83 protein-coding genes and 2 tRNA genes (2 of these 85 only partly in view) are annotated in these 115,343 nt (G+C 68.8%); 44 read left to right on the plus strand and 41 right to left on the minus strand.

All coding sequences use genetic code 11. The annotated features are described in order from the left end of the window. A protein-coding gene (locus CMC5_RS22320; protein ID WP_050432314.1) for a HEAT repeat domain-containing protein crosses the window boundary here: on the minus strand, window positions 1-1,932 show its 5' end (the start). The gene continues 4,242 nt to the left of window position 1, outside the view; only the first 1,932 of its 6,174 coding nucleotides appear in the window; the start codon lies at window positions 1,930-1,932; its stop codon lies off the left edge, out of view. Window positions 1,933-2,526: 594 nt separating this feature from the next. Then, window positions 2,527-3,213 (minus strand): SIR2 family NAD-dependent protein deacylase, encoded by a 687-nt coding sequence (locus CMC5_RS22325; protein ID WP_169796616.1) that lies wholly within the window; start codon window positions 3,211-3,213, stop codon window positions 2,527-2,529. 349 nt (window positions 3,214-3,562) lie between these two features. On the opposite strand from CMC5_RS22325, the gene CMC5_RS22330 reads away from it, so the two are divergent. Then, the gene (locus CMC5_RS22330) at window positions 3,563-4,279 is read left to right on the plus strand and encodes a hypothetical protein (protein ID WP_050432316.1); all 717 of its coding nucleotides are present in this window, start codon (window positions 3,563-3,565) and stop codon (window positions 4,277-4,279) included. 454 nt (window positions 4,280-4,733) lie between these two features. Here the strand turns inward: CMC5_RS22330 and CMC5_RS22335 are convergent, their stop codons facing one another. Next, a complete protein-coding gene (locus CMC5_RS22335) occupies window positions 4,734-8,075 on the minus strand; it encodes a HEAT repeat domain-containing protein (protein WP_156338797.1) in 3,342 nt (1,113 codons plus the stop codon). Between the two features lie 246 nt (window positions 8,076-8,321). Between CMC5_RS22335 and CMC5_RS22340 the strand changes: the two genes are divergently transcribed. The 5 genes from CMC5_RS22340 (at window position 8,322) to CMC5_RS22360 (ending at window position 14,168) form a co-directional block, all read left to right on the plus strand. Further along, entirely contained in the window at window positions 8,322-9,602 is a 1,281-nt protein-coding gene (locus CMC5_RS22340; RefSeq protein WP_156338798.1) for a hypothetical protein, read from the plus strand. Next, window positions 9,599-10,063 (plus strand): hypothetical protein, encoded by a 465-nt coding sequence (locus CMC5_RS22345; RefSeq protein WP_050432319.1) that lies wholly within the window; start codon window positions 9,599-9,601, stop codon window positions 10,061-10,063. Before CMC5_RS22340 ends, CMC5_RS22345 begins: the two co-directional genes overlap by 4 nt. Before the next feature lie 198 nt (window positions 10,064-10,261). Beyond that, complete coding sequence (locus tag CMC5_RS22350; RefSeq protein ID WP_169796617.1) at window positions 10,262-11,149, plus strand: PD-(D/E)XK nuclease family protein; 888 nt, start codon at window positions 10,262-10,264, stop codon at window positions 11,147-11,149. Continuing rightward, window positions 11,146-11,691, plus strand: coding sequence for a hypothetical protein (locus tag CMC5_RS44830; protein ID WP_156338800.1), 546 nt, complete (start codon window positions 11,146-11,148; stop codon window positions 11,689-11,691). The genes CMC5_RS22350 and CMC5_RS44830 overlap by 4 nt, the downstream gene beginning before the upstream one ends. Before the next feature lie 638 nt (window positions 11,692-12,329). After that, on the plus strand, window positions 12,330-14,168 hold the full coding sequence (locus CMC5_RS22360) for an RCC1 domain-containing protein (RefSeq protein ID WP_050432322.1): 1,839 nt from the start codon (window positions 12,330-12,332) through the stop codon (window positions 14,166-14,168). A 99-nt stretch (window positions 14,169-14,267) separates the two neighbouring features. On the opposite strand, the gene CMC5_RS22365 is transcribed toward CMC5_RS22360, so the two are convergent. The 6 genes from CMC5_RS22365 to CMC5_RS22390 all read right to left on the minus strand — a co-directional run bounded on the left by CMC5_RS22365 (window position 14,268) and on the right by CMC5_RS22390 (window position 19,426). Continuing rightward, a complete protein-coding gene (locus CMC5_RS22365) occupies window positions 14,268-15,077 on the minus strand; it encodes an Imm49 family immunity protein (protein WP_050432323.1) in 810 nt (269 codons plus the stop codon). 1 nt (window position 15,078) lies between these two features. Continuing rightward, window positions 15,079-15,660, minus strand: coding sequence for an imm11 family protein (locus CMC5_RS22370; RefSeq protein ID WP_156338802.1), 582 nt, complete (start codon window positions 15,658-15,660; stop codon window positions 15,079-15,081). A gap of 51 nt (window positions 15,661-15,711) precedes the next feature. Further along, window positions 15,712-16,488, minus strand: coding sequence for a hypothetical protein (locus CMC5_RS22375; protein WP_156338803.1), 777 nt, complete (start codon window positions 16,486-16,488; stop codon window positions 15,712-15,714). Window positions 16,489-16,514: 26 nt separating this feature from the next. Next, the gene (locus tag CMC5_RS22380; RefSeq protein WP_050432326.1) at window positions 16,515-17,663 is read right to left on the minus strand and encodes a hypothetical protein; all 1,149 of its coding nucleotides are present in this window, start codon (window positions 17,661-17,663) and stop codon (window positions 16,515-16,517) included. Between the two features lie 70 nt (window positions 17,664-17,733). Continuing rightward, the gene (locus CMC5_RS22385) at window positions 17,734-18,201 is read right to left on the minus strand and encodes a DUF4150 domain-containing protein (protein ID WP_050432327.1); all 468 of its coding nucleotides are present in this window, start codon (window positions 18,199-18,201) and stop codon (window positions 17,734-17,736) included. Window positions 18,202-18,358: 157 nt separating this feature from the next. Beyond that, the gene (locus tag CMC5_RS22390) at window positions 18,359-19,426 is read right to left on the minus strand and encodes a DUF2169 family type VI secretion system accessory protein (RefSeq protein WP_050432328.1); all 1,068 of its coding nucleotides are present in this window, start codon (window positions 19,424-19,426) and stop codon (window positions 18,359-18,361) included. A gap of 325 nt (window positions 19,427-19,751) precedes the next feature. Here CMC5_RS22390 and CMC5_RS22395 point away from each other — a divergent pair, with 325 nt between their 5' ends. The 4 genes from CMC5_RS22395 to CMC5_RS22410 all read left to right on the plus strand — a co-directional run bounded on the left by CMC5_RS22395 (window position 19,752) and on the right by CMC5_RS22410 (window position 23,403). Beyond that, window positions 19,752-21,458, plus strand: a complete 1,707-nt coding sequence (locus CMC5_RS22395; protein WP_063796331.1) for a serine/threonine protein kinase — start codon at window positions 19,752-19,754, stop codon at window positions 21,456-21,458. Window positions 21,459-21,508: 50 nt separating this feature from the next. Further along, window positions 21,509-22,525: an outer membrane protein assembly factor BamD gene (locus CMC5_RS22400; RefSeq protein ID WP_050432330.1), complete on the plus strand. Its 1,017-nt coding sequence runs from the start codon at window positions 21,509-21,511 to the stop codon at window positions 22,523-22,525. Between the two features lie 300 nt (window positions 22,526-22,825). After that, window positions 22,826-23,056, plus strand: coding sequence for a hypothetical protein (locus CMC5_RS22405; protein WP_050432331.1), 231 nt, complete (start codon window positions 22,826-22,828; stop codon window positions 23,054-23,056). Further along, window positions 23,038-23,403: an RCC1 domain-containing protein gene (locus tag CMC5_RS22410; protein ID WP_082362703.1), complete on the plus strand. Its 366-nt coding sequence runs from the start codon at window positions 23,038-23,040 to the stop codon at window positions 23,401-23,403. The genes CMC5_RS22405 and CMC5_RS22410 overlap by 19 nt, the downstream gene beginning before the upstream one ends. A gap of 53 nt (window positions 23,404-23,456) precedes the next feature. Here CMC5_RS22410 and CMC5_RS22415 read toward each other — a convergent pair whose 3' ends face one another. From CMC5_RS22415 to pdxR, 7 genes are all read right to left on the minus strand, one after another. Further along, window positions 23,457-25,154: an ATP-binding protein gene (locus CMC5_RS22415; RefSeq protein WP_156338804.1), complete on the minus strand. Its 1,698-nt coding sequence runs from the start codon at window positions 25,152-25,154 to the stop codon at window positions 23,457-23,459. 76 nt (window positions 25,155-25,230) lie between these two features. Then, on the minus strand, window positions 25,231-26,136 hold the full coding sequence (locus tag CMC5_RS22420) for a hypothetical protein (RefSeq protein WP_050432334.1): 906 nt from the start codon (window positions 26,134-26,136) through the stop codon (window positions 25,231-25,233). Between the two features lie 95 nt (window positions 26,137-26,231). Then, window positions 26,232-28,019, minus strand: a complete 1,788-nt coding sequence (locus tag CMC5_RS22425) for a metallophosphoesterase family protein (RefSeq protein WP_050432335.1) — start codon at window positions 28,017-28,019, stop codon at window positions 26,232-26,234. Between the two features lie 183 nt (window positions 28,020-28,202). Further along, window positions 28,203-29,168: a phosphatase PAP2 family protein gene (locus tag CMC5_RS22430; protein WP_050432336.1), complete on the minus strand. Its 966-nt coding sequence runs from the start codon at window positions 29,166-29,168 to the stop codon at window positions 28,203-28,205. Window positions 29,169-29,181: 13 nt separating this feature from the next. Continuing rightward, window positions 29,182-30,339, minus strand: coding sequence for a CDP-alcohol phosphatidyltransferase family protein (locus CMC5_RS48615; RefSeq protein ID WP_050432337.1), 1,158 nt, complete (start codon window positions 30,337-30,339; stop codon window positions 29,182-29,184). 49 nt (window positions 30,340-30,388) lie between these two features. Then, the gene (locus tag CMC5_RS22440; protein ID WP_050432338.1) at window positions 30,389-31,591 is read right to left on the minus strand and encodes a hypothetical protein; all 1,203 of its coding nucleotides are present in this window, start codon (window positions 31,589-31,591) and stop codon (window positions 30,389-30,391) included. 352 nt (window positions 31,592-31,943) lie between these two features. Next, on the minus strand, window positions 31,944-33,380 hold the full coding sequence (pdxR, locus tag CMC5_RS22445; protein ID WP_082362704.1) for a MocR-like pyridoxine biosynthesis transcription factor PdxR: 1,437 nt from the start codon (window positions 33,378-33,380) through the stop codon (window positions 31,944-31,946). A 127-nt stretch (window positions 33,381-33,507) separates the two neighbouring features. On the opposite strand from pdxR, the gene CMC5_RS22450 reads away from it, so the two are divergent. Both CMC5_RS22450 and CMC5_RS22455 read left to right on the plus strand, forming a co-directional pair. Continuing rightward, window positions 33,508-34,131, plus strand: coding sequence for a cupin domain-containing protein (locus CMC5_RS22450; protein WP_082362705.1), 624 nt, complete (start codon window positions 33,508-33,510; stop codon window positions 34,129-34,131). Next, window positions 34,128-35,030, plus strand: coding sequence for a dihydrodipicolinate synthase family protein (locus CMC5_RS22455; protein WP_050432339.1), 903 nt, complete (start codon window positions 34,128-34,130; stop codon window positions 35,028-35,030). The genes CMC5_RS22450 and CMC5_RS22455 overlap by 4 nt, the downstream gene beginning before the upstream one ends. A gap of 72 nt (window positions 35,031-35,102) precedes the next feature. On the opposite strand, the gene CMC5_RS22460 is transcribed toward CMC5_RS22455, so the two are convergent. Next, window positions 35,103-35,975, minus strand: a complete 873-nt coding sequence (locus CMC5_RS22460) for a WGR domain-containing protein (protein WP_050432340.1) — start codon at window positions 35,973-35,975, stop codon at window positions 35,103-35,105. A 48-nt stretch (window positions 35,976-36,023) separates the two neighbouring features. Here CMC5_RS22460 and CMC5_RS22465 point away from each other — a divergent pair, with 48 nt between their 5' ends. The 4 genes from CMC5_RS22465 (at window position 36,024) to CMC5_RS22480 (ending at window position 39,653) form a co-directional block, all read left to right on the plus strand. Beyond that, on the plus strand, window positions 36,024-37,046 hold the full coding sequence (locus tag CMC5_RS22465) for an SMP-30/gluconolactonase/LRE family protein (protein WP_082362706.1): 1,023 nt from the start codon (window positions 36,024-36,026) through the stop codon (window positions 37,044-37,046). Window positions 37,047-37,138: 92 nt separating this feature from the next. Continuing rightward, on the plus strand, window positions 37,139-37,948 hold the full coding sequence (locus CMC5_RS22470; RefSeq protein ID WP_050432341.1) for a DUF3592 domain-containing protein: 810 nt from the start codon (window positions 37,139-37,141) through the stop codon (window positions 37,946-37,948). Window positions 37,949-38,036: 88 nt separating this feature from the next. Next, window positions 38,037-38,609: a DUF3592 domain-containing protein gene (locus CMC5_RS22475; protein ID WP_050432342.1), complete on the plus strand. Its 573-nt coding sequence runs from the start codon at window positions 38,037-38,039 to the stop codon at window positions 38,607-38,609. 219 nt (window positions 38,610-38,828) lie between these two features. Continuing rightward, a complete protein-coding gene (locus CMC5_RS22480; RefSeq protein WP_082362707.1) occupies window positions 38,829-39,653 on the plus strand; it encodes a hypothetical protein in 825 nt (274 codons plus the stop codon). Window positions 39,654-39,698: 45 nt separating this feature from the next. Here the strand turns inward: CMC5_RS22480 and CMC5_RS22485 are convergent, their stop codons facing one another. Beyond that, window positions 39,699-41,678 (minus strand): IgGFc-binding protein, encoded by a 1,980-nt coding sequence (locus CMC5_RS22485; RefSeq protein ID WP_050432343.1) that lies wholly within the window; start codon window positions 41,676-41,678, stop codon window positions 39,699-39,701. Continuing rightward, complete coding sequence (locus CMC5_RS22490; protein ID WP_245677695.1) at window positions 41,678-43,810, minus strand: IPT/TIG domain-containing protein; 2,133 nt, start codon at window positions 43,808-43,810, stop codon at window positions 41,678-41,680. Before CMC5_RS22490 ends, CMC5_RS22485 begins: the two co-directional genes overlap by 1 nt. A 311-nt stretch (window positions 43,811-44,121) precedes the next feature. Here CMC5_RS22490 and rpsB point away from each other — a divergent pair, with 311 nt between their 5' ends. The 3 genes from rpsB (at window position 44,122) to CMC5_RS22505 (ending at window position 46,990) form a co-directional block, all read left to right on the plus strand. After that, a complete protein-coding gene (rpsB, locus tag CMC5_RS22495) occupies window positions 44,122-45,024 on the plus strand; it encodes a 30S ribosomal protein S2 (RefSeq protein ID WP_281180712.1) in 903 nt (300 codons plus the stop codon). A gap of 73 nt (window positions 45,025-45,097) precedes the next feature. After that, a complete protein-coding gene (tsf, locus tag CMC5_RS22500; RefSeq protein WP_050432344.1) occupies window positions 45,098-46,051 on the plus strand; it encodes a translation elongation factor Ts in 954 nt (317 codons plus the stop codon). A gap of 30 nt (window positions 46,052-46,081) precedes the next feature. Beyond that, window positions 46,082-46,990: a polysaccharide deacetylase family protein gene (locus CMC5_RS22505; RefSeq protein ID WP_245677696.1), complete on the plus strand. Its 909-nt coding sequence runs from the start codon at window positions 46,082-46,084 to the stop codon at window positions 46,988-46,990. Between the two features lie 33 nt (window positions 46,991-47,023). On the opposite strand, the gene CMC5_RS44835 is transcribed toward CMC5_RS22505, so the two are convergent. From CMC5_RS44835 to CMC5_RS22525, 3 genes are all read right to left on the minus strand, one after another. After that, window positions 47,024-48,316 (minus strand): hypothetical protein, encoded by a 1,293-nt coding sequence (locus CMC5_RS44835; RefSeq protein ID WP_156338805.1) that lies wholly within the window; start codon window positions 48,314-48,316, stop codon window positions 47,024-47,026. Between the two features lie 180 nt (window positions 48,317-48,496). Then, complete coding sequence (locus CMC5_RS22520; protein WP_050432348.1) at window positions 48,497-49,975, minus strand: TolC family protein; 1,479 nt, start codon at window positions 49,973-49,975, stop codon at window positions 48,497-48,499. Window positions 49,976-50,112: 137 nt separating this feature from the next. Continuing rightward, on the minus strand, window positions 50,113-51,588 hold the full coding sequence (locus CMC5_RS22525; RefSeq protein WP_050432349.1) for a hypothetical protein: 1,476 nt from the start codon (window positions 51,586-51,588) through the stop codon (window positions 50,113-50,115). Between the two features lie 314 nt (window positions 51,589-51,902). Here CMC5_RS22525 and CMC5_RS22530 point away from each other — a divergent pair, with 314 nt between their 5' ends. From CMC5_RS22530 to CMC5_RS22560, 7 genes are all read left to right on the plus strand, one after another. Further along, window positions 51,903-52,373: a hypothetical protein gene (locus CMC5_RS22530; RefSeq protein ID WP_245677697.1), complete on the plus strand. Its 471-nt coding sequence runs from the start codon at window positions 51,903-51,905 to the stop codon at window positions 52,371-52,373. Window positions 52,374-52,546: 173 nt separating this feature from the next. After that, the gene (locus tag CMC5_RS22535) at window positions 52,547-55,132 is read left to right on the plus strand and encodes a DEAD/DEAH box helicase (RefSeq protein ID WP_245677698.1); all 2,586 of its coding nucleotides are present in this window, start codon (window positions 52,547-52,549) and stop codon (window positions 55,130-55,132) included. A gap of 81 nt (window positions 55,133-55,213) precedes the next feature. After that, window positions 55,214-55,948 carry a tetratricopeptide repeat protein gene (locus CMC5_RS22540; protein WP_050432351.1) on the plus strand — a complete coding sequence of 245 codons (735 nt, stop codon included), beginning with the start codon at window positions 55,214-55,216 and terminating at the stop codon, window positions 55,946-55,948. Between the two features lie 174 nt (window positions 55,949-56,122). After that, window positions 56,123-57,388, plus strand: coding sequence for an STAS domain-containing protein (locus CMC5_RS22545; protein WP_050432352.1), 1,266 nt, complete (start codon window positions 56,123-56,125; stop codon window positions 57,386-57,388). Next, the gene (locus CMC5_RS22550) at window positions 57,385-57,801 is read left to right on the plus strand and encodes an STAS domain-containing protein (protein ID WP_245677699.1); all 417 of its coding nucleotides are present in this window, start codon (window positions 57,385-57,387) and stop codon (window positions 57,799-57,801) included. The genes CMC5_RS22545 and CMC5_RS22550 overlap by 4 nt, the downstream gene beginning before the upstream one ends. A 211-nt stretch (window positions 57,802-58,012) precedes the next feature. Beyond that, a complete protein-coding gene (locus CMC5_RS22555) occupies window positions 58,013-58,651 on the plus strand; it encodes an anti-sigma regulatory factor (RefSeq protein ID WP_245677700.1) in 639 nt (212 codons plus the stop codon). Then, entirely contained in the window at window positions 58,648-59,121 is a 474-nt protein-coding gene (locus CMC5_RS22560) for an ATP-binding protein (protein WP_050432354.1), read from the plus strand. The genes CMC5_RS22555 and CMC5_RS22560 overlap by 4 nt, the downstream gene beginning before the upstream one ends. Before the next feature lie 163 nt (window positions 59,122-59,284). On the opposite strand, the gene CMC5_RS22565 is transcribed toward CMC5_RS22560, so the two are convergent. Beyond that, a complete protein-coding gene (locus tag CMC5_RS22565) occupies window positions 59,285-60,310 on the minus strand; it encodes a tetratricopeptide repeat protein (RefSeq protein ID WP_050432355.1) in 1,026 nt (341 codons plus the stop codon). 177 nt (window positions 60,311-60,487) lie between these two features. Then, window positions 60,488-62,503 (minus strand): L,D-transpeptidase, encoded by a 2,016-nt coding sequence (locus CMC5_RS22570; protein WP_245677701.1) that lies wholly within the window; start codon window positions 62,501-62,503, stop codon window positions 60,488-60,490. Window positions 62,504-62,906: 403 nt separating this feature from the next. Here CMC5_RS22570 and CMC5_RS22575 point away from each other — a divergent pair, with 403 nt between their 5' ends. Continuing rightward, a complete protein-coding gene (locus tag CMC5_RS22575) occupies window positions 62,907-64,517 on the plus strand; it encodes a hypothetical protein (RefSeq protein WP_050432357.1) in 1,611 nt (536 codons plus the stop codon). A gap of 53 nt (window positions 64,518-64,570) precedes the next feature. Here the strand turns inward: CMC5_RS22575 and CMC5_RS48620 are convergent, their stop codons facing one another. Then, window positions 64,571-65,815, minus strand: a complete 1,245-nt coding sequence (locus tag CMC5_RS48620) for a hypothetical protein (RefSeq protein ID WP_050432358.1) — start codon at window positions 65,813-65,815, stop codon at window positions 64,571-64,573. A 250-nt stretch (window positions 65,816-66,065) separates the two neighbouring features. On the opposite strand from CMC5_RS48620, the gene CMC5_RS22585 reads away from it, so the two are divergent. Further along, complete coding sequence (locus CMC5_RS22585) at window positions 66,066-66,350, plus strand: hypothetical protein (RefSeq protein WP_050432359.1); 285 nt, start codon at window positions 66,066-66,068, stop codon at window positions 66,348-66,350. 292 nt (window positions 66,351-66,642) lie between these two features. Here CMC5_RS22585 and CMC5_RS22590 read toward each other — a convergent pair whose 3' ends face one another. Beyond that, window positions 66,643-70,836 carry an MYXO-CTERM sorting domain-containing protein gene (locus CMC5_RS22590; RefSeq protein WP_050432360.1) on the minus strand — a complete coding sequence of 1,398 codons (4,194 nt, stop codon included), beginning with the start codon at window positions 70,834-70,836 and terminating at the stop codon, window positions 66,643-66,645. An 85-nt stretch (window positions 70,837-70,921) separates the two neighbouring features. Next, the gene (locus tag CMC5_RS22595; RefSeq protein WP_063796624.1) at window positions 70,922-71,875 is read right to left on the minus strand and encodes a hypothetical protein; all 954 of its coding nucleotides are present in this window, start codon (window positions 71,873-71,875) and stop codon (window positions 70,922-70,924) included. A gap of 377 nt (window positions 71,876-72,252) precedes the next feature. Between CMC5_RS22595 and CMC5_RS22600 the strand changes: the two genes are divergently transcribed. Beyond that, complete coding sequence (locus CMC5_RS22600; protein ID WP_050432362.1) at window positions 72,253-73,206, plus strand: DUF7638 domain-containing protein; 954 nt, start codon at window positions 72,253-72,255, stop codon at window positions 73,204-73,206. Window positions 73,207-73,288: 82 nt separating this feature from the next. Here the strand turns inward: CMC5_RS22600 and CMC5_RS42840 are convergent, their stop codons facing one another. From CMC5_RS42840 to CMC5_RS22615, 3 genes are all read right to left on the minus strand, one after another. Further along, window positions 73,289-74,854 carry a methyltransferase domain-containing protein gene (locus CMC5_RS42840; RefSeq protein WP_082362709.1) on the minus strand — a complete coding sequence of 522 codons (1,566 nt, stop codon included), beginning with the start codon at window positions 74,852-74,854 and terminating at the stop codon, window positions 73,289-73,291. 9 nt (window positions 74,855-74,863) lie between these two features. Beyond that, the gene (locus CMC5_RS22610) at window positions 74,864-75,514 is read right to left on the minus strand and encodes a transaldolase family protein (RefSeq protein ID WP_050432363.1); all 651 of its coding nucleotides are present in this window, start codon (window positions 75,512-75,514) and stop codon (window positions 74,864-74,866) included. A gap of 114 nt (window positions 75,515-75,628) precedes the next feature. Next, on the minus strand, window positions 75,629-77,137 hold the full coding sequence (locus CMC5_RS22615; protein WP_050436069.1) for a sigma-54-dependent transcriptional regulator: 1,509 nt from the start codon (window positions 77,135-77,137) through the stop codon (window positions 75,629-75,631). 1,246 nt (window positions 77,138-78,383) lie between these two features. Between CMC5_RS22615 and CMC5_RS22620 the strand changes: the two genes are divergently transcribed. From CMC5_RS22620 to CMC5_RS22645, 6 genes are all read left to right on the plus strand, one after another. Then, complete coding sequence (locus CMC5_RS22620) at window positions 78,384-79,268, plus strand: outer membrane protein assembly factor BamD (RefSeq protein ID WP_050432364.1); 885 nt, start codon at window positions 78,384-78,386, stop codon at window positions 79,266-79,268. Beyond that, a complete protein-coding gene (locus CMC5_RS22625) occupies window positions 79,265-79,573 on the plus strand; it encodes a hypothetical protein (protein ID WP_156338806.1) in 309 nt (102 codons plus the stop codon). The genes CMC5_RS22620 and CMC5_RS22625 overlap by 4 nt, the downstream gene beginning before the upstream one ends. Before the next feature lie 58 nt (window positions 79,574-79,631). After that, window positions 79,632-80,108, plus strand: a complete 477-nt coding sequence (greA, locus tag CMC5_RS22630) for a transcription elongation factor GreA (RefSeq protein WP_050432366.1) — start codon at window positions 79,632-79,634, stop codon at window positions 80,106-80,108. Then, complete coding sequence (locus tag CMC5_RS22635) at window positions 80,105-83,638, plus strand: sulfatase-like hydrolase/transferase (RefSeq protein WP_050432367.1); 3,534 nt, start codon at window positions 80,105-80,107, stop codon at window positions 83,636-83,638. Before greA ends, CMC5_RS22635 begins: the two co-directional genes overlap by 4 nt. Window positions 83,639-83,720: 82 nt before the next feature. Beyond that, on the plus strand, window positions 83,721-84,983 hold the full coding sequence (locus CMC5_RS22640; protein ID WP_050432368.1) for a YfgM family protein: 1,263 nt from the start codon (window positions 83,721-83,723) through the stop codon (window positions 84,981-84,983). Continuing rightward, entirely contained in the window at window positions 84,980-86,281 is a 1,302-nt protein-coding gene (locus CMC5_RS22645) for an outer membrane protein assembly factor BamB family protein (protein WP_050432369.1), read from the plus strand. Before CMC5_RS22640 ends, CMC5_RS22645 begins: the two co-directional genes overlap by 4 nt. 1,074 nt (window positions 86,282-87,355) lie before the next feature. Here the strand turns inward: CMC5_RS22645 and CMC5_RS22650 are convergent. Next, complete coding sequence (locus CMC5_RS22650; RefSeq protein ID WP_050432370.1) at window positions 87,356-87,964, minus strand: GNAT family N-acetyltransferase; 609 nt, start codon at window positions 87,962-87,964, stop codon at window positions 87,356-87,358. Window positions 87,965-88,028: 64 nt separating this feature from the next. Beyond that, on the minus strand, window positions 88,029-89,855 hold the full coding sequence (locus CMC5_RS44840) for a hypothetical protein (RefSeq protein WP_156338807.1): 1,827 nt from the start codon (window positions 89,853-89,855) through the stop codon (window positions 88,029-88,031). A 243-nt stretch (window positions 89,856-90,098) separates the two neighbouring features. On the opposite strand from CMC5_RS44840, the gene CMC5_RS22675 reads away from it, so the two are divergent. After that, a complete protein-coding gene (locus CMC5_RS22675) occupies window positions 90,099-91,481 on the plus strand; it encodes a serine/threonine protein kinase (protein ID WP_050432375.1) in 1,383 nt (460 codons plus the stop codon). A 166-nt stretch (window positions 91,482-91,647) separates the two neighbouring features. Here CMC5_RS22675 and CMC5_RS22680 read toward each other — a convergent pair whose 3' ends face one another. The 4 genes from CMC5_RS22680 to CMC5_RS22695 all read right to left on the minus strand — a co-directional run bounded on the left by CMC5_RS22680 (window position 91,648) and on the right by CMC5_RS22695 (window position 95,061). Then, on the minus strand, window positions 91,648-92,385 hold the full coding sequence (locus CMC5_RS22680; RefSeq protein ID WP_245677702.1) for a hypothetical protein: 738 nt from the start codon (window positions 92,383-92,385) through the stop codon (window positions 91,648-91,650). A 242-nt stretch (window positions 92,386-92,627) separates the two neighbouring features. Then, window positions 92,628-93,755 (minus strand): carboxylate-amine ligase, encoded by a 1,128-nt coding sequence (locus CMC5_RS22685; protein WP_050432376.1) that lies wholly within the window; start codon window positions 93,753-93,755, stop codon window positions 92,628-92,630. 17 nt (window positions 93,756-93,772) lie between these two features. Further along, window positions 93,773-94,081 carry a hypothetical protein gene (locus CMC5_RS22690; protein ID WP_050432377.1) on the minus strand — a complete coding sequence of 103 codons (309 nt, stop codon included), beginning with the start codon at window positions 94,079-94,081 and terminating at the stop codon, window positions 93,773-93,775. After that, entirely contained in the window at window positions 94,078-95,061 is a 984-nt protein-coding gene (locus CMC5_RS22695) for an ATP-grasp domain-containing protein (RefSeq protein ID WP_050432378.1), read from the minus strand. The genes CMC5_RS22690 and CMC5_RS22695 overlap by 4 nt, the downstream gene beginning before the upstream one ends. A 721-nt stretch (window positions 95,062-95,782) precedes the next feature. Between CMC5_RS22695 and CMC5_RS22700 the strand changes: the two genes are divergently transcribed. From CMC5_RS22700 to CMC5_RS22710, 3 genes are all read left to right on the plus strand, one after another. Next, window positions 95,783-95,857, plus strand: a tRNA-Val gene (locus tag CMC5_RS22700). 49 nt (window positions 95,858-95,906) lie between these two features. Beyond that, window positions 95,907-95,983 (plus strand) — tRNA-Asp (locus CMC5_RS22705). A 529-nt stretch (window positions 95,984-96,512) separates the two neighbouring features. Further along, window positions 96,513-100,943, plus strand: a complete 4,431-nt coding sequence (locus CMC5_RS22710; RefSeq protein WP_050432379.1) for a protein kinase domain-containing protein — start codon at window positions 96,513-96,515, stop codon at window positions 100,941-100,943. 204 nt (window positions 100,944-101,147) lie between these two features. On the opposite strand, the gene CMC5_RS22715 is transcribed toward CMC5_RS22710, so the two are convergent. Further along, window positions 101,148-102,374 carry a hypothetical protein gene (locus CMC5_RS22715; RefSeq protein ID WP_050432380.1) on the minus strand — a complete coding sequence of 409 codons (1,227 nt, stop codon included), beginning with the start codon at window positions 102,372-102,374 and terminating at the stop codon, window positions 101,148-101,150. 59 nt (window positions 102,375-102,433) lie between these two features. After that, a complete protein-coding gene (locus tag CMC5_RS22720; RefSeq protein ID WP_050432381.1) occupies window positions 102,434-105,253 on the minus strand; it encodes a transglycosylase SLT domain-containing protein in 2,820 nt (939 codons plus the stop codon). 142 nt (window positions 105,254-105,395) lie between these two features. Between CMC5_RS22720 and CMC5_RS22725 the strand changes: the two genes are divergently transcribed. From CMC5_RS22725 to CMC5_RS22735, 3 genes are all read left to right on the plus strand, one after another. Continuing rightward, window positions 105,396-106,295 carry a class I SAM-dependent methyltransferase gene (locus tag CMC5_RS22725; protein WP_050432382.1) on the plus strand — a complete coding sequence of 300 codons (900 nt, stop codon included), beginning with the start codon at window positions 105,396-105,398 and terminating at the stop codon, window positions 106,293-106,295. A 216-nt stretch (window positions 106,296-106,511) separates the two neighbouring features. Continuing rightward, a complete protein-coding gene (locus CMC5_RS22730; RefSeq protein ID WP_050432383.1) occupies window positions 106,512-106,991 on the plus strand; it encodes a MarR family winged helix-turn-helix transcriptional regulator in 480 nt (159 codons plus the stop codon). Continuing rightward, the gene (locus tag CMC5_RS22735; protein ID WP_050432384.1) at window positions 106,988-107,419 is read left to right on the plus strand and encodes a hypothetical protein; all 432 of its coding nucleotides are present in this window, start codon (window positions 106,988-106,990) and stop codon (window positions 107,417-107,419) included. Before CMC5_RS22730 ends, CMC5_RS22735 begins: the two co-directional genes overlap by 4 nt. A gap of 134 nt (window positions 107,420-107,553) precedes the next feature. Here the strand turns inward: CMC5_RS22735 and CMC5_RS22740 are convergent, their stop codons facing one another. Together CMC5_RS22740 and CMC5_RS22745 are read right to left on the minus strand one after the other, a co-directional pair. Beyond that, window positions 107,554-108,372: an SMI1/KNR4 family protein gene (locus tag CMC5_RS22740; protein WP_082362710.1), complete on the minus strand. Its 819-nt coding sequence runs from the start codon at window positions 108,370-108,372 to the stop codon at window positions 107,554-107,556. A gap of 187 nt (window positions 108,373-108,559) precedes the next feature. Next, window positions 108,560-109,288 carry a hypothetical protein gene (locus tag CMC5_RS22745; RefSeq protein ID WP_050432386.1) on the minus strand — a complete coding sequence of 243 codons (729 nt, stop codon included), beginning with the start codon at window positions 109,286-109,288 and terminating at the stop codon, window positions 108,560-108,562. 90 nt (window positions 109,289-109,378) lie between these two features. Here CMC5_RS22745 and CMC5_RS22750 point away from each other — a divergent pair, with 90 nt between their 5' ends. Further along, window positions 109,379-112,216, plus strand: coding sequence for a pentapeptide repeat-containing protein (locus CMC5_RS22750; protein ID WP_050432387.1), 2,838 nt, complete (start codon window positions 109,379-109,381; stop codon window positions 112,214-112,216). Between the two features lie 76 nt (window positions 112,217-112,292). Next, entirely contained in the window at window positions 112,293-115,037 is a 2,745-nt protein-coding gene (locus CMC5_RS22755; protein WP_050432388.1) for a pentapeptide repeat-containing protein, read from the plus strand. 36 nt (window positions 115,038-115,073) lie between these two features. Here CMC5_RS22755 and CMC5_RS48625 read toward each other — a convergent pair whose 3' ends face one another. Beyond that, on the minus strand, window positions 115,074-115,343 hold the final stretch of the coding sequence (locus tag CMC5_RS48625; protein ID WP_156338810.1) for a DUF434 domain-containing protein. Its footprint extends 555 nt past the window's final position; only the last 270 of its 825 coding nucleotides appear in the window; its start codon lies off the right edge, out of view — the gene reads right to left on this strand; it ends in the stop codon at window positions 115,074-115,076.

The following is a 115,343-nucleotide window of genomic DNA, read 5'->3' on the forward strand; positions in this document are numbered from 1 at the left end:
GCACGCTACCCACTTGAGCAGCGTCGACTTGCCCGTGCCCGCCTTGCCCCAGAGCAGCACCCGGGGCGCCACCTCGGCTAGCCGATCGGCCTCCATCGACCGCACGCCCTCCCGCCGCGAGGCATGGACTTCCCTTCGGTGTGCCTCTCGCGCCCCCAGCTCCACGTCGATTTCCCCCTGATCGGGCCTTGCCGCCTCGTCTGCTGACCCCTTCTCCTCCGCGCCCAGCTTCGCGGCATCCTCGTCCGGCGTGCTCCTCACCGGGGTGACCTGCTGCTGTACCTCCATCCCCACGAACACCCGCTCGATCGGCCTCTCGCCCTCCTCGCCCGCGAGCCGCACCTGCCCGGCCACCACCCGCAGCGCCCGCAGATAGTCCGAAAGCCCCGCTTCATGCAGCGGCCCATCCAGCGCCTGCTCGGCCCGGAACAGCCGGCCTCTGGGCACCCCCGCGAGGTCCTGATCGCTCAGCACCTTCGCCCCCTCCACCTGCGGCACCAGTGCTGACCACGCCCCTCCGAGCGCATCGTCGAACCCGCACACCTGCACCCCCGCCGTGGTGACGTGTTCCCGGAGCTTCGCCTCCAGTCCCGGCACCTTCCCGTCGAGCTGCTGCCACCGACCAGACAGCACGGGCTCCCACGCCCCTTCCGGATCGAGCCAGGATCCCTCCGGAAACGCGCACCACCCCAGCGGATCCCCTTGCGCCAGAAGCTGCGCGGCCCGCGCTGGTTCCTCCACCTCGACGTTCCGGAAGCCCAGGCTCCACCACCGCGCGAACGCTCGCCAAGGGCTCGCATCCACAACCACGTCGTGCCGCACGATGGCCGCGATCTGCGCCTCTTCCACATCGGTCCGCCGCAGCTTCTGCACGATGCGTGCAGCCGTGTTGGGACCGCGCTCTGCCTTCCAGAGCGCTTTCACCTCCTCCCGCAGCCCTGCCGGCAACCCGAAGTACGGCCCCGCGATCAGCACCCGAGGTCTCGGTCGCTCCTCGACAGTCAGCTCGCGCATCGAGACGAGTTCCGCACCCACTGCGCCTGCCGACGCCGCCGGCCTCGCGTCCACGAGCCCCTCAAGGAACGGCCCCAGCTCCTCGTGCTCCTCCCCATAGGACAGCACGAAAACCCGCTCATCCTGCGGATGCTGCCGCTGCATCTGTTCCCTCTCGCTGTCAAGCGCGAGCCGGTAGCACCGATGCTCCGATCCTGCGAACATCTTCCGACTCCAGCGCATCAGAGCCCCGAAGTTCGGATCATCGAGCCCCTTGCCAAACCCGACGAACAGCAGCGTCTGTCTGAGTCGCAACGTGTGCAGCACTAGCTGCGCGTACTCGTCCCGCAGGACGTCTTCATACGAGCGTATCCCCAGAATCACGCTCTCCGGCCGGTCCCAGTACCCGTGCAGGTGAACGATCGCTTGGTCCTCTCCCCGCAGCACGCGCTCTACCTGCGCCGTGTCTTGCCAGGTCAGCGTCGGCAGTCCCGTCGCCTCTTCGAGGATGCGGTCGTAGTTCGTCGTCAGCAGCGGCACCCCCAGCGCCTTCAGCGCCGCCGGCACGCGTCCGTCCCGGATTTGCAGCGACCCCACAGTCTCCCGCAACCACCGCTTGAACTCTCCGCCGCCAGGCCCTCCGAGCTGCCGCGTGATCTTCTCCGCCGCCGACAGCAGATCATCCAGGTGCCCTGACGCAATCTCCCCCCGGATGATCTCCGCCCGCTTGGCGAAGCCCTTATCGAGCTTTGCACACCAACCCACGCCCGACTCCAGCAGCCCCACCCACGACGCGACGTTCGGCTTCCGATCAGGGTCATACGCGGCCCCCATCGACTCAGGGTCACACGCGGCCCCCATCGACACCCCCGCCCCCACGATGCACGTCACCCGCCCCTCGCGGATCTCCCGCTGCAAGTCCTCTCGGAGTCCAGCCATCCCCTCAAGACCTACCCGACCCCGCCCACCCCCTCAACGTTCCCTCATCCCCCCAACCCCCCGCCTCTACAGTTCGCCTCCCCCGCCTCTTATTCCACCTTCCTCACAACCCCCACACCCTCACCGTACCCATATTCCACCATTTTCGTAACATTCTCCTGTTGAATGTCCAGTTCGCCCGGAGCAGCCCTCCGCCCCGCAGATCCCCGAGCCGCGACGACCCCGCAGAGGTCATCGACGAAGACCACGACGAAGAAGAGCCCGCCGAGCCACGGACCTGACCGCGGGCGTCACCTGGGTCTGCCGTGGAGGGCTCGCGCACGAACGACCACCTGGGCGACCGACGTGATGACCAAACTCCGAGACGGCTCGTCTTGTGCTCGTCTCGATGAGTTGATGCCGGATGCCTCGGCCAGAACTCAGGTCGTGGCGGACCGACGCTCGACTCGCTTCACCCAAAGGCAGCCCTTTGCACCTCAAGCTGCTGGGTGTGACGCGCGCCAGTTTGCACTCTGCCGAGCCCCGCCCGGGCCTCAGCTCACCCGATGGCTGCGACGCCGCAATCCTCCCAGGATCATGCCGTTGGCTGGACGGTCACGTTACAAGCCCCTCCAGGAACGGACCCAGGTCCGCGTGCTTCTCGCCGTATGACAGGACGAACACCCGCTCCTCCGGCGGATGCTGCCGCTGCACCTGCTCCTGCTCCCCTTCAAGCGCGAGCCGATAGTGCCGGTACTCCGAGCCTGCGAATACTTCCCGACTCCAACGCATCAGCGCCCCGAAGTTCGGATCATCGAGCCCCTTACCAAACCCGACGAACAACAGCGTCCGTGTGAGTCGCAACGCGCGCAGCACTACCTGCGCATGCTCGTCCCGCAGGACGTCTTCATACGAGCGCACCCCTAGGATCACGCTCTCCGGCCGGTCCCAGCTTCCGTGCAGGTGAACGATCGCCTGGTCCTCTCCCCGCAGCACGCGCTCTACCTGCGCCGCGTCTTGCCAGGTCAGCGTCGGCAGTCTCGTCGCCTCTTCGAGGATGCGGTCGTAGTTCGTCGTCAGCAGCGGCACCCCCAGCGCCTTCAGCGCTGCCGGCACGCGTCCGTCCCGGATTTGCAGCGACCCCACAGTCTCTCGCAACCACCTGCGGAACTCCCCTCTGCTGGGTCCCCCGAGCTGCCGCGTGATCTTCTCTGCCGCCGACAGCAGGTCATCCCCGTGGCCTGACGCAATCTCCTCCCGGATGATCTCCGCCCGCTTCGCGAACCCCTTATCGAGCGTCACACACCGATCCACGCCCGACTCCAGCAGCCCCACCCACGATGCGAAATTCGGCTTCCGATCAGGGTCAAACGTCGCCCCGAATGACACCCCCGTCCCCACGACGCACGTCACTCGCCCCTCTCGGAGCTCCCGTCGCAAGTCCTGTTCGAGCTGGCTCATCCCCTTCAGAACTACCCGAACCCGTCCCCCCTCTCAATATCCTGTTATCCCGACAACATCCCGCCCCTCTCAGCCCCCTCATTCCACCCCCCCCACAACACCCACACCCTCACCACCCACCTTTTCCACCCCCTCCACAACATTCCCTCCTTGACTGTCCAGTCCGCCCGGAGCGACCCTCGTTCGCGCCATGCGAACCATCCAGTTAACCAGCTCCCTCATCACCTTCTGGTCGGACGTCGTCTTCCTCGAAGCCGCCCTCCGCGCCACCCCGGAGACGGAGGCCCTCGCGGCGCCCGTCACCGAGGTCCTCGACGACTTCCCCAAGATCCTCCAGCGCGACCTCAACACCCGCCGCGGCGTCCTCCAGGAGAGCGCGCGGGGCAGCGTTGCTGACGCCTCGCTCGACACCGGCATCCGCCAGCTCTTCAACGGCGTCCTTCACCTCGTCGGCCAGAACCGCAAGCGCGCCGAGTTCACCACCCTCTTCAACGAGCACATCGGCGCCGTCGTCCGCCACGCCCTCCGCAAGCAGATCGACGTCGCCGATGGCCTCGTCGGCAAGCTCGCCGTCAAGATCTACCCCGACGACTTCCGCACCCGCTTCGTCGAGCTTCTCCGCCCTCTCGTCGCGCACGGCCGCAGCGTCATCGAAGCTCAGCGCCAGGCCGAAGTCGGCCGCGTCGATGGCCGCATCGACGTCAAAGCCTGGAAGGAAGAGGTCAACGCCATCCGCCTCTCCGTCTACGCCCAGCTCCTCACGATCGCCTCGCAGACTGGCCGCAAGAGGTCCTGGGCCGAGGTCTTCTTCCTCCGCAGCCCCACCCGCAAGCCTGCGGGCTCCGACGAGCCCGACGACATCATCGACGAGGACGACGACGAAGACCCCCCCGAGCCGCAGACCTGACCCGCGCGGCCTGTCCTCCTGGGCCCTCGCAGCGCTGACGCGAGCCGCCCACGGCCCTGACCCTCCGCGCTCCGGCGCGACGCCTTCCCGTTGCACCCCGCGCGGAGGTTTTGTGTGGGTTGACCCACATGTTGTGAGCGTGACCTCCTCCTGGGTGTGACCTGGATCGCCATCGAACCCTCATCTTGCGTGCATGCGGCCGATCCGCAGGCCTGAGGACCCGTCATCTTGCGCGCATGCGGCCGATCCGCAGGCCTGAGGACCCGTCATCTTGCGCGCATGCGGGCCGCACGCGCGCCTGATGAGACCTCATTGTGCCGACCGATCGCCGATCCCCACCCTTGATGAGACCTCATTGTGCCGACCGATCACCGAACCGCACCTCTGATGACGCTTCGTCATGCCGGGAGATCGCCCGCATGTTCGTACTTCACGGTGCGATGAGGGCTGGGCTTCACCGAACCCACCGCCAGGCGCGATCCGCCTGGGGTGACGTGAGCACGTCGAGCGACGGATCGAGCGTCGACCTGGTGAACCTGGGCAACCGGAAGCCGAAGAACGGCGGTCGCAGGGTGAGGGTCCCCGGGGTGTCGAGGGCCGGCGGCACGATGTCCTCGAAGTCCAGGTCGGCACAGACGAGCCAGAAGGTGACGCTGCGCTCGGTCTGGAGGTGGCGCGCGATGCGCCACGCCTCGAGGAGGTTGTGCGTCGGAAAGACAGCGCGGTCGCGCGCCAGGCCGTCGGCATCCATGGCGATGCGGACGATGTGGACGACCCGAGCATCGGGCAGGCCCACGAGCGTGCTGGGAGGCGCTGCGAGCTCGCCGAACAGGCGGAACGTCGAGCCGGTGGTCTGGGTCAGGCGGACGCAGAGCGCACCGAGGAGCGCTTCGGCGAAGGGGAGATCGGCTTCGAGATGGATGGGGTGTGGCGACGCGAGGAAGCGCGCGAGTCGATCCTGGGGGTCGAAGGGGCCGGCGGGCAGCGCCAGGCTGGGCGCAGGCGCGTGACCCGCGAGCTGGAGCGCTGGCTGGACGACCGGGAGCCGGGAGAGCACGGCTCCGGGGGTTGGAGAGCGTGACCGGAGCGCCGTGACTGCGGTCTCACGGACGTGAACGTTCTCGTCGTGGAGGGCGGCTGTGAGGAGAAGGCGCGCCTCCGGGTTGGTGGCGAGGGCAGTCACCGCGGCCCTGCGCACGTAGCTGCTTTCGTCGCGGAGAGCGTCTGTGAGGAGAAGGTGCGCCTCCGGGTCGGTGGCGAGGGCCGTGACCGCAGCCGCGCGCACGAGCCAGCCCTCGTCGCGGAGAGCGTCTACGAGGAGGGGGCGGGCTTCCGGGTCGGTGGCGAGGGCCGTGGCGGCGGCGGCGCGGACGAGCCCGCCCGGGTCGTGGAGAGCTTCTCTGAGAAGGGGCCGGGCCTCCGGGTTGGTGGCGAGGGCCGTGACCGCGGCCGCGCGCACGTCGTGGTCCTCGTCGTGGAGAGCGTCTGCGAGGAGGGGGCGCGCCTCCGGGTCGTTGGCGAGGGCGGTGACCACGGTTGCACGCACGAGCCAGTCCTCATCGCGGCGAGCGTCTGTCAGGAGAAGGCACGCATCCGGGTGGGTGGCGAGAGCCGCGGCCGCGGACGCGCGCACATGGCTGTCTTCGTCGCGGAGAGCGTCTGTGAGGAGGAGGCGTGCCTCCGGGTCGTTGGCGAGGGCCGTGACCGCAGCCGCGCGCACGTAGCTGACGTCGTCGCGGAGAGCCTCTCGGAGGAGGGGGCGTGCCTCCGGGTCGTTGGCGAGGGCCGTGGCGGCGGCGGCGCGCACGTCGTCGTTTTCGTCGCGGAGAGCGTCTCGGAGGAGGGGGCGTGCCTCCAGGTCGTTGGCGAGGGCCGCGGCGGCGGCGGCGCGCACGTCGTGGACCTCGTCGCGGAGAGCGTTTCGGAGGAGGAGACGGGCCTCCGGGTCGTTGGCGAGGGCCGTGGCGGCAGCGGCGCGGACGTCGCTGTCTTCGTCGCGGAGAGCGTTTCGGAGGAGGGGGCGCGCCTCCTGGTCGTTGGCGAGGGCCGTGACCACGGCCGCGCGCACGTGCGGAAAGTCGACGCGGAGAGCGTCTCGGAGAGAGGGGCGGGCCTCCGGGTCGTTGGCAAGAGCGGTGGCGGCGGCGGTGCGGACGTCGCTGTCTTCGTCGCGAAGAGCGTTTCGGAGGAGGAGGCGCGCCTCCGGGTCGTTGGCGAGGGCGGTAGCGGCGGCGGTGCGGACGTCGCTGACTTCGTCACGCCGAGCATCTGTGAGGAGAAGGCGCGCCTCCGGATCGTTGACGAGGGCCATCGCGGCGGCGGCGCGTACGGCGCTGTCCTCGTCGCGGAGGGCGTCTCGGAGGAGGGGGCGTGCCTCCGGGTCATTGGCGAGGGCCCTGATGGCGGCCGCGCGCACGTCGCAGTCTTCGTCGCGGAGAGCGTCTCGGAGGAGGGGGTGTGCTTTGGGGTCCGTGGCGAGTGCCGCGGCGGCGGCGGCGCGGACGTCACTGTCCTCGTCGCGGAGGGCATCTCGGAGGAGGGGGCGCGCCTCCGGGTCGTTGACGAGGGCCGCGGCGGCGGACGCGCGCACGTCGCAGTCTTCGTCGCGGAGGGCGTCTCGGAGGAGGGGGTGTGCTTTGGGGTCCGTGGCGAGTGCCGCGGCGGCGGCGGCGCGCACGCTCCAGGACTCGTCCTGGAGAGCGTCTCGGAGGAGGAGGCGTGCCTCCGGGTCGTTGGCGAGGGCTGTGGCGGCGGCTGCGCGCACGTTCCAGTGCTTGTCGCAGAGAGCGTCTCGGAGGAGGGGACGCGCCTCCGGATCGGTGGCGAGGGCCGTGGCAGCAGCGGCGCGCACGTCGCCGTCTTCGTCGCGGAGAGCGTCTCGGAGGCGGAGGCGCGCATCCAGGTCGTTGGCGAGGGCGGTGGCGGCGGCGGCGCGCACGTGGCTGCCTTCGTCGCGGAGAGCGTCTCGGAGGAGGAGACGCCCCTCCGGGTCGTTGGCGAGGGCCCTGGCCGCGGCCACGCGCACGTCGCTGTCCTCGTCGCGGAGAGCGTCTCGGAGGAGAAGGCGCGCCTCCGGATCGGCGGCGAGGGCCCGGATGGCGGCCGCGCGTACGGTCCAGTGCTCGTCGCGGAGCGCATCTCTGAGGAGGGGGCGCGCCTCCGGGTCATTGGCGAGGGCCCGGATGGCGGCTGCGCGCACAGTCCAGTGCTCGTCGCGGAGCGCGTCTCCGAGGAGGGGGCGCGCCTCCGGGTCGCTGGCGAGGGCATCGACGGCCGCTGCGCGCACATTCCAGGGTTCACCTCTCGTCCACGCGGACAGCTCCTCAGGCGTTGGAACCCTGGCGGCCAGCGCCGAGCCCACGCGTCCAGCCTGCTCTCGGTCGGAGAGGGGCCGCCGGAGCGCCTCCAGATGGGCCGCCCAGACCAGGAGAAGCGCCTCCGTTCCCAGCGCGGCTTTCCCTTCCAGCAGCGGCGTGAACAGCGCCCGATCCTCTGGCGCGAGCGCGGCCCCGAGCACCCGGAGGCCTCGCTCTGCATGGACGGCGAGCTGTCGTTCCGCCTCCCCGAAGCGCCCTGAAGGAGACATCAGGCGCCCTACGACCGCCTTCACCACCCGCTGTGCAAGCGCCCGATCGTGGGTTGCCTCCTGCTCACCCCACAGCGCGATCGCACGCAGAACGAGGCCGAGCCTCTGGTGGTCCCAGGTGTCGTCTTCCTCCGCCGCGCGCAGCGCCAGCTCCAGAGCTGCTCGCCCTTGCAGCGCCACGTCGATGTCTTCGTGATCAGGCCTCTCCACCCGGTCTGCTGACCTCTTCACTTCCGCACCCGGGTTCGCGGCATCCTCGTCCGGCCTGCTCCTCACCGTGCTCTGATACTACAGCTGTCCCTGCGCAGACCGCGCTCCTCGGCGTCGATCCTGGCAGCGGCGGGTCATCGCTCGGTGGTGGCGGCGCCACCATGATCATCGAAGCACCCAGTCGTCCCATCGTGGTCTCTCGGAGCCATCGCCAGCGCTGAGGCGGCGCCGTTCCTTGGCGGGAACGTGGTCGACCAGCCCGTTGAGCTCGAACTGTCGAGAGTCCCTCCAGACGCGATGCTGGCTGGAAACCGCAAGCACGTACGGTTGCCGGCGCTTTTCTGGCCGCCTGCGTACCTTGCTGTCCTGCCCGTAGACCTCGTCACCGACGATCCAGGCAGCGGCCACCTCAGCGTCCAGTGCGACAGATCGGTGATCCGCACAGTATTTACAGGGACGCTGGTAATCTGTATTTCACAAATTGGATGTTATCGGTCTCACGCCAATCTCTCTGCACACCCATGGGAGAACCCGAACATGCCGCTCTTCATCCCCGTTCTGATCGGGTCTGCAATCGTCGCCACGACCGCCTATGGCACCAGGAAAGCGGGCCAGGGCGTACGTTCGATGAGCCGTGCCAGGTCCATCGGCGAGGAGGCCGAGGATCGGCACAAGCATCACCTCGAGAAGCTGGATGTGGCGCGTGGTTCTCTTTCGGCCAGGCTCGATGAGACGCACGCGCTGCGGACCAGCATCGCTCGAGAGACGCTCGGAAGCATGGTTCGGCTCCTGCAGATCCTCGATAAGGAGGGACGCCTTCGCGCCCCCGGTACCTTCTCGAAGCTCGGCGTTCATTCCGAGCAGGTGCGCGCGTTCGTCGCCAGCTCCCTCGACGCTGCCGAGGTGTTCAAAGGTGCGGTCAAGGCCGTGGAATTCGGCGCTGGCGCCCAGGCGATGGCGACGGGTTTGATCTCGTCTCTGGCGACGGCGAGTACCGGCACGGCGATCTCGGCGCTCTCCGGCGCTGCTGCGCAGAGCGCGACCCTCGCCTGGCTGGGTGGTGGCTCGCTTGCGGCAGGCGGGTGGGGAATGGCTGCCGGGTCCTTGGTCGCCGGTGGCATCGCGGTGGCGCCAGCCGTCGCACTCGGAGGGCTCGTGCTTTCCGTGCAGGGTGAGAAGGCCAAGACCAAGGCCGCGGCCTTCAGCGCCGAGGTCGACATGCAATGCGCAGCAATCGAGACGATGATCGCTCTCCTGGCGTGTGCAGAGCGCCGCGTCGACGAGCTGCAGGACGTCCTGAGGCGCATCGATCATCGTGCCTTGCAGCAGATCGACGACCTCTTCGCCATGGCCGAGGACTTCGATCACGATGACGATGCGCACGTCGCCCAGCTGTCGTCGGCGATGTTGCTCTGCAAAGCCCTGAGCGATCTGATCCACACGCGGGTGCTCGATGACGCTGGGCTGCTCGATCAGGCGAGTGAAGAGCTCATGGCGCGCTACCGAGAACTCGGGGGTGAAGCATGAGCAAGAAGCGTGGCCAGGTGCGCTCGGCGGGAGCTGTGAACCAGGAGCCGCGCTCGCGCAGCACCGACTGGGCCGGGCTGTCGGACATTTCGGCTGTGGAGTCCTTGGCGCACATCCTCGGAGGCATCACCGCCCTTGCTGAAGCGCTGAGAGGGATCGCCGAACAGAAGACGGAGCAGGCAAGGATCGCCGCGAAGGCACAGACGGAGATCGAGCGCGTCCACGCCATGCGGGAGGTGCTTCTCCAGCACCTCGATCGCTCGTTCGAGGAGCGCCGCGTGAACTTCGATGCCCTCTTCTCGAGGCTCGATTCAGCGATTGAAAAGGGCAACCTCGACATGGCCGCGAGCACGCTCGACGCCGTGGTGAAGCTCGCGCAATCGTCACCTTTCAAGGACCTGGCCGACGTGGCGAACGCCAGGAAGGCGCTTCAGGACCAGGGTCGAACGTGGGAGTTCTGAGACCGTGATACGTGCGACGAGGGGAATGGCGGAGGTGTCGTTCATCGAGCCGTTGCCTGGTGCGCTGGCACTGATGCGCCTCGGCCCTTGCTGTCACCCCATGGCCGATGCGGTTTCGAGACCCTCTCCCTGAACGAGGAACCAGAACAGCTCCTGGAGGCAATGATGAGCGAGGTTGCGTCGACTCCGGTCCAGTCGATGTCGGACTATGTGAAGAGGCTCGCTGCTCTCTGGACGGCCAGGACACCGCCGCTCCAGCAGGGGTTCTCGCTGCACGACTATGTAAAGGAGCTCGCACGGCTCGGAGCCCGGGTCCGCATCGACGAGACGGAAGGGCTGAACCTGTTCCGCACGCATGTCATGGCCAAGGCAGACGAGCTTCGAGCGCGGATGAAGCAGGCCAATGAAACGCGTCGAGCAGCGCTGAGCCCACCGCAACGCGAAGCCCTGCGCGCTCTCGAAGTCACGCCTGATCTACTCGGGCCGATGGGTGAAACCCGCTATGAGCCCATCCACACCAAGTTGCTCACGTACCATCTCGATCCCACCGAAGGGTCGGAGCTGGCTCCAAAGCTCCTCACCGCATTCATCGATCTCATCGCAGAAGCCTGCCGAGAGCGTGATCTCGGCGAGCCGATGTATTCGCCTGGCTCGAAGGTGACGGTGGAGAGTGAAAGAAGGATCTCGACGGGGCGTGTCGACGTGAGCATCAGCCTGGAAGACACGCTCATTTTCCTGGAGACCAAGATCGACTCGGGAGAAGGGAACGAGCAGCTTGCTCGCTATCGTCAAGCGATGGACGAGATCAAGAGCACGCAGCACGGGGTGCTCGTCTACCTGACACTGCCGGGGGCCAGGTTGCCGAAAAGCGATGTCGAGTTCGTTCCCCTGAACTTCCGCGATGTGCTGCGCGTCTGGTTGCCTTTCGCTACTGGTGACGGCGGGACTGTCGACTATCTCGCACGTTATCTGAAGACAATAGCCATGGGTTTGCTTCGATTGTGTGGAGATGGTGGATTTGAGCGATGGTCATTTTATGAGCAACGTGCGGCTCTGGACCTGGTGGAGGCGGTGAGGGAATCATGAACGGCGCGATTACAGATGTGTTTGCTTTTGCAGCAAGCCATGGTGACTACTGGGAGCAGATCCTCCATGAGGACGCGAGCTATGACGATGTTCTGAGCCCCGAGGAGCAGAAGGCGTTTGGTGCAGCACGTCTTCACATCGAGGAGAGTATCAGCGGTCTACTTCGAGCTTGCAAAGACAGGTTTGTTCAGATCAATCAAGTGAGAGATAAGCCGTTTGATGTGGCCGCCAGGAGTTCGGTCAATGCAAAGGAAATACGGCCTGTGAAAAAGATCCACAAGAAGCTGTTTTATGGGAGCTTCTTGTTTCGGAAAGATGGTCGTGATGGCCACATCAAGCTTGTTTCGAGCATCGCGGTTCATAATAAGATCATCCAGGATGTGGGGAAGTCGCTGCAGGATGCGAATCTGAAATTCGAAGTGCGTGGCAGTTACTTTCTCGATGCGCCTGGAATCGCGCTCGAACGTGGCGAGCTGTTCACCACAGTTGCTGACAGGGCCGCCGAAGTGCTGATGAAACTCCTCGATGCGTCGATGTCGTGAGTGTGAACAATGACACGGCTGAGAGTGAGATGATGTTGGCGACGGCAGGGGCGTCCAGGTGGCATGGGGAGTCGCGGAGAAGCGTTCGCGCAGCATGTCGTGGGACCAGTCGTGGAGAGTGTCGTAGAAGGGGGCGTCGAGATTGACCTGAGCGCCGCACAGGAGCTCGAGGTGGGGGAGGTAGAGCGGAGGGGGCATCCAGCGCAGCGTCGAGGTGGTGCGCTCCGTGGTCGTGGGGGCAGGTGTGGAGGCAGGAGTCGAGCGTAGAGTCACCCGGGAAGGGATGTGGGGACCGGGTAAGACGTCGCTCGTCAGCCCGTTCTGACGCATCGTGCAGGCTGTGTGGGGACCTCGAGTTCAGGGGCTGGGTGCCGTCGATCGTCGATCGTGGAAGGTTCCACCCCTCGCCGATGAGCGTGAACCATCGAGGGCCGACGAGGTCGTGTCGTCGATGGACAGCGGTTGTCGTCGTCGACGCGCCGTGCTTCATGGACGCCGTCATCAGGCGCTGGTGGTGGCTGCGGCGGTGGTCGTGGTCGCGGCGAGGGCCTTGGACCGAAGCTGGATATCGGGGGCAGGGCGATCCATGGAGGGGGGCATGGACGGGTCGTGTCGCCGAGGCCGAGGAGGGTGAGCGGATGCGTCGTAGCGTGGGCCTGTTCGTGGTGGGGATCATCGGGGTGACCGTGGGCGTCGAGGGGTGTGGCTCCGATGTGGAACGGCCCGGAGGAGAGGCGTTCTGCGTGGATGCCGCCGCAGGGACGGAGCTTCCGGACCAGACGCCCGGCGACTGCGCAGCGCGGGTCTGCGATGGCTCGGGCGGGGTGACCCTGGTGGCGCTGGAGACCGACGCGCCCGACGACGGGAACCCGTGCACGCTGGACTCGTGCGTGGGGATGACGCCGCAGCACACGCCGCTGGGCGACGTGGCGACGTGTTACACGGGGCCTGCCGGGACGCAGGATCAAGGGCGCTGTCGGTCCGGGACGATGCGCTGTGATCCCGACGGGACGCCGGGGGTCTGCGAGGGCGAGGTGCTGCCGGCCGTCGAGGTGTGCGACGCAGGCGGCGAGGACGAGGACTGCGATGGCCTCGTGAACGAAGAGGGCGAAGGCTGCGCGTGCGGCGACGGGTTCGTGTCCGAGGGCGAGGGCTGCGACGACGGGAACACGGTGAGCCTCGACGGCTGCACGTCGGACTGCGTGAAGGAAGCGGTGCTCTCGCTGGCGATGGGTTACGACCATGCGTGCGCGCTCCTGCACGATGGCCGGGTGAAGTGCTGGGGCCGGAACGTGCAAGGGCAGCTCGGGCTCGGCGACACGGAGCCCCGCGGGGATGCGGCGGACGAGATGGGTGATGCGCTGCCCGCCGTGGACCTGGGCACGGGGGTGACCGTCGTGGGGCTCGCCGCGGGCGACAACCACACGTGCGCGCTGCTGGGCGGTGGGTCGGTGAAGTGCTGGGGAGCGAACACCTCCGGGCAGCTCGGGCTGGGGGACACCGCGCCGCGCGGGGATGGGCCCGGGGAGATGGGTGACGCGCTGCCGACGGTGAATCTGGGCACCGGGAGAACGGCGCTCGCGATCGGGGGAGGTGACCGGCACACGTGCGCGCTGCTGGATGATGGATCGGTGAAGTGCTGGGGCTTCAACACGGGGGGAAAGCTGGGCCTCGGCGACACCGCGCCGCGCGGGGATGGGCCCGGGGAGATGGGCGATGCGCTGCTGGCCGTGGACCTGGGCGCCGGGAGGACAGCGGCCGCGCTTTCGGTGGGCGGTAGTCACGCCTGCGCGCTGCTGGACGACGGGTCGGTGAAGTGCTGGGGCGGGAACGGTCAGGGGCAGCTCGGGCTGGGAGACGCAGAGCATCGCGGGGACGGGGCGGGCGAGATGGGGGATGCGCTGCCGGCGGTGGACCTGGGGACGGGCAAGACGGCGGTGGCGGTCCACGCGGGGCATTTCCACACGTGCGCGCTGCTGAACGACGGGTCGCTGAAGTGCTGGGGTGGGAACGATTCGGGAGAGCTCGGGCTCGGCGACACGGCGCACCGGGGAGATGCCGCGGGCGAGATGGGGGATGCGCTGCCGGCGGTGGACCTGGGAACGGGCAAGAAGGCGGTGGCCCTGTCGGTGGGGGTGTTCCGGTCCTGCGCGTTGCTGGAGGACGCTTCGTTCAAGTGCTGGGGCAACAACACGGCCGGGGCGCTGGGGCTCGGCGACACGTCACGTCGCGGGGACGGGCCCGGGGAGATGGGCGACGCGCTGCCCGCCATCGACCTGGGCGCCGGGGCGAGCACGACGCTGGTGGTGACGCGGTACACGCACACGTGCGCGCGGCTCGAGGCGGGGAACCTGAAGTGCTGGGGCGGGAACACGTCCGGGCAGCTCGGGCTGGGCGACACGAGCGCGCGAGGCGGGATGCCCGGGCAGATGGGGGATGCGCTGCCAGCGGTGCGGCTGTACGCGGCGGGGTGGTAGGCGCGGAGGGCGCGACCGGGGGGGTAGGCGCGGAGGGCGCGGCCGGGGGGTAGGCCGTCGCTGGGGGGCCGCGTCGGGCGTCTCGCGCGGGCGTCGCGATCAGGCTTCTCGCGCGATGGCTTCGAAGAGGTCGTCGGCGGTGACGGTGGTCCAGGGGAGGCGCGCGAGGTCGGGGCAGAGCGGGAGGGGGAGGTCCGGCGGGACGGTCAGGCCCCGGAGGCGAGCCAGGTTCAACAGGGCGAGCCCCTCCAGGGAGATGAAGCTGTTGGGCCAGAAGCTGACGTCCCCTTCGCGGACCGCCGCGGAGTCGCGGAGCTGATCGTTCCTGGTGATTTCCTCCTGCATTCGCTCGGCGAGCGCGGTGGCGAAGGCCGCCGCATCCCCCGCGACGAGCGCCTGACAGACGGCGTGGCGCGCTGACGTCGCGCCTTCGAGGGCGCGCTCGAAGCGGTCCAGGATCGGCTGGACGTCGGCTTGCGGAAACGCATGGCCTTGCTGCGCGAGGCGGTGGAGAAGGAGGAAGAAGCAGTGATCGTCTTCGTACTCCCAGTCGCCGTTCCAGGCCTCCGGAGACGCCTCGGCGATCTGCCGCGCCAGCGCCGCGTCGCCGGCCGCAGCGGCGGCGAGGAAGCTGTTCGTGCGGCTGAGGGCGAGGTGCCTGTCGTCCACGTTGCCCTCGTCGCGGGAGCGCCGCAGGAAGTACCGGCGCGCGTGGCCGCTGCGCACCAGGTTGATGCGGAGTTCGTCCTCGTCGCCGAACTCGAGCAGGTGGCAGAGCCCGAGGGCCTCGAACTGCTTCGCGAAAGCGTCGAACTCGTCTCCCAGCGCGGCGATCGGGGCGGTGCCGACGTACGGCAGGCCGTGATGCAGCTCCGACACCAGCTCTTCGTGGACGGCGGCGAGGTCCATCTCAGCCGATGCCCATGTAGTCTTCGGGTTCGAGGAAGCTGAGGCCGGTCAGGCCCTGGGCGCGCAGCTTCTCGGCCAGCTCGCGGCGAATCACGATCTGGTTCTTCCAGTGCTTCAAGCGGAAGACGGCGAGCGTCTCGGGGACGGCTGCGGCATCGAGGATCAAGGCGTCACATCCGCAGATGGAGTCGGGGTCGAGGTCGTTCCATTCGACATTGGAGGCGTCCTTGTCGATGCAATCGCAGATCTCGGTCGGGTTGAGAATGAAGTAGTCCTCCGAGGCGACCCGTCCCTTGTGGTTGATGATCTCGATGGGGAGCAGCTCCACGTTCGTGAGCTGCGCCTCGTCGAGGGCCTTCTTCACGCGGCCGGAGATCACGACGAGGCTCGCGCCCAGCAAGCTGTCCGCCAGGGCGATGTCCTTGGGCCAGTCCGGATCCATGCGGCAATGCGCATCCGCTGGCCAGCCTGCGGCGCGCGGGGCGCCGTCGTCGAGTTCGAAGGACTTCTCGACGCCTTCGACCTCCAGGATCTTGCAGATGCCATCGGTCGCGGATCCGGGTCTCCAAAGCAAGAAGCTCATGGTGATGTGCACTCCTCGAACGAGATTCGATGGTTGTCGGGATTCAGTGGCTCACTTGATGGCGTTCAAGAGTCCGGCGCGTTCGAGCTTCGTGGCCTTGTTTTCGCCGGTCCCGTAAGGCTTCTGGCGTTTGCGGATGGAACTCTCCGGTATCGCCATGGAGAAGGGGATGTGCCACGTCGCTTCCTTGATCGGATCGGATTGACTCGAAGCGCAGTAGGCAAGGGACGAGCGCGTGCCGCCGAACGCGGAGCCTCGCTTCTTCAGCAGCGCCCTCCACCTGTCGCTGCCCTTTTTGAACATGTTCTGGACCGATTCCGGGTCCATGTTCTCGCAGTTCTCTGCCGACTTGTTCGCCCGGATCTTGTTCCAGATGTTGACGGTCACCCACTCCTTGACCTTGGTGAGATAGATGTCGTGGTCGACCTGGTGGCAAGGCAAGCCATTCCAGTCGCTCAGACCGCCGGAATTCGCTCGCTTCGTTTCATCGCCATCGAGCACGTAGGCCCATTTCCGTGGCAACCCGATGTTGTTGTGCCCGGCATTGATGTCCCAATCGGTGATCGCCAGCGTGTTCCTGATGAATTTGCGCTCTTCTTCGGTGATGCCTCTGGGGAGCGTCGCGTCCGAGCAGGCATGCACGCAGAGGATGTGGTGCACTTCGCAGATGAATCTCTGCTTTCCGCCAGACTTGAAGCGCTCGGAACCGCGATCCGTCGGCTTGTAGCCATCGCTGCAGTTCTCGATGTGCGTGTCCCCTTTGCGATGACGCTTGAACTTCCAGTTCAATTCGTCGGGCGGTGGCATGTGCTTTTTCTTGCCGGACATGGTCGCCTCCTTGCGGATTGCCTCGGTCAGTCGGAGAGGCGGCGCAGCGCCAGCGCCCCTCGGTTCGCGCCCTCGGAGCACATCCACACGGTGCACGCGCGGGCAGGTGCGTAGCCTCGTTCGAAAGCGCGGACGGCCAGGCAGGTGCCCATGGCCGCGCTGGCAGCGCCGGTGTCGCCGAAGGACGCGGCCGGGAGCCACAAGGGCACGTCGTCGAGCGTGACCGACGCATGGACGCGGGCCATCGCACGGCCCCATTCCGCAGCTCTGCGTTCCGTGCCGTTCAGATCGCCGACGAACCAGAAGGCTCCGCGTGGGGGCTCCTTCCGCAGGACCCCCAGGATCGCCTGCGCCAGCGAGGCGCCCGTCGGGGGGATGTCGGCGAAGGAGCTGGCCGGTTCGAGCGCGGAAGCCACGGCGTCGACCTGGGCACGGGCGCCGAGTCGGCCCGCCTTCGAGAGCGGCTCGAGCAACAGGAACGCGGCGCCTTCGCCAGGGGTCAGGCCGACGGGGTTGTCCGTGGTGCGCAGCCGGTTCAGCACCGCAGCGGCCTTCAGGAACGAGGGTTCCACGCGGGAGTCGATGCCTCCCACGATGCAGCGCTCGACCTTCCCGGCATGGAGGAGGGTCATCGCTTCCCGTACGGCGAGCGCCATGCCGGCGCTGCCGCCGTGCAAGGTCACCTGGCAGGTGGGGGCGAGGTCGAGTTCGGACTTCGTGGCGAGGCGCTGGGCGAAGGTGGCGGTCTGCTTTCGCCATGCCGCGGAGGGCAAGGGATCGGTCGAGAGATGAGGCGGGTGGACGGCGAGGGCATCCTGCATCGCCCAGTCCGAGAGGTTCACCACGAGACCGGTGTGGCGCTGCTCCTGGAGAGAGAGGCGACGGCGGTTCATCAGATCCCGCAGCGCGAGCGTGCCGAGGACCAGCGCTTTGCCTGGGCCCGCGAAGCCTTCGGCCTGACCGCGCACGATGTGTCCGAGCAGGGAAGGCGGCCCGTCGTACTTCTCCTCGCCGACGAGGGCCTGGGTCTTGACGTCCACGACCTTCAGCTCGGAAGGGATGCTGAGGCCCGCCCTGCTCGCTGCACACGAGGAGAGGGCGTCCCGTCCCAGCGAGCTGACCATGCCGATGGCCGTGACGCCGCAGGGAGGAAGGTGGGGGGGCGTGGAGCTCATGCCAGCGAAGCCTCGGCTCAGCGTGCGCGCCGTGGTGCGGCGAAGGCTGCGGTGTCCTGCGCTCGACCGCTCACAAGGCCTCCTCGCAGCAGGGGCACTCCGACTTGATGTCGTCGACCTTGTGCAGGGCGATCATGGGCTTCTGGATGACCGGGGTGGGAGGCGTGTTCTTGTCGTTGTGGAGCATCATGTCGAACGCCCGCGCCACGCCCTTGCCCTCGAATTTGACGTCGAAGGAGTAGTTGACGAACTCGGCCTTGCCCTTGGTCTTGTTCGAGACGACGCCGCCGCCGGCAGTGCCCGCTTCGTCCCCCATGCTCGTGCTGAAGTTGGAGCTGGCGATGCAGGTGGGGTTGCCGTCGCACTTGACCTTCTTGGTCCCCTTCGCCGTGTCGCTGGACCGAGCGACGTTGGGATACGGGAGGGGAATGGGGCCAGCCGGGGAAGGGGTCTTGCAGACGTCGGGGAAGCAAGGCGAGACGCCGCTGCTGTCCTTGTGAACCACCGACATCCCATTCACGCCGACCGTCACACCCATGGCTGGCTCTCCCGGTGCAATGCATGCTCGTTGCTCACGGTGAAGGCTCGTGACTCACCGCCGGCAGGGGTTCCGCGTCGTTTGCGCGGGAAGTTCTCCGTCGCGCGGGAAGGCCTCCGTCGCGCGGCGAGCGTGAGGGACGTCTGCTCCCTGCTCATCAAGCCCATTCCTCCACGGGTCGCGGGACGACCGCTCGGCCAGGCGCCGTCTGCACGGCGGTGAGCACAACGGCGTCGACGTCGTGCGGTCCGTCGCGGAGTGTCGTGGCTCCGCGGTACTGCATCAGCACGCGGTCGTGGTCGGTGTCGATGATGAGGGTGTCGAGGTGGAGGGGGATCTCTTCGTCTCCGCGGTGGGTCAGGGCAGCACGGCACCTCGGGGGCTTGCCGCCCGGGAGGCGGAACGAGAGGCGTCCCGCAGGAGAGGCGCCCTCGACCAGCACGGGTTCGTCGCCGCGGAGGTAGCCCGGCGCGACGAGGCCAGGGGAGGCGGCGTTGAAGTAGCGGCGATCGAAGTCGCGGGCGAGGAGGGGCATGCGCTCCTTCTGCCAGGCTTCGTCGTAGGTGCCCGCGAGCGCGGCGCGGGGTTGCCAGTGGGGCGAAAGGAAGCCGACGCCCGCCGGAGCGACGACCTGGCCCCAGTGCTTCACGGGGTCGTTCGGGTCTTCGAGGTTGGGTAAGGCGATGCCTTCCTCGAAGCGGGTCTCGGCGCTGCGGAAGCCGGTGCCGACGGGGTTGCGGGGGTCGAAGGTGTGCTTGCTCGGATCGGGATGGCTGCGGTCCCAGCCGCCGAAGGCGCGTTCGTAGGCGAGGGGGATGCGCTCGAACGGGAGGGGGCGGGTGGGGGCGATGGTGCCCGCGCTGCGGACCCAGAAGCGGTCGCCGTGGACGCGGAGGGTCTTGCCCACGGGGCCGACCTTGAAGACGACCTGGGATTCGGCGGTGCGACGGGCGTGGGCGTGGCCGACGAGGACGACGTCGGTGGCAGGCTTGGTGAAGGCGAAGGCCGGTTCGATGCGGTAGCTGGAGACGGCCGGGTCCTCGCCCCAGGTCTCGCCGGTGAGGCTCGGAGGGAGCTGTTCGTCGGCGAGGACGAGGCCGCGTCCAGGGACGATGGCGTAGGTGGCCTGGACGAGGGGGACGAGGAGGGAGCGGCCTTCTTCGTCGAGGAGGAAGAGGAGATCTAAGGCGAAGGGGGTGCCGTTCTCGATGCGAGGGTGCCCCATGGGTGCTTGGTAGAAAGAGTTTCAGAGTTCGGTTGGGGTCGCAAGGTATCTGCGAGGCGTGCGGGGGCCTTCTGGCGGGTTGATGAAGGTGACGCTGGTCTCGAGCGTCTTGCTGGGTGTGGGCGTCGAGGTGAGGTCCCGTCCATGGGCGTGGTCGAGCATTCTCGCGCTGCAGGCGAATGCTATGGGCTGTTGGTGTTGCGTGGCCTCGTTCGGGCTTTAGTTGGCCTGGCGTCGTCTTGGCACTTACGGTCGACCGAAGGGCCCTGGATGGCCGCCGGTTAACTCCGCGGCTGCCCGCTACAGCACCCTTGCCCCTCATTCCATGGCAGCGCCCGTTCAACCTGGTGATGTTCTCCTCGGTAAATATAAGGTCGAGCGTGTGCTCGGTCAGGGCGGCATGGGCGTGGTGGTCGCCGTGCGGCACCAGGATCTCGGGGAGCTGTTCGCGGTGAAGTTCCTGCTGCCCGAGGCATTGCGCGACGAGGAGGCGGTGGGGCGGTTCCTGCGCGAGGCGCGGGCGTCGGCGCGGCTCAAGGGCGAGCACGTGGCGCGGGTGCACGATGTGGGGCGGCTCGAGACGGGCGCGCCGTACATGCTGATGGAGCACCTGGAGGGGAGCGATCTGAAGCAGGTGGTGCGCTCGCGGGGGCCGCTGCCGGCCGAGGAGGCGATCGCGTATGTGGTGCAGGCCTGCGATGCGATCGGGGAGGCGCACGCGCTGGGGATCATCCACCGGGATCTGAAGCCGGCGAATCTGTTTCTGATCCGGCGTCCGAACGGGACGCCGTGCGTGAAGGTGCTGGACTTCGGGATCTCGAAGCAGGTCACACCGGACAAGGTGGAGCTGACGAAGACGGGGGCGATGATGGGGTCGCCGCTGTACATGTCGCCAGAGCAGATGTTCCGGGCGCGGCACGCGGATGTGCGGAGCGATGTCTGGGCGCTGGGGGTGGTGCTGTACGAGCTTCTGACGGGGGAGGTGCCGTTCTTCTCGGAGACGTTGACCGAGGTGGTGGCTCGGGTGCTCCAGGAGGAGCCGGTGCTGCCGAGTCAGCGTCGGCCCGGGCTGCCGGTGGCGCTGGACGCGGTGGTGCAGCGGTGCCTGCAGAAGAAGCCGGAGCAGCGGTTCCAGTCGGTGGGGGAGCTGGTGGAGGCGCTGCGGGCGGTGCTGGGGGGCGTGGTGCCGTGGGAGCGGAGCTCGGGGGCGAGTCACCCGTCACTGCCAGGGATTGCGGTCGGGGCGGGGCAAGCGTCGGCGGGGCTGGGGCAGACGCCAGCGGGGCTGGGGAGGACGCCGACGGCCTTCGGGCAGACGCCGGCAGGGCTGGGGCAGACGCCGGGACTGGGGCAGACGCCGGCAGGGCTGGGGCAGACGCCGGGACTGGGGCAGACGCCTTCCGGCACGTTCCAGATGCCGTCTGGAAGGCCTGCGGTCGGCTCGCTGCCGGGTACGAGCGGGGAGAGCTGGGGACCTTCGGCGCCATCGCATGGAGCGGGGAGCGGGGCCGTCAAGCTCGCGGTGGGCCTCGGCGTGGTGACGGGCCTGATCGCGCTGGGCGTGGGTGGGGTGTGGCTTTCGCTGCGCGGTTCGGAAGTCGACCTTGTGTCTTCCGCCGCGGAGCCGTCTCCGCTGCCGTCCAGTTCGCCGCCCACCAGCAGAGGCGCAGAGGGCGACCTCGCCGTGCCCGTGGGAGACATCGCAGCGTCCGCGGATGCGCTGGCGCTGGTCGAAAGGGAGCCGTCGGAGCCCCAGGTCACCCCGGTCGTTACCGCGGCCAGCAGCGCGTCGCCGCTGGCGTCCAGCGCGTCCAGCGTGCAGCCGAAGGCGGAATCAGGCCAGCAGGCAGGCGCCGTGAAGGCGCAGGAGGGCTCGGTGTCGGGTGGGACGTCGGGGAGCGCGCCGAGTGCGCCGAGCGCGTCGACGAAGACTGCAGCGTCGGCATCTCCTTCGACGCCGCGGCGTGCGCCCGCACCGACGCCAGCGCCGACACCGACACCGACGGCTGCCCCGAGGCGAGGGATCTTCTGAGGGAACAGCGCTGGGCGTGCGTTCTCTGCTCGGAGAAAGAAGGCCGGATCATGTCACTGAAGCGCTGCCGTACCTGTGGTGTCCTGACCCTCGCGCTGTCCTTCGGTCTGCTCGTGAGCCCACCAGCGCGCGCGCAAACCGTGGATGCGCAGACCGTGGCGAGCGCGCAGTCGCTCTACGATCAAGCGGTGTCCGAGATGGACGCGGGGCAGTTCGCGCCGGCGTGCCCGAAGCTGGAAGAGGTGACGCGCCTGATCCCCGAGGGGCTGGGGGCGAAGCTGACGCTCGCGGAGTGCTACGAGAAGACAGGGCGGCTTGCGAGCGCGTGGGCCCAGTACAGCCTGGTGGAGACGCTGGCGGGGCGTACGGGGCAAGCGGAGCGGTTGCGGGAGGCGGTGGCGGCGGCGGCGGTGTTGAAGCCGCGTCTGGCGATGCTGACGGTCGCGGTGCCGGCAGAGGTGCGGGCAATCGCGGGGCTGGTGATCGCGTGGGACGGGGTGACGCTTGGAGAGGAGCAGTGGGAGTCAGCGTTGCCAGTGGATGCCGGAGCGCATCGGCTGGTGGCCACGGCGCCCGGTCGGCGAGCGTGGGAAGAGGCGGTGGAGGTGCGCGGGGAGGGGGCGCCGGTGATTGTGGAGGTGAAGCCGCTCGTGGTGGAGACGGTGGCGCCGGCTGCGGTCGAGGGGCGACGAGGGCCGGAGGAGGCGCCTTCGGAGAGGGCCTGGCAGCGGCCTGCGGCGCTGGTGGCGCTGGGGGTGGGGGTGATCGGTGTGGGGGTGGGGGCGACGCTCGGGGGGCTGGCGATTGCGCGCAACGGGCAGAGCAATGAGGGGCATTGCAATGCGGAGAATCTATGCAATCAGGAGGGCTTCGCGCTGCGGGAGCAGGCGCTGGCGCTGGGGAACGGGTCGACGGTCGCGATGATCGCGGGAGGCGCACTGCTGGCCGGCGGGGCGGTGCTGTGGTTCACGGCGCCAGCGAGGGGGAAGGACAAGGGGGCCGGGGAGCTGGGGCGCGCGCGGGTGGCGGTGGTGCCGGGAGGGGTGCTGCTGCAGGGGAGGTGGTGATGCAAGCGTTCTGCTCGGGCGGTGGGCCGTGCACTGGGTGTCCATATGGCGGTATCGGCCATGGATCCTGGGCGAATCATCGCTTCTGGGAAGCAGGCGTAGCCTCCGGTCGTAGGTCCTACGGGTTGGAAGCGTCCTCTGCGGTGCGTGCTGGAACGTGCGTCGTGTCGAACGTTGCGAGGGACATGGGCCGCGAGCGTCCTGCGACTCCGGAGCCGCGCCGTGTTGTATTCGCCGTGGTGCAAGGGAGATGGTGAAATGCATTCTCGCTCGAGCTTGTGTGTTGCTGGAATCGCCGGGATGATTGCCACTTTGGAAGGTTGCAATCTGCTCGCGGGCATCGAGGAGGGATTGCTGGATGAAGAGCAGTACGCCTTGTATTGTGAGGGAGCCCCTGCGGGGACGCCCCTGCCATGGCAGATCGAGGGTGATTGCGCCAAGCTGGTCTGTGACGGTGCTGGACACACCAAGACCATTCCGCAGACCGGCGACGTGCCAGACGATGGCAACCCCTGCCCGCTGGAGCGCTAGCTTTCGCTTGGTTACGAGCATGCGTGCTGCTGCACGATGGCCGGGTGAAATGCTGGGGTTACAATGACTATGGCCAGCTAGGGCTTGGCGACATGGAGTGGCGCGGGGATAGGCCAGGAGAGATGGGCGATAGCTTGCCTGCGGTGAATCTTGGAACAGGCAAGACCGCCGTGGCGCTCATGGCCGGTGGTTCACACACCTGCGCGTCGCTGAACGACGGGACGGTCAAGTGCTGGGGCTCCAACGACCATGACCAGCTGGGGCTTGGCGACACCGACGCTCGCGGCACATCCGCTAGCCACATGGGCGACAACCTCCCTACCGTGAAGCTCTACTCCGACCTCTGATAGGCCCCACCCCGCCTCATCCCCTTATATTTCTCTGCCCTTTCCTCCCACCTTCAAGCTCTTATCAGCGTGATCCTCCGCCCCCCCGGGCTCGTTATCGGCGCCGCCCCCAGCCGCTCTGCCAGCGGTGGCGCTGACGGCCTCCGGTCGAACAGCACCAGCCACCCCGTATCCAGCCCCAGCCCCGCCAGGTACGCATCGAGCTGGTGCAGCCCCTCCGGCAGCGGATCCGCCTTCTGCTCCGGCCGCCACACCTTGATGGTGATCGCCACCGTCTCTCCCCCATCCCGCACGCACAGGTCCATCCGCCCGCGACCCAGCGCGTACTCACGCTCGATCGACCTTCCCTCGACCACCCGGTGCAGGAACGCCATCAGCACCAGGTGCGGCGCGACCTCCGGGTAGGGCGCCGCCGCGCGCAGCGGCTCCCCGTGGTGCCGCCAGAAGTCCAGCAGCGCCCGGAGCAGCGCCTCCTTGTCCAGCCGCCCCTCCGCCGTGCGCCACGTGGCCGGCAAGTGCGGCAGCGACGCCCGCCGCGTGTACGTCAGCGCCCGGACCAGGGCCTCGCGGTCGATGGGGCTGGTCACCTCCAGACCCCCGGCAGGGTCCATGCGCGTGAGGCCCAGATCCAGCGCGTAGCGCACGTCGTCTTCGCTCACGGTGCCGAGCATCCCGCCGGCGAGCATCGGCTCCAGGATGGCGCGCACGCGCGGCTCGTGGAGGTGCGCCATCCGGTGGTCGAGGTGCGGGTCGCGGCGGCGGAGGAGCTGCTCCTTCGCCTCGTCGACGTGGGCGGTGGTGATCGGCTCGGCGGGGTCGGGGACCAGGTCCTCGGTGATCAAGCGCGCGAGGGCGTTGACCAGCCAGGGTTGGCCCTGGGTCAGGAAGAAGGCGCGGTCGGTCGCGTCGGGCAGGAAGACCTGGCCGGTCTCGGCGGTGTGCTGACCGAACAGCTCGGCGACCTCGGCGCGGGTGAAGTTGCGCAGGGAGATGGACTCGGTCTCGAGGTGGAGGGGGCTGCCGAGGGCGTGGCCGTTCGTGGCACCCGGCGACGGCGCGACCGCGCTGGTCGACGGATGGAAGGCCGCACTGGCTGCGGGGTAGTACCCGGCGTTGCCGGGCTGGAGGAGGCCTGCGCTGCCATGCGCTTGCGGGGTGCGCGTGCTCGCGGGGGCTTCGCTCGGGGCGGGGAGCTGCGGTGCGCCGACCTCGCGGACGTCCCGCAGGCCGACGAGGACGAGGGCGTGCGGGAAGTGGGCGGGGCGCGTGGGGTAGCCGGCGCGGATCTGGCGCAGGATGGACAGGCGGGTGCTGTCGTGGAGGGCGTCGAGCTCGTCGAGGAACAGGACGAGGGGGCGTGACGAGGCTTCGGCCCAGGCGCTCAGGGCGGCTGCGAGGCGCTCGCCAGGGGGGGCGTCGGGCCAGGGGGGCGGCTGGAGGTCGGGCGGGAGCCAGGCGGCGGCGGTGCGGCGCCAGGAGGCGAGGATGGCCAGCTCGGCGGTGCCGGGGTCGTGCGGGAAGGGGTGGCCTTGTTCGAGGGGGAGGAGGAGGGCGAGGTGGTGGCCTTCGGCGGTGAGCTCGCGGGCGAGGGCGAGGAGGGCGGTGGTCTTGCCGGCCTCGCGCGGGGCACGGAAGACGATGTAGCGCTTCTGGTCGATGAGCCGCCGGAGGGTGGGCAGGCGCGTGCGCGCCGGCAGGGTGAAGTGGTCGGCGGGATCGTTGGGGCCGGCGGTGTTGAAGAAGCGGGGCACGGGCAGAGCTTCGAGCGCGCGCCGGGGAAGCGTCAAGCGGCGTCGGTCGAGGCGCGATGTCGGTGGTGGCGTGCCGTCAGGTGTCGATGCCCCAGGTGACCGCTGCGGCGCGCTGGCGGAGGCCGTAGGCGCCCCGGGGGGCCTGGGTGTCGGCGTCGAGGGGGCCGTCCCCTTCGGCGGGGCTGTCATCCGCCGGGGCGCTGTCTGCGAGGCTGCCGTTCGCGGGGGGGCCGTCGCCCGCGAGGGGGGCGGGATCGTCGGCACCGAGGTCGCCTTCGAGGGCGTCGCCTCCGTGGGCGTCCATGTCGTCGCCGAGGGGGAGGTGTGCGGCGTAGAACGGGTGCCACCACCGGGCGGATTGCCAGATGGCTTCGGGGCAGTTCGCGGTGGAGGCGAGGCCCGGGGTCAGGTCGAGGCCGGCGATGCCGTACGCGGCGGTGACGAAGGCGGCGCACGGGATGCCGTGCTGATCGAGCAAGGGGTTCGGTGTGCGGCCCGCGCCCCAGACGAAGGCGAGCCACTGGACGATGAGGTCGGGCAGGTCGGTGGCGCTGCGCTGGCCGCGGACGCGCTCGATGCCGCGGCGGATCTCGCTGCTCCGGACGGGGAAGGTGAAGGCGGCGATGTTGGGGTAGCGCTCTGGGTTGGCGTAGCGGGCGAGGGGCTCTTCCAGGACGCCGTTGTTGCGGGGGACGAGCGAGGCGTCGGGGTGATCGAGCGGTGCGGACAGGATGCTGAAGTCGTCTCCCTTTCGGCGGAGGATGCCGACGAGGGACCAGTAGCTGGGGACGAGGTCCTGGCGGGCGTGCGACTGGGCCACGCGGAGGCGGAAGTGGACGAGGTCGCAGCCGCCGAGGAGGACGATGCCGGAGGTGAAGCCCGAGCGGCGCAGCCAGGCGATGTTGTCCTCGCCAGGCGCCGGAGGGAGCTCGCGGACGCGCCGGTTGACGCGGGTCTCGGGGGAGTTGCGGACGGGGATCATGCGGTCTCCTCAGGGACGTGGACGGGCGGCGTCGAGGTCGGTTGCGACGGCGTGAGCGTGGGCGGAGGGGGAGAGGGAGGCATTCGAGCGCGCTTTCACCGGAGCGGTCGAGGGCGGAGGGCGCGAGGTTGGCTGCGGTCGGGGTGATCGACGGGCCAGTAGCGCACGGTCATCTCGACGGAGTCGCCGGTGGCGATGAAGTCGAGCGTCTTGAAGTGATCGCCCGGGGGGCCGAAGCTCGGGCTGACGCTGACGGAGCCTTTGGGGACGCCAGGGACGCGGTGGACGGGGAAGTGCTTCGGGGGGCGCGCGGTCTCGGGGCGCAGGAAGCTGGAGGCGCCCTGGGAGGTGGCGGCGACGAGGGACATGGGGGAGGCGATGACCTCGATGAGTTCGTGGCCGCTGGCGAGGTGGACGGTGGCGACGCGCGAGAAATGTACGTCGCCGGTGAGGAGGACGATGCTGTGGCGCGTGCCGGAGAGGGCGCGCACGAGGTCCTGCATCTGGGCGTAGTCGGTGAGGTTCCAGTCGATGAGGTGGCCCTTGATGCCAGCGCGCTGGGCGAGGATGGGCTGTCCGAGGACGAGGACGCCAGGGCCGTCGAGGCCGCGCACCCAGTCCCGCAAGGCATCCATGACCTCGGCATGGACGAAGCGGCTCCGGTCCGGGGCGCGGTACATGCGGGTGTCGACGATGGCGAAAGAGAGGGGGTCGACGTGGAAGATCTGGAGCGGGAGGGGATGCCCGTCGGTGTTCGGGTCGCTGTCGGCGGTCGAGGCTCTCGCGCCTGGGACGCGAAGGCTCGGCAGGCCGGAAGTGGCATCGAGGCCGGAAGCGGCATCGAGGCCGGAAGCGGCATCGAGGGAGAAGAGGGGATGGGCCGCGGGGGTCGGTGATGCCTGGAAGGCCGCGATGGCATCCGTGTGCGCTGTGAAGGGAGAGAGCGGGTCGAGGGAGGGCGCGGAGGAGGAGGCGTCGTGCGGTGATGGAGCGCGCGCCGCTTCGTGGGCCGATGCCGGCCCGGGGGAATACGCGGCCTGGAAGGCGCGGAACAGCTCGCGGGCTCTGCGATCCCAGCCGTCACGGCCGGTCTGGGTCCAGGTGTTGGTGACGTAGGCCGCAGCGCTCGGGGCGTTGTTCCACAGCTCGTGGTCGTCGGGCGTGAAGTAGTTCGCGCCCATGCGGAGGAGCGCAGAGAAGCCGGGGTGGGTCCAGGTCTTGAGGTAGGCGTCGAAGAAGCTGGCGCAGAGGGCCTCGTCGGAGAAGGGGGTGGCGCGCAGGAAGCGGGACGCGGGGGCGTCGAGGTACACCTGGTCTCCGCAGAGGACCTTGAGATTGGGGCGGAGCGCGACGGGCATGCGCGCGACGGCAGCTTCGAGGAGGCCAGGGGCCTGGCTGTAGTGGCAGAAGCAGGAGCCGAGCAGGACGGTGAAGGGCTCCTGGTCGCGGCGTGGGAGGCGGAGCGGGAGGGTGCGGACCCGGGCGGTGGTGGTGTCGTCCGCGCTGGGGGGGGAGTCGAGCGTGCGCGCAGAGCGGGGGGCTGGCTCGCTCTGCGAGGTGGGGCCGAGGTCGAGGGCGCGGAGAGGATCCTGGTCGCGGCGGGTGCGGAGCTTCAGTCGGTAGTTTGTGTCGGGTTCGAGGCCGCGGAGGGTGATGCGCTGGTAGTGGAGGGTGGGGCCGTTCGAGGGGACGCTGAAGCTGCGCCAGGGGCCGTCGAGGGAGTGTGCACCCGCGCTGGCGCCAGCGGTGGTGAGCGAGGCCGCTCGCGAGCCGAGGGCCGCGCGGTACGTGACGTGCGTGGGGAGCACAGGCTCGTCGACGGCGCCGATCCAGAGCGTGGCGGTGTAGGGGGTGACCTGGTGCGGGACGAGCAGCAGGGTCATGGCGGAGCCTTCGTGGAGGTACGTGGAGAGCCGCGCGAGAGCGCAGCATAACGCGACGGTCCTGCGCGGTGTCGGCCCAACGCGCGACGAGATCGCGCAGAGCCGTCGAGCAGAGCTGTCGTCGAGCCTGCGGCGAGAGATCGGGCGGAGCCGTCGTTCCTCGGGGAGCAGGCCTTCAGGACGTCAGGGCGAGGAGGCTCGCGCGAGCTCGTGCGCTGGCCTCGCATCGGGGGACGTATTGCAGCCGACATGGGTGGTCTCGGTCTCGCGCAGGAGGTGCGTCACCACGAAGGCGGTGAGGGCGACGTAGAGGACGCCGAGCAGCACGTCGAGAAGCCAGTGGTGATCGAGGTAGATCGCGGCGAACGCCATGAGCGCGGCGTAGGCGATCTGGAGTGCGCGTGAGGGGAGGCTCGCGCGGTGGTAGGTCGCGAACAGGCCCATCAACGGGTAGGCGGCATGCAGGGACGGCAGGGCGCCGAAGACGGTGGCGCCGCGGCTGTAGAGGTCCCGGAAATAGGCGACACCGAGCAAGGCGTCGACGCGGGTGAGGCCGGCGGGGCTGTTCGTGGCGGCGAGATCGGCGGCGCAGCCGTGCGCGTCGACGTACCAGGGGGGAGCCGCAGGGAGGAGGCGGTAGGTGACGAACCCGAGGAGGTGGGTGCCGAAGGCGATCCAGGCGAGCCTGCGCGCCGCGTTGCAGTCCGCGAAGTAGAGGTAGAGGAAGTGCCCGCAGAGGACGAAGAGGTAGAGGCCGTAAGGGACGGCGCAGAGGACGTCGAGCAGCGGGGTCTGGAGGCGCGCGAGGAGCTGGTTGGGGGTGAGCCGTTCGCCGTGGACGCGGACGCCGAAGAGGGTGCGCTCGAGGTCGCGCAGGGAGCAGGTGAGGATGCTGCTTCCGTCGACGCCGAGGTGGATCCAGTAGCGCATCGAGTCGAAGACGAGCACGAGGAGCAGCAGGGGGAGCGCGTGCAGGAAGAAGCGGCGCGTGCTGTGGCTGGCGTACGCGGCAGCGACGACGAGCGCGGTGATGACGAGGTGGTCCCAGCGGACGAGGCCTGCTGCGGTGAGGGCGAGGGTGTACCCGAGCCACGGGAGCGGGGGCAGCCACCAGAGGGCACCCCAGAGGCTGCGGGCATGCTGGATCATGCCCGGAGAGCGTTCAGGTGGTGGTCTGGATGCGGCCGCGCACGCGGTTCGCGTTGAGGTGCGTGGTGGTGGCGCAAGGCTGAGGGGAGAGGGGGAGCCGCCGGGTGGCGAGGCGCGTGGCGCGCGCGGACCGCGACGAGGGTGGTGGTACGAGGCGGGGCGCCGTCTTCGAGGAGGGAGGCGCGACGTCGAGGCGGAGTGCGTTCGGAAGGCGCGCACTGAGCGACGGGAGACCCGGGACCGGGGGGCTCGGGAGGAGCGTCGCGGTGTGCGTGGGGATCGAGCTGGGGATCGGCGCGGGATCGGGCTCGGGGGCGGGGTTGGGGATCGGGCTGGGATCGGGGACGGGGACGGGATCCGGGCCGGGTAGGGGCTGCGGGTCGGGGCTCGGGCCAGGGATGCCGGGCGTCACGGCGGCCCCGCGAGCGAGGGGCGCGAGGGCCACGCGGGTGCGGTGGACGAGGGTGGAGCCGGCGATGAGGCTGACGCCGCCGATGAGCGCCACGACGCCGAGGATGACGGGGTACGGAAGTGGGCCGGTGATGGCGAGGGTGGGCCAGAGGGGGCCGACGATGAGCGCGGCGATGAGGTAGACGAGGCGCTCGTGGCGGCGCATCAGGCCGTTGGGGAGCGTGAGGCGGTAGATGTCGGCCTTGGCGCGGGCGTAACTGACGAGCGACGAGGCGACGATGGCGATGAGGGTGATGGTGAGCGCCGGGAGGGTTTCCCGGTAGTAGAGCGCGAGGCCCGCGAGGGGCGCCGCGTCGGAGACGCGATCGACGCACGAGTCCAGGACGGCGCCTGCTGGAGACGCGCAGGCTCGGGCGCGCGCGACCATCCCGTCGAGCGCGTCGAGCACGGCGCCAGCGATGAGGATGGCAGCCGCGAGCTCGAAGTGGCCCAGCGCGAGGAGGGGCGCGCTGGCGATCGAGAAGACGAGCGAGAGGTAGGTGAGGGCGTCTGGGTCGACGCGGAGCCGGACGAGCGCGCGGGCCGGGGCGTGAAAGGACCAGTAGAAGGCCTCGACGATCCAGCCTGGAAGGAGGGCGCTGCCCGGGGAGGCCCCCAGGCGCGGCATGTCGGGACGGCCGGCGAGAGCCAGTCGAATCCGGTAGCTGCACAGGATCGCTGTGCAGAAGAGGAACGCCAGTGCGCAGGAGAAGAGGACCACGCCGGCCAGACTGCATGCGCCGGGCCGGGCCGCCTCTGCTGGCGTGCGCTCAGGGGCAGGAGACGGTGGTGAGGTAGATGTTTCCGTCGCGCTCGGCGTAAGTGACGGCGAGCTCCTTGTGGACAGGGTGCCAGGCAAGGGCAGGGAAGCGGGCAGCCGCGTCGCCGCTGACTTCCATGTCGACGCCCGCAGGTTTCATGTCGGGCGTGAGCAGCTCGAGGAAGACCGACGGCGGGCCTTCGCGGAACTGATAGTACGCGACGGCGACGTGAGTCCCCGTCCAGACGGGCGCTGGCCAGTTCGCGCTGCCCCCGGCGGAGGGGACGATCATCTCGCTGCCGACGGCACCGTCGGGCGCGACGCGGAGCGCGTAGATCTGCTCGGAGCCCTCGCCAGCGCGGCCGTCTTCCCAGAACACGTAGCCTGCGCCATCGCCGAGGGCGACGCGGGTGATCATGGCGGCGACGCCATCGTGATGGAGGGGCGTCATGACGCCGCTGCCGTCGGGGCGGCCGAAGCCGAGGGTCGTGGTTTCGCTCCAGGCGATCCCGATCTGCTCACCCTCGGTGGAGAGGCCAGGGAAGCGAGCGCCATTCACTGGTACCGTGCTGCTCACGGCGCCCGCTGCGTTGGTGAGGCCGAGGCGTCCGCCGCCCTGGTCCATCCACACGACGGCGGCACCGTTGCTGGTGCCTCCAGCGACGGGCCACGACTCCTGGACGGCGCTCTGGGCGAGGTCGACCACGCCACCGGAGAGCGAGCCATCCGGCTCGAGACGCTGGGCGCGTACGACGCTACCCGTGCCCTCGTCGTCCTGCCAGACGACGAGGAGGTCCTCTCCGACGTGGGCGATGCTGACGTGAGAGGAGACTTCGGGCCCGGTGGCGATGGGGACGCGCTTGTGGACGCTGCCGTCTGCGCCGACGAGTGCAAGGAGGATGTCGCCGTCTGCACTGCTCGTGTCGGCCCAGGCGACGGCGTAACCGTCAGCCATCGCGACGATCGAGGGAGCGGTGCCCTTGGCGGTGCTGATGGGAGCGCCGTGCTTGGCGATGGCGCACACGTCGCTCGTTCCGCCGCCGTTCGCGCCCGTGCCCATGGTGCCCGTGGTGCCCGTGCCGCCGCCGTTCGCGCCCGTGCCACCCGAAGTGCCGCCCGCACCGCCGGTTCCGTCTCCGTCTCCGCTGCTGCTGCACCCGCACGCGAGCGCGACGAGTCCCGTCGAAAGCGAGAAGATGAGCCGCTGATACATCTGATTAGATCCCCCGAGTTGATGAAGAACCGGCTTGGACCACGGCGATCGCTGGTGAGTCTCGTCGTGCCCATCACGAAATGGGCCACGCACGTGTGACCGCCCCATGCCGATGGTTCGCTCCACACGTTCCGATGCACGCCCCGGTCGCAGGTCGCGCGTTGTGTGCGGCTCAGGGAGAGGCCTGATGCGGCTTTACAGGTGTGCAGGTGCTCTGGCCGAGGCGAAACGGCGGGGGGTTGCGGTCGAGGTGGTGCGTTCGCCGGGCGTGGCATCGCGTTCGATGCCCACGAGGGAGGCGCCATTTGTACCGGGTCGACGGACGCGCGGTTCGAGCGAGGACTTCCTCGAACTAGCGGGTCCGTGGCGGCAGAGAGAGCGCGAGCAGCCGGAGCGCGGTCGCCTGCTCCTGCTCGTCGAGGGCAGCAAAGCCTGCGCGGAAGGCCTGGAGGTGGGGGCCGAGGGTGTGATGGCGGCCTGGCGTGAAGAGGAGCCCGCGATCCGAGGCGGCCTGGCGCCACGCTTCCAGATCGATTCCCTCGGCAATGCGGAGCCACAGCGCGAGGCCACCTGGCGGAGAGTGGACGGTGATCACGTCAGCGAGGCGTGGGTCGGCGTGAAAGCGAGCGATCATGGCGTCGCGACGCTGGCGGTAGATGGCGCGCGCTTTCCGGGCGTGGCGCTGGAGCTCGCCGTCCTGGAGCAGTTCGGCCACGGCGCGCTCCAGGACGATGTCGCCTTGACGATCGATGACGGCGCGTCGTCGGGCGGCGTTCTCGATCTGCCGTGAGGGCGCGACCAGGTAACCGACGCGGAGCGCAGGCGCGAGGAGCTTGGAAAGGGAGCCGACGTACACGACGCGCGCGAGGCCATCGGTGCTCGCGAGCGGGAGCAGCGGGCGCGCTTCGAAGTGGTACTCGTGGTCGTAATCGTCCTCGATCACGGTGAAGCGGTGGGTGGCTGCGCGCTCCAGCAGGGCGAGCCGTCGCGCTGCGGAGAGCGAGACGGTGGTGGGGTACTGGTGGTGCGGCGTGACGTAGACGGCGCGGATCTGGCGACGCGCGAGCACTGCATCCAGTGCAGGGATGACGAGGCCTTCTTCATCGACGGGGACGGGGACGATGTCGGCGTCAGCGAAGCGAAAGGCGTCCCATGCCGGGGTGTACCCTGGGCTCTCGACGGCGACGGCATCGCCCGAGCGCAGGAGCGTGAGCGCCGCCATCGTGAGCGCCATCTGGCTCCCGCGGGTGATCAAGACCTGCTCGGGCGTCACCGAGAGACCGCGGGCCTGGTTGAGGAAGGAGGCGAGGACCTCCCGGAGAGAGCCATCGCCCCGAGGATCGCCGTACCCCTGGCCGCTCCGGCCGAGCGCGAGGAGAGCGCGGCGCATGGCGCGTGCGAGCGGTGCGAGGGGAGCCAGGCGGGCGTCTGGAAACCCATCGCCGAGGTGGATCCGGGGTGGCTCGGGCCGTGCCGTGCTCGTCGAGAGGGACTTGCTCCGAGGACGAGCATCCGCGACGGCGTGCTCGGGGAGGGCCGTCGAGACGAAGGTGCCGCGCGCAGGATCGGTGACCAGCCAGCCCTGCGCGACCAGCTCGTCGATGGCGGTGACGATCACCTTGCGGGTGACGCCGAGGGAGGTGGCGATGGTGCGCGACCCCGGCAACGGATCGCCAGCGACGAGCCGGCCACGTCGGATGTCGCGGACGATGCCCTGCACGAGCTGCTGGTACAGGGGTACGCGAGAGTCGCTGTCGAGCACGAGGTCGACGCGCCAGGGACGCCGCATGGCTGGACCCCTTACCATCTACGAACTGGAGCCTCCAGGGGGACCACTTCGCAATTACGAAAGGAGCATGGATCGTCGGTCCCACGACCGATGGAGTCGTCGGCCCACGACGACGGGAAGGACAGCGATGAGTTCCTCAGGCGATCGCAAGTACAGCTCGGCCGACTTCCACAGGACACCGCCGCGGCCTCAGGTGGTGATGCCGGAGCGGCTCGCTCATCCCCAGGTCGAGCAGGAGGGCCCCAAGGACGAGTACTCGCGGGCACGGAAGCACCCCGTGTTCTTCGTGGATCTTCCGAGCCACGCCATCAGCATGACCATCGGCTGGCTCGATCCGGGGCAGTCGTCGAACCGGCACAGGCACACGTACGAGACGCTCGTCTACATCCTGGAGGGCGAGGGGTACTCGTACATCGGCGGGAGGCGCGTCTCCTGGAAGCAGGGCGATGCGGTCTACGTGCCGGTGTGGGCGTGGCACAACCACGTGAACACGGGGACGACGGTGGCGCGCTACCTGGCCTGCGAGAACGCGCCGATGCTCCAGAACCTGGGTGGGATCGCGCTCCGTGAAGAGGTGCCGGATCGAGGGGACCAGCTCGGAGATGCTCCCCACGAGCCGGCTGAAGAGGGCGCAGTGCAGGCCTCGGGCGCAGTGCAGGCCTCGGGCGCGTCGCCGGTCTCGCCGGACAGGCATGGGTCGAGCGAGGGCGCGTCGTCCTCGGTGCGCTTCGCAGGCGGAGGTGCGCAATGAGCGTCCCGAAGAATGCGCCTCTCCGAGGCATCGTCGCGTATCCGATCACCCCCTTCCAGGAAGACGGCCGTGTGGACCTCACGCTGCTGCGTCAGCTGGTGGAGCGAATGGTGAAGGCTGGCGTCCACGGGATCGCGCCACTCGGGAGCACGGGGGTGCTGCCGTACCTCAGCGACGAGGAGCGCGAGGCCGTGACCGAGGCGACGGTGCAGCAGGTGGCCGGGCGGTTGCCGACGCTGGTCGGGGTCTCCAGCTTGACCACGGAGCGGACGATCCATCACGCGCGCTTCGCGGAGCGGGCCGGTTCGACGGCGATCATGGTCTTGCCCATGAGCTACTGGAAGCTGACCGAAGAGGAGATCGTGCGGCACATCGATCGTGTCGCGGCGGCGGTCTCCCTTCCGATCGCCATCTACAACAACCCGGCCACGGGGGGGCTCGATCTGAGCCCCGAGGTGATCGCGCGGCTGCTGGAGATTCCGAACGTGTCGATGGTGAAAGAGAGTACGGGCGACGTGAACCGCATGCACCGCCTCGTGCAGCTTTGCGGAGAGGAGGTGGCGTTCTACAACGGGAGCAATCCGCTCGCGCTCGCCGCGTTCGTGGCAGGAGCCCGCGGCTGGTGCACGGCGGCCCCGCAGCTCGCCCCGGAGCTGAACATCGGGCTCTACGAGGCCGTGATGCGACAGGATCTCGTCGGCGCGCGGGCGCTCTTTCACCGGCAGCTTCCGCTCTTGCGCTTCATGACGGCGCACGGGCTGCCCCGGGTCATCGCCGCGGGGCTCACCTTGCTCGGGATACCTGTGGGGCCACTGCGGGCGCCGCTCCTGCCGCTCGGCGATGCGCAGGTCGAGGAGCTCCGCCGCCTTCTCGATGGACTCGGGGGGCTGAAGGGGTGAGCGGGTCGAGCAGCCGAGCGATGTCGCGCTGACGAGGGACCCTCGGAGCTGCTCCGAGGGGCTCGTGCGGGGTCACCCCGCGCGCATCGCCTCGATGCGGCCGGTGAGGTGGGGATCCCCGGAGGGATCGATGCTGCCGAGGTATTTCTTGAGGGAGCTGCCCGAGCGCGCGAGGTAAGCCTCGAGGTGAGGCGAGATCTTGCGCCAGCGCAAGCTCCAGCCGGTGGCGGGGGCAGCCGGCCTGGACAGCAAGAGCGCGATGATGCGGAGCGAGAGCTCCGGGTCGTTGAGGGCGCCGAGCTGCTCGCTCGCGAGCTTCAAGGCTGGGGCGGTCGGGTGACCGGGAGGCGGAAGCTTCCAGAGGCCGTCCATGACCTTGGCGAAGGCGGAAGCGTCGACCTGGAGCAGGAGCTGGAGAGCACCCACGAGGGGCACGCGATCGCCGGCGCGCGGAGCGATGACCCGCTCGAGGACGCCATCGAGCGCGCGCTCCAGCGCGGGGTGAGCCGAGGGGACGACGCCCGCGATCCGCTCCAGCGCCCGACGTGCGTGCTGCAAGCGGCGGTTCAGGGCCCAGCTCCGGCGTCCGCGTGCGGCGGCGAGACCGTTCAGGGACTCGATGGCCGCCTGGATCCGCTCCGGGGTCGCTTCGCGCTGCACCAGCCGAGGCGGAAGTTCGAGCGGCGCAGCGGCAGCCGCGGCCCCCTTGGCTCCCGCAGGAGCTGCCGCGGCGGCCGTGGCGCTGACCTCCTGGTAGCCCTCGCGAAGCTTCTCGGCGATCTTCTTTTCCATCTCACGGCGCGCAGCATCCGGTGAGGGAAAATCTTTTTCCTTGCGCTGCCCGGAGGTGCCCAGCCGCCCGTAGACGACGACGAAGGCGTTGCCTTGCACGTCGGTCATCCAGAACTTGGCACTCGACCCTTGCACGAATTCGAACCGGCGCATGGCGGGGGACGATACACCAGATGCCACGCTGCTAGCCTCTCCCGGACCATGCGTCGCGTCGTTTCCACCCTCCCCAGGCCCAGCATCGAACCCGTCGTCTGGCACGCGCCGCCAGCGCCGGCCCGCGCAACGCAGCGCGCGAGCCAGGAGCCGCTGCCTCCGCTCACCTTGCTGCCGCTGCCAGGCAGTGGACCCGAGGACGTGGTGGTGGATGCCGAGGGCTGGATCTACACCGGACTCGGCGACGGCCGCATCCTGCGGGTGAGCCCTGATGGATCTCACATCATCACGGTGGCGAACACCGGCGGTCGGCCCCTCGGGCTGGAGATCCTGCCCGATGGCGCGGTGCTCATCTGCGATCCCCACCGGGGGTTGCTCCGCCTCGATCCAGCGACACGTGCGCTCCAGGTGCTCGTGGATCGGGTGGACGGTAGACCGTTGCGGTTCTGTAGCAACGTCACCGCCGCGCGCGACGGGACGCTGTACTTCACGGAGTCGACGCAGCGCTTCGGCTTCGAGCACTGGAAGGCAGACATCCTGGAACACACGGGCTCGGGGCGTCTGTTTCGCCTGGACCCCCAGGGGAAGGTGGAGGTGCTGCTCCAGGGGCTCCACTTCGCGAACGGGGTGGTCCTCACGCACGACGAGACCGCCGTTCTCGTGGCGGAGACGGGGCGCTACCAGCTGACGCGGCTGTGGCTGCGCGGCCCACGGGAGGGGCGGCGCGAGGTGCTCGTCGAGAACCTGCCCGGCTTCCCGGACAACATGTCCCGCGGTCTCGATGGGCGGATCTGGATCGCCATGGCGAACGGGCGTGATCCCATGCTGGATCGGTTGCTCGGCCTGCCACCCATCGTGCGGAAGGTCGTCTGGGCGCTGCCCGAGAAGTTGCAGCCTGACGTCACCCGGACGACGTGGGTCCTGGCGATCGATGAGGAGGGGACGATCGTGCAGGATCTACAGGGTCCTGGTGAGCAGTTCCACATGGTCACCGGGGTGGCCGAGGCGCCTGGGATGCTGGTGCTTGGGAGCCTCGCCGAGAGCGCCCTCGCCGTCCTTCGACGCGGGTGAGCCACGAGGAGGTCAGGCATTCATCGAGAAGGAACGGACGGTTCCTGCAGGAGTTGTGAGGCGGAGGCGGCGACCCGGGTTACCTTTCGAGGATGAACCAGCCTCCGGGACCCGCCGCCCCGCTCTGGGGCGCTTACAGAACGGCCCACGATCGGGTCCCTCGACCTCCGCGCATCCCGACGCCACTCGCGCATGCGGTCCTCTTGTCTGCTCATGGGGCCCGCGGTGCATCCCTGTGGGTCGGCGGGGCGTTCCTGGTGATCGGGACGGTGATGTCCACCGTCTTCTGCTGGCGTCTGCCGATGGATGTGGCCCTCGACGTGAGCGGGGTGCGTGTGCAGGGGACGGTGGTGCGGACCGAGGTGAATCACTCGGTGTCGATCAACCACCGGAACCCGACCGAGATCACGTTCAGCTACCGCGTGGGGCGCTCGACGTACGAGGCCACCAGCTCGACCCTGGAATCGCAGATGATCCTCGCTGCGCGGGAGGGGGCGGTGGTTCCCGTGCAGGTCTTTCCGCTGGTGCCCGCGTGGGCCCGCGTCCAGGGGACGACCGCGTCGTCGTTCGGGTACTTCGGTGCACTCACTTTGATCTTCCCGTCGCTGGGGACGGTGCTCATGATCGCAGCGCTTCGCGGACTCCGCCGGAATCAGCGCGCGTTCACGCACGGCATCCCCACGACCGGGCTGATCGTCAAGCGTGGGCCGAACACGAGCATCCGGATCAACGGCAGCCACCCCTACCAGATCGTCTGGGAGTTCCAGGTCGATCAGCATCGCTACCGAGGGAGCGTGAGCCACATGAATGCTCAGCTGCTCGGTCGCGTTCTGCCAGGGCCGGAGGTGACGGTCCTCTACGATCAGCACGAGCCGAGCATCAACACCGTCTGGTTCGAGTGAGCGCGTGCCCGGGGCCGCGCGACGGTGAGGTCGAGTCCACAGAGCGTGGGATCGTCCGGGAGACCGCTTGCGTGGTAGCCTCACGAGGATGAGTGCCCTCTCCGACCTCTCTCCTTCCACAGGCTCGAGCGGCCCGTACAGAGAGGCGCATCTGCGTGTTCCTCGCGCACCGAGGGCACCATCGGCGCTGGCCCGAGAGCTCATCTTTGCGTGTCACGGGAGCCGCAAGACGCAGCTGTTCGCCGGCGCGGTTCTGCTGGTGCTCGGGCTCGTCGTCAGCCTGCTCTCGGGGCTCGAACCTGCCTCGGGGGGTGACTTTCTGAACGATCATCCGCTGCTCTTTTACGGGGTCGGCTGGAGCGTCGGAGGGGTGTCGCTTCTCGTGCTCGGGTTTCGCGCTCGAAGTGCTCAGGAGCGCGCATTCCGACACGGGCTGCCGGCACCGGGGCGGCTGCTACGCCGTGACTTCGACAAGGCGACCTCGATCGGGAACAAGCATCCCTTCGAGGTGGTGTGGGAGTTCGATGCACACGGGACGACCCACATCGGCCGTCTGTCCCACCTCGACCGCTCCCTGGTCGAGCGGGCCCTCGAGGGGAAGGAACTCACGGTGCTCTACGATCCGGCCGATCCTTCCGCGAATACGCTCTGGATAGACTGAGGCGTCGATGCATGCGCGCGGGGGTTGCGGGAAGGACGATGGATTCCACGACGACCGCATCCAGAAGGCCGGAATCGTTGCCATTCTTTTTCTCGCAGTCTCCGAACGCGACTAGGCTTCGCCTGGCGCTCGGAGCGCGGTCGGTGCGGATCTCCTGTGGAGCCCCACGGTCGCGCGCATGCGCGGTGACCCTCGGCGCTTATTTTCTGGAGAAGACGCATGATGAAGCATCGACATCTCGGGCTGCTGTTCGGCTGTGCATTCACCCTGCTCGTCGGTTGCGGCGGCGATGATGGTGGCAGCGGTGGCAGCGGCGGCAGCGGCGGAGGCGGCGAAGGGGGAAGCGGCGCGAGCGGCGGTGCTGGTGGTGATGGCGGTACGGGAGGCACGGGAGGTGAAGGTGGAGGGGAGGCCGATCTCGCCACGCTCTACCGGAATGCCGTCGCCGACGCCGCGGTGGCCGAGGAGAGCGAGATCGTCGATACGTTGACGCCCATCTCGCTGGCCAATGTGGATCTGGAGCGGGACAACATGGGCCGCGTGCTCATGGTCACGTGGACCAGCTACGACGGTTACGACAACATCATCGGTACGGATACGGGGCTCGGTCCCGATGTGTGGGTGACGCCGGGGCGCGAGCTCCAGGCGTTCTGTCGGAGCACGGGACTGCAAGGAGATGCGCTGAACCTGCGGCTGGAGCAGCGCATGGGCCTGCCCCCCAACAACGGGAAGAACCGCATCGTGGAGCTGTGGGTCGATGCTGACGACATGTTCCGCCCGTCTCCCGATCCGGAGATCGACGACACCCGCGCCGAGCTCGATTTCCCCAACGGGACGCCTCAGGAGCACATCGACTGGATCGAGCACCAGAAGTCGATCTCCTACGGCGAGAACGGCTACCCCTGGACGCGGCTCGGCTACACCTACGACTGGAACCCCGAGGCCTCCTCCGTGGTGGGGGAGAGCGAGTTCGTCATCCGCAAGCTTTCCAACGTCGGCGTCCACTCCGTGACGTCCCAGGACGAGTACTGCCAGGCGCTGTGACGCTCGAGGGCCATGCCCGCGCCGCTTCCATGTGGCGCGGGGGCGCTACTGCGGGGGGGCGATCGTCTTCAGCTCGGTGCCGCCCGCGTAGGCGTAGCTGACGTACGTGTCGAAGCCGGTGACGATGACGCCTACCGGAACTGACGCGAGCACCCGATGCACGCCGTCGTTCTGCTGGCCAGGGAGGACGTTGTCCGGCGACGTCTTCTGAGGGTCGATGACGGGGAAGCTGAGCTGGCAGCGATAGACGATCAGCGGCGGTGTGCTGCGCCCGCGCTCTGTCGCGGTGAGCCCGTCGGCGGGGGTCACCTCGCAGTACTCCGGGCCGAGCGTGGCGCCGTCGAGGGTGACGAGCGCGTCCGGAGGAGCGATCACCGTGACGAAGTCGAAGGCATACTTGTCCGGGGTGAGGAACACGTAGTCGGGCCTGAACTGTTCGATGGGGGGGAAGATCAGCAGGCTCGGATCGCCGCCGGGTAGTCCCGTCCTGACGCCCGCGGCATCCTGGCTGGCCATGACCTGCGCCACGAGGACGGGTTCGTCGCTCTCTGCCATGAAGTCGCGGTAGGCCGTGACTTCCCTGAAGGAGCCTCGACCGGTCAACGTGAGGACGTCGTCAGGAGCTGGCAGGGTGGTGCGGATGGTCGCGCCGTTGGCCGTGGCGGCGACGAAGCGAACGTATTCGGGCTCCGGGATGGGATCGATCTGCGCGCCGGCGGCTTTGACGGCGACGGTGCGGCTCGGTGAGTGGGCGAGCGCGAAGCGCTTCCCGGCGGTGCGGACGGGATCGAGCTGCTCTTCCAGGTGGTCGGCGCAGCAGCGTCTGCTCGCGAGCGTCGCAAAGGTCGGCGCATCGGACGCTTCGCCACCAACGAACACGGCGATGGGGGCGTTGGACTCGATGGTGGAGCCAGTGAAATCGGCGACGAAGTCGCCCGTTTCGAGGTTGAGGACGTCGAAGGCGCCCAGCGTCGCCTCGATGACACCCCCGGCAGGCGTCTCCGCGACCGGTCCGCCCGGTACCACGGCGGTGGTGGTCGTGACGCGCACGCGGGTGTCGGCCTGCGTCCCCACGATGGTGAGGAACGCGCGGAGGTTGGTGGGGTTGGTCGAGCTGAAGTTGGTGTTGGGATCGTCCGTGATGGCGATGGTCTGGGGCCAGCTCGCCACGACGTACGACAAGCCCATCGCGCCGCTGTAGGCGAGGGCTTCACGCGGCTTGAGCAAGGAGGCGTCGTTGGAGAACACGTTGACGTTCTCCAGCGGGTTGAACTGGTAAGCCACCACGGGAAAGTCCGAGGTGACCTTGAAGGCATGGCGGGTGAGCGCAGTGTGCGTGCCGGTGTTGAACTCGCCCTCCGGGCTGCCATCCACCTCGCGCGGGCCGAGCTTGAACACGCGCAGGTTGAGCGGGGCGATCACGGCGCTGGCGATCTCGAGGGGGGCGGGCTCGTCCCCGGGCTGGCCGTCGTCCTGAAAGATGCGGACGACGACGGGGATGTCGGGCTGGGGGTTGGAGATGACCAGCGCGAACTGCTGTGCGGCGGCATTGCTGGTGGCGTCGATGACGGCGTTGTCGAGATCGACGGCCCAGTACTCGCAACCGACGTTGCTCCGCTGCTCCCCGGCCTGCTGGCAGAGGTGAGGGCAAGCGCCATTGCGGCAAGCAGCCCCGGTCGAAGGATCGCAGGTGGTGACCCGAGCGCCGAAGCTGCCGTCGGCGTTGCAGGCGACGACATCCTGGCCCTGGCAGGCATTCTCGTTTGGATAGCAGGCGACGCAGCCGAGCTCCGGTGAGCCGCAGACGAAGCTGCGGGTGGAGCAGTCGTCGAGGGTGACCCAGGTGAGCTGGGCGCCGAGCAGCTCGCAGCGCTGGTGCAGCCAGCCATGGCAGCGGACCTCGCCGTCGTCACAGACGGGTCTGGGCGGGGGCCCTTCCTCGAGGTCCCAGCGGACGCTGCGATCGAAGCAGCTCGGGACGATCAAGGCGGTGAAGAACAGTGCGGCGAGGCGTCGACCGTGCATCAGAGGTGCGCGTTGAAGGAGTCGGTGCTGTAAGCCTTCATGCCCGCCGGCCGGATGTCGCGGTAGCGCAGCTTGGCGTAGTCGAAGCCGTCGACGCGACCGCCGTAGACGCCGATGGTGACCGGGCCGCTGGGCAGGGCGCCATGGAGGAGACCCAGAGCGCGCAGGTCAGGGAGCTGGATGGAGTGGGCAGCGGCGGGAACGGCGACCGTCCAGCGGAGGAGGCCGTTGCCGCTCACCAGGTCGTAGACGCTGATGTCGACGGGCGAGCCCCCCGCGTAGGTGAGAGAGAGGTGGGTGCCGTTCCAGTTCGTGTTGATCGCAGGGCTCTGGAGGACAGGGGGCCCCACGAAGTCGTCGATGACGACGCGCTGGCTGGTGGTGGTGGTGAGCAGGCGGCCGACCACCGACATGGGGGCCAGTCCTCCAGGGCCAGTCACCGCACGCGCCGTGGAGACGTACACCGCGCCCGCAAGGTCGCCGGTCAGCGCCGGGAGGCCGACGAAGGAGAGCTGGCCATTGAAGGGGATGAGTGGCGTCTGAACGCCGACCGGAAGGTTGATGTACCCATCGTTGCCGTACATGATCGACACGCTCGCGCGGATGCGATCGGGCCCCTTGGGGCCGGGCGACGGGGAGCTGATGTCCATCACGAGCGCCTGATCGAGCGTCTTCCTCATGGCGATGTAGACGCCGCGTGTCGTGACGCCGGGAGCGACGGGCACGCCTCGGACGGCGCCCATCACATAGGCCGTGAAGCGGGGAGGGCTGACGGTGCGGTTCTCGATGCCGGCGAGCGCATACAACGCCCTGTTGCTACCTGTCGCATACAGCCTGAACCCATACCCGTTCGAGCCAGCCGAGTCGGGGGTGATGGCACTGGTGGGGGAGGGGAGGTAAAACGAGCCGCTCGCGTCGCTGTTCACGAGCATGACGTAGGCTGCGAGCCGCTCGTTCGGGCCCCGAGGTTCCGGGATGTTCAGCCAGTCACCCTTCTGGAACTCGTGAATCGTGTCCCAGACCAGCTCGCCTTCGATCAGGCCGGGTGACACGGCGTTGCCGCCCACGGGGGGCGGGTTGCCGAACGTCTCGGCGCACGCCGGTGTGAGGACGGGGTCGAGGTACACGGTCACCGTGTTCACCGGGACATCCACGAACGAGATCGGGCTGTGGCAGGTCGCAGCGATCGACACGGTGCGGGGACCGTCGAGCGAGGCGTCTTCGATGAGGGTGACGCCGCTCGCGTCCGTCTCGCGCACCAGCGCGCTCGCGAGATCGGTGCCGACGATCACCCGCGCGGCCGGGATGGGGTCGCCTGTGAAGTTGTTGAAGACGAGGACCTTGAGCTTGCCATCGAGCGGAAGGCCACTCAGGCCACCCTTGAACCCATTCTCGCTGTCCTCGTAGCTGTAACCGTCGAGCACGAGGTGGCTGACGTCACCCGTCGACACCGCCACGGTCTTGGTGCCAGGGGTGCCTTTGGGGACGGTACAGAGCAGCTTTTCCGGGCTGTCGACCACGAGCGGATCGCAGGGTTTCTGATCGACGCGAGCGATGGTGCTCCCGTCCCAGCTCGTTCCGTGGCCGTAGATTTCGATGACATTGCCTCCCGAGACTGGCCCCGCGTTGGGGACCGCGTAGAGGGCGTCATAGGTGTACCCGCCCGGGAGTGAGCGGCGGGTCGAGCTGTCGTCGCCGTTCTGCGAGGTGAGGGCCACGGCGCCTGCGCTGCCTGGCGGCGCGACGACCTGGACGCGGCCCGGATCGACCGGGATGACCGAGGCGGGATCGACCTCGGTATCGCCGAACCACACGCGGACCGATGAGGTGAACCCGCTTCCCTGGATGAGGACACGCTGACCACCCGTGAACGGGCCGTGCGGGGGATCGGCTCCGAGGAGTGCGTGCGGATCCGACGTCGGAGGGAGCGGCGGTCGCTCTCCGGTGGGGGAACCTGGCTCGATGAGGTCGGGATCTTCGTCTTGATCCGTCTGACGTCGGATTCCCTCGGGCGCCGAGGCGATACAAGCCCCGAGGAGTCCGAGCGTCGCGCTCACCACCACCGACGGCAGCAGCCGGGGCGAGGCGTGTCGGCGCGGGGTGGAAAGCACCTGAAGGACGCGGCGAAGCACGGCGGGCAGGATAACCCGGTCACCCGGTCAGGTGGGGTGCACCGGGCGTGGCCAGGGCGAAAAACGTGCGAAAATCCCGCTATCGGAAGGCGAAGACACCTCCCGCTCGTGCTTGACACGGTAGGTCGACCGCGCTAGGTGTGCCGCCCCTTTCGTTGGCCTCCCGCCAGCGAAGGTCCAGTAAAATCCACACGCTCCCCTGTCACACGGCAGGACCCGAGCCCGGTGCCCAGCTTCGGTCGCCTGAAACGATCGAAACCAAGGGTTGGCTGCGGGGTGGGGAGCGGCGGAACAACCGAAAGGACACAGCCGTGACCGAGATCAGCCAGACCGAAGCCCCCGCGGCCGAAACCATGCAGGCCGCCCTGACTCCGACCCAGAACATCGTCGCGCCCGGCGAGTTCCCGTTGCCGCTCCGCTCGCTGCTCGATGCGGGCGTGCACTTCGGCCACCAGACCAAGCGCTGGAATCCGAAGATGCGGCCCTTCATCTACGGCGCACGTAACGGCATCCACATCGTGGACCTGGACCAGACGGTCCGGATGTTCAAGCGTGCGTACGACTTCCTCACCGACGCGGTGGCGCGTGGCGGCCACGTCCTCTTCGTGGGGACGAAGCGCCAGGCGCAAGAGATCGTGCAAGAGGAGGCTCGTCGGGCCGGGATGTACTTCGTCACGAACCGCTGGCTCGGCGGCACGCTGACGAACTTCCGGACGGTCAAGCAGGGCCTGGAGCGCCTCCGCTCGGTGGAGCGGATGAAGGAAGACGGTACCTACGAGCAGCTCCTGAAGAAGGAGACCGTGCGCCTCGAGAAGGAGCGCGAGCGCCTGGAGAAGTACCTGGGCGGCCTCAAGGGCATGGGCGGCCTGCCGGCGGCGATGTTCGTCATCGATCCGCACCAGGAGTCAATCGCGGTGGGCGAGGCGCGGAAGCTCAACATCCCCGTCGTCGCCATCACCGATACGAACTGCGACCCGGACCTCATCGACTACATCATCCCCGGCAACGATGACGCCCTCCGCTCCATCCGCCTGATCACGGCTCGTATTGCGGACGCCTGCATCGAGGGCTCGCACCGCCGCCGCGACTTCGGCGACGGGCACGGCTCGCAGCCGCCGCCCGGTGGTCGTCGCGATGACTTCAGCGTCTACCAGGGCTCGCGCGGTGGTGGCCGTGGCGGCCGCGGTGGCGACCGCGGCCCCTCGGCTTCCTGAGCCGGGGCGTAGCGTCAGCGCTTCCACCCGAGAGTTCACGTTCGTCGTTCGTTTCTAAGGAGAGATAGAGAGTATGGCCGGCATCAACGCGCAGGCGATCAAGGAACTTCGTGAGCGCACCCAGGCGGGGATGAGCGACTGCAAGAGTGCCCTCGTCGAAGCTGACGGGGACATGGAGAAGGCGGTCGAGATCATCCTCAAGAAGGGTCTCGCGAAGAGCGCCAAGAAGGCCAGCGCGGCAGCGACCGAGGGCGAGGTCCGCGCGTCCGTGTCCTCGGACAAGCGGCGCGCGACCCTGGTCGAGGTCAACATCCAGACCGACTTCGCTGCCCGGAACGACAACTTCCGCGAGTTCGTCGGCCAGGTGCTCGCTGCTGCCGAGAAGGCGCCCGCCGGCGCCGAGCTCGGCCAGCTCACGCTGGACAACGGCAAGTCCATTGCCGACACCGCCACGGAGCTCACGGGCCGCATCGGCGAGAAGATCGATGCGCGGCGCTGGGGCGTCGTGGAGATCCCGGAAGGGAAGCACGGCGCGACGACGGCTTACGTCCACCTGGGCGGGAAGATCGGCGTGATCGTGTCCGTGGAGACGTCGACCGCAGAGGTCGCGGCTCACCCCGAGGTGCAGAAGTTCCTCGAGGACACGGCGATGCAGGCGGCGGCGATGAGCCCCGTTGCGCTTCGTCGCGAGGACATCGACGACGAGTCGAAGGCCAAGCAGAAGGAGATCTTCGAGGGCCAGCTCCGCGAGGATCCCAAGCCGAAGCCCGAGAACGCTTGGCCCAAGATCATCGAGGGCAAGTTCAACAAGTGGTACTCCGAGGCGGTGCTTCTCGAGCAGGAGTCCGTGGAGGCCGCATCGCGTGGTCTCTCTGGGCAGACCATCGAGAAGCTCCGCGCCGACGCCGAGAAGGCGGCTGGCGGGAGCGTCACGGTGACGCACTTCGTGCGGTTCGAGCGTGGCGAGGGGATCGTCAAGAAGACGGACGACTTTGCGGCCGAGGTCGCGAAGATGGCCGGCGGCTGATAGGTCCGGATGCGGGGGGGGCTCGCAGCCGTGTCGATCGACCTCGACGAGGTCCACCACTACTTCGCCATCCATGCCCTCACCGCCAGCGCTGGCGGTGCTCACGCGGTGTACGACGCGGCTCTCCAGAGGATCGCGTCGTTCGCTTCTGCGCATGACATTCCGGTCACCTTGTTTGCGGTCGGTGAGGATCTCGACCGTCCGGCAAGCGGCGATGCCCTCCGTGCGCTGAGCGCCGCAGGCCACGCGGTCGAGAACCACTCGTTTCATCATCGCTACGATCTGACCCAGCTACCGCGGACGCAGATCGACGAGGAGATCGCGCGAGGGGCCGAGGCGATCGCGCGGGTGACCGGGCGCACTCCGACAGGGTTTCGGGCCCCTGGCTACACCATCGACGATGCGGTGTTCGACGCGCTCGAAGAGCAGGGGGTGGCCTGGGACAGCTCGGTGTTCCCGTGCCCGACCTACTACGGCGCCAAGGCAGCCGTCCTCGCCGTGCAGCGCGCACGAAACCTCCGATCGGCGGCCATCCTGGGCTCACCGCGTGTTCTGCTCGCGCCAGCGCGACCGTACAGGCCAGGGTATCCGTGGTGGAAGCGTGGGGATCGGAGCGTGGTGGAGCTGCCGATCCAGGTGACGCCCTGGGCTCGTCTACCCGTGATCGGGACGAGCGTGGGGGGCGTGGGCGAGACGGGAGCGCGTTTGCTTGCGCTGGCCTGCCGAGGGGAGCCGCTGGTCCAGCTCGAGCTGCATGGGATGGATTTCCTCGATGCAAGCGATGGACTGGAAGCGCTGAGAGCGCATCAGCCCGAGCTGCACACACCCGTCGAGGCGCGGATGGCAGCGCTGTCGGCGTTCGTCGAGACGCTGACGCGGGCGGGGAAGCGTTTCGTTCGTCTCGATGAGGCCGCGGAGGCGCTGGAGCGGTCCGTGTGAGAGGACCGGAGCGCGCCTCGGCGGCAGGGGAGCTCAGTCCGCGAAATCCGGATCGTCGCAGGCGGCCTGTCGGAGAGAGCGCTTGATGACGCTGCCCGACGACGAGCCCTTCTTCGTCTTGATGGTGACGCTTTCGGGCGAGTCCTGGAACCAGTAGTCGATGGACTCGACCTTCCAGATCGTGCGGTCTTTGTCGAGCGCCTTGAAGCGGTCCTTCACGGAGGAGTCCGCACTGGGGCTGGATTTGTACTCGTCCGTCTGGACGAAGAAGCAAGTCCCCTTGGGGCGGGCCGGCGCGTAGAGGTATCTCCCGCCGAAGTCGATGTCGATCGTGAAGCTCTCCAGGACCTTCCCGCTGGCGTCCTTCGCTTCGATCTTGTGCGGGCCCGACGACAAGGTGACCTGCGCGACGAGCTTCTCGTTCTCGGTGGCGGTGTGCTTCACGTTCTCGGCGACGGGCTTCTCGTCCACGAGGATGGTGAGGCCGTCGGTTCCGGTCACGTTCACGATACGCAGCGTGGGACGAGAGGCGAAATAGGCAACGACGGCAGCGAGGGCGAGGAAGGCCACGAGACCAACACCGACCAGGATCTTCTTGAGGGGGCTCTGCGCGGCGGAAGGGGTGGCGCCGGGAGCTTGCGCCGGGGCACCGCTGAAACCGCCGGGTTGACCGAATCCTCCAGGGGGGCCGAACCCGCCAGGCGGGGCCCCTGGCTGGCCGTAACCGCCAGGCTGGCCCTCGGGGGGACCAAAGCCACCCGGCGGAGCACCGGGGGGACCAAAGCCACCGGGGGGGGCGCCAGGACCACCGAAACCCCCCGGGGGAGCGCCGGGTTGTCCATAGCCTCCGGGCTGGCCCTCGGAGCCACCGAATCCTCCAGGGGCTCCGCCAGGGCCGAATCCACCGGGAGGCGCGCCGGGTTGGCCAGGTTGCCCATAGCCTGGAGGCGTACCGGGTTGTCCGTAGCCCGGAGGCGCACCGGGTTGTCCAGGTTGACCATAGCCTGGAGGTGCGCCGGGTTGTCCGTAGCCTGGAGGCGCGCCGGGTTGTCCGTAGCCTGGAGGCGCACCGGGTTGTCCGTAGCCCGGAGGCGCACCCGGCGGAGCGCCATAACCTTCTGGCGGAGGAGCAGGCTGGCCACCAAAGCCGCCGGGCTGACCATAACCGGGAGGTGCACCGGGCGGAGCGCCATAACCTTGCTGGGGTTGCTGAGGCCCTCCAGCTCCAGGGGGATATCCGCCTCCGGGCGGACCTCCGCCGGGAGGATAACCTCCGCCAGGAGGTGCACCAGGGGGGCCGAAGCCGCCGGGGGGATAGTTGGCCATCGCTGAAACGCCTCCTCGTCGCAATCCACCTCATGCCCGGAACTGCCGGGCATCGACTCCCTGGCACGACGAGGGCCAGGAGAGGTCCTGAGGCGCCGCGATGATACGAAGGCGTTTCATGGCTGCCAGGGAAAAGCGCCGCGGTGCGGCACGAGTCTGGGCGGTGGCGACGCCTCGCGTTCAGTGCTGACAGTTTGCGGAGGCGAGCAAGGAAGAGATCTTCGCCCGGACCACCTCGAACTCCTGAAGTGCAAGTTCCAGCTCTCGCTGCCGGAGCTGCTGTTGCGTCTGCACCAGCTCGAAGCTCGTGGCGGTGCCGGCTTCGAAGGCGACGCGGGTGAGACGCGTGGTCTCTGCGGCGAGATCGCGCGCGGCGGTTGCCACACGCCGCGACTGTTCGGCCACCTCGATCCCACGGCTGGCCTGGGTCAGTTCCACGGCCGCGGCACGCTCGACGACACCGAGCCGCTCCTTCTGCTGCTCGACCTGGGCGCGGGCACTCTTGAGCATGCCGTACCGGGCGCCACCGTCCCAGAGAGGGATGGTGAGCAAGGCCTGGATGGACCACTGGGTATTCGTGAACTCGCTCTGCACGACGTGGCTCACGGTGGTGTTGCTGGAGAGGGTGGCCGTGGGTGCGAATGCGAGCTTGGCATCCGTCACGCTTCGTGCGGTCAGGTCGAGCTGCGCGCGTGCGGCGCGTACGTCGGGGCGTGAGCCGATGTCCCCTGGGGAGCAGAGCGTCCGCAAGGACGACTCGACGTCGTTGAGCGACAGGTTCGGCTCGACGCCATACGCATCCTTGAACCCGAGGGCGAGGCCGAGTGCCTCGCGCGTCTTCCGAAGGGACTCGTCGGCACTGACGATCTGCGAGCGCGCTGCAGCGACATCCTGCTCGGCGCGCACGACGTCCAGCTTGGTGCCGGTGCCGAGGTCGGCGCGACGACGGGTGAGTTCCAGAAGCTCGAGGCTTCCCCGGAGCCCGACCCGGTTGATCTCCGAGACCCGCTCCGCCGTGACCACGTTGACCACACCGGTCGCGACGGTAGCGAACGTCACCCGGCGCTGATCCTCGGCGGTCATCCTCGCGATCTCGGTCTGGAGCTTGGCCGTCCCGACGCCGTACCAGACGCGGGGCGCGAGGAGCGGCTGCGAGATGCTGATCCCCGTGTTGAGCTGCGTGAGCCGCTGCTCGACCAGGCCGACGCCGGGGACGAAGCTCGTCCCGGGAATGAGTGACTGGTTGATGGTGCCAGAAGCGTTGATCGCGGGGAGGGCCTGGGCGAGCGCCTGACGTGCGAGACCCTCGGCGCGCGCAATCTCCTGGATGGCGATGACCAGATCGGGAGATCGGGCCTCGACGAGCGTGACCGCGTCACGCCAGTTGCTGAGCACCCGGGTCGCCGGGGGGACCGACTTGAGGTCGGGATCGTCGATGTTCAGGGGACGCAACCCGGACAGCTCCTGGGAGACGCCAGTGCTCGACGGCGCCGCGAAGGTTCCCGTCGGGTCGGCCTGCGGCGGCTTGGCTGCGGGCGGCTGTGCGCGGTCCGGCTGTGCCCCGATCGTCGGCGCGGACGCCGGCTGCGCGAGGGCTGGCGCGGTGAGGACGAGCAGCGACGTGGCGAGCAGGCTTGAGGCGACGGAGCGTCGGCGCATGAGGCGAATTCGATGCTCCTTCAGCGGAGGGATGACAAGGGAGAAAGGTTCGAGAGAGGGGAGAACAAAAATTCTTAACAGTCGGCTCGTCGAACCGCCGGAGGGCGCCGTCGGCCGGGCAGTATCATCCGCCCCTGTCAGCGCCACACACCAAGGCCGAGGCTGACGCTCTCGTACCTGGGCGCAAAGTCCATGGCTGCACGCAAAGAATACGTCACCTCTGGCACCAACCCCCAGAAGGTCGTGCTGAACATCTTGAGGTCCGCGCCGAACGTGAAATGCTGTCGGCCGACACGGCCGAATCTGCTCGGCTCGTAATAACTGCCGAGTCGGGTCGCAATGAGGTTCGGGATCGGCTCCGTCTCGATCCCGAACCGAGGGGAAAAGTTGACGGCTGCTCCCGAGGTTCCGACCTTGGACGGCTCATCCGGTGCGTTGCCACGCAGGAACCACTCCATGCTGACGCCGCGGTGCACCGGGCCGCTCACGAGCAGTGCGGCCGTGAGGAGGAGATGCTCGCGGGGCCAGTTCTTCGCGCGCGTGCGGCGGTCTTCTTTCAGGGCGTTGTAAGAGCGCGTGAGCACGGCCTCTTCCCTCGCGGCTTCACGTCTCCGTAGATCGGCGTGACGCTTCTCGATCTCCTGTCGCGCCTCGGGCGTCTCGGCGTCACGTAGCTCCTCCACCCAGCGTGCATCTCTGGCTGCGCGTGCCGCGGCCCGTTCCTCGCGCAGCGCCCGTTCCTCTTCGAGGGGGTTGAGCCACTGGGGATTGAGCGGGCGGGGGCCGACCTGGATGGCGAGCCCGAGCTCCAGCTCCCAGGGGAGCACGGCGCGATCTGGGAGCACCAGCGCGCCCGCGCGCCGTACACCGCCGACGCTGACCGCCTGATCGTCGCCGAGTCGGAAGGTGCCTCCGTCCACCGGCATCCGGTAGGTTGCCCCGAAACGCCACGACGACCAGTCGGGTCGCACCATGAAGCCGAACTGCGGGGCGATGCCTGCCAGCGTGAGGGTTGCTTCCGGAGCGTCGATGCCGAGGGTCACGGCGCGCGCTCCGCCCCCCACGACGAACTGGCCGTTGAAGAAATGCATCCCGGCGAGGATGTGATACCGGCCGAGGGTCACGGCGCTGCGCTGCCCGCCGAACTCCAGCGAGTAGCGTGAAATGTCCGCGTTGGCACCAGCCCCGAAGGGCCCGATCTGGAGCATGGCGCCGAACGTCCCGTAGATGAAGTTCGAGTAGTCCGCGTCGCGTGTCCCGCTGTTGTCGAAGTCGTTGTTCTCGAACATCTCCAGGGGAATCGAGATCGAGCCGCCGATGTCGTAGTCCACCCAGCCGATGCTGAAAGGCTCACGCAGCGCAGGTGCCGCTGCGTTGACGACCATGCCGGGGATCCCCTCCGCATACCCCGCATAGGCGCCCGAGATGCCCGTGACCCGGAGCGGCGCGAGGATCGGACCCTGGAACAGGTCCAGCGCATAATCGTTGGTCGGAAGCGAATCGGCCGAGGCGCGGGCAGGCCACGCCGCGGCGAGCGCCAGCGCTGCCAAGCTCAGTTTTCCCGTCCCGGGGCCCCGACGACGCCCGACCCGCTGTTCGCCGTTCCAGCCCATCGGTAGATTCGTCGCCTTCGGCGCGTCGGGCAGGTTGATAGCACTGGTGCGGCCTCATCACGAGAGGAAGGGTGAAGACCCTGGCGCGGTAGCGGTGCTCCGATGGCTCCCCGAGCCGCCGTGGCGGGGCGGGACCGGCAACGGAGGGGCACCACGAGGAGAGCCGCGCGGCCGAGGACCCCCATGGCAGGGGGGAAAGGCCCTCTGCCATCCCTGGGCACCGCAGATTTGCACCCAACCCCTGGCGTGGAGCGGCAAGGATAGATAAGGAGGGAAGCCAGCGCTCTTCACCCCTGAAGAGCGGCACGTGCACCATGTCCGCCCCTGCTCCCCGCCTGTCTGCTCGCGTGCGCGGCCGCCGGCTTGCGATGGTCCTCTATTACGGCCTCGCGGCCGTGGTCATCGTCGTCGCCACCGCGCAGATCGTCCGGCAGGTCTTTTTCCTCCCTGTGAGCCCTTCTCCTTACGGAACCTGTCAAAACGGGCTGCTGGCGCTGGCTCGAGCCGTGGAGCGGGCCCGGGACGCCGCTCCTGGTACGGACGGGGAAGACGCTGCAATTGCCCGCTTTCGGGACGCGCTCGACCCCGAGTGGAGCCACCGGGATGGGATTGCGGCGACCTGTCGGGGCTCGGCAAAGGACGAGCGCGCTCTCGACGCCATCGAACGGCTCCGCTATGCGGAAGAGCACGCCGCGCGGAGGGAGGCAGGTGACCTCGCTCCGCTCCGGCGCCGGGTCCGGGCGATCATGAATGGTGAACTCGGTCCGGTGGACCACGGTAAATAGGGATGACGGCGGCGAGGCATATGGCCGATGCCGGCGTCGCGCTCGACTCCGACTCGCGACTCATAAAGCCAATGACCGACCCCTCAGCCCTTCCTACTTTGAACGGTCCCGAGAACCTGGTGGCTTCCTCGCAGCAGCCTCAGGACGAAGGCCCCGCGCGAGCCGCGCGCGACGTGACGCAGGAAGAGGGCAGGACACCTGCCGAGGCGGACCAGCAAGAGGCCGCTCCCTCCATCGCCAGCGCACCCGACGATCTCGCAGGAGCGTCTCCCGGCTCCCCGCCGCCCGAGGCCCCGACGTTCGACGTGCTCCCGCTCTCCGCCGAGCTGCGCGAGACCCTCGCGGAGATCGGGTACATCCACCCCACCCCGGTCCAGCTCGCCGTCTGGGAGCCCGCGACGCGCGGCCGCGACGCGATGGTTCAGGCGCGCACCGGCACTGGCAAGACCGCAGCGTTCGGGCTGCCGATCGTCGATCACATCGTCAAGCGTTCGAACCAGAACGCACAGGTGCTCGCGCTCTGCCCGACGCGCGAGCTGGCGTTGCAGGTCAGCGGTGAGATCGAACGGCTAGGACGCCGCAAGGGGATCCGTGTGACGGCGATCTACGGAGGCGCACCCATGCAGCGGCAGATCGATGCGATCGCTGCGGGGGCTCAGGTCATCGTCGGGACGCCGGGTCGCGTCCTCGACCACCTAAGGCGGGGCACGCTCTCGCCCAAGCACATCCGGCACCTGGTGCTGGACGAGTGCGACGAGATGCTCTCGATGGGCTTCGAGCGCGAGCTCAGCGCCATCCTCGCCGAGCTGCCGCCGGAGCGTCAGACCCTCCTTTTCTCTGCGACCGTGCCACCCGACATCGAGCGGATCTCGAAGCAGCGGCTGAGAAATCCAGAGTTCGTCACGCTGTCCAGCGATGCCGTCGGTGCGCTCTCGATCCAGCACTTCGTGTACTTGATCACGGGCGATAAGTCGGGCTCGTTGCTCCGCATCCTCGAGATCGAGAACCCGGAGAGCGCGATCATCTTCTGTAACACCCGCGACGAGACGGAGGCCGTCACCGCATCGCTTCGTCGTCATGGCTACGACGCTGAGTGGCTGAATGGCGACCTGCCCCAGTCCGATCGCGAACGGGTCATGACGGCGACCCGCCAGGGACGACTTCGCTTTCTGGTCGCGACTGACGTCGCTGCGCGCGGGATCGATGTCTCCCACCTGACGCACGTCATCAACTACGACTTCCCCCAGGACTCCGAGAGCTACGTCCATCGCACGGGCCGCACGGGGCGCGCAGGGCGCACGGGGACGGCGATCTCGCTGATCACGCCGCAGGATGTCGGGCCCCTGTACCTCCTCCGGCTCGTCTACAAGATCAGGCCTCTGGAGCGACAGATCCCCACCGAGGGGGAGTTGAAGACGCGGGCAGAAGCCGACCTCGTGAACCTGCTCGCCGAGGCGTTCCTTCCCAAGGGCACCCACGCGGATGATCTCGCGCTGGCGCGGCGGATCCTGACGCACGATCAGGCCGATGTCATCGTGGCCGGACTGCTGCGCGATCATCTCGGCGCCCGCCCCACCGTCAAGGACGAGGCGGGAACCGCGCGCCGCGCGGCGCTGCCTCGACCGACGCCGACGGTCGCTGCCAAGCCGGCAGCGGGCGTTCCTGAGCGCCATCCGACCGAACGAGGGCCGTCTCCCTCCCGCTCGCCCGAGACGCCCAGCGTCGAGCCTCGCGAGCGCCCCCGCCAGGTGGAACCGCGGGTCGACGTGCGTGGAGGACGAGAGGCGGGGTCCACGGTCAGGGAACCGCGACCGGCGCCGCCAGTCCCGGTGCGCTCGCCGTCGGCTCCGGTCGGAGAGGAAGGGGGGCATCCCGTCGAGAAGAACTTCACCCAGGCGGCGCCTGTCGCACCGCGGCGCGGCTTCGAGTCTGGCCCTCGCCGCGTCGATCCGCAGGAGCCGGTATCGCCGGAAACGGAGCGGAGTCGGGATCGAGATCCCGAGAGACGAGAACGGGCTGAGCGTCGTGGTGGGCGACAGGACGAATACCGTCGACGCCCAGGGGAGGGGAGGGAAGGGCGGGACGACCAGCCGACCTCGATGACGGAGCCCCCCGCGACACGACCGGAGCCGGTGATCCGGCCACTGGATCGCGCGCGGCTCGTCGGTGACGCTGCCGAGCGCTCCGGGGAGCGCCGGCGTGACCGGAGCGAACCTCGCGTCGAGGACGCCGTGCCGCCGAGCAAGAGCGCTGCTCCTCCCTCAGCGCCGCCCGGGGCACGCCGAAGCCCTTCGCGCGCGGAAGCGCAGCAAGAGCGCCCGCTCACCCGGCATGCCGATTTCATCACCTGGCAGCCCCCCGAGGAAGAGGGGGACGACGAGCCCATCCTCGCCGAGTCGCACGCGGCACCCCAGGCGGCCCGGCATGATGCTGGTGAGCCCCCCGCGGCCACCCCGACCGAGAGTGATCTGTTCGGTGAAATTTACGTGAACATCGGCCGGCGTGATGGCGCCCGCGCCGCGGATTTTCAGCGTGTCCTCGTGGAGCGCGGCGAGATCTCCAAGGACGATGTGGGTCGCATCCGTGTCCGCGAGCGCAACGCCTTCGTGAGCGTGCGCCGGGTCGAACTCATGCGCGCGCTCGATGCCCTCAACGGGGCGACCATCGCCGGCAAAGAGGCGCACGCCGAAGTGGCGAGGGGGCGGTCACCAGGCGGGGCGGAAGCGGACGACAGCTCCACTCCGCCCGAGGCGAGCTAGCGCGAGCCCAGGTCCCCGAGGAGAGTGCGTGCATGAGCGACGCCCCTGGCCAACGAAGCTGGGAGGTCGTATCACGGGAGCATGGTGCGCAGCGGCTCCAGCGAGACCGAACGGCTCCGACGTGACGTCGAGCGGGCGCTGTCCGCCGACGTCGACGCCGACGCGGTCCTGTCGTTGCTCGCACGTCTCGCACGCGCCTCGGCTCCTGGTAGCGAGAACTGGGTCTTTGCACACCGGCATCTCGCCGAGCGCGGGGTGGAGCGCGAGCCCTGGCGTGCCTCCCTGTTCGCGCGGCGCGTCGTCGCCGTCGACCCCGCCGATGACGGGGCATGGGCGGTGCTCGGGCTTGCGCAGTCGCTGCTGGGCAACTATCGCTACGCCGTCCGAGCGTACCGGCGAGCCGTCACGCTGGCGCCGAGCAACCCATGGTACGCACACAACCTCGGACATCTGCTGGATTGCGCGCTGCATTGCCCGGAAGAGGCCCTGCCATTGCTTTCTCGGGCAACCGAAGCGCAACCGGACGAGCCAGAGATCGCGACGAGCTACGCGCATGCCCTGGCCCGCTGCGGCAAACTGCCGCTCGCGAAGAAGATCTTGAAGCGAGCGATCCGTCGGGGCGCGACGGCCGACCAGATGACGCTTCTGCGCTGGCTCGAAGCTGGGGCGCCAGCGGCGGGTCTCGGGGACGCCGGCCGTGCCGAATCCAAGCGCAAAACGAAGCGGCGCCGGAGCCGGGGAGGCACGCAGCAAAGGCAGGGTCCTGCTGGTCTGTCCGGAGCGACACCGGTGTGCGACGAGCACGTGGGCGAGTAGGCGGATCAACGTGGGAGCCCTGACCATACAACCAGCGACCGGCGGTGATGCGAAGCGCCCACCGATCGATTGCTTGACGCTCGGAGCCCCTCTTGGCGATAAGCTGAGTTTCTCTATGGTCGCGTATCCCCACCAGGTCTGGTTCTGCCGGAGCGCCCTGGGGTGGGTCTACCCATGAGTGAGGAGCTGCTCAAACAGGAGATCTCGGGCCTCAAAGCCCGGGTTCAGGAGCTGGAACAGCTCCTCGCCGGTCAGGACGCGGCCTCGCAGCAGCAGTCCACGAGGCTCGAGCAAGCCGTGGCCGATGCCCGCGAGCGATCCGAGCAGCTCGAGCGCTCTGAAGACGAACTGCGCAGGCAGGCCGACATCCTCCGGCTGGTCCTGGACAGCATGACCGATGGCGTTGCCGTGGTGAACGACCGCGGCGACCTCTTGCTGGTGAACCCCGCAGCCGAACGAATGCTCGGCGCCGTGGCCTCCCCCATCGTGGCCGCTCAGGCGGCCGAGCCCGCGCTGTTCTTCCCTGATGGCGAGACCGCTCTCCCGGAGGAGGCGCACCCCCTCGCGCTGGCGCTGAAGGGCGAGATGGTCGATCAGCTCGAGATCTTCACGCGTGCACCTCGGCCCACGCCGCTCTCGACAGAAGGAGAGCCGCGCTCCGCGCGCGTTGCGGACCCGGTTCATCACGGCGAGGGGCTCCACTTGACGGTGACGGCGAATCCGATGCGCCGACGGGATGGATCGATCTCCGGTGCCGTCGCCGTCTTTCGCGATGCCACCGAAAAGAAGCGGCTCATCGAGGATCTCGAGTCGAGGAACCGCGAGTTCTCCGACAACGAGCAGATCAAATCCGAGCTGGTCGAGCGGCTCAGGCTGGCCATCGACGAGATCTCCACACCCATCCTCGAGCTCTGGGACGACGTGCTCGCCTTGCCCCTCATCGGTGTCGTCGACTCTCACCGCAGCATGCAGATCATGGAGCGACTGCTCGAGGAAATCGTCCACCGCCAGTCTCGTCACGTCATCATCGACGTCACGGGCGTCGAGATCATCGACACGCGCACGGCAGACTATTTCCTGAAGCTGTTCAAAGCCGTGGCGCTGCTCGGTGCGCGGTGCCGCATCACGGGTGTCAGGCCCGCGGTCGCGCAGACCTTGGTGGAACTCGGGATCGAGCTCGGCGGCGTGCGCGCCTCCCGCAACCTCAAGCACGCATTGCGGGACATCCTCCGCGATGCATCCATCTTCTCCGCCCGCCAGCCCCACGGCCATCGCAATGGTTTCCCGTTCGATGGCCAGGGCGGCCCCCCGGAGCACCGCACCCACGGACGACTTCCGAAGGGGTATGGTCGCGCCGGTCGCAGCTTCGCGTCCCATTCCGATGGATCTTCGTCGGATCCCGGAGAGCAACGCTTCCTCAGCAAGGAGACGTCGTCTTGATACAGGCCAGCAGAGTCCCCATCGTCGGCCTTTTCGGCAACCTCATCGTCTCGGTGCAGGGAGGGCTCACGGATGGCCAGGTGGAACAGCTCCGCGAGGATGTCACCGGGTCGATCGAGTCTCGCTCGCCGCGAGGGCTGATCGTCGATCTCTCCGGCGTGGAGATCCTCGACAGCTACCTCACGCGCGCGATCCGCGACATCGCGCTCACGGCGCGTCTGATGGGGGTGCGCACGGCGGTCTGTGGTCTGAGGCCGGCGGTGGCCATCGCGCTCGTGGAAATGGACCTCGAGATTCCGGGCGTGGTCACCGCGCTCAACCTCGAACGGGCCGTCGAGATGCTTGCCCCCGCGGATGACGACGACCTTCCAGATGACTTGGTCAGCGAGGTGCCGAATGAAGAGCCCTCCTGAGGGGCCGCCTTCGAGCGGCTCTCGAGGGCCGCCGAGCCATACCGGACCGCTTTCCCGTAGCGTTCAGGGCTCACCCTCGAGTCACAGCCACACCGGGCCACTCTCAGGGCGTGGCAGCGGGACGATTGCGCCCACCGTGGCGCCCACGTCGGCGCGCTCGGGGCCACCGCCTTCGTTTCGTGGTGGCTCGACGCAACCAACGCGGCTCGGCGTGATCGGAATCACCGATCGCATCGAGGGCGTGCTCGCGCAGTTCCTGTCGCCTGCCGTGCGCAAGAGCGTCATCGACTGCGGCGTGCGGCAAGCGAGGGTGGATCGCGACTCGATGCGTGAAGCGGACCTCCGTCGCCTCCTCGTCGAGGTGAAGCGCGGCGTTCAGCTCTTCGTGCGTGATCAGGTGCAGCTCGAGCGCTGCGTGTCACAGCTCAACGAGCTCGACTACGCAGCGCCTGCGCCACGGGAGATCCTTGTCGATGTGCGCACCGAAGAAGATGTGCTTCGTGCACGCTCGGCGGGTCGCGAACTCTGCATCGAGCAGATGGTGAGCGACGTGCTCCTCACGAAGATCGTCACGGCGATCTCGGAGCTCGGGCGCAACATCGTCCGCTATGCGGGGAGCGGTGAGATCAGCGTGCGGTCGATCATGAGCCCGCAGCGGGCCATCGAGATCTGCGCGAAGGATCAAGGCCCTGGAATCACGAACCTTGCCGAGATTCTCAGCGGCAAGTACCGCTCTCGTCACGGCATGGGCGCGGGTCTGCGCGGCACGAAGGCGCTCATGGATGAGTTCGACATCCAGACGGGCCCCGGCAAGGGCACGGTGGTCACGGTTCGGAAACTTCTTGGATGAGTTCACCGCTCCCCAGCTTCACGCTCCCGGTGAGGCGCGAGGAGGACCGGTTCGCTTGCGCGGCCGAAGGGGTGCGCATTGCCCGCTGGGCGGGCCTCTCCGACCGGGCGCAGCAAGAGCTGGCGATTGCCATCGCCGAGCTGGTCTCCAACGCCGTGCGCCACGCCGGGGGCGGTGAGATCGAAGTCCGTGCCATCCGAGGGGTCCCACCGAACCCCAACCCGTCCATCGCATCACCCGTCGACAAGAACCCGCGCCTTGGCGTGGAGGTGATCGTCCGTGACTCTGGACCGGGAATCGATCCCAAGCTCGCCACGGCCACGGAGGAGAGTTCCTCGACGCCAGTCCCTCGCTTGCCAGGGCAGGGTCTAGGGATCGGTCTCGGCGCCGTCCATCGCCTGATGAGCTCTGTGGTCATCCGCTCGGCGCCCGGGATCAGCACCGAGGTCGTCGCCATCAAGTGGGCCTAGCTACGGCGCACCCCTGAACCAGGGAGCCGTCGGCTTCGTCGTGCGCCACCCCCGCCGGCGCTACACAGAGAACCAAGGGCATGGGCCAGAGGCCTCGAGCCAGGTCCGAGTTCCTCGGACTCGGTCGATCTCGCAAACACGCGCTCCGCGCGTCGAGCCGCCCTCAGTTCAGCTCTTTCTCGCTGCGCTCGGCTTGCTCGGCCTCGAGGAACGTCGCCGTGATCTCACGCTCCAGCGCCAGGGTGATCTCGCGCTCGATCCCGTCCACATTCCCGGCGAGACGCGCAACGTTCAGCGCGTACACGAACACCCGCGCGCAAGGCCGGTTGTCGACGGGCCCGCGGTGCCCTCGCTCCCGCTCCTCCGACGCGATCCCATCCAGCAGCACCAGCGCGCGAGGATCCACCCCCTCGGCCACGAGCTCCATCCCGGGCACGTCGGACACGTAGACCTCCGCCTCCTCGACGTAGCGCCGCAGCACCGGGTTCAGCACACCGATCGCGCGCTGAGCGATCTGCGCCATGCCTTCGCGGCTTGGCGCCCACGGGGGCATCCCCAGCTCCACATCCAGCTCCCGCGAGCGCAGGAATGCCTGGGTCGCCCCCCGCATGTCCCCCCGCTCATCGCGGATCAGCCCCAGATAATAGTGAGCCTCCGCGTGCCGCAGATCCTTCTTCACGGCTTCCTCGATCAGTGCGGCGGCCTTGTCGACCTGCCCCACCTCATAGTTCGCCCGACCCACCAGGAACGTGTGGTTCGGGTTGTCGTATGGGCTCTCGGGGATCCTCGCCACCACCCGCGACGCCTCGTCGAGGTCGCCCTTGCCGAGGAGTGCATCGAACTTGAGCAGCAGCGCGTCGATGACCTCCTCGTCGACCTCTGCCAGCTCCAGGGCCTGGTCGCACATGTCGATCGCCTGGTCGTACTCACCCATCGGGTGGATGTAGACCTCTGCCGCGTTCAGCATCGCCTCCAGGTACGTGTCGTCCAGAGCGATGGCCTGCCGGTACGCCTCGATGGCCTCCTCGCCTTCGCCTTCCATGGCAGCGACGAAGCCGAGGAGGTTGTGCGCCTCCGGCGAGTTCGGGTCGAGTTCGAGCGCTCTGCGCGCCGATGCCTCTGCCCCGCGTGTATCACCGCGCTGGACGAGCTCCCAACCGCGGTCCAGATGCGCCGAGAACTGGTCCATGGCGGGTCCAACAACTGGGCGAAGGTCCGCCTCAAGTCAAGAGGCACTGGTGCAATCGACCTCGAACCCCGGGTTCTTCACGCTTCCCGAGGGGCGAGAGTCGACCATGCGCAGCCGGCCGAGTCCGGTCTCACGCTCCTTCTACCAGTCTACCCTCTGTTCGCCTCACCGGCACGCTCAGTCGTGGATCGAGATCAGCGTCCCAGGCTTCTGTGGTGTCGACCAGACACCATGCCAGCCGCGCGGCATCCGGGGCTCGGTCCACATGAACACCCGCTTCGCGTCCAGCGGCGCCAGATTCACACAGCCGTGGCTCCGCTCACGACCGAAGTCGCTGTGCCAGAACGCCCCGTGCAGCGCGTACGAACCGTCGTAGTACGCCACGAACGGCACATCCTCGATGCTGTAGGGCAGATCCCCTGCCGCCGTCCCATCGCCGTCCATCACGGCCGCGATGTGCTTCTCGCGGATGCGGAACACACCGGGCTTGGTCGGGTGATCCTTCTTCTTGTTCGAAGACCGCTTCCCCGGAGAGATCAGCGCCGCGAACACCGGCTTGTCGCCTTCCACGAGCGTCAACGTCTTCCGCGTCAGGTTGACGTCGACCCACTTCTCTCCAGTCGCGAGATCGGAGGGCTTCGTGCCCGGCTCGGCGTACGTCCCGTCCTTGTCCCGCATCCACCACCCGTCGGTGGTCTTCCGGTAGAGCACCGTCTTCACGGTGACGCTCTCCCCGGTGAGCCCGAACGCTGCTTGTCGCGCGATCGACCCCGTCACCTTGACCTTGCCCGCCTCGGCGTCGACCTCGTACTTGCTCGCCTTCGTCGACAGGATGAACCCGACCTGTCGCGCGCCTTCGGGGAAATCGCTCCCCTGCGAACCGGGCGGCTTGATCACGTACATCCGATCGCTCGGCGCCACGAGACCGGAGGTCGTCTTGTACCAGAGCCTGTCGTTCCACCCGAACGACTTGTCGATCGCGACGAAGAACCCCTTCACCATCCGCTTCGCGACAGGACCGTCCGCGTCCTTGTCGAGATCGGCGAGCGTGATGCTCAGCGGCTTGTCCTTGTCGTACGTGCGCTGCCACCACGGCTTGTCGTCCTCCGTCTCCGGAGGCGGCTCCGCAAGCCCGAGCCCCAGCGACGCCGCGGCGGCGGCCGCCGCCGTCTTGTCATCGACCCCGCTGCTCGGCGTCCCCGCCGAGCCAGGACCGTCTCCGCTGGGCAGTGCGCCCGTCGGCAGCGGCGCATCCTTGTCCTTCTCCGGCTTGCGCGGCGTGGCGCTGTCCCCGCCTGAGCCCTCGCTCACGCCAGCGCTTGCGATCGCCACAGCGACCACCGCGTCCTTGCCCGTCGCGCTCGCGGACGACCCCCCCACGCCCTCGCTATCGGAGGCCTTCTTCTCCGCTTCCTTCTTCGCGAGCTCAGCCTTCTTCTTCTCGGCCTGCTCCTTCTTCTTCTTGCGCGCCGCCTCGAGGTACGGCTCGTAGCGGTTCATCTCCTCGCGCGAGGGGACCGACCGGTACAGCGGCGTGCCGTGCGCGTTGTTGTACGCGTACTTGTAGGGCAGAAGATCATCGAGGTTTGGCGGCGTCACACCGAGGCGCACCTGCGGATCCGACATGTCCAGCGTCGAGTATTTTCCGCAGACGTAGCCGCCGTCGAGCAGGCGATACCACCCCTTGGCGCAGTTCCCTCCCTTCAACGGCTTGGGATCGACCGGCACCTTCCCACCGCGGCGGATGTAGCCGACCCGCTTGTTGGAGAACTCCATCGTCGGGTACACCGGCGTCTGGATCCACTGCGCGCCGAGCAGCGGCCCCGTGTAGGGCTTCTCCTCTTCCTCCTCCTTGGGGGCTTCAGCCACCGCCTCGCTCGTCGGGGCTGCGCTCGGCGCCGCACTCTCCGGGGCGGCAGCGTGTGGCTCTCCCGAAGACGCAGGGGAAGGGGAGGGGAGCGCCACGCTGGTCGTGGGCGCTGGCGGAGCGGGAAGCGCGTTCTGACGTTGCGGCTTCTCCGTGGAGGGCCCAGGAGGCGCCTCCCCGTGACAACCGCTCCCCCAGGCCACAGCGCCTGCCAGCACCGACGCCACCACGAAGCCTGCTGCGCTCGAGACCAGCGACGACCGCGCCCGCACGTTCTCGTCGGGCGCTGGCGCCGGCGCGGTGGCCCGCGGATCTCGCGGATTCACGCGCCGCGTGTTTCCCTGGCCACCCGACGCCGAGGAAGGACGGGCCGGGTCCCGCGGGGTGGGGGGGCGAGGCGCCTGCGTACGATTCATTTCCACTTCCGTTCGGGCACCAGAAGGCGCCTTTGCCGAGATCTCTCGGGAAGAACTCGGCCCTTGCGGTCTTAGTACCTGGTCATTCTGGTGTCGATCCACTTCTCTGCAGCCTCCCACCCTGTGCGCTGGGGCTCACCCTCATCGAGGGCATGTTCATGTGCGGCGTCGCCGTCGTCGGCTCCTTCTTTCCAGCTCTGTGCCATCTCCCGACGACGCGCCCCTCGCTTCGATGCCGACGACCGCGACCGCTGTGCAGCGCGAGCACGTGCTGCCAGGGTGAACTTCGGCACATCACTGCTAGGGTAGGCGCGTGGCGGAAACGACCCAGCGGCGTGGCTCGAAGGACGCGCCCGAGGAGACCACGAAGACCATCACGTCCCCGGCTGGTGATCTCCCGGAACACGGCGTGATCCCTGGTGTTCGCGCCGCCTCACGCCGCGCCCTCCAGGCCGCGCTTCTCATCGCCTTCGTCGTCCATCTGCCGTTCATCCCCAACCCTCTCGCCACATGGCTCAGCGTTCTCCTGTCGCTCGGAGACGGGGAAATCTCGGACTACGAGGACGAACCCACGATCATCCCCATCGACCTCGACCTGCTCTCCGACGACCCCAACGCCGCAAGCCAGGCCCCCTCGGCGACCCCCACGGGCACTGCGCCGCCCGAGCCGCCTGCCCCCTCTCCCCCTGCCGCTGCACCGCCGGTTGCTGAGCCTGCTCCCGTCGCCTCAGCTTCACCGCGCGAGGTCCCCGACGCCGGCGCTCCCGACGCTGAACCCACCGACGCTGGCAAGCCGCCGAAGCCGCGCGAAGACGCTGGCCCCACCGACAAACCCCCGGCCGACGATGGCCGCCCCAAGCTCCGGGATCCCCTCAGCGTCGCGGGGGCGCCGGGCAAGATCGCCTCCAAGGACCCCAACGTGCAGGTCCTCATCGCGGGCGATCGACTGCGCGATCACGAACTCGGCGCCTGGTTCGGCCGCGTGCTCACCACCATCCCCCAGTGGCAGACCTTCTTCGCCGGTAGCGAGGTCGACCCCATCCGCGACCTCGACCACCTCCTCCTGGCGGGCCCGCAGTTCCGCAACTCCAGCAAGGTCGTCGCGGTGATGGACTACCGCGTCCCCGAGCCTGCCATCCGCGCTGCCGTCGACGGCATCGTCCAGCGCACCGGCGGCACCTGGCTCCCCGAGGCCCCGCTCCCCACCGCCCGTGCGCGCGCCGATCGCGCCGACCGCCTCTTCTCCCTCGTCCCTGGCAAGCGACTCCTCGTCATCCTCCCGGGAGATCAGGAAGACCAGCTCGACAAACTCAAGGCCCTCAAGCCCTTCAACCGCTCCTCCTCGGTCGGCATCGTCCTCTCGATGCTCACCCCCGCCAACGCTTTCAAGGGCGTCTACAAGCTCCCGACATCGTTGAAGTGGTTGCGCCTCACGGTCACCCCCACCAAGGACGGCGGCGCCGATCTCGCGCTCACCGCAGGGGACACCTCACCTGAAGAAGCCAAGGAGCACGCCGACGAGTTCACGCGCGCCCTCAACGCCGTCCGCTCCGTCGACCTCGGCATCATGAAGGTCAACGTGCTCGACGAGGTGAAATTCACCGCGGATGGCGACGTCATCTGGTCCAAGATTCACGTTCAGAGCAAGCAGCTCAAGTTGATCCTCGGCTTCGCCGAGGAGGCCATGAAGAGCCAGGCCGCAGCCCGCAACCAGCGAGAGCCCGAGCCCCCGCGGCGCGATCCCTCGACGCCGAGCGCCTCCACCGCCGCGCCCACCACCACCACGGCTCCTGCCGCGCCCACCACCACGCCTGCCGCGACGACGGCGCCCACGCCGACCTCTCCTGGCGCAACGGCCAATCCGCCTGGAGCCACCCCGCAGAAAAAGGATGCACCTCAGGCCCCATCCATCTGGGATGACTGAGCTTTCTATCTGCCCCGCCTCGACCTCTCGCTCGTCTCCGAGCGTGCCGCCTTTCAGCTCCGGATCAGCCGACCCAGCGCCGCATCCGCCGCTGCCGGCACCGCGTTCCCGACCGCCACCACCGGCCCCTTGCGCGGCACCAGCACCACCCGACAGCGCCCCTTGCGCCCTGCGTTCAGGTGAGACAGCGCGAAGTCGAGCGCCGCCCCCAGCGCCAGCACCAGCGCCCCCATCCCCAGCAGCTCCGGCGACCCCGAGCGTGCCCCATCCAGGAACAGCGACACCCCCACGTACGTCCCCAGCCCGAGCGCCACCAGCCCTGCGTACAGCCCCGCGCGCGGGTACTGCACCTCGCGGGCCGCCCGCGCCAGATTCTCTGCCGGGATGTGCGTCTCCAGCTCCTTCACCGTGCGCCCGAACAGCTCTGTCCGGCTCCGCACCGTCAACCCTCGTGACGTCACGGTCAGCGTCGCCGGCCGTCGGTAGCGCAGCAGCACCCGACCCAGCAGCCGCCCGCCGCGCGCCACGAGCAGGAGCCCCGTCACCGCGAGCAGCGTGACCACCACCGGATGCCGCGGCGGCGGCACGAGCTCCCCCGTCACCTCCGCCGCATCCCCCGCAGAACCGCTCGCCTCCGCGGAAGCCGCGCCCGCGTCTCCGGCCTTCTCGACGCTCCCGCCCGCGCGTCCCCCGACCGGCTGACCCAGCAGCGCCTTCACCACCGGGTCACGCACCTCGGCCGCGAGCCCAGCGGCTTCTTCCTTGGCGGTCGGCGAGCTGCTCCCCTGGAGCGCCAGCGCCGCGATCACCGCCCCGGCCCGGCCCAGCCCCGGGGCAACCCCCGCGTCGACCCGCCGTACCCGATCGGCCACCGCGCGCCACAGCCCTGCCGACCGCTCCTCCATCGCCGCGTCCAGCGCCGACAGCGCGTCCACTGCGGTGTGCGTCGAGAGCCAGACCAGCGCCTCGGCCACCCGCCCCTCGGCTTCGGCCCCCGAAGGCGGCGACAGCGCCACCCCGCGCGCCAACAGCGTCGAGACCAGCACCCGCGCCGCGCTACCCGAAGCCTCCAGGCTCCCCCGCTCCAGCGCGCGGATCACGTTCCCGAAGCTCGTCTCCGCGTCCTCGACCTTCAGCCCCGACAGCTCGGCCAGCTCGGCCACCCCGTCACCGAGGCTCGCCCGGCGTTCATCGGCCGCGGCGAACGCCGCCGTATGAACGAGACGCGCCAGATCATCGCCTCGGGCGTGACCCGCAAGCTCATCGAGTACAGCGTGGGGAGATCGGTCCTGGGTCATTGCGCGAACCCGCTGGGCATTAACCGAACCCAGCTCCTTTGGCTAGAGGGCAGGGCAGGGGGACCCTCGCGGCCGCCGATCTCCACCCCTTCCGAGCGTCTTTCGCGCGCGCTGGATCACGTCGTACGGACGATGCCCTGCCCACCCTTCGCCTCGCGCTTCACACCACGAACACGCCACGACCCACCGCGCGACACGAACTTGGCCCGGAGCATCCAACTCCGATAGGGCTCGCACGAGGAGGCAGGGGATGCGCTCGAAGTCGGAGATGTTGGCGGAGCTCGGAGGATTGCTGCGGGAAATGTTCGAGGCGCGCGCTGCCGGGGGCCTCAACCCCCGCATCGCACGCACGCAAGGGCAGGTCGACGGCTACATGCGCGCCCTGCTCGACCAAGGCACTGCCACCCGGCAAGAGCTACTCACCCTCGTTTCTGAAGAGCGCACCCGCGCCAGCGGCCCGGCCACCCGCGAGATCGACGTCCTCGACGACGAGCCCGCCTCCGCCGAGCCCGTCGTCCGCGTCGTCGCTGCCTGACGCGGCGCGCCGCGCCGTCCACGTCGACGAGCTGCCCAACGCCGCAGCTCGGCCCAGCGCCTCGACCCCTGAAGCGCACCCCCTCTCGTCCCCCACCAGCGTCCAGCGCCTCGACCTCCGGAGCGCGCATCCTTGCGTGCCGAAGCCCGCTGTCAGCATTCGCTGCATCGACCGCGACGACCGCATCGACTGCGCACCGCCACCCCCAAAAGAAAAGGGCGCTGCCCTCATCGCGGCAGCGCCCTCCTCCTTCTTTCTCTCGGCCGTCAGCGCTCGGCGCTCGGCCGTCGACTCACGGCGTCACGAACGCCACATCACCCGCGGGCGATGCGCCCCCGACGCGCCACCAGTTCGCGATCTGGATCCGCCCGCCCACCTGGACCACCTTCGAGAACGCACCCGCGAAGCTCTGTTGCGGCAGCTCCCGCACCAGCCACGAGTGCGCGCTCCCGCTCGACGTCCCGACCGCGTAGCGCAGCTTCCCGCTCGTCGCGTCCTGGTAGCTCACGTGGACCTCGCCCCCGCTCGTCACGAGCAGGCTCGAGTCGTCGCCCACGATGTGCTGCCCGTCCTCGAAGCGCGTCCCCTCGATCCCCAGGCCATCGTCGATCACCTCGATCGGCAACACATCGCTCAGGTTCTTCACCTGTGCATAGCGCAGCCCCTCGGACAGACCGTCCGCGTAGGTCAGGTGCCAGGTCTTCGCCTCGTCGATGAACAGCGAGAGCCCCATCCCGACGTCGCCGGTGTTCGTCCCGTCCGCGGCCTCGCCGTCCACGATCAGCGTCTTCCAGGAGCCGCTGTCCTTGGACGCGATCACGGCGTTGCCGCGGATGCGATCGTAGAACGCGACGCCCACGCCGCCCGCTTGATCCGGCACCATCGCCACATAGGCGCCGACCGCGTCCGGGTACGTCTCCAGCTTGTCGCTCGTGAAGACCTCCTGGCAGCTCAGCTGCCCCCCGGCGTCGACGCACTCCGAGCCCGACGAGCAGGTGCCGCACCCTTCGGTCCGCGCCGTGCACCGCCCGGTGCTCGCGACGCACACCGTCCCCGAACCGCAAGCGAACGCCCTGCAGGGCGTCGCCGGATCCGCCACCACGTCCTCGAAGCTCCACTGACCGGCGCCCGGCGCGGCCGTATTACCCCGCGCGATGCGCACGCTCGAGGTCACCGCGCCATCCTCCCCGGGCTCGATGGCCAGGTAAGCGATCACCGGTGTCCCGTTCACGAAGAGCAGCTTCGCGTAGCGACCGATGTCGCTCCGCGCCGCCTCTTGCACCACGCTCACCAGCCAGGCGCCGCCGACGTACTGCGCGAACTTCAGCCGGCGGTTCGTCCGGTCGAAGTAGGCCACCGCCGGCCCCCCATCGGGCCCGATGGCGATCGACGTCCAGAGCCCCACGTCGTCGCCCGGTTCGATCTGGCCACCGCGGAACCCCTCCGTATCGAACCGCTTCGGGTCCACCGGCGGCTCCGACGGCACCCCGTCGATCGCCGTCCAGTTCACCTTGTCGCCTTCGAGTGCCCCGACGACGAGATCACCCCACTTGAAGTCGAAGGACCGGTTGCCCTCGGCATATCCGGCCACCCAGACCTTCTCCCCGTCGACCGCCACCGACGTGTAGGCGCCGATCAGCCCCGCCTCGAGCGTCGTGCAGTCCTCACCGCACTCCGCCCCCGGTTTCGACGGCACCTCCACGTCACCGCAGTTGCAGCCCGCCTGCGCGCCTGCCACCGCCATCACCAGGAGGCCACCGAGCATCCCGCGCGTCGCGTGCCGCCCCAGCGTGCGCCGCCCGCCCGATCGCGCAGGACCCTTCGCCTCGATTTCGACCGCTCCGGCCTCGACCTCGGCCTCTGCACCCAGCGAACCAGCCGCGTTGCCGCGCCCAGCGTTCTGGCGTCGTCGCCGGAGCCGCGCACCGAACGCCGCGAGCACACCGGCCACGAGCCACCCCGCAGCGCCGCCCGAACGCGCGCTACCGGCCACCTCGCAACCGCACCCCGAGTCGCCGCCCGGCTCGATCCGACCCCGGATCAGCGCTTGCGTCGAGGTCGCCACGTTGCCCACCTCGTCGCGCGCCTCCACGTCGATGTCCATTGCCTCACCGACCTCGATCGCACCGACCTCGGCTGCCTTCTGCCACGCGGACCACGCGCCCCCGTCGAGCCGGTAGCGCACCTCGGCCCGCGCCGTGTCGCTCACAGCGTCCTCGATCGAGAGCGTCGCGCGCCCGTTCTCCACCGAGCTCACCTGGATGGCCGGCGCTTCGACGTCGACGACCACCTCCACCTGGACCGGCGTCGGATCGAGCGACAGCGGCTCACCCACCACGCGCGACCGCACCGAGATCACGTGCCGCCCTTGCAGCCGCAGCCAGCTGTCCTGCAGATCGATGATCCGGCTCTGCGTGAACGGCCGCCACACACCTTGATCCACCCGGACCTGGTACTCCATCGCCCGGGTCCCATCGTCCAGATCCGAGCCCATCACCAGCGTCACCCGCGGCGCGTTGTCGCGGGTCATCGTCGCCATCCGCAGCCCCTCCACGGGGATGTCGGCGCTCTTGATCGACGCATGCGTGTGCGACACCAGCGACGACGACTGCGACGCCAGCCCGAACGACGCGAAGATGCCCAGGTAGTTGTCGCTCCCCTTGCTCAGCCGACGGAGCCCTGGCGAACCTTGCCCCGGCACCGAGTCGGGGATCGTCAACGACAGCCCCAGCGACGCGAGCGACCCGTTGAGGTCGATGGGATCGATCCCACCACCGAGTGCTTGCCCCACCTGCCCCTCGATCAGCTCCGCCAGCGCTGCTGCGATGCCGTCCGGATCCCCGGTCAGGAGACCGCTGTTGGTCACCTTCCCGTTCTTCACCCCGACCTTGTTCAGCACCGGCGCGAGCCCCTCGGGCGTGACCTCCAGGTTCACCGGCACGTCGAGATCGTACGTGGCCGTCATGAAACGGATGTAGCGATCCAGAGACCACATGTAGAAGTCGAACGACGCCTGATCGAGCTGCAGCCGGATCAGCGGATCGCTGTCCACGTCCGTCCCGTTGCCGAATGCGATCCTCGGCGGCGTCCCCGGCCGGACCACGATCGCGACCGACTGCTTCTCCTTCTGCAGCCCGAGCGAGTCCACGCCCTGGATCAAGAGCCCCAGCGTCCCCGAGCTGATCAGCGGGATCTGGTCCGAGCTGATCGCCAGGCAGAGCAGGCCGCTGTTGTAGACCCCACTCAGCGCGTAGTTCGTGAACCGCTCCGACAGCGCGATGCCCACGTGTGGCCCCGCGACCCCGTCCGGCCACCCGTCGATGGCGTTCCCGAGCAGCTCGTCCGGGATGGGGATCGCCGACGGCAGCGGCAGATCCGAGAACTTCACGCAGTTGCTCACCGGCAGCGGCTCGGCGCCGCCATACAGCCCGAGCGTCGCGCCACCGGCCACCGGGTTCAGATCACCCCAGTGCCGCCCGCTCCCGTCGTCGCGCTGGCTGTGACCACCGGCCGCGAACAGGAAGTCGAGCCCGCCCTTCGTCCCTGGCGAGATCCCTGCGAGGAGCTGCCCCAGGTTGATGTGCCCGTCGGTGCCCAGGATGATCGAGGCGCACGAGCCATCGGGGTACATGCACGTCCCGCCGTCGTCCGTCGTCCCCACCGGGCACGACGGCGACAGCGCCGGGTTCGCCTGCTGGCAGAGCTGGCTGTTGATCTGGTCGCCGAGCGTGCCAATCAACCCGTCCATCAGGAAGGGCATCACCACGCCCTTCAGCCCGTTCAGCACTGCGCCGGTGAACGAGCCACCGCAGTTGAAGTCGATGCTGTCCCGGAGCTGCCCCTCGTTGATGTTGATGTTGCCGACGCGCACCTTCGTGTAGCCGCGGCGCGAGTGCGTCGGGTCCGCATCGATCTCGATGGTGACGTTCACGTCGAGGTTGATGTTCGCGAACGTCTGCGGGTTCGGCGGGCAGGCGTCGTTGCCGTTCAACGTCGCACGCGCGTTGCCGTTGATGCCGAAGATCGTCGTCCGGATCGGCAGATCCTGGAGCCGGATGGGCAGCGGGCCGTGGATGCGCAGGACGTTCGGCGACTGGGGATCGATCTGGAACTGGGCGGCGCCGAGGTTGATCTCCGCGACACACCGCGGCGGGGTCGCGTTCTCGTTCGGCCCGTCGGGGCAGATGCTGTAGTTCGCACCCGAGAAGATGCTCCCGCTGGAGGAGGGGATGGGGAACGTGAGGATGCCCCCGCTGCTGCTGTCGCCGAGCAGCGACTGCGCGAGGGTCCCCAGGTTCTGCTCGAGGAACTCGATCCCCGACGCGGTGAGTCGTGCGGAGCCGGCGTTTTCGATCCGGGCATCCGGTTTGAATCCCTCCGCGAGGGGCGTGACCCCATCGCAGCCGCCACACCCGCCGCCCCCAGCGGCACAACCGGCGAGGAGCATGGCGAACGGTGCGGCAAGTCGATTGATGACGCGGCGCATAAGCGGCCCTCCAGAAGCGCGCAATCCCTTAGCTTGGAATCGTACGCACGCGAAAGCGCGGGCCGCAAGCGCCTGATGCGTGGATCTAGAGGCAGATACCGCTGATGTCGACCGCGCTCGCCGCAAAGGTCGCGCTCAGCGAGAATGCGTCCTGGCAGCCTCCCGCCGTGCCCGTCGTCGAGCAGAAGTCACCCTTCAGCACGATGGCGCCATTCGCGTCCCGAGCGCACCGGTTCGGCGTGGCCCCGTCGCCGCTCGACGAGCCCCCGAGCAGCACGCAGAGGGTTTGCCCCAGGTCCTCGACGATCACCTGATCCGCCTCCTCCAGCGTGACGTGCGCATCGAGCGACGCACCATCCACGAAGGCGGGATAGTCCCGGCTCGGCAGGCAGCGATCCGACGGCAGGAGCCCATCGGCGTTGTAGGTGCCGACGCAGTTGTTGTCCGCGGAGAGCGACAGCTCGGTGACCCGCGCGTCCTTCAAAGGCAGCAGGATCGGCGTCCCCGGAGGATCGAGCGCCAGGTAGATGGGCACCAGCAGATCGCCCACGTTGGCCGAGAGCTTGCCTCCATCGTCCGCGTAAGGGACGGTGACCGGCTCGATGGTGAACGCGCCCTCCTGCGCGCTGATGAAGCAGTAGCCCTCGCGCGGGTTCTTGCGGGGCAGGGCGCCCCCGGTCCGCACCGTGCCGGCCGTCTTGTCGAACTCCAGCAGCCAGTTGAACGTGCCCTGGCCCGTGAGCCGGCACGCCTCCAGGTTCATCAGCACGCCGCCACCGACGATCTGCTGCACCGTCGCCCCGGTCAGCGCCGTGGGCGCCGTCAGCGTGAGCTGCGACATCCGCAGCCCGAAGGTCGACTTGTCCGCGTTGTCCGTGAGGGCGACGCAGCCACCCACCGAGCAGGTCGGCTCCGTCTGCGCGCACTCGTCGTCGGGCAGCGGCGTGATGTCGGCATCGCTCCCGTCACACCCCACGAGCGCACCCCCACCTGCCATCGCCAGCAGCCCGACCACCCCCATCAGCTTCATGAAGCGCATCTCGATCTCCTCCCGTAAGACCCGGCCGTCCTCGAACCAGGACCAGCGCAGGAACACGGTACGTTAGCGCCTCGTACCGCATTCCCCAAGTTCGTCCCAGGCTCCTGGCCAGGCGCGGTGCGGAGGAGCAGGATCACGACCAACGAGAGCGCTGAGGCCTTTCGCCCCCTGATCCGGGCCAGACCGTCCCGACCTCGACGTGGGCCCACGGGTCGACCGAAGCGCACGAAATCGGCGGAACCCGTGGGGTCGCAGCGCTTCGTGGACCTCGCGGGCGGTCCCCGAGGCCGCCGTGACACGCGTGAAAGTCCCTGGCCCCAGCGTGATGAGGGCGCTTCACGGCGCAACGAGTGTCAGGTCGAGCTTAGCATGCGGGCATGCTGGCCGTGGACGAGTCGATGGGTGCCTGGCAGATGGTATCGACCCGGGGAGTGCGGCGCCGCGGCTGGTGCATACCCATCCTGATCCAGAACATGCAACATCACCTCACGCCTCTCTGCGTGTTCGAGGACGGGGTCGTCGATTGCTGGGAGCTGCTCGATGTTCCCCTGTTCCGAAGGAAACTGACCACGGGGTGGATCGCGACCTCGGCCCCCGTGGGCGCGAGGCTGAGTGTCTTCCACCTCGGTGCAGCCACGATCGACGCCTTCGAGCCTCTGCTCGCCCTCGGCGAGGTTGCTGCGCGCGTCATGGCGGCGATTCGCCACTGGAACCCAGGCCTCCTCGATCTGGTCGACCTTCGAGGCTCAGCGACGGAGCCACACGGCAGAATTTCCAGAGACAAGCTTCCAGACCGCAGAGAAACGCACTTCCGACAGGCCCTGGATGGATCCCGCGTCCTAGCGAAGAGCGTCTCCGTCTTCGTCAAGCAATCCGACGCGCTACGCCTGACCCAGTGGTTCGTCTACGCCGATGGGAAATCACGACTGGGGCCTGAGGGCGTGCTCGTGGAGCTCGGCGTCGTCGAGGAAGCAGTACTCGACGAGAAAGTCGTCTTTTCGGTTCCGGACGCGACCTGGGTCGAGCTCGATGGACTCGGCCGGGCGAAGCTGTCTCGCGGACATTGGTTCATCGACCCCATCGAGAGCATCAAGGAACAGCGGGCCCATCTGGCTGAGCTGCGGGGTGGAATGGAGATCACTCAGATCTGCACAGAGGCGTGGGAGGACTACTTGCGAAGTCCGACGCCGGATTCGATAGAGGTCCTGCGAAAGGCCTACTTCGACGTTCCGGAGCACCTCCGGGTCTATTGCGCCAGAAACATGGACAACAAGGATTCCGAGATCAAGGTCGCCCTCGGGCTGAGAGGCTACCGCAACGACAAGCGCTGAGGCTGCGGGACGCTCGTGATCGGTGAGGTTGAGGGCCGCCGGTCATGAGCGCACGGTTCCCCGGACCCGACCTCTCGGCGTCCTAGTACCGCGTGTACCGTGATCCGAGCCGCTCTCCGACGGGGAGGGCGCGCGCCAGGCGGACGAGCGTCCAGACCGTCCCCGCCAGCTTCCTGAGCTTCGAGGTGCCCACGCGCTCGTTGTACTCGATCGGCATCTCCACCACCCGGTAGCCACATTTCGCCGGGAAAAGCAGCGTGTCGATGGGCAGCGCGTCTCCTTCGCCGTCGAAGTCGAAGGCGCGGATCACCGACGTCCGGTAGGCCCGCATGCCGCTGTGCACGTCACAGGTGGGGATCCCGTGCATCGCATGGGCCATCGCCGCGAAGGTCCGGTTGGCCATGTAGTTCGGCAGGGGCATCGCCGCTGGCCGCGTCCGCGTGCGGGCGCAGTTGACCACGTCGAAGCCTTCCTCCTCGACGAGCTGCCGCACCCGCGGGATCTCCTCCGACGGGTAGGTGAAGTCGCAGTCGATGTAGATCAGCAGCTCGCTGTCCGCCGCGGCGCTGTACATCAAGAGCTCCATCGCCGGTCCGTGCCCGCGCGGCGGCATCTGACGCAGCACCCGCGCGCCCAGGTTTCGCGCGATCTCTGGCGTCCGGTCGGTCGAGCTGTCCACGCAGAGGATCGCGGCGTCCGGCGCGACCCGCCGGATCTCGGCGATCATCGCCGCGATGCTCTCCTCTTCGTTCATGGTCAGCATCCCGACCGTGAGCTTCATCCGCCGTGCCCGCGGCGGCTTCCGCGCGACGAGCACGTGCTGGAACGCGAGCAGCCCTGGCGCCCGCTGCGCGATCACGTCCTCCACCGGCCGCACCAGCCCTTGGTAGAGCTTGTACGGGAGCGAGCGCCCCAGTGCCGTCGGATCCGGCGCCGCGGTGCCCCCCTGGGCCACGCGCAGGATCAGCGACTTCCCAGCGCGCACCAGCATCGGGTTCTGGTCGGTGCGCAGCACCTCCAGCCCCGCCTGCTCCAGCAGCTTCGCTGCGGACGATCGCGTGAAGAAGCGCACGTGCGTCTCGTCGAGGATCCCGCTCGGCGTGTAGTCAAAGTTCCCGGCGAGGAGGCCCAGCCGCACCGTCCATGCCGCCACGTTCGGCAGCGACACGACGACCTGCCCGTCCTCCGCGAGGTGAGGGAGGAGCCGCGCCAGCACCGCCGCCGGATCCACCGTGTGCTCCAGGACGTCGGCGAACAGGAGCACATCGAACTGCCGCTCCCCCAGCGCCTCGCGCACCGAGGCGTCGCTGGTGATGTCGCACGCGATCACCTCGTCGAGCACCTGCTTCGCCTGCGCGATGGAGCCGGGCACGATCTCGATCCCGGTGACCCGCGCCCCCGAGCGCTTGATCGCCGCGCCGTTCAGCCCGATGCCACAGCCGACGTCGAGCACCGTCCGGGGCCTGCCGATGGCCGCGACCGCCGCCCGGTTCACCTCTTCCACGACGTAGCGCACCGCGGAAGGCGTCGACGCCTCGGGCACCGCGTCCGTGTCCGGGATCGCTGTGCGCTCGTTCGTGCCTTCGTTTGCGCCCTTGATTGCGCCTTCGTTTGCAAGCGCCGCGTCGGCGGGCACGGAGTCGGCCATCACGCGCGGCTACTTACCACGGTTCGCCCAGGCGGCGTTGAACTCGCGGATCGTCTCGTCCGTCTTCGGGTTGTGCAGCATCTTGCGCAGGATGGGTGGTGGCACGGTGACCACGTGCGCGCCTGCGAAGAGCGCCTCGTTCACGTCGGCGATGTGCCGGATCGAGCCCACCAGCACCTCGGCCGGGAGCCGCTCGCGATCGAGCCGCTCTCGCGTCTGCTCGATCACGCCGCGCGCGTCGTAGCCCATGTCGCGGATCCTGCCGCTGAAGATGGACACGTACGTGCCTCCGGCGAGCGCCGCCAGGTATGCCTGGTTGAAGCTCATCACGCACGTCACGTTCGTCTTCACCCCGGCGCGTGCGAGCGCGTGCGTCACCTTGAGCCCGGCCTCCCCGAACGGCACCTTCACGCAGATGCGCGACGGGTCCCAGGCGTGCAGGGCGTGCGCTTCTTCGAGCATTTCCTCGGCCGTCTCGGCGACCAGCTCCACCGACACCGGGCCCGACGAGGCCGCGATCACCTCCCGGATCCGCGCCTCCAGATCGGCGTCCGGCGCCTCCCGCGCCAGGATCAGCGGGTTGGTGGTGACGCCGGCGAGGACGCCCCAGGAGAAGAGCTCTCGGATCTCTGCGGGGTTCGAGCTGTCGAGGAACAACATGAGCGCGCGCGCCCTCGGGGGGAGGGGTGGCCGGAGGGGACCATAGATCGGCGCCCGGTGGAACGGCTTATCGGCGCGCGCGGTTCATGCGGAGCTTTCGTATCACGGCGTGGCTCACGCGCCCTCGCCCCGCTTGATGCCGTAGGACCTGATCTTCTTGTGCAGGTTGGTGCGCTCGATGCCGAGCACCACCGCCGCCCGGGAGATGTTCCAGTCGAGTCCGGAGAGCACCTCCACGATGTAGCCGCGCTCTGCCCGGTCCCGGAACTCCCGCAGGGTGAGCCGCTTGCCGTCGCCGACCGGCGTGTGGCGCCCGCTCTCCACCGCCTCGTCGGTCAAGGTGATCCGCTCCTCGGAGGGGCCGTCCGACGCGCTCTCGGAGGCCGCCGCGTCCTCCTCGAAGGGGCTCTCGTGCGGATCTTCGGGCAGGTCGGCGATGGTGACCACGTCCCCCGAGAGGATCGCCGCCCGCTCGATCACGTTCTTCAGCTCGCGCACGTTCCCTGGCCACCTCCGGCGCTCCAGCGCGGTGTACACCTCGGGGTCGATGCGCCGCTGCTTGAGGCCGTTCTCCTTGCAGAATGCGGAGAGGAACGCGTCGATGAGGGGCCGGAGATCCTCGGTGCGCTCGCGCAAGGGCGGCGTCTTGATCGGGAACACCGCCAGGCGGAAGTAGAGATCTTCGCGGAAGTTGCCGGCGGCGACCTGCCGCGCGAGGTCCTTGTTCGTGGCTGCGAGGACGCGGACGTCGACGTGCAGCACGTGCTCGCTGCCGACGCGACCGATCTCGCCCGACTGGAGCGCGCGCAGCACCTTGGCCTGGGCGGCGAGGTCCATGTCCCCGATCTCGTCGAGGAACAGGGTGCCGCCGTGCGCCTGCTCGAAGAGGCCCCGCTTCCGGCTCAGCGCGCCGGTGAAGGCGCCCTTCTCGTGGCCGAACAGCTCACTCTCGATGAGCTCCCGGGGGATGGCCGCGCAGTTCACCTTCACGAAGGGGGCGTCGGCGCGCGGCGAGAGGCGGTGGATGGCGCGGCTCACCAGCTCCTTGCCCGTGCCGCTCTCGCCGGTGATGAGCACGCTGGCCTTGGTGGGCGCGACGCGATCGATCTCCTTGAAGAGGCGCTGCATGGCCGGGCCTTGCCCGATCATCTCGTAGCGCGCGTGGACCTCGGCGAGGAGGTTCCTCACCTCGCGGGCGAGGCGGCTGGTCTTGAGCGCGTTGCGGACGCCGACCAGGATGCGCTCGCGGTTCAAGGGCTTCTCGAAGAAGTCGCCCGCGCCGAGCTTGATGGCCTTCACCGCGTCGTGAACCGTGGCGTGACCGCTGATGACGATGACCGGCAGGTCGCGGGTCGTGTCGTCCTGGCGGATGCGATCGAGCAAGTCGAGGCCGTTCATGCCCGGCAGCATCAGGTCGACGATGGCCAGCTCGACCGGGGTGCCCCCGTGGGACAGGAGCTTGAGCGCGTCCTCGCCGCTGGCCGCCTCGACGACGTGGAACCCCTCGCCGCGGAGGACCATGTCCAGGGTGCGGCGGATGTTGCGCTCGTCATCGACGACGAGGATGGTCGGCGCTGCAGCTTCGTCCGAAGGTGCCTGCGAGGAAGCAGGGGGGGCGCTCATGGGCGCGCACGGTAGCAGCACCCGCTCCTGGACCACGAATCGACTGCACCCGGCGCGCCAACTTCGCGGCTTTCCATCGCCAGTGCGAGCCCCTGGCCGCCGCTGTCCCGATCGAGGACCTTTGGGGAGACTACCGTTCTGGGGCGGCGGACCCCAGGCGCGTCATACGAACCTCTGGCGAGGCGAGCTGAGATCCGCTTCTGGCTTTCGGGGACCGTCGACCGCTTGGCCACTTTGGCTTCGCAGATTTCTCGGGTTTCGGTTTGGAACGCTCGTGTTCGTCGACGACGACGGGTTTCGGGCCTGGTTTGGAATAGCGACGCCCCTCTTGGGGTACAGGCAACGGTTTGGTTCGTTTGTGCCGTTCGACAGGAACGACCTCGTTTCTGTCGCTCATGGTTCACCTTTCCGAGGACGGCTGGACCCTCGACCGTCTGAGCGCTGCTACTGCAAGCGCGGGGACGGGCAGTACACGCACCGTGCCAGCTCGATCCCTCTTCGCAGCGTGCGGTGGCGTCGTGCCTCGGATGAGTTTTCGGTTCGAAATCCTTGACTGCATGACGACGCGCCGGCGTGTCGGTTCGACGTCGTTGGTCGGATCCGGCCAGCGTGGCCAGTCCCGGAAGCAACGGTTCGGTCAAAGGTGGCGAGCGACCACGGTGAACGAAGGGTCCTGCTCTTCGCTCCTGCGAAAGCACGTGAACGTTGCTCCGAGATGGTTCGCGGGGCTCACCTCATGCAGGCTGGCTGGCGCAGGAGTGGTCGCGGAAACGCGCCTGGAAGCGGAAAAACGCGTTCCGACATGTGGGAACGGCGCGCGAACGCTAGCCCGCGCGGCTCCGACATCTGGGAATGTCGCCAGAACGCTCTCGGACGCCGTTCCGAGATGTTGCAACGTCGCAGGAGCCGGCGCGGACGACATTCCCAGATGTGGGAACGGTCGAGGAGCCGGCCTTGGCGACATTCCCAGATGTGGGAACGGCGCGGGAGCCGGCCTTGGCGACATTCCCAGATGTGGGAACGGTGCGGGAGCCGGTTCCGGCGACATTCCCAGATGTGGGAGCGCCGTGCGCGCCGAAACCGCGTGGCTCCGACCATCTGGAGCCGCGGTGCCCCCTGGACCGGGGCGATGTTCCCTACTTCCTCCTACATTCTCCGCTGTCAACACGCCTTGGCCCGGCCTGGGCTGCTCGGGCTTGCTTCTCGCACTGGCGGTGGGGGGCGGGATTGGGTAGGACGCCGGCCCATGATGCGTGTCGCCCTCACGGTCGCTGTCTGCCTCACCGCTGTGAGCGCCCTGACGGGTTGCGACATCCAGGCCTCGAACGGGAGCCGGGCGACGCTGACGTACACCACGGACGCGCGCAAGGCGTACCAGGAGGCGCTCACGGCGTTCCGGGCGCGTGAGTGGGAAGACGCGCGGGCGCTGTTCAAGGATCTGCAGAAGCTCTTCCCTTACAGCGCCTACGCGAAACTCGCGGGGCTGCGGGTGGCGGACATCGACTTCGAGCTGCAGCGCTACCCGGAGTCGGTGTCGGCTTACCGGGAGTGGATCCAGAACAATCGCACCGACAAGGATGTGGAGTACGCGCGCTACCGGATCGGGAAGGCGCTGCATGAGGACATCAACGACGGGTTCTTGCAGCCGCCTGCCGAGGAGCGGGATCAGGCGGTGACCATCGATGCGTACAAGGAGCTGCGCGGGTTTCTCCGGCAGTTTCCTCGGAGCCGGTACGGCAAGGACGCGGCGTACATGCTGGAGGCCGTCACCGGGCGGCTGGTGCGGCACGAGCTGTACGTGGCGCACTTCTATCTGAAGAGGGATCGGTTCGAGGCGGCGGTGGCGCGCATCGACTTCGCGCTGCGCAACTACCCGAACTCGGGGCTCGACCCGGAGGCGCTGGTGCTGAAGGGCGAGACGCTGCTCAAGATGAAGCGGGTGCCGGAGGCGCGCTGGGTATTCCAGTCGGTGGTGCGGGACTGGGGTGGGCCGTTCGCGTCCCCGGCGCGGCGCTTTCTGGAGGACATCGGCGACGGGCCGGTCAAGGAGCCTCTGGAGGCGGAGGCGGCGAAGGGCGCCGGGGCGCAGAAGCCGATGAGCCCAGGGGCCGCGCCCGGGAGGCCGCGTTGAGCCAGACGAGGTCGCGGCCGAGCGCGGGGGTGCGCTACGTGGTGGTGCTGGAGTCGGGGGAGGAGGTCGTTTACCGCGGCTTCGCGTTCCTGCCGGACGCCGACCTGCCGCTGGAGGTGCGCTTCGCAGCGTCGGGGGCGGCGACGGCGAAGGTGGATGCAACGGCGCTCCCGTCGCAAGGCGAGGGGGCTCCCGATGTGCCGGAGCTGGAGCGCGAGGCGGCGGCGCTGCTGCGCGCTGCGGTGAAGGCGTCGAGCACCGCCGGGCGCCCTCCGCCGCGCAGGGTGGTGCGCTGGCGGGCGTAGGCGCGCGCGCGCAGGTGGATCCCAACGCTCGTCGGAGCGTGCTACAACCGGGACCACCATGTCCGAGAAAGTACCGATGACACCCGAGGGGCAGGCCCGCCTCCGCGAGGAGATGCGCCGGCTGAAGGAAGTCGAGTTGCCGCAGGTGGTGAAGGATATTGCGGTGGCCCGGGATCACGGAGACATCTCCGAGAATGCCGAGTACCACGCCGCGAAAGAGCGCCAAGGGATGATCGTGGCGCGCATCTCGTACCTGGAGCAGACCATCTCCAGGGCCGAGGTGATCGATCCTTCGAAGCTCAAGGGCAGCAAGGTCCAGTTCGGGGCGCGGGTGAAGGTCGCGAACGTGGACAGTGGCGAGGAGCAGACCTTCCAGCTCGTCGGGCCCGACGAGGCCGACATCAAGAAGGGGACGATCTCGGTGACGTCGCCGATGGCGCGCGGGCTGATCGGGCGCGAGGTGGGTGACGAGGTGCGGGTGGTCATGCCGGCAGGGCCACGCACCTTCGAGATCCTCGAGATAGCCTATCTATGACGGATCCGGATGCCCGGGGGAGGCGTCGGCTGGGCCGGCAAGACCCCCGGACTTCGGAGGACGCGCGCGCGCACCGGGTTCCCAGCCAGGCCGAGATCGTCGAGGGGTCGCGTGGCGCGGCGCCGGCGGCGCCTCGGGGCGGGAGCGGTGCGGGCGTGGTCGGGGTGAGCGGTGGCGCGGGCGCGCGAGGCCCGGCGCGGTCGCTGTCGCCACGATCGCCGTTCTCCAGCAGCGCCGCGCTGACGTCGGGCGGTGGTCGCGTGGAGACGGCGCTCGGCTGGCGGATCGCGGACGCTTACCTCGCGCTGTCGGCGCTGTCGGTGGCCGAGCTGGTCGCGGTGGCGGTGGTGGGGCACCGGGAGCTGGCGTGGCCTTACGAGATGGGGTGGGCGCTGCGGGATTTGCTTCCGCTGGCGCTGGCCGCGGCGGCCCCGGCGGCGCTCGTGGGTGGGGCGCTGGTGGAGCTGTCGACGTGGGCCGATCGGCCGCGGGCGAGGACGGCGCTGGCGTTGCTCGCGGCGCTGTTCGCGGGGGTGGTGGGCTTCGGGGTGTCCGGGGGGCGGCGGGTCGAGGCGCTGCGGGTGCCGTTCGTGGCGGCGCTGGTGGTCGGGGCGGGGTTGGCCGCGTTCTGGATCGCGCCGCGGTTGGCCAGGGCGCTGCGTGCGGTGGACGCGGAGGGGCGCGTTCCAGCGCGGGGCGAGGGGAGCGAAGGACCGGGGAAGGGGAAGCGGGGGGCGGCGCGGTGGACGCGGCGTCTCGGTGCGCGCGCGGGGTTCTTGCTGTCGGTGGGCCTGGGGGTGGTGGCGCTGGAGGTGGCGAACGCGCGGGTGTTGCCGAGGCTGTACCCGGCGTTCCATCTGGGGCTGGGCGTGCTGACGCTGCTGCTCGCGTGTGCGGTGCCGCTCGCGCTGGGGACGTGGCGGCGGTCGGTGGGGCGGGCTTCGGGGGCGCTGGTGCTGTTCGCGCTGTCGGCGGCGATGATGCCAGGGTCGGCGACGCGGCTGTCGCAGAAGGACAACCTGCGCCTGGTGATGCTGGATCGGGGGCCGCTGCTGGGGAAGGCGGTGGAGCTGGGGGCGATGCTGTCGCCGCCAGAGCCGTTCGAGGACGAGCCGCTGGAGGAGATCGCGAGCGGGCAGTCGATCGATCTGCGGGGGCGTGATCTGGTGCTGATCACGGTGGACGCGCTGCGGGCCGATCACGTCGGGGCCTACGGGTACGGGCGCCCGACGACGCCGAACCTGGACCGGCTGGCCGCGGAGGGGGTGGTGTTCGAGGCGGCGTACACGCCGACACCGCACACGTCGTACGCGGTGGCGTCGTTGATGACGGGCAAGTACATGCGGCCGCTGCTCTTGCAGGGGCTGGGAGAAGACTCGGAGACGTTCGCGCAGTACATGCAGCGTTACGGGTACAAGACGGCGGGGTTCTATCCGCCGGCGGTGTTCTTCATCGATGGCGACCGGTTCGGTGACCTGCGGGATCGGGGGCTGGACTTCGAGTACAAGCGGGTGGAGTTCGCGAGCGCGGCACTGCGGGTGGAGCAGGTGGAGCGCTACCTGAGCGGGGTGCGGGACGACGATCGGGTGTTCCTGTGGGTGCATCTGTTCGAGCCGCATGAGCCGTACGAGGCGCGGCCGGATCATCCGTTCGGGGTGCGGGACATCGATCGGTACGACGCGGAGATCGAGGCGGCCGACGCGGGGCTCGGGGCGATCGTGGCGGCGGTACGGCGGTCACGGCCAGGGGCGGTGGTGGTGGCGACGGCGGATCACGGGGAGGAGTTCGGGGAGCACGGGGGGCGCTACCACGGGACGACGGTATACGAGGAGCAGGCGCGAGTGCCGCTGGTGGTGAGCGCGCCCGGGCTGCTCGCGCCGCGTCGGGTGAAGGCGGCCGTCGGGTTGACGGACATCCTGCCGACGGTGCTGGCAGGGCTGTCGATCCCACGGCCAGCGCGGATCCGGGGGGCGGATCTGGGGCCGTTGCTGGCAGGGAAGGTGGAGGGGGCCGAGGAGGAGAAGTTCACGGCGTTCGTGGAGACGGACGCGCAGGCGATGCTGGGGCGGGGGTCGCTGCGGCTGCTGTGCATGCGGCGGGTCGGTGCGTGCGCGCTGTACGATGTGGCGACGGATCCACTGGAGAAGCGGGACATCGCAGCGGTGAAGCCGGCCGAGGTTGCGTCGCTGCGGTTGGCGCTGCGGTCGCTGGAGGCGTCGCACGGGCGGTTCGAGGTGCGGGGGCTGCGGCGCGAGGGGAAGGGGTGGCCAGACGCGCTGCGGCGGGGGATCGCGGGGGACGGGGACGCGGTGGTGGAGGTGGCTGCGCTGCTGGACGACGCGGATGTGGCCATCCGGCGGAAGGCGGCGGAGGTGCTGTTCGAGCTGCGGCGGAGCGAGGCAGGGCCGGCGCTGCGGCTTGCGCTGGTGCGCGATGAGGACGAGGAGGTGCGGCGGTGGGCTGCGCTGTCGCTCACGCGGCTGGGGGAAGGGGCGCCGCTGACGCGAGAGCTGTTGACGGGGCCGGATCGGCGGTTGCGTCGGTTCGCCGCGCTTTCGCTGGCAGAGTCAGGGGATCGGCGGGGGGAAGATGTGCTGGTGGCGTGGCTCCGGGAGGCGCTGTCCGGCAAGGGGGAGCCGGTGGGCTTCGAGCGGACGCGGGAGATGATGGAGGCGCTCGGGAAGCTGAAGACGAAGGCGGCGCTGGGGCCGCTGTTGCGAGCGCTCGAGGATGTGCGGCTGCGACCGTACGCGGCGGCAGCGCTGGCGGCGCTGGGAGAAGAGGCGGCGCGTCCGGCGCTGGCCGAGCGCTTCGGAGCAGAGCGGTACCACACGGCGCGGATGGCGCTGGCCGAGGCGCTGGTGAAGCTCGGGGCAGGGCCGGAGATGCGGGCGCCGCTGGTGCGGTTCCTGGGGATCCCGGATCCGCTGCCGGAGGGGTTGCTCCTGGCGCAGCGAGCGGATGTGCTGGATCTGATCGGGGGGCCGCGAAAGCGGGATCTGGAGCGGCTGCGCCGGTTCGCGCGGAGCGGGATCGGTGTGGGGCTGACGGTGCCGAAGGCGGGGAACGGCAAGGGGCTGCGGGTACTGTGCCGGGCCCGGACGACGGACGATGAGGCGGGGGAGGTGCGGTTCGGGATGCGTCGGCGGGGTGGGCCTCCGCCGAAGCGGGACAGGTCGTCGCTGGTGCCGGCGGCGGCGCCGGATCTGGATCCGGAGCGGTCGGTGTCGCTGTCGTTCGCGCCCGGGGGGGAGGCGACCGAGGTGATGGCGACGCTGCCGGAAAGCATCGGGGTGAAGGCGGGGGAGCACGGGGATTTCGTGGTGTACGCGACGCAGAACGTGGAGCTCGTTGCGTGTGCGGTGGTGCCGCTCTCGGACGAGTTGCCACCTCCACCGCCAGAGCCGTGGCTGCCCGGGGACACGGGAGATGCTGGGGGGGCGGCGGTGCCCGCGGGGTCAGGAGCGCCGGGGAACGCTGCGGTGCCCGCGGCGTCGGCGGAGCCCGGGTCGTCGCCAGGCGGTCGGTGACGGGGCAGGGCGGCGCGAAAGTCGGTGTGAAGGCTGGAGAGGCGGATTGACGCCGCGGGGGGCGGGACTAGAGTCCCGGCCCGTGTCGGACAAGGAAGCCAAGGCCAAAGAGCCGGTAGACGCCGCGGACGAAGGAACCGAGGAGAGCAAGGGGACGAGCCCCAAGGAGGCCGCCGCGGACGAGACGCGGGACGAGGCCGCTGCTCGGATGGCCGAGGCGCTCGGTGTGGACGGGGAAGAGGACGCGGGCGAGAAGGCCGCGGCGGACGGCGAGGGGGAGAGCGCAGAGGCGCAAGCGCCGAAGGCGCCGCCGAACCGTGCGTCGCGTCGCCGTGACGAGGTGCGGAAGCGCCGTGGAGCCGCCGCCGAGGATCTGCCGAAGGACCGGAATGCGCGAGCCAAGGAGCTGCTGAAGCGCCGGCAGGAAGCCGCCGCAGAGCGGCAGGGGCGGGTGAGTTCGCAGCTCGGCACCGGCGAGATGGTCGAGGACGTGCTCGCGCGCGCGACGTCGGGGTCGTGGAAGTGGATCCGGCAGAACTTCGCGCTGGTCCAGATGATCCTGGTCGGCGGGGTGATCGCCACGGGCGTGGTGCTGTTCTTCCTGTACCGCTCGGACGAGAAGTCCGCGACGATCTCGGATGCGCTGGCCGCAGCCGTGGCCGCCGATCGGGGGCGGGTGCTGGCGGAGGACAAGCGGAGCGACGAGGAGAAGGCGTTCGATCCGACGAAGGTCTACAAGACGTCGGATGAGCGCGCGGACGCGGCGCTCGCGGCGTACAAGCAGGTCGTCGCAGAGCACGGTGGTACGGGCGCCGGGGTGCTCGCGCGGCTGGGCGAGGCCGGGGCGCTGCTCGACAAGAAGGAGTGGGGACCCGCGCTGGAGGCGTACAACGCGGTGTCGGTGTCGACGCTGGCGAGCGCCGACGCTGATGTGAAGGGGCGCGCGCTGGAGGGGATGGGCTTTGCGAAGGAAGGCCAGAAGGATCTGGACGGCGCGCTCGCGCACTTCAAGGAGCTGGAAGGGGTCGACGCGCGAGGCTTCAAGGAGCTCGGGCTGTATCACCAGGCGCGTATCCAGCTCGCGAAGGGCGACAAGGAGAAGGCGAAGGAGCTGTTCAAGGCCGCGCGGGAGAAGCTGACTGCGAGCGGGCCGGACAAAGGCTCGCCGTTCCTGAGCGCCATGGTGGAGGATGCGCTGCGGCAGCTCGATCCCGAGGCGGTTCCGCCTCCCGCGCAGCTCGGTGGCGGTGGGTCGAAGGGGCCGGCGCTGTCGCAAGAGGAGCTGGAGCGGCTGATCAACCAGGCGAAGGAGAACGCCAAGAAGAACCTGGGGCAGACCGAATGAGCAAGCGGACGGCGGCGCTCGGGTCGCTTGTCGTCGCGGCGCTCGGGTCGCTGCTGGTCACGGTGGCCAGTGGGTGCGGGAGCATCGGGACGCTGGGCGCCCCCGAGGCGCCGCTGTGGCTCCATCATCCAGGTTCGGCGCTGTCGATCCAGATGCGCAAGGAGATCACGGCGGAGTCGCGCAAGGTAGGCGAGGTCTACGAGCGCGGTCAGCCGGCGATCGACGTGGCGCACCGGCGGGTCTTCGTCGGGTCGAGCGACTGGGGTCTGTACGCGGTGCGCGCGGACACGGGCGACGTGATCTGGCGCTTCGAGACGATGGGGCCGGTGCAGTGCGAGCCCCTGTACGATCCGGTATCGGACTCGGTGTTCTTCGGCTCGAACGACGGTGCGCTCTACAAGGTGCGCGCGACGGACGGCAAGCTGGAGTTCCGGTTCATGACGAACGCCGAGGTGTCGCGACGGCCCGTGCTGCGCGACGGCGTGGTCTATGCGACGAACGCGAACGATACGCTGGTTGCCCTCGACGCGACGACCGGGAAAATGCGGTGGTACCAGCACCGGACGCCAGCGTTCGGGATGGAGGTCGCGGGGTACGCGGGGCCAGCGCTGGGTGAGGACAAGGTGTTCACCGCGTTCTCCGACGGGACCGTGATGGCCTACGACATCAAGGACGGCTCCGAGGAGTGGGTGGCCGTGGATCTCGCCGCCGAGGCCGAGCAGGCCACGGGAGAGACGCCGAAGTACCTGGACGTGGACACCACGCCGCTCGTCGACAAGACGGCGAACGGTGAGGTGGTGTTCGTGGCGGGGTACGCCGCGGGGCTGTTCGCACTCGACGCCGAAGACGGCTCGCGCGTCTGGTCGAACGACAAAGCGGTGGGCGTGACGGAGATGATCCTGTGGCGTCAGCCGGCGCATCTTCCGCGCGACGGCAAGGGGCCCAGGGTGCCGGAGAAGAAGTTGATCATCGCGGCGTCGGGTCTGTCGGGGTTGTGGGCGATCGATCCGGCGGACGGTCGGACGGTCTGGCGGCGGAACCTGCCGGAGGGGGGGATGTCGGCACCCGTGCAGGTCGCTGGGGCCATCATGGTGGCGACGTCGCGGTACGGGTTGTTCCTGTTCTCGCCGGAGGACGGGGCAGTCATCGACGGGATCGACATGGGAGGCGCGCTGTCGACGACGCCGGCCGCCTACGGTCGCCGTGCGTTCTTGCTCACCAACGGGGGCTCGCTGCTGGGTTTGCACATCACAGCGCCGTCGAGCGCCGTGGCCAAGTACCAGGCGCCGCCGCCTTGATGAACGAGACCGGCGCGATGGCCTGAATTCGCCGGTCGGAAACGGAGCCCAGGCCCGGAACGCGGACGAGCTGCGGCTCGGACGTGGGGATCGGGCCTGGAAACTCCGGTGCCGTGGCTCGGAAGCTGGAATGGGCCTAACGTGGCGGAATTGGTTGAGCTGAGGGCGAAACGGGGCCTGGGACAGCCGCGGAACTGCGACTCAGGAGCTGGGATTGGGCCCAAAGTGGCGAGTTCGCTGAGCTGAGAGCGAAACGGGGCCTGGGAAGCGGAACCGGCCGTCGTGTGAGGTTGGAAACGGGGCCTGGAGCGGGCGTTTCGGCGGGGCCGAGGGCCGAGGTGGAAACTGGGCCCGGATGGGTGGGAAACCCCGGTCGGTCCAGAGGCCAGAATCAGGCCCGGGAAGCGGGGAAAACTCACTGAACTGAGGGCGGGGTCGGATCCGAGCGGCGGAAGGTCTGCCGGGTCGGGTCCAAGGGTGGAGAAGGCCGTCGTGTCTGGGCCGGTCGTCGAGCTGGCGCCGGAGGAGGCGAGGCGCGGATCCATCCGAGCGCGCTCGAAGCCGACCTGGGCTGATACGCCAGGACTCCTCAGAAGGGCGGACCGAGTTCGCGGTAGGTCGAGTGGCCCGGAGAGGCGCCTTGCCGAGGGAGAGCAGTGGGAAAGGGGGCGGAACTCCGGTGCAGATAGCCGGTTTCAGGCCCGATTCTTCCCTGCTTACGCAGGTATGTTAGTTCGCATAAGATACATTATGTAAACTAACCTCGAAGGGCCGAAGCGGGCTCGGAGGACCACCGGACGCGCGTGGGATGCGCTGGCAAACGGCAGCGTGTTGGGTTGTCAGACGGCGTTCGAGCGCAATTTCTTCAACGCGCGGAGCGGTTCGCTGGCGGTTCGCTGACGTCTGGTCCGATCTCGCGTCGGGCGTCCGCGCGCGCAGGAGGCGGGGCTCAGGTCGAAAAGACACGGACCGAGCCCTGGAGGCCGAGCTTTCGCGTCAACGCTCCAGCGTTCCGGCCCAGCGTGATGGCCGTGAGGCGGTTCAGCTCTACTCTGGGGCTTGGCGGACGGGAGATCAGGTCTCGGCGTCGTCGATCGGAGGCGGCGTTTCGTCGTCTTCTTCTTCTGGCTCGACGGCTGGTGGGATGGGTCTCCAGACGAGGCGCTCTCCAGGTCGGAGCAGCTCTTCACCTGCCGTCTTCCGCTGCTCGGACCAGCGCTGGATGGCTTCTGGCGCTCCCTCCCCTGCCCTTTCCGTTTGCAGGCCGACCTCCCGGCAGAACGCGAGAGCCCAGGGAGCGCGATCCCAGACGCTGGAGACGATGTGGCTGAGATCGTGAGCGCGTGCGCTGTCTTGCAGGGTCTCGAGCAGCCGCCTCGCGATGCCGAAGCGCTGGTAGTCGGGGTGGACGACGAGATGGATCAAGCGAGCCACGCCCGGGGCTTCGTCGCGCCAGATCAGGAAGCCCACGACCTGGTGGTCGGCTTCGGCCACGAGGAGGTCGTGATCGCGGGTCGAGGCCACGAGCTCCGGGAGGGTGCGGGGGGGCCACGAGGTGTCGTCGAGGCCGATGTCCCTGTACATGGCGGCACAGGCCTGCTCGATCTCGATCAGGGCCGGGAGCTGGGCCTCTTGCAGTTTGGTGACCCGGATCCGGTCCGGTGGTGTCCGTTCGGCTTCCATGGGGCGAGCGTAGCGCCAGATCGAGCGGACTGCGGTGGGTTCCTCGGTCCGAGGATCCCGAAGATCAGGCGCCGCCGCCGAGGAGTCGCGCGAGGGTGGCGCCTTCGCTGGCGCTGAGCGGGACGAGGATGGCGGTGGTCGCGCCGGCGGGAGGCTCGGTGCGCTCGTCGAGGAGGACCACCCGGACTTCGCCCGGGGTCGCGGTGGCGAGAACGGCGACCCGGAGGGCTGGCAAGGCTTCGACGGGAGGGCTCGGGACGCGCGGGGGGGCCGGCGCGTGCCACCGGGTGAGATCCGTGGCCCAGGTGGGATCGGCCTGGAAGGTGGCGGTGTCGTCGCCTTCGGCCGCGCTGTCACGGTCCGACTGGGGAGTGCGCGGTTGTTCTGCGAGGCCCGCCTCGGCGAGGGTTTCACCCTGGACCGGGCCGTCGGGGTTCGTGGATCCCGACCAGGCTTCGGCAGCAGGGCTGGCCGGGATGGGCGGTGATGCGATGAGGGCTGGGGACGTGGACTCCAGGATGAGGGGGGCGACGTCCGTGCGAGCGCCTTCGATGATACGGGTGTCCTCGTCGAGGTCGTCGATGCGGATGTTCGCGAGCTCGGGATGCTCGCGGCCGCGCGCAGCGAGTGCGGCGAGTTCCTGTTCGCGCAGGAAGTCGACGTGGAGCCGCTGCATCGTCACCTCTTCGTCCCAGCGGAGGCCCGCCGAGGCGATGGCAGGGACGCCGCGCTGTCGCTGGGATGGGGTTCGCGCGGTGTCGGGCGCGGTGTTGGGATCGAGCTGGGGTCGCGACTCCGGGGGCTCGGGAGGGAGCCCGAGCGCATCCCGCGCGGCCGCGCTGTCACCGATGGGGGGAGCAAGCCCGAGCTGGGTGGAGACGCGCGGTTGCTGTCGTTGACGCGTCGGGGCCTCGGAGGTGAGGGGCGTGGCGGGATGCTCCGCCGCAGTGCGTGGCTCCTGGGGTCGCCGGTGCTGGCGAGGGTCCAGCTCGGGAGGGGCCGCGATGGAGGGGGGTCTCCCCTGCGCGCCGCTGGGGGCTCGAGCGGAGGTGTGCAGACGCGGATCGATGGAGGGAGCCTGCGCGGGAGCAGGATGATGGGGAGCTGGGTGCGCGGCGGGAGGTCGGGCCGAGGGACCTGGCCTGCCTGCGGGCAGCGGTTGGGGTGGAGGCTGTCGCGAGGGGTGCTGGCCTCGAGGGGGATGCTCCGAACGCATGGCCGGTGGTGAGGCCGAGGCGCTGCGGACCGCTGCAGCGGGAGGTGGCGCAGAGACGTGGCGCGCCAGTCCTGGTGGTGGGGGGGCCGCCGAGGGATGGCGCGGCGCAGGCCCCGGGGCCGCGGAGAGGCTGCGCGCGGGCGGAGGCGCAGAGTGTGCGCGGTTCGGAGGAGGCGGGGGCGCGTTGCGGGCTGGTGGCGCGGCGGACGACGTCCGGGGGGACGGGGGCGGGCTCGCCGTCGGGCCCGAAGGCGCTCGGTGCACGGCGCCGGGCGTTGGGGTCTGCGCCGCGGGGCTCTGCGTGGGGAGCGGTGGCGCTGCGCTGGAAAGGCGTGGAGGGGGCGCTGCGCTGGACATCCGGGGGGGAGGCGCGACGCTCGATGCCTGAGGGGTGAGGCTGGTGGTCTCCGGAGGAGGCGCGACGCTCGACGTCTGCGGTGGAGGGGCCACGCTGGAGGTCAGCTTGGTGGCGATCTCGGCGGCGACCTTGAAGAGCTCCAGCGAGCGAACGTCGGCGTTGGCGTCGGATGCCTGTTCGGCGGCGCGACGGAGCCACTTCAGACTCTCTTCGTGTTCGCCTCGTCCCCAGAGCGCGTTTGCCGTCAGCAACGCCAGGTGAACATCCTCGTTGTCGTCATCCCGGGGCGGCGGGATCTGGCGCAGCTGAACCTCCATATCACCTCGTGAGGAGACGGGCTCTACCGTGTATCACGATTCGCACAGTGGGGTATCGAAACGTCATCGGTCGATGGTGCCCAAGGAGGCGAAGAGTATCGTGAAAGAGCCTGACCCGTTGATACCTGTGCCGAGTCGCCGGCCGCAACCTTGAGCAAGGCGCCCGGTTCGTGGCACGCTGAGCGCCCCGTCGGGGGCCTGACCCCACACGCCGCTGCGGTTGAGGACCGCGCAGGAGCGCCGTTGCTGTTCCCTTCGGAGTTGAAGCCAGGAGATACGCTGGGTCGCTACGAGATCCTCGCGCCCATTGCCAAAGGTGGCATGGCTGCCGTGTGGGCCGCGCGGCTCGTGGGCACGCGCGGTTTCCAGAAGATCGTCGCCATCAAGACGATGCTTCCTGATCTCAGCGACAACGCCGACTTCGAGGCGATGTTCCTCGATGAGGCCCGGCTCGCGTCGCGCATCCGTCACCCCCACGTGGTGGAGATCGTGGATCTCGGTGACGAGGAGGGGCTGCTCTACCTGGTGATGGAGTGGGTCGACGGGGAGACCATCTTCACGCTCAACAAGAGCGCCAAGGCAAACGGTGGCATCCCGCTCCGCATCTTGTTGAAGATCGTGAGCGACGCCTGCGCGGGGCTGCACGCAGCGCACGAGCTGCGCGACGACAAGGGGCAGCTCCTCAACCTGGTCCATCGCGACATCTCGCCACAGAACATCATGGTGTCGTTCGACGGGATCGTGAAGATCGTCGACTTCGGCGTGGCCAAGGCTGCTGGACGCTTGCACGAGACGCAGGTGGGCAGCGTGATGAAGGGGAAGGTCCCGTACCTGTCCCCGGAGCAGCTCATGTCGGGCAAGGTCGATCGGCGCGCCGACATCTTCGCGCTCGGCATCCTCATCTACGCAAGCCTGACGGGGAAGCACCCTTTCCGCGGGGAGAACGACGCGAGGACGATCGAGAACATCGCGCGGCGGGCCCACGTGCCACTGCGCGACTTCGCGCTCGACGTGCCGCCGGAGCTGGAGGACGCCGTCGATCGGGCACTGTCGAAGAACCCTGCCGATCGCTGGCCGGACTGTGCTGCGCTGCAGCGTGCGCTGCAGGAGATGGCGAGCACGGTCGGCCCCCCTGTCACGGATGGCGACGTGGCTCGGTATGTGCGCTCGACGCTGGGGGATGTCGTCGAGGAGCGTCGCAAGCGTCTGGCGGTGGCCATCCAGCTCGCGGACGCCCGTGTGGGCACGGATCGGAGCCGCTCTTCGGGGGTGAGACCCGCCACGCGGGGAGGCGCACCGCTTCCGGCGACCTACTCGGGCATCATCCCGGTCCAGCTGGATGAGCGGGCCGAGGAGCAGGACGCGGCGCCAGAGTCGGTCCCCTTGGCGCCCGATGCGCGCGCGGTGGCACCAGGAGCCATCCTCGCGACGACCCGTCCACGTCGGTCTGCGCTGCCCTATGCGCTGGTCGCCGTCCTCGTCTTGCTGGTTGGTGCCGCCCTCGCCCTCCGTGCGGGCTTGCTTCCCGTGCCGGACGCCGTTCGTCCTCACCTGCCGCGGCTCATCGCACCGCCGCAGAGCGGTGGACCGCCAGCGCCGGCCGACCCAGCCCCCCTCCAGCCCTAGCGATCGTTGCGACGTCAGCGCCGCGATCGCGCGGCGCCACCACGCCGGCGGCATCGCGTTCTGCGATGCTGGCACTGCGAGCCAGCGTCACCACGTGCTGCAAATGCAGAGAGAGCAGGCCACCTGCGCCTGCTCTCTCTCTCCGTCCTACCCAGACCGGGGCAGGTCAGTAAACGCCGGCTCTCGGCTCCGGAATGCACACGCCCATCGTGCAGAGCAGGAGATCGATGTCGCCTGCTGCGCAATACACCTGACGGGTGCAGTAGTCGTCGAAGGCACAGAGCCGGTGGCAAGACTCCTCGTTACCGAGTCCTCCCGTGAACGTCACGCAGTCCCACCCGCTGGTGATCCAGAGCCCTTCGGACTGGCTGGTGTCGAAGAGGCACGCCGGCGATCGGGTCTCGGGATCGAACACCTCCGCCGTGCACGGGCGGTTCGGCTTGAGCCGCGCTCGCGCGGAGGACATCGTGTTGAGCAGGTAGGTGAAATCACACGTCTGCTCGAGCTGCACCTCGCGGCTGACGCGGGTTCGCAGCTGATCCTTCTTCATTGCGTAGGAGCGCACCGCCCGGATCGCCGACAGCAGCTCGGTATTGCCCTCTTCGGGCTTCGTCCCGGATCGAAGGGCAGTGAGCGCGCGATCGACGAGCTGCTCGGCCTCGGGATCACGCCCCGCCGAGCCGTCCTTGGCGTAGCCGAGGCGCACGTAGCTGGGAGGCGTGCGGGAGTTGCAGGGCTTGGCGTGATCCCAGAGTTGCGGATTGACGATCGTCGGTCGCTTGCTGAAAGGCTCCTTGCAAACGCCTACCGCGCCCGGTGGGAGCGCACCAGAGGCCCGCTCGGAGGGTTGCCCCGGGCCTTCGTGCATGTACTCGGTCGATGCACAGCCCGCGGCGTGGGTCATCGCGAGTGTGCAACCTGTCATGAGGAGCGCCGCCAATCGGTGCGGAGCGGACATGTTCTGCGCCACGAAGGCACGGTAGCAGAGGCCGCGACCCCGCCGAAATCTCTGTCGTACACTTCCTCGACGAAGCGGAGAAAACAGCCTTCTCCGCCCTCCCCTACCCCTGCCAAGGAGCCAGCCCGACCCGGTCGAGTGGGGGGTCGAGGGACCCGGGGCCGCCCACGTTCCCCCCGCGCGGACGTCTAGAGCCCGAGGGACGACTGGACGATCAGCTCATCGACGACGGCCTGGTAGGAGCCAGTCTTGGCAAAGACCGCGAGCTGCCGGTCGGCACTGGTGCCTTCCTTCAGGATTCCGCGGATGCGCTCCAGCGCCGCCTGCGAGTGGAAGATGACGGCCGCTTCCTCCACGAAATCGAGCAGCTCGCCCACCAGGTGGCGGACGGGCACCTGCTCCTGCTTGCCGAAATCGATGAGCTGGCCATCGATCCCGTACCGCACGGCGCGCCACTTGTTCTCCTCGATCAGCTCCCGCGAGTACTCACGGAACGCCCAGTTGCGGCGGTAGAGCAGGTAGAGCTTGCCCATGAGCGCCTGGATGAGCGCCGCGATCGCGAGCGTGTCGTCCACGCGGGTGGTCATGTCACAGACGCGCACCTCGACGGTGTCGAAGAACGGGTGAGGGCGGACGTCCCACCAGATCTTCTTCGCGTTGTCGATACACCCCGTCTTGACGAGGGTGTCGACGAAACGCTGGAACTTGCCATACGAGTCGAAGTGACCGGGGATGCCCGTCCGCGGGAAGCGCTTGAAGATCTCGGTCCGGATGCTCTTGAGGCCCGACGGGCGCCCCAGCCAGAACGGCGAGCTCGTGGAGATGGCGAGGATGTGCGGCAGGAAGTACCGGACCTGGTTGGTCAGCGCCATCGCGACCTCCTTGTCCTTGATGCCGACATGCACATGCAGGCCGAAGATCAGGTTCGCGCGCGCGACGTCCTGTAGATCTTCGACGATGCCCTTGTAGCGTTCGCCGTCGGTGATCTCCTGCTTCTTCCAGTCGCTGAAGGGGTGGGTCCCGGCCGCGACGATGCGCATGCCGCCCTTCTCGGCGAGGGTCTTCAAGCTTCCCCGCAGCTCGCAGATCTCGTCGCGGGCCTGGTTGATGTCACGGCAGATCCCCGTGCCGGTCTCGACGACCGATTGATGCATCTCGGGGCGCACCCGCTCGCGCAGGATGGCGCTCTGTCTCCCCTCCTCCAGGATCTGACTGACGTACGAGCGAAGCTCGCGCGTCTCGGCATCGACGATCTGGAACTCCTCCTCGATGCCTATGGTGAACTGACCGTCGAGAAGCCCTTGAACCGTTGTCATGATAAGCGTGGTCCCCTTCAGCGTGGCTCGTGCTCGATCTCGATGATGAACGTGGGCATCGCTTCCCCGCTCGATGGGCGCGGTGCAAAGCGTGTTCGGCAGTGGTGCTGGGCGTGGTCCGGGAAGGTGAATTGCTTCCCGAGGAGGAGGACGGGGAGTGCGCGCGTGCCGAGGTGTCGCCCCCCGAGGTCCGCTCTTCGATCCCGTTTCTCGTCCTGATCTGGAAGGTCTGCCCCGTCCCCCTCCTCGACCTCCTCGGTCCGGGGGACAGGGTAGCGGCCCGCGGTCGACACCGCGGCGCGGGGTTGGGGGGCGACCGAGGTCACGTCGTGCTTCCGAACCGTATCTTCTCGACGTTGGGGTCGATCAGCTTCGCCCAGTGATAGCTGTCGCGCGTCTTGCGCCCCTCTTTTGCAGCGGCCACGGCGAACTCGACCATCCAGTCGATGGAGATGTTGAAGTAGCGCTCGCCCAGGTGCTCGACATGCATGTCGGGGGCCGGGTTCGTGAAGTCGATCGCGTACGGGACCCCGTCCTTCACGGCGAACTCGACCGAGTTCATGTCGTACCGGAGCGCCTTGTTGATGGTGATCGCGTCGTTGATCACCCGGTCGTGCAGATCCTGAGGAAGCCACCTGTCCTCCTCGCGCGGGACGTAGCGGCCCCGGAGCCCCGTCGGACCGATCTCCTTGGGGTTGTACTGGATGGGCAGGATCCGATCCTGGCCGACGCAGATGCAGCGGATGTAGTCATCGAAGTCGATGAACTGCTGCAAGGTCATCACGTTGAGCCCGGAGGCATTGTATGCCGCAAGCAGCTCTGCGGGCGAGCGGACCACCGTCACGTCCTTCCATCCGCCGCCGTCGGCCGGCTTGAGGATGGCGGGGAAGCCCACGTAGTCGACGATCGCCTCCCAGTTCAGCGGATACTCCAGGTTGCGGAGGCTGCGATCCTTGGAGATGGCCGGGATGTAGTCTTGCTGGGGGAGCATCACCGTGCGCGGGATGGCGACACCCAGCTGGGAGGCGAGCGAGTAGCCGAAGAATTTGTCGTCTGCGCTCCACCAGAAGGGATCGTTGATCACGAAGGCGCCGCCCAGGACCGCCGCCTTCAGGTAGAAGCGGTAGTGCTTCACCTCGTGGCTGATGCGGTCGATGAGCACGCGGTAAGGGCTCTCGAAGCGCTCCGCCGTGCCGCCGAGTTTCGCGAGTTCGGCCTGGATCCCAGGGATCTTGTTGCACCTCTCGATGAAGGCCTTGGGGAACGAGTGTTCCCAGCCCACGAGGACGCCGATTTTCTCCGCCATACGCTCCTTCTCTCTTCCGCTCTTGGGCAACCGTGACGCGCTTGCCGGGCAATTCTGCGGCAAGCAGCGTACTGGCGGATAGTCCGGAAACCCAGAGAAGAGAAGCGAGGATGGCTGCTCGAGGCCTCGGGTGTCCCCGGGTCGCATGACGCTCTTCGCGGAGGCCCAAGGCCGCAGGCACGTCACACCACCAGAGCCCCCGCCGTGGTTGGGCCACCAAGACCCTCGCCCGTCATGTCACCCCGGTCCAGCCGGGTCGAGACGGATAGACAGGGTCGAGATGAGGAGACAGGAGGAGTGAGAGAGGGCGGGGGCGAGATGATGGAGGCCTTCTGATGAGGGAGGGGGCATGTCTGTCTCTGGAAACGAAGAAGGCCGCTGGACTGGGGACGAGGAGGGTCTCCGGGAGCAGAGAGGAGGTGACCCAGGCTTTGGTCGAGAGGGCGGAGGACGCGCGATGATGCGTCTGCTTCGAGGGGGGCGTAAGCGAGATCCCCTTCCGGAAGAATCGACATCACCGAGTCGATTCGCCCATTGACAAATGAAGCATCTGCGGGCACTTACCGCGTGCCGGTTGGGTTGGCCCTGGTAGCAGGGCTGGCCTCGCAGGGCCGCGGAAGCATTGCGAATGGTGTATTCAGAAGCCATTCACGAGAAAACGCGATAAAAAAGAAACTTGACAGAATGAGTTTCGCGATTAGAGTGGCGCGACTCTCCGACAGGGCGGGTAGCTCAGTGGCAGAGCGCTGGCCTTACAAGCCGGTGGTCGCAGGTTCGACCCCTGTCCCGCCCACCAGGTGGGGTAGGCACTCTACTTCGTCTTCGTCGTCAGTGGTTTGATTCTTGGGGTGGTAGTTAAGTTGGTTATAACGCCGGCCTGTCACGCCGGAGGCCGCGGGTTCGAGTCCCGTCCACCCCGCCAACTTTTCGACTGATTCGCTTTGTAACTTAATCGCTTCTATCGAGCACCCTGTCTTTGACAGGGTGTTTTCGTTTTGTCTCTGGGTTTTCCGAAGCGATAGGGACGGCTGGACGAGACAGAACCGGGAGCTGGTCGAGCGTGTCTACCTGAAGGCGTGCGCTGCGTCGGCCGGGTGTTGATCGAATTTTCCGGGCGGGCTTGTTCGCGGCAGATACCTCGCGACGATCCTCGTGAGGCAGGTAACCGCGCGTCGTCGAACGCAATCGAGTCATGCGGTCCCTCCCCTGCAAGGTGACCTGCGGGGGGTCGCCAGAAGGGCCGTCGACGCAGACCCTTGGTGCATGTCCCGTTATCGCCCTCTACCCCCGAAAGGCCATCAGCGATATGGCGATCGGGGTCTGCCATGCCTGGCCTGCCTTCGCGTTGACTTCAATGGCGAGCTGAGCTGGTTGGTGCGCCCCCCGAAGCCCTCGGATCCAGGTTACCCTGCCGCGGGCTCCGCGGGCGCTCGCGGGAAAAGCCAAGAGGGATGTCCGTGCGGGAAGGTTTGTTGGAGGTCGGCGCGCGCATCGACGACCGCTACGAGGTACTCGGGTACCTCGGCAGCGGCGGTCACAGCATCGTGTACGACGCGCGCCAGCTCATCACCACCCAGCGCGTGGCGCTCAAGCTGCTCCGGCTCGAGACGCTGAACCGCTCGCGTGATGCCAAGGCGCAGGCCGCGCGCTTCGAGCGGGAGATGCAGGTCATCGCCCAGCTGAACCACCCGCACATCGTGCGGCTCCTGGATGCCGGACGGCTCCCCGACGAGCGGTTGTACCTGGCCCTCGAGTTCGTCGAGGGGGAGACGTTGACCAGCCTCACCCAGAAGAGAGGTGGCGTGGACGCCGTCGAGGCACGGCGGCTGATGCTGCAGGTCCTGGATGCGCTGGTCTATGCGCACGAACGCGGTGTCATCCACCGCGATCTGAAGCCGCACAACATCATGGTCACGGGCTCCGGCGCGCGACGGTACGCCAAGGTGCTCGATTTCGGCATCGCCGCGCTGGTGGGTGACGCCCGAAACGAGGACTACCGGGCGCTGACCGCTCCAGGTGAGTTCAACGGGACTCCGGCCTACATGGCGCCGGAGCAGCTCGTTCAAGGGGCACCGATCAGCGCCTCCGATCTCTACGCCTGGGGGTTGACGTTCATCGAGTGCATCACAGGGGTGCCGGTGATGCGTGACGCTTCCGTCGCCGAGGTGATCTTTCGTCAGCTCAGCACGGATCCCATCCCCCTCCCCGCTCCCTTGCGCGGCCACCCGCTGGGCGCCGTTCTCGCGAGGGCGACGGCGAAGAACGTGGGGCAGCGCTTCGCGTCGGCGCGTGAAGCTTACGACGCGCTGGAGCGCTGTGACGTCAGCGGTCTGCCGTGGCCCCTCCCTCCTGGCGAAGGCGGCAGGGCGGTCGCGATCCCTCCCAGCCCGAACGATCCCACGAGCGAGTTCATGATGCCCGATCCGACCGGCGCCACGCTGGAGGTGTCGCGCACGAAGACTCCTCCAGGGAGTCATCCGCCGATCGCCTCGGCGCCCACGATGGCCCTCGCCGGTCGTAACCCGCTCTCTTCGGGCATGTCGTCCGGGAGCGTCGGGCCCCTGTCCTCCTTGCAGAGGTCGATTCCCCACGCCCCGTCGTACGCGCCCGTCCCCTCGTCCCAGTCGCACGCGCCAGTCCCGCCGTCTCAAGCGACCACCGCTCGCCCTCAGGCGACCGGGAACCCGCTCGGCATGTCGGCGCCGCACGGAATCCATTCGAGCGGGCAACCCATGTCGGTCGCCTCGAACAGCATCCAGGGTCGACAGGGGCCCATGTCGGTGCGCGGCGAGCGACGCCAGCTCACCATCCTGCTCTGCGGGCTCGCCGACGTCGACAGTGTCTCGGCCACGCTCGACCCGGAGGCGTTTCACGATCTCGTGCAGACCTTCCAGGCCATGTGCGCGGTGGTGATCGAGGCGCACGGCGGCGTCGTGGTGCGACATCCGAGCGAAGGCGTCCTCGCGTACTTCGGGTTCCCTGTCGCCCAGGAAGACGATGCCCAGCGCGCCGTGCAGACCGCGCTCGATCTCGTGGAGCAAGTGCCTCGCCAGGGCGCCGAGGCGGGGCTCAGCGTCCCCCTCGCCGTGCGCGTCGGCGTTCACGCCGGGCTGGTGGTGATCACGGACAGCGAAGCCCAGCCATCTCTCGTCGGCCCGACCCTCGCCGTGGTCACGCACCTGCTGGAGCGTGCAGCCCCCGGTGTGGCGCTCACGAGCCGGAGCGTCCAGCGCCGCGTCGAGGGATACTTCCGGTTCGAGCGCTTCGGTGAGGGGACGCCGCGCGGGAGCACGCAACCGCTGGAGATGTTCGTGATCCAGGGGCGCACCCTGGCGCGTGATCGCCTCGATACCCGCGGTCTCAGCCCCATGACCGGGCGCGACGAAGAGCTGCGACAGCTCATGGCGCGGTGGGAAAAGGCGGCGAGGGGCGCGGGCCAGGTGACGCTTCTCAGTGGAGAGGCTGGCATCGGGAAATCGAGGACGGTGCGCGCCTTTCGTGAGCTGCTCGCCTCCGAAGAGCACCGATGGATGGAGGCGCGCAGCTCCCCGCAGCTCCAGAACAGCGCCTTCTATCCGTTCATCGAGCTGCTCCGCGATCTGCTGGCCGAAGGTGACCGGGATCCGCTCTCCAGCTCCTCGGTGACCACGTCGTCCGGCCCGGAGAGCGTGCGCGATCCTCGCACGCTGACGGGTGAGCTGCGCCTCTCGCTGCTCGAGCGCCTTCTCGCCAAGGTCGACGCTGGACCGCTGGCCGTGCCGCTCATCGCCGCGCTGCTCGGCATCCCGACGGGTGGACGCCACCCGATCGTGCAGCTCACCCCCCAGCGGCAGCGCCAGGAGACCATCGCCGCCCTGGTCCAGCTTTTCCTCGGCCTCTCCGACCAGCAGCCCCTGGTCCTCGTTGCCGAGGACCTGCACTGGGCCGACCCCTCCAGCCTCGAGCTGCTGGGGCTGCTCATCGAAGAGACACGTCACGCCCCCGTCCTGCTCTTGCTCACGGCGCGCCCCACGTTCAACCAGCCCTGGCCCGTACGCACGCACATGAGCCACCTCCCGCTCGGCCCCCTGGGCGCCGACGACAGCGAGCGGCTCGTCGGCTACCTCGCGAGCGCCTGGGGCGGGGAGCGCGCTCCCCTGGGCCCGGACGTGATCCGCAACCTCGCGGCGCGCAGCGACGGCGTCCCGCTCTTCGCAGAGGAGCTGACCAAGATGGTGCTGGAGTCCTCCAGCGCCCGCGCCTCCTCCGACGGCGCCGTCGAGATCCCGGCCACCCTCCAGGACTCGTTGATGGCGCGCCTCGACAGGCTCGGCCCCGCGAAGGAAGTCGCCCAGCTCGGGGCGGTCCTCGGCCGCTCCTTCCGCTACGACGTCCTCGAACAGGTCGCGATCGGCCACGGCAACCAACCTGCGCTGCTGTCCTCCGCGGACACCTCGGCCTTGCGGCACGCCCTCGGCCAGCTCGTCGACGCCGAGCTGGTCTTCCAGCGCGGCCGCCCCCCTCGCGCGACGTACACGTTCAAGCACGCCCTGGTCCAGGATGCCGCGTACCAGTCGCTCCTCAGGAGCACCCGACAGCAGGTCCATGCCTGCATCGCCGAGGTGCTCTCGGTCCGGTTCCCGGACACGCCCTCCGAGCTGCTCGCGCACCACTACACCGAGGCCGCACTCATCCCCCAGGCCGTCGCCGCGTGGCAGCGGGCCGGCGAGGCCGCCCTCGTCGCCTCCGCGCATGCAGAGACGCTCCACCACCTGCGTCGCGGCCTGGAGCTCCTGAAGCAGCTCCCAGAGACCATCGAACGCGCCAGGGAGGAGATCACCCTCCAGATCACCCTCGGTGTCGCGCTGATGATCACCCGCGGGTACGGCGCTCCCGAGGTCGAAGCGGCGTACGCCCATGCGCACGCCCTCTGCCGCAAGGTCGGCTCTTCACCGCAGCTCTTCCCTGCCCTCTGGGGACTCTGGATTTTTTACCATGTGCGCGGCGACTACGTGATCGCCGAGCAGCATGGAGAGCAGCTCCTCGAGCTTGCGGAGGCCACGAACGACTCCGGCATCCTGCTCGGCGCGCACCAGGCCCTCGGCGCCACCCGCTTCCTCCGCGGGCGCCTGCGCGAAGCGCGCGACCACTTCAACCGCGCACTCGACATCTACGATCCTGCCAAGCACCTGCCGCTCGCCTTCCTCTTCGGGCAGGACGCGGCCGCGTTCAGCCTGTCGCATCTTTCCTGGCTCGCCTTCCACCTCGGCGAGCCCGAGCGCGCCCGGGCCCACGCGTCCGAAGCGCTCGCCCTCTGCGACGAGCTGAACCAGCCCGTGAGCCGGGGCTTCGCGCTGCACTTCGTGGCGTCCCTGGGGTGCCTCCTCGGCGACATCGAGATGGCCGAGAGCAACGCGCGCACCGTCCTGCAGCTCTCCGAGGAGGTCAGCATGCCCCACTGGAAGGCTCTCGCCGAGATCGACCTCGGCTGGGCTGCGTCCATCCGGGGTGACCACCGTGGAGGAGCCCAGCGCATCCGCGGCGGCCTCGAGTCGATGGTCAACGGCGCCGGGAGCCGCGTCAGCTACACCGAGTGGCGGTCTGCTCAGATCGAGGCCGAGATCGGCGCGGGCCACCTCGACGAAGCCCGCGCTCTGCTCGATGACGCGCTCGCGTTCGTCGACTCCCACGACGAGCGCTACTTCGAGCCGGAACTCTACCGCCTGGTCGGCGTCCTCGCCCTCGCCCGGGGTGGGGAGCGCGCCCGCGAAGAAGCCGACGAAGCCTTCAAGAAGGCCCTCTCCATCGCCGAGCGTCAGGGGGCCCTGGGGCTCGCCACGCGCATCACCCGATCGATGGCGCAGCTCCCTCCGGTCGAATCTTCGAAGCCCTCCCGATCCTGAGCTCGACCGGGGCTTCGAGCCCTGATCGCGCCCGCTCACCGCTGCGGTACGCGCCGACGATCCACGCTCTGCTCAGCGGAACGCAGGCGCAGCCCACGACCGTCGGTCGTCGAGGTGATGTCGACGTGAGGTGATGTCGAGGCAACGAGGGGCACGCGTCGGCGTGAGCGCAGCCGCGTACCCCCAGCGAGCGCTGTTTGCGCCTTACAGGCTCCCCGCGGGGACCTGCCCACCGAGGAGCAGCGCCTCCTGCTCCGGTGAGAACGGCCGCCCCCTCAGCGTCGGATCGCACTGACGCGACCGGAACAGCTCCAGGATGTAGCCCATCCGCGCGGGCAGGTACGCCCAGTCCGACGCACCGCAGCCGAGACTGGTCGAGTCGTGGGCCCCGTACTCGCTCAGCAGCTCGTGCAGCTCCGGATCCTCGATGGTGCGCAGGTACTCCGGGTACAGCGGCTGACCCGGCAGCACGGGCAGATCGTGACCGAGCTGCAGGTAGCCCGTCGGCAGCCGCAGCCGCATCATCTCCCGCGTCGCCAGCTCCCGCCACAGGCCCCCGGCGCGCTCTGCGATCGGCTTCAGCAGCGACTCCATGGCCGACTGCAACAGGCCTGGCAGCCTTCCTGGCGTCACCGTTCGCAGCAGCCTGCGCACCGGCGCGTTCAGCGATCCCTTGATGTAGGGCTGCAAGCGCGTCTGCTCGTGCAGACCCACGCGTGCGTTCCCCAGCAGCATCTGCTCCGCCTTCTCGTCCGGATCCTCCGCCAGGATGGCGCGGTGGTAGTGCGTCAACGCGCTGCGCAAAAGATCCTGCCCACCTTCCGGCGTGGGCCCCACCTTCAGCGGCTCCATCGCTGCGGCGAGCATCTCGTCGGTCGGGCGATCGGTGCCCCCATAGATGTCCAGCATCCGCGCGAACATCGGCCCGATCTCCGCGAACACCAGCAGGTTCCCCTTGGCGATCATCTTGCTGACCTCCTCGAGGATCCGCTCCGGCAGCTCGAACAGGTTCAGATCGGTGCTCGGCGGTCCGAACAGATCCAGGCTGCTCGGCGGTGGCCGGCTCTCCAGATCCATCCGCACATCCTCGACGCCCAGCAACCGACGGAACAGCTCGGGGCAGTCCTCTTTGCGGATGAAGCGACCTGCCGTCTTGGAGGCCCACGTCGCGAACGTGCACCAGTTTGCGTCCTCGTAACCGAGGAGTTCACCCAGGCCTTCCGAGAGTTCGAAGTAGCACTGGGTGATCAGCAGGTTGCGCAGGACCGGATCGCGATCGAGCGCGCAGATGGCATCGATCTGCTCGACGAGCGGCCGTTCGTCGAATCCCATGGCGCCCCTCACGTTGCACGCGCCCGCGGGGGTGGGACCTTTGCGCGCGACTCGGGTGTTGGCCTCGATCGCAACCGACGGCAGGTGAACGTCGCCCATGGTCTGCTTCTATATGATTTGGAATTATGTTCCAAGGGTGGAAAACCCTACTCCCCCCCTCAGGGTGGCTTTGTCACCTCGGGATCTGCCTGTGCCGTGGGCGGCGGCCCTCCAGAGGTCGCTGCCATGGGCAGCGGCCCTCCAGAGGCCGCCCGCGCTGCAGCACCTCGCGGCCATGCGCTGACGATGACGCGGTGGCGTCGATCGAACGTGCGCCGCACCGCCTGACGCACCGTCGTCTGCGAAACGTCTTCGAGATCGCTGAGCAGCCGCTCCACGCTGCCCGGGCTCAGCGCGTCACGCAGCCGGAACCCCGTCAGGGGGGGAGCCATTCCAGGAGCTGGCACCGCGGCTCCGCTCGCCCCTGATTTCCCTCGCCCGACCTCGCGCTCGATCCGGTGCTTCAAGAGGATCTTGGCGAGCGACAGCTCGTTCCAGCTCGGCCCCGTGGTCGCCAGCGAGAGCAGCTCCGCTTCCAGCCGCTGCTCCACGTGGGACGCGTCTCGCCCCGCTGCCGGCGCGATCTCCAGCGCCGCGACGCTTCCTCTCGGCGCCACCTCCAGCCGCCCCTTCACCTCGGCGGCGACCTGACCCTCGGTGACCAGCACCTTCGAGAGCCGCGCGACCCGCGTCCCGATGAGGATCTCCATCGCTACCCGCAGCGACGCTTCTCCTGCCTCGCCCTCCCCTACGCCGAGCCAACCATAGAACAGCCGCGGCCCCGGCACGGTGTCCTCCACCAGCACCCGCTGCTCGCGCAGCGGCGGGGCCACCGAAGCCTCCAGCTCCCGCGCGGCGTGGCCGAACGCGCGCGCCAGTGCCTCTTCCACCTGGGCTCGCGTCAGATCGCCCGAGATCGAGATCACCGGCTTCCCACCCTGTCGCTCGCGTCGCAGCGACTCCGCGACGAGCAGATCCCGCGCCACCTCCGGGTTGTCGCGCGCCCCCAGCACCGTCCCTTCCAGCGGATGACCTTGCGGAAACAGCGCCTCTCCCAGCGCGAGCCACGCTCTCCCGTAGGGCGCTTGCAGCAGTGCCTCACGTTGCGCGCCCCCGGCGCGTCGCCGCAACCCCGCCAGCCGCTCCGGGCTGGCCTCGTCCACCAGCAACCGCAGCCGCCCCGCCACCAGCGACAGACCGACATCGAGATCGCGCGGCGCCACCGTGATCGTGTACCGGGACTCTCCCACCGAGCCCGTACCGCTGCCCCCGCGCCCCCCGTCGGCACCCTTCGCGCCCAGCTCCGCGCCCGTCACTCCCAGGCTCAGCGCCACGAAGGGGGCCGACGGATCCCGCCGGATCTCGACCGCGATCCCCCCGGGCAACCACAACCGCGGCAGCCGCTCTTCCCCCAGCCCGGCGAGGAGCTGCTTCTCGATCTGCGCCTCCCGCCCCTTCAACCGCCCCCGTCGCGGTAGCCGTCCGCTCAGGATCCCCAGCGGATCCTCCTCGAAGTTGCGCTGCCAGCCGACACCACCCCCCACCAGCATCACCGGCAACCGTGCCTGCGTACCCCGCGCGTCACCGAGCAGCGGCATCGCCGAAGGAAGCTGACCTGGCGGAAAGAACGCCGGCAACCGGTTGCGCCCCAGCGCTGCCGGCCGCGCGGGCAACGATTCCTCCTCGAACCGCGCCCCACTGCGCGCCGCCCCCGCCTCGCTCCCGAAGCCGCCGCTCCACCCGGCTTGCATCGCTGCGTCGAGCGCGTCCCCGTCCTCCTCCGCGCCCGCCACCACCTCGTGGTCGTGGTACGCGGGGAACGTCGCCATCGTGCGCGCCACCCGATCCGCGGGCAGCGACACCAGGTAATCTCCCCCTGTCGTCGGCACCCGATCGCGCAGGAGCTGCGGATTGAACTCGCGCAGCACCGCCACCGACACACCCGCCGCGCGCGCCAGCGTCCGGAGCCGCGTCCCTGCCGGCACCGCGATCTCCCCGAACTGCATCGGCCGGCTCGCCTCCAGGTCCGGCTGATCCAGCCCGAACCGCGTCCGGTTCGCCGCGATCAACGCGAAGGCCATGATCTGCGGCACGTAGCTCGCGGTCTCGCTCGGGATCGCTCCCGCCTGCGCCAGCTCCGCCACCCCGATCGGCCCTCGCTCCCCGGGATCGCGGGTGGCCGTCACGTGCTCCAGCGCGTCGAAGATCCGCTCGTACCCCGCGTTGTACGCCGCGAGCGCGAGATCCCAGCGACCGAACCGCTCGTGCAGATCCCGCAGGTGGGCCACGGCAGCCGTCGTCGCCCGCACCAGGCTGCGCCGCTCGTCGACCCACTCATCCTGGTACAGACCGTACACCTCGCCGGTCCTGGGCATGAACTGCCACAGCCCCGCGGCCCCTGCCGGCGACACCGCCCGCGGATCGAAGCTGCTCTCGATCCCGGCCAGCCACATCAGATCCTCGGGGAGCCCTGCCTCCCGCAGCGCGTGCTCGATCACGTCCCGGTACGCCGACGCCCGGCGGAACCGCTGCAAGAACGCCGCGCGCCCCTCCTCGGTCCGCCCGAAGAACCGCACGAACCGCATCGTCCGCCGCGTCAGCGGCATCCGCAGATCCGGCATCGCCAGGCTGGCGATCGTCGCCCCGTCCGGATCATCCAGATCCTCATCGGCCGGCGGCTCGAAATCACGCGCAATCCAGGCCTTGAGCGCCTCCGGATCCTCCGTCGGCAACACAGGCGCGCACGCGATCGGAGGCGTGGCCGCCGCAGCGGCACCCACGGGGGCGCGACCCTCGACCAGCGTCGGATCTCGAAACGCCCTGTACGCAGCGTGGATCGAGGCCCGGAACGAAGTCGAGGCGCTGCCGGCGCCGATCACCATCCCGGCAATCGCGCCCACTCCGATCGCGTACGCAGCGCGGCGTGCGCCTTGCCTCATCGCCAGGAATCATTCTCCAAAATCCACCGAGAACGCCACGGGAAAGCGCGACGGCATCGGCGCGCCCCGGCGAACGCCTCGGCGCCGCGCACTCCCCGGACTCACCGCGTGATCCCCTGGAGACGTGGTAGGTGGATTCTCCATGCCGCCGATCCACCCTCTTCTCCGCAGCCCGGAACGCCGCCCCTCCCCTTGCCTCGCGCTCATCGCGGCGACCTTCCTCCTCACCGCCTGTGCCCCGCCTCCAGCCGCCCCTGCCTCGCCCTCCTCGGCCTCACCCGACGCGACCGCCCCCTCGACCCCCCCCGCCTCGGCTACATCGACCCGCCCTGCTCCCTCGCACGGTCATGGCCCTGACCAATCCGCCCCACGCCACGGAGCTGCTCAGGCCCCACACGGCCCGGACGCTCATGCCCATGACCACCACGGCCACGACCACGCCGCAGGCCATGCCCACGGCCCCCTCGTCCACCGCTTCGAGCGCGCCGACGACTGGACCGCTCAGTTCGACAGCCCCGACCGCGACGCCTGGCAGAAACCGACCGACGTCGTGGCGGCCATGGGGATCACCCCTGGCATGACCGTCGCCGATATCGGCGCGGGCACCGGCTACTTCCTTCCTCATCTCGTGCGTGCGGTCGGCCCCACCGGCAAAGTCCTCGCCCTCGACGTCGAAGCCGACATGGTCCGCTACCTGAAGGAGCGCGCCACCCGCGAGCGCCTCACCACCGTCCAGCCTCGGCTCGTCCCCTACGACGACCCCCAGCTCCAGCCGGCTTCCGTCGACCGCATCCTCATCGTCGACACCTGGCACCACATCCCGGACCGCCCCCAGTACACCCAGAAACTCCGCGACGGCCTCAAGCCGGGCGGCATTCTCGTGGTGGTCGACTTCACCGAGACCGCCCGCCGCGGACCCCCGAAACACCACCGCATCTCCCCTGACCAGGTCGCCACCGAACTGAAAGCGGGAGGCCTCGTCCCCACCCGCGCCAACGTCGACCTCCCCGACCAGTACGTCGTGCTCGGCCGACGCCCATGACGCGCCTCGACGTACCCTCCCCCGGCGCGTCGAACGTCACCATCCATCCGCCCGCCCGATACGTTTCGCCGCCGACCAGCGCCGACCGTCTCAGAAGCAAACACCGCGCCTCGCATTCGCTTCTCTGCACCGCCTGAGACCGCGCGATGAACCCCCTCGTGTCCGCGCGGACCCCCCTAGCCAACGCCTCGCGGGCGAGGTAGCAACTCAAACATTATGCGTCCATCTATTGCGACGCCCAGCTCCAAGGACAACCCTCGGCTGGGTGACGTGCTTGACTTCATGAGGTTGCTCTGGGCCGTCGACCATGGACTCCAGTCCATGTCGAAACGAATGGAAGCGAAGATCGGCGTGACGGGCCCACAGCGCCTCGTCATCCGCATCGTCGGCCGCTACCCCGGCATCTCCGCCGGCGAGCTGGCGGAGATCCTCGAACTGCACCCCAGCACGCTCACCGGCGTCCTTCGACGCCTCCAGGAGCGTGGCATCGTCGAGCGCCGCGCCGACCCCAAGGACGGCCGCCGCGCGCTCTTCGAACTCACCCCCCGCGGCAAGGAGCTCGACGCCATGCGCGTGGGCACCGTCGAATCCATCGTCCGCTCCACCATCAAGACCCTGCCTCGGCGCAAGATCGAGTCTGCCCAGGAAGTGCTGACCACCCTCGCCGAGTCCCTGCGCCCCGAAGACGAAGAGTGATCCTGAAAAGCCCCCTCCGCGCCCTCTCCATCGCCACCTTCCTCCTCGTCACGCCACTCCTCTCGGGGTGTGGCGGTGACGACGGAGACTCGACCGGCAAAGAGGACACCGACCCTCCGGACGACGGCAAGCTGCGCCCGCCCACGAACGGCGTGCGCATTGCCGAAGCCGAAGCGTGCCAGACCCTCCTGGACGCATTCGACGACAAGCGCACGGAGCTCGGCTGCACCCTCTCCACCGGCCGCACGTGCCCCGACCTCGTCCGCGCGCAGGTCATGGGCGACCGCTGCCTGCAATACGATCAGGGCACCGTGAATGGCTGCACGGCCCACTACGATGCCCAGATCGATTGCGCCACCCTCACTGCGGCCATGAACGACTGCGTCGTCACCGCGTACTCCGGCACCACCTCTCCCGACTGCTCCTGATCCCCGCCCTGCTTCCTCGGGGGCACGTCGACGCTCGGCATTTCGGTGTGAAATGCGTCAGCGCCCGACGCATTGGCGCATGGTGAGAGGTGCGTGGGGCGGTTGGTGAGGAGCTGCCTCGGTGGGGAGGCGCTTCAGCCGAACTCGTCGATCAGCACCGACAGCACCTCGTTGTCGGCAAAAATCTCCTCCACGGCAGCCTCGGACTCCAGCACGGCGATGGTCCGCGCTCGCCGCTTCTCCGCATTCCGGATCGCGAGTGCCGTGCTGAGCGCATCGAGCAGCGACTTCTGATCCATCCCCTCGTCGACCGCGACGAGCCCACGCTCCTCCAGCACCTCGAGAAAGGATCGCGCCGTGCGCGCCGCCGTGACCGCCGGTGCGACGGGAAGCGGGGCCAGCGGCGCATCGAGCAGCGTCAGATCCTCCTCCTCCGCATCGGGACGGCTCGCCACCAGGCGCGCGTCCATGTCATCGGCCAGCCACGTCATCCACGTGCGCAGATCCGGCGCCACCAGGATCCCCTCCCCCGTCTCGTGATCCCACGCGAACACCTCCCCCGACCGGAGGTCCACGTACAGCACGTTCCCCCCGGCATCCTCACCGAACGGCAGCCAACGATCCGACCACCCGATCCCGAGATCCAGCATGAACTGGTGCCGCGCGCGCGCCTTGTACATCGGCAGCCACCACATCCACCGCGCCCACTCCGCCTCCCGTGGCACACGCGCCGCCGCGAACACCGTCGGCCGCTCCTCGCGTGCTCCGTCATGCGCGAAGTACGCCTCCTTCAGCGACGCCGGTACCGGCGCGCGCACACTCCGCTCCAGCGCGTGCAGCGCCTCGACCGTCGCCGGGCCGCTGAGCTGCTGCCCGATGAACGGCGCATGCGCACGCAACCACCGATCGATACGAGGCCAAGGGTTCTCGAGAGGTGCGGACAAGTCAGGCATGTTCGCGAGTCTACGCTTCCCATCCGGTCACTGCGCGCTTCATCCCGCGACGATCCGCGGGCGCTGTGGTCCCGGTGACGGCCTGCATCGCCGCGTGTCACACGCTACAACGCTGCCCCTCGACGCCACCGTCCATGCTGCTCGTGGCCCCCTCGCTCGACGGCATCTCCCGACCCCGGACATCGCATCAACGCCGAAAGCGGAAGCCCTCCGGCAGCGGGATGGGATCCTCTTCCACCGCTCGCTTCGACTCCGGCAGCCCCGGGTATCCGCCGAAAGCCGCGCGATACCGGAATACGGCCTCCGCCCCTTCGCCGCGCTCCCGCATGGCGCGCAGCTCGGCAAAAAACGCCGGCACCTCCTCTGCGCTCCCGAGCACCGGCTGATCGAACGCCGGCAACGCCTCCCGAGGCTCGTTTGCGAGACGCCACAGCCGCTCGATCAACCGCGCATGCTCCGGCGTCCGTGGCAGCTCATAGATCATGCTCTCCAGAGACAGATCATCGGCCGCACCGCGCACCACCTCGGCGAGCTGCGCGAACAGCACCTCACTCTCCGGAAACTCCGTCAGTGCCTCGATCAAGAGAAACAGCGCCCCCTCATCCCCGCCGAGCGCGCGCTCGATGCGCACCTGCGCCACCGTGAGCCGCTCGAACGACGCTCCCCCCGTGGCGGCCGCTTCCGATCGCGCCCGCTCGAACGCGACGAGATAGCCCCGACTCTCCTCGTCCGTCAGCTCCGGAGAACGCGCCCGGTGCGCCTCGAACCGCGCCAGCAATGCCTCTGCGACCCCGTCGGTCGACGACGACCCGATGGAGCCCCACGCGAGCGAATCGCTCTCCCCTCCCTCACCGTCTGGATCGCCACCCAGCGCGTGCCGCAAGCCCTGCTCCGGATCGTCGTCGGACGTCGTCATGGCGCCACTCTAGCTGCCCCTCACGCGCCGCAGCGCTTCCATCGTGACGCGTGCCCTCGGTAGTCTCCGGGCGCGGAGGGCGAACTCGACATGAATCCGGTGACTGTGGACGGTGCGCTGACGGTGGCGGCAGGAATCTTCCGCGCTGCACTCACCGAGGACAGGTTCCAACCGCGCTGGACCCTCGACCCAGCGGCGCTCCTCACGCTCACCCACTTCGCCGAGGAAAGCCGCGTGCTCGCAGGGATGCTGCCGCCCGGCAGCATCGGGGCTCCTGGAGTCGTCCTGGCGCAACACGTCGCAGTCACCCTGCGGGCCTTTGCCCTCGCGCTGAACCGCCAGCAGGTGCTCGACGGACGGCGACATCCCACACCGCTCCAAGCGCCAGGCACACGAACCACGCGCGACGTGGAGCACGAACCACCGCGCCCTGATGACCCCGGGCAGCCCCTCCCCGAGCAGCGCTCGAAGGACGCAGAACGTCGCCTGAAGCTCGCGCTGGATCACCTCGCCCGCGCCGATGGACGCCCGCTCGCGGCCCCCTTCGATCCCCGCTCCGCACGGCTCGACGCGCCGCTCGCATCCCCCGTCCATCAAGCTCTCCTTCACGCCTTCGCGCATCCCGCCGCGACATCGGCCCCCGGCGAGAACGGAACACCTCCCTGGCTCGATCGGGAGACCCCGGAGGCCCGCGCGACCTTCGAGCGCCTCTACGTCCTGTGCCACGCAGAGGCGATGACCTCGGCCCTGGGATCCTCCCTCGTCCGCGCCATCCATGCGATCGCTCCCAGATCGCCCCAGCTCCTGCGCGGCGCCCTCCTGCGGTCCCTCTGCACATGGGGAGCACAGCACGTGTTCGGTGAAGTCGACGCGGTGAGCATCCCGCACCTGCCCCTCGAGGCCCTCGACGTGGGTCCCGCCGCCACCTGGAAACCTCCCCCGAACCACCCGCGAACACCGGCCGCCGAGACCGTTCAGGGGCTGCTCGAACAGCTGCTCGCGATCTCCCCCATCGTCCTCGTGTGCGGTGCCCCCGGCTGTGGCAAGTCCCTCATCGCGCGGAAGATCGCCGCTGCATGGGCTGCGTCCCAGGTGACGGCACGCGCGAGCGCGACGACCTCCGATCTTCCCGTCCCCATCGTGATCGACGGCGGCGTGGACTTCGCGAGCCACGACCCCTGCCTGAGCACCGCCCTGCGTCGTGCCCTCCTGCGCCAGGCCGAAGGGCTCGGTCTCGCGCAGCTCGTCGACGACGAAGCACGGAAACCTCCCTCGGACAGCGAGCGCGTGATCTACATCGTGGATGGCCTCGATGAAGCAGGCCTTTCACGTGCCGGCGTGGCGTCCCTGTTCAATGACCTCCTGCAGACCACCAGCGACACCCATCGCGCCGTGGTGTTCTTGCGATGGGAAGCGATCCCGGACGCGAAGGAGATCTCCAGCCTGCCGACGGTGACCCTCCACCCCTCCCTCGGTGGCTACTACGGATCCCGCACCGACACGGCGAGGTGGCTGGAACTCTGGAACCAGCGCAACGGCAAGGCAATGCTCTCGATGGGCCAGCTGATCGCGCGCGTCCCGGGCGAGGCGCTGAAGACGCCGCTTCTGCTGTTCATGGCCGCGCTGACCTGCGAAACCCAGCCCTCGGGCGAAGGGTGGGATGACGAAGGAATGCCCGCGTCCTTCCAGGGCCACGAACCCAGCGTGCTGGGAGCGCTCTACGAACGCTTCTTCCGTCGACTCACCCTGGACCAGTGCGACCACGCACGCACGCACGATCCCGCGACCTGGGAGGCTGTCGGGCGCCTCCTGCAAGCCCTCCGCGAGCGCCATCCAGCAGACCTGTCCGGCCCCGAGCACGCCCCGACGGCGCGCGCCCGGGCCATGCTCTGGCTCCTGTCCCGATTCGCCTGGGCGACCCACGCGCACCAGGGCCACGGCGAGACGCTGAGCCCGACGGACGCCGCGCGACTCCTGCAACGAGAACTCGGCCTCCCGCCCGAGACTTCTGGCCGCCTCCTCGTCCGTGCGGCGCAGTCCATCCTCCTCCAGGCCGACACACCCGGAGAAGACGGCCCCCTCGTGTTCGGCCATCGGACCTTCCGCGAGTTCTTCGTCGCCCGCTACTGGGCCCTCGTTCTGCGCCGGGTCATCGCCGAACCCGACAGAGCGGACCGACGCTCCCACGAGACCACCTTGCTGGAAGGACGCTTGCTCGGCGCGACGGATGAAAGCTTCTCCTTCCTCCTGGGCATGCTGAACGGCCCGTCCTGGAGCGAGCCGCAGCGCCGCGCCCTCGTTCCCTGGGCCCAGGCGAGCTTCCTCGACGAGACCCCCGACTTCCTCCGACCCGAGCGACCGAGGCCCGAGGACGACCGACGACCCGCCTTGCGGGAGGCGGCGCTGGCGATCGGAAGCTCGCTGAGCGGCTCACCAGGGATCGTGGCGACCGAGCCCACGACCCTGAAGACGCTGCTGACCAGGCTGTCGATCACCGTCTCCGAGCCCATCCTGAGAGCTCCTCGCTTCTCCTGCGACGACGCCGATCTCGAGGGCGTCGACCTGCGTCGATGTCACCTCGACGGTGCCAACCTCCCGCGCGCGAACCTCACGTCGGCGAACCTGGAGCACGCTTCCCTGAGCGGCGCGAACCTGAGCGGCGCGACCTTGCAGTATGGGTGCCTGAACTGGGCAGACCTCTCCGGTGCAACCCTGGCGGGTGCGAACGTGTCCCGCACCGTCCTGTACAAGGCAAACCTCCGAGGAGCGAACCTCGCCGGAGCCGACTTCCGAGAGGTGAACGCATTCCTCACCGATCTCCGCGACACGAACCTCGTGGGGGCCAGGTTGGACCAAAACCAGCTTCTGACCGCAAAGATGGAGGGCGCTCTGCGCGACCCGCCAAAACCGGGTGGCCAGCAACGGTGACCGTACGCCGTGACCGCGCCGAACCGACGACGCCGAACACTTCGCCGTGACGCGTCCCCCCGATAGGCTGCCGAGCGTGGAGAGCGAGTTCGACATGGATGCAGTGACCATCGATGGCGCGTGGAAGGTGGCGGGAGAGATCTTCCGCGCCGCCCTCACCGAGGACAGGTTCCAACCGCGCTGGACCCTCGACGCCGAGGCACTCCTGGCCCTCACCCGGTTCGCGAAGGAGACCCGCGCGCTCGCAGCCTTGCTGCCGCCCGGAGCCCTCACCGCCTCTGAAGACGCCGTGGCGCATCACATCGCCATCCTCCTGCGCGCCTTCGCTCTCGCACTGACCCGACAGAGCGCGCTCCACAGCGTGGAACGACGCACGCACCAGGCGCCCGGTGAACGAGCCAGCCTCGACATGGAGAGCGAAGCGCTGCGTCCGAAGGGCGCCGAGCCGCGCCTGAGGCTTGCCCTGGATCACCTCGCCCGAGCAGACGTCGATGTCCTCGGCCCTCCCTTCGAGCGCCTGTCCGATCTGGTCGACGCGCCGCTCGCCTCTCCCGTCTACAAGGCCCTCTGCGCCGTCTTCGCGCAAGCAGCCCTCAGCGCGGACGCGATCCCTCCCGCGCTCGATCTGGCGACCCCCGCCGCCCGCACCCCCTTCGAGCGCCTCTACCTCCTTGCGCACGCCGAGGCGATGACCTCGCCGCTCGGGGCTGCCTTCGTCCGCGCCCTTCATGCGACCGCGTCCATGTCTCCTTCGTTTCTGCGCGGCGTCTTGATGCGCTCGCTCTCCGCCTCGCGAGTTCGGTCCATGTTCGGTGAAGCCGACGCCCTGCGGATCCCTCACCTCCCCCTCGAAGCCTTCGACCTCGATCTCCTGGCGACCTGGACCGAGCCACCGAATTTCCAGCGCCACGCGACGCCACGCCCTCTCCTCGGGTTGATCGACGAGCTGCTCGCCAAGCACCGCATCGTCATCGTCTGTGGCGCACCTGGTCGTGGCCAGTCGCTCACCGCGCGCAAGATCACCTCGGCCTGGGCCGACCGTCACGTCACGGTCGACCCCAGCATGGCCTCGGATCTCACGTTCCCCCTCGTCATCGACGGGGGCCGCGACATCGCGCACCACGACCCCTCCCTGGGCGCCGCCGTGCGCTGCGCCCTTCAGCGCAAGGCCGACTCCCTCGGCATCACTGCGGTCATCGACGAGGCCTCGCTGGCGGTCACCTCGCCTGGCGACCGTGTGGTCTACGTGGTGGATGGACTCGACGAAGCAGGACTCACGCTGACCGCCACGGAAGCGCTGTTCCGGGACCTCGTCCATGCGACCCGTGACACCCACCGTGCGATCGTGTTCTCGCGCAAGGCTGCGCTCCCCGATACGAAGGCCTTCGCCGAACATCCCATCGTGTACATCGAGGATCTCTCGCCCCACACCTCACCGGCTGGCGGCCAGATCGCCGCGTGGCTGGAGCGCTGGAACCTGCGGAGCGGCAAGGCGCCCCTCACCGTGGAGCAGTTCAAGGAGCGCGGCCTGGTCGACGCAGCGGGCACGCCGCTCGTGCTGTTCATGAGGGCGCTGACCTGGGAGGCCCAGCCGCCGACCGATGGATCCGACGATGAAGGCGTCGCCCGCCCCGGGCTGGGTCAGCCTCAAGGACCGCAGGGGGCGCTCCACGAACGCTTCTTCCGTCAGCTCGCCACGGCGCAGTGCGACCATGCGCGAGCGTGCGACGCTGCAACCTGGGAGGCCTTCACGCGGCTGCTGCATGCGGTGAGCGAGCGCCATCCGGGGGAGGTCGCTTTCCTGGAGGACGACCCCTCGGCCGCACGCGCGCAGGGGATGCTCTGGCTGCTGTCGCGGCTCGCCTGGGCGATCCATGGGCGCCGTGGGCGGGGGCAGGCGCTGACGGTGCAGGATGCGGTGCGCCTCCTCGAAGCCGAGCTCGGGGTGACTGCTGAGCCCTGGGGAAGGCAGCTCGTGCGCGCAGCGATGACGCTGATGCTTCCGCTCGAGCCGGCCGGTGAAGATGGTCCCCTCGTGTTCGGCCACCGTGCATTCCGGGAGTTCTTCGTCGCGCGGTACTGGGCGCTCGTGCTGCGCCGGATCGTCGCTCGGCCCGGAGCGGAGGCGCGACGGGTTCACGAAGGGACGTTGCTGGAGGGGCGCTTGCTCGGTGCAGCGGATGAGAGCTTCGCCTTCCTGCTGGAGAAGCTGAATGGTCCTTCCTGGAGTGAGGCGGAGCGCGAGGCGCTCTTGCAGTGGGCCCATGACGCCTTCGTCGATGAGACGTCCGATTTTCTGCGGCCCGAGCGGCCGCGGTGGGAGGAGGATCGGCGGCCGGCGTTGCGGGAGGCGGCGCTGGCGATCGGAAGCTTGATGAGCGGCGCGACGGGGATGGTGGTGGGTGAGCGGCGGGCGTTGAAGACGCTGCTGGCCAGTCTGTCGATCACGGTTCCCGAGCGGAGCGTGAAGGCGCCGCGCTTCTCGTGCGAGGATGCCGATCTTGAAGGGGTCAACCTGGCAGGGTTCGATCTCGAAGGGGCGAACCTGCCGCGCGCCAACCTGGTTGATGCGAACCTTGTAGGTACGAACCTGGTCGGCGCGAATCTGAGCGGTGCGAACCTGACGCGCGCGAACCTGCTGTCCGTGAAGCTCGGGAGGGCGAATCTGGCAGGTGCGCATCTGGAAGACGTGAGCGCGTTCCTGGCAGACTTTCGCGGGGCGAATCTGCTGGGGGCGAGCCTGGAGGAGAAAGCTCTGATGGGCGCGAAGCTGGAGGGCGCGCTGCGGGATCCGCCGAAGCCGACTGGCAAGAAGCGGTGAGAGGCGGCTGCACCCCACCGTCCACCGCCATCCTCGTCACCCCAGCAGATTCACCACCCACGCCCCTCTCACCCATCGCCTCACCACCTCCCCCGCCAGATCCACCCAGCTCTCACACCGGTCCAGCACCACCCCATCCGACGACACCACCCCCCGCCTCCCTCTGAGCACCGCATCCGGATCCCGCACCAACCCCGCCTCCACCCCCACCCGCCCTCGCTCCTCCTCCCCCTCTCCAGCCTCCATCTCCCCCTCTCCTTCCGCCCTCTCTCGCCTTCCCCACCCCGCCTCGATCGCCCCCCTCAG

The sequence above is a fragment of the Chondromyces crocatus genome (assembly GCF_001189295.1).
GTDB classification, from domain to species: Bacteria; Myxococcota_A; Polyangia; order Polyangiales; family Polyangiaceae; genus Chondromyces; species Chondromyces crocatus.

Bases quoted from the DNA above. Each gene is read 5' to 3' on its own strand.
- CMC5_RS22330 (WP_050432316.1), top strand. From the start codon at position 3,563: ATGCGAACCATCCAGTTAACCAGCTCCCTCATCACCTTCTGGTCGGAC.
- CMC5_RS22345 (WP_050432319.1), top strand. From the start codon at position 9,599: ATGAGCAAGAAGCGTGGCCAGGTGCGCTCGGCGGGAGCTGTGAACCAG.
- CMC5_RS22350 (WP_169796617.1), top strand. From the start codon at position 10,262: ATGTCGGACTATGTGAAGAGGCTCGCTGCTCTCTGGACGGCCAGGACA.
- CMC5_RS44830 (WP_156338800.1), top strand. From the start codon at position 11,146: ATGAACGGCGCGATTACAGATGTGTTTGCTTTTGCAGCAAGCCATGGT.
- CMC5_RS22360 (WP_050432322.1), top strand. From the start codon at position 12,330: ATGCGTCGTAGCGTGGGCCTGTTCGTGGTGGGGATCATCGGGGTGACC.
- CMC5_RS22365 (WP_050432323.1), bottom strand. From the start codon at position 15,077: ATGGACCTCGCCGCCGTCCACGAAGAGCTGGTGTCGGAGCTGCATCAC.
- CMC5_RS22370 (WP_156338802.1), bottom strand. From the start codon at position 15,660: ATGAGCTTCTTGCTTTGGAGACCCGGATCCGCGACCGATGGCATCTGC.
- CMC5_RS22375 (WP_156338803.1), bottom strand. From the start codon at position 16,488: ATGTCCGGCAAGAAAAAGCACATGCCACCGCCCGACGAATTGAACTGG.
- CMC5_RS22380 (WP_050432326.1), bottom strand. From the start codon at position 17,663: ATGAGCTCCACGCCCCCCCACCTTCCTCCCTGCGGCGTCACGGCCATC.
- CMC5_RS22385 (WP_050432327.1), bottom strand. From the start codon at position 18,201: ATGGGTGTGACGGTCGGCGTGAATGGGATGTCGGTGGTTCACAAGGAC.
- CMC5_RS22390 (WP_050432328.1), bottom strand. From the start codon at position 19,426: ATGGGGCACCCTCGCATCGAGAACGGCACCCCCTTCGCCTTAGATCTC.
- CMC5_RS22395 (WP_063796331.1), top strand. From the start codon at position 19,752: ATGGCAGCGCCCGTTCAACCTGGTGATGTTCTCCTCGGTAAATATAAG.
- CMC5_RS22400 (WP_050432330.1), top strand. From the start codon at position 21,509: ATGTCACTGAAGCGCTGCCGTACCTGTGGTGTCCTGACCCTCGCGCTG.
- CMC5_RS22405 (WP_050432331.1), top strand. From the start codon at position 22,826: ATGATTGCCACTTTGGAAGGTTGCAATCTGCTCGCGGGCATCGAGGAG.
- CMC5_RS22420 (WP_050432334.1), bottom strand. From the start codon at position 26,136: ATGATCCCCGTCCGCAACTCCCCCGAGACCCGCGTCAACCGGCGCGTC.
- CMC5_RS22425 (WP_050432335.1), bottom strand. From the start codon at position 28,019: ATGACCCTGCTGCTCGTCCCGCACCAGGTCACCCCCTACACCGCCACG.
- CMC5_RS22430 (WP_050432336.1), bottom strand. From the start codon at position 29,168: ATGATCCAGCATGCCCGCAGCCTCTGGGGTGCCCTCTGGTGGCTGCCC.
- CMC5_RS22440 (WP_050432338.1), bottom strand. From the start codon at position 31,591: ATGTATCAGCGGCTCATCTTCTCGCTTTCGACGGGACTCGTCGCGCTC.
- pdxR (WP_082362704.1), bottom strand. From the start codon at position 33,380: ATGCGGCGTCCCTGGCGCGTCGACCTCGTGCTCGACAGCGACTCTCGC.
- CMC5_RS22450 (WP_082362705.1), top strand. From the start codon at position 33,508: ATGAGTTCCTCAGGCGATCGCAAGTACAGCTCGGCCGACTTCCACAGG.
- CMC5_RS22455 (WP_050432339.1), top strand. From the start codon at position 34,128: ATGAGCGTCCCGAAGAATGCGCCTCTCCGAGGCATCGTCGCGTATCCG.
- CMC5_RS22460 (WP_050432340.1), bottom strand. From the start codon at position 35,975: ATGCGCCGGTTCGAATTCGTGCAAGGGTCGAGTGCCAAGTTCTGGATG.
- CMC5_RS22465 (WP_082362706.1), top strand. From the start codon at position 36,024: ATGCGTCGCGTCGTTTCCACCCTCCCCAGGCCCAGCATCGAACCCGTC.
- CMC5_RS22470 (WP_050432341.1), top strand. From the start codon at position 37,139: ATGAACCAGCCTCCGGGACCCGCCGCCCCGCTCTGGGGCGCTTACAGA.
- CMC5_RS22475 (WP_050432342.1), top strand. From the start codon at position 38,037: ATGAGTGCCCTCTCCGACCTCTCTCCTTCCACAGGCTCGAGCGGCCCG.
- CMC5_RS22480 (WP_082362707.1), top strand. From the start codon at position 38,829: ATGATGAAGCATCGACATCTCGGGCTGCTGTTCGGCTGTGCATTCACC.
- CMC5_RS22485 (WP_050432343.1), bottom strand. From the start codon at position 41,678: ATGCACGGTCGACGCCTCGCCGCACTGTTCTTCACCGCCTTGATCGTC.
- tsf (WP_050432344.1), top strand. From the start codon at position 45,098: ATGGCCGGCATCAACGCGCAGGCGATCAAGGAACTTCGTGAGCGCACC.
- CMC5_RS44835 (WP_156338805.1), bottom strand. From the start codon at position 48,316: ATGGCCAACTATCCCCCCGGCGGCTTCGGCCCCCCTGGTGCACCTCCT.
- CMC5_RS22520 (WP_050432348.1), bottom strand. From the start codon at position 49,975: ATGCGCCGACGCTCCGTCGCCTCAAGCCTGCTCGCCACGTCGCTGCTC.
- CMC5_RS22525 (WP_050432349.1), bottom strand. From the start codon at position 51,588: ATGGGCTGGAACGGCGAACAGCGGGTCGGGCGTCGTCGGGGCCCCGGG.
- CMC5_RS22530 (WP_245677697.1), top strand. From the start codon at position 51,903: ATGTCCGCCCCTGCTCCCCGCCTGTCTGCTCGCGTGCGCGGCCGCCGG.
- CMC5_RS22540 (WP_050432351.1), top strand. From the start codon at position 55,214: ATGGTGCGCAGCGGCTCCAGCGAGACCGAACGGCTCCGACGTGACGTC.
- CMC5_RS22545 (WP_050432352.1), top strand. From the start codon at position 56,123: ATGAGTGAGGAGCTGCTCAAACAGGAGATCTCGGGCCTCAAAGCCCGG.
- CMC5_RS22560 (WP_050432354.1), top strand. From the start codon at position 58,648: ATGAGTTCACCGCTCCCCAGCTTCACGCTCCCGGTGAGGCGCGAGGAG.
- CMC5_RS22565 (WP_050432355.1), bottom strand. From the start codon at position 60,310: ATGGACCAGTTCTCGGCGCATCTGGACCGCGGTTGGGAGCTCGTCCAG.
- CMC5_RS48620 (WP_050432358.1), bottom strand. From the start codon at position 65,815: ATGACCCAGGACCGATCTCCCCACGCTGTACTCGATGAGCTTGCGGGT.
- CMC5_RS22585 (WP_050432359.1), top strand. From the start codon at position 66,066: ATGCGCTCGAAGTCGGAGATGTTGGCGGAGCTCGGAGGATTGCTGCGG.
- CMC5_RS22590 (WP_050432360.1), bottom strand. From the start codon at position 70,836: ATGCGCCGCGTCATCAATCGACTTGCCGCACCGTTCGCCATGCTCCTC.
- CMC5_RS22595 (WP_063796624.1), bottom strand. From the start codon at position 71,875: ATGCGCTTCATGAAGCTGATGGGGGTGGTCGGGCTGCTGGCGATGGCA.
- CMC5_RS22600 (WP_050432362.1), top strand. From the start codon at position 72,253: ATGCTGGCCGTGGACGAGTCGATGGGTGCCTGGCAGATGGTATCGACC.
- CMC5_RS42840 (WP_082362709.1), bottom strand. From the start codon at position 74,854: ATGGCCGACTCCGTGCCCGCCGACGCGGCGCTTGCAAACGAAGGCGCA.
- CMC5_RS22610 (WP_050432363.1), bottom strand. From the start codon at position 75,514: ATGTTGTTCCTCGACAGCTCGAACCCCGCAGAGATCCGAGAGCTCTTC.
- CMC5_RS22615 (WP_050436069.1), bottom strand. From the start codon at position 77,137: ATGAGCGCCCCCCCTGCTTCCTCGCAGGCACCTTCGGACGAAGCTGCA.
- CMC5_RS22620 (WP_050432364.1), top strand. From the start codon at position 78,384: ATGATGCGTGTCGCCCTCACGGTCGCTGTCTGCCTCACCGCTGTGAGC.
- greA (WP_050432366.1), top strand. From the start codon at position 79,632: ATGTCCGAGAAAGTACCGATGACACCCGAGGGGCAGGCCCGCCTCCGC.
- CMC5_RS22635 (WP_050432367.1), top strand. From the start codon at position 80,105: ATGACGGATCCGGATGCCCGGGGGAGGCGTCGGCTGGGCCGGCAAGAC.
- CMC5_RS22645 (WP_050432369.1), top strand. From the start codon at position 84,980: ATGAGCAAGCGGACGGCGGCGCTCGGGTCGCTTGTCGTCGCGGCGCTC.
- CMC5_RS22650 (WP_050432370.1), bottom strand. From the start codon at position 87,964: ATGGAAGCCGAACGGACACCACCGGACCGGATCCGGGTCACCAAACTG.
- CMC5_RS44840 (WP_156338807.1), bottom strand. From the start codon at position 89,855: ATGGAGGTTCAGCTGCGCCAGATCCCGCCGCCCCGGGATGACGACAAC.
- CMC5_RS22680 (WP_245677702.1), bottom strand. From the start codon at position 92,385: ATGACCCACGCCGCGGGCTGTGCATCGACCGAGTACATGCACGAAGGC.
- CMC5_RS22685 (WP_050432376.1), bottom strand. From the start codon at position 93,755: ATGACAACGGTTCAAGGGCTTCTCGACGGTCAGTTCACCATAGGCATC.
- CMC5_RS22695 (WP_050432378.1), bottom strand. From the start codon at position 95,061: ATGGCGGAGAAAATCGGCGTCCTCGTGGGCTGGGAACACTCGTTCCCC.
- CMC5_RS22710 (WP_050432379.1), top strand. From the start codon at position 96,513: ATGTCCGTGCGGGAAGGTTTGTTGGAGGTCGGCGCGCGCATCGACGAC.
- CMC5_RS22715 (WP_050432380.1), bottom strand. From the start codon at position 102,374: ATGGGCGACGTTCACCTGCCGTCGGTTGCGATCGAGGCCAACACCCGA.
- CMC5_RS22720 (WP_050432381.1), bottom strand. From the start codon at position 105,253: ATGAGGCAAGGCGCACGCCGCGCTGCGTACGCGATCGGAGTGGGCGCG.
- CMC5_RS22725 (WP_050432382.1), top strand. From the start codon at position 105,396: ATGCCGCCGATCCACCCTCTTCTCCGCAGCCCGGAACGCCGCCCCTCC.
- CMC5_RS22730 (WP_050432383.1), top strand. From the start codon at position 106,512: ATGCGTCCATCTATTGCGACGCCCAGCTCCAAGGACAACCCTCGGCTG.
- CMC5_RS22740 (WP_082362710.1), bottom strand. From the start codon at position 108,372: ATGCCTGACTTGTCCGCACCTCTCGAGAACCCTTGGCCTCGTATCGAT.
- CMC5_RS22745 (WP_050432386.1), bottom strand. From the start codon at position 109,288: ATGACGACGTCCGACGACGATCCGGAGCAGGGCTTGCGGCACGCGCTG.
- CMC5_RS22750 (WP_050432387.1), top strand. From the start codon at position 109,379: ATGAATCCGGTGACTGTGGACGGTGCGCTGACGGTGGCGGCAGGAATC.